This is a genomic window from Aliisedimentitalea sp. MJ-SS2, from assembly GCF_032586155.1.
Taxonomy (GTDB): domain Bacteria; phylum Pseudomonadota; class Alphaproteobacteria; order Rhodobacterales; family Rhodobacteraceae; genus JAWHTC01.
The window spans coordinates 283,801-396,810 of record NZ_JAWHTC010000001.1; the positions used below are offsets into that span (position 1 = coordinate 283,801).

Genomic DNA, 113,010 nt, shown 5'->3' on the forward strand with positions numbered 1-113,010 from the left:
TTCTCAATGCGCTTCGAAGCGCATTCTACCTCGCCTCACTCTTCCGCCGTGACCTCGACCTCCTGCAACAGCGTGCCGGTCGAAGGCGAATAGATCAGGATACGGTTGTCGTCGGTGACCACCGCATACCAGGTCTCGGCCTGGGTGAAGGCAACCGCCTTGACGCCATCCGGCAAAGCGATGCGCTCGGGCAGGGGCGGACGGGTTTCCGAGAACTTGATGACAAAAAGCGCGATGATCACTAGAAGGCCGATGATCATGGTCGCCGTCAGAGTCGTGACCAGGATGCGCAGGAACTTCAACGTTCTTGCATCAATCGGGTTAGGAGTGTCGTCCATTGTCATCTCACCTTGTCATCTGCGAGATCGCCGCCGATCCGCCCGGTCGCCTAGATAAGGCGCTTTCGCGCGATGTGCCAGAGGCGGCGTCACTGTCGCGCACCCGGCTGGCGCGGTTGATCGCGGGCGGAGCGGTAAAGGTCAACGGCACGGTGATCGACAACCCCAAGGCAAAGGTGGCCGAAGGTGACAGTATCGAGATCACTGTTGAGCAGGCTGAGGAAAGCCATATTGCAGCCGAAGACATCCCGATTGAAATCGTTTACGAGGATGAAGACCTGATTGTGGTCAATAAACCGGCGGGCATGGTGGTGCATCCGGCCCCGGGCACACCGGGCGGTACCTTGGTGAACGCGCTCTTGCATCATTGCGGGGACAGCCTGTCGGGGGTGGGCGGTGTCGCCCGGCCCGGGATCGTGCACAGGATCGACAAGGACACATCCGGCCTGTTGGTCGTGGCCAAAAGCGACCGGGCTCATCACGATTTGGCCGAAAAGTTTGCGGCTCACGATATCGAACGCCATTACCTTGCGCTGGTCCATGGTGTGCCCGATGCTTCTGATCCGCGTCTGCGTGGCGTGCGCGGCGTCAGCTTCGAACCGGGTAACATTCTGAAAATCACCACCCAGTTGGCACGTCACAAACATGACCGCCAGCGTCAGGCGGTGCTGTTTGACGGCGGGCGTCATGCGGTGACACGGGCACGGATTGCCGGGCAGTTCGGAACGCCGCCGGTACTGGCGCTGATGGAGTGTTGGCTGGAGACCGGGCGCACCCACCAGATCCGGGTGCATATGGCCCATGCCGGGCACGGGTTGATCGGTGATCCGGTCTATGGCGGGCGGCGCAAACTCTCTGAGAAGGCCCTGACCGCAAATGCCATGGCGGCGATCAAGGCTTTCCCGCGTCAGGCGCTCCATGCCGCGACGCTGGGCTTCGCGCATCCCGTGAGTGGTGAAGCAATGCGGTTCGAGGCGCCTTTACCCGAAGATATGGCCGATTTGCTGGCGCTCTTAGGCGGGACGTAGCCCACGCCAGAGCAGCCACGCCATGAGTGCCGTTTCGGCCAGCACCGGGACCAGATAAGCTGGTTGCATCGCCGCGTTCCATTCGGGGGCTAGAAACCGCGTCAGGCTGCCCGCCAAGTAGACCAGCCCCGCCGCAGCAATGCCCCAGGCAAACAGACGCGGTGCCCCCCAGTTGCACAGCAATCCCGCCATGAGCAGGGCGTTGACCCCGAAAAACGCCAGTCCGAGATCATAACCCGCCGCGTGCATGCGCAGACAGGGTAGGGGATCAGCCCCAATTTTGATCGCGTCCTGAGCGGCCACGAGAAACAACAGGTTTGCGGCGATCACTGCCGCCTGCATCAGCCGGAATGCCATTGCCATCAGCGCCCACATTTCGTCAACGCCGCGAAGCAGGTGGAATAACATCACCGCCAGCGTGACGTCGAACCCGGCCATCACCAGGTCAAAGCCCAGCGACAGACGAAACCGGCTTTCGCCCGTTGCAATCGCCCAAGTGGTGGCCGTGCTGTCCGTCCAGTCGATCAGGGGGCCACGTAGCAGAACCTCGCTGCTGATCCCCAGCCCTATGATGCCGAGATAAAGCAGCCCCGCTGCCAGAAGCTGGCCCTGTGGTGCGTCATTGATCGAAGGATGCATGACTCTGTCTCCGGTTCGAGATTTCCATGTCGCAGCGATAAATCATGCGCAGTTTGCGTTGAATTGCTGAATTTCGTACCTGAGCCATGCGAAAATGCATGTTATCAATAGATAAGGCCCGAATTTCTTGTCACATTGAGCACATGCGCGTGAGCCACGATGCAATTGCGACGGAAATTCCTTAGTGTTTCGTTAAAGATTGTTGAGTAAGGGCCTTGAAACCCCGTTACCGCGAACATAAGTGAATGTTAAGCTTATAAACATTGGAGGGACAAGCGAGCACATGGGTAACTATGCAAATCTCCCGGCACCGACACCTGAAGGCGGGTTGAACCGCTATATGCAGGAAATCCGGAAGTTTCCACTTCTGGAACCGGAAGAAGAATACATGCTCGCCAAACGTTGGGTCGAGCAGGAAGACACCGAAGCGGCGCACAAGATGGTGACCAGCCATCTGCGGCTCGCGGCGAAAATCGCCATGGGCTATCGCGGTTATGGCCTGCCCCAGGCCGAAGTCATTTCCGAAGCCAATGTCGGCCTGATGCAGGCCGTAAAACGCTTTGACCCGGAAAAGGGTTTCCGCCTGGCGACCTACGCAATGTGGTGGATCCGTGCCTCGATCCAGGAATATGTCCTGCGCTCGTGGTCAATGGTCAAGCTGGGCACGACCAGCGCCCAGAAGAAACTGTTCTTCAACCTGCGCAAGGCCAAGGCCCGCATCGGCGCCCTGGAAGAGGGTGATCTGCGCCCCGAGAACGTAGAGCGTATCGCCAATGACCTTGGTGTGACCGAGGCCGAGGTGATCTCGATGAACCGGCGCCTGAGCGGTGGGGATGCCTCGCTCAACGCTACGGTTGGGTCCGAGGGTGAAGGCACCATGCAATGGCAGGACTGGCTTGAGGATGAAAGTGCCGACCAGGCTGGTGATTACGAGGCCAAGGACGAGCTGGAAGCGCGTCGCGAGTTGCTGGTGCAGGCGATGGAAGTGCTGAATGATCGTGAAAAGGACATCCTGACCCAACGCCGTCTCAGCGAGGAAACCATCACGCTAGAAGATCTCAGCGGCCAATACGACGTCAGCCGTGAACGTATCCGCCAGATCGAGGTTCGCGCCTTCGAGAAGCTGCAAAAACGAATGCGTGAGCTGGCGGCCGAAAAGGGCATGTTGGCTAGCGCATAACGTTCTCGGTAAGGATGGATCTGACCGAGTAGAAACAAAACCCCGTCTGATCGCCGTCAGGCGGGGTTATTGCTTGGTTCGGATGAACAGTTGACGCAGGTCATGGACATGAACCCGGCCTGTTCGGCACCATGCCACTGCACAGGCTGTAGAAAGGACGTTCCGCATGAAACCCGTTAGAACAATGATCCTGATGGCAAGTGAATCACGCATGCGTCTTGCTGAAAACGCTGGCGTGGGTAAAGGCGTGTCCGAACTTCTGACCCGTGATGCCACTGATTTCGAGGGGCTTTCTCACGGCTATGCAGACGCTCCGGGCCGCGGTCAGGCCGCGCCGGGCATGGCCGGGCATGGAGTTGACCGAACAACCTCCGAGCGCGAACAGGCTCGTGACGCCTTCGCCGATAAGGTGTTGGAAACCACATTGGAGCACTGGCGGTCCGGCAGTTATGATCGTCTGATCGTTGCGGCCCCGCCGCGTATGCTGGGCACATTGCGTGCCGCTCTGCCTGCACCTCTGGTAAGCGCGCTCAGTGCCGATCTTGACAAGGATCTGACCAAGCTGCCGGTTATTGACTTGCCCCGACACTTGGAATCGGTGCTTGCGGTCTGACGCACATAGGGCAATGGCCCGGTTTCGACTTGATCCCAAGCTTGCGCTAGGATCGGCATGAACACAGGACCTAGGATTGCGTGACATGGACAACAACGACAAGCTATCGGGCCGCCTGCACGGCGAACAGAATGAACCAGACGAAGGTGACGGTCTTGTGATGCGTATCCTTTTCATCATTCTCATCGGGGTAATGATGAGCGTCAGCCAAACGGTTCTCTGGGTGGTCACGGTCATCCAGTTGATCATCCGGGTGACCAACAACGGCACACCCAACGAACGGCTTGCCGATTTCGGCACCGATCTGGGCGTGTGGATGGCCAAGGCCGTGCGCTACATGACCGGCGGCAGTGAGGTCAAACCTTGGCCTTGGACGGAAATCGACTGACGGTTTCGGACGGTCCGCGGGCTTGCCGGCCCTTAGCGCTGTCTCGCCATTTCCGGTGCAAAGGGCAAATGCGCCAGAAATCGCGTTGAAAGCGACACGATACCCCTGTATGCCCCGCGAAACGACGAATTGAGCCGAGGCTGATTGCCATGAAAATGCACGAGACGTTTCTCAAGCCGATGCATCCAGAGGGCCGTCGGTTCGTGGCAATCTTTGCTGCGGTTGCCGTTGTCCTGTTCTTGATTTGGGAGCCTCTGGGTTGGTTGGGATTGGGTGCAACCATCTGGTGTTATTACTTTTTTCGGGACCCCAAACGCTCGGTGCCACAACGTGAAGGCTTGATTGTCTCTCCTGCGGATGGGGTCGTTTCGCTTATCGAACCCGCCGTGCCTCCCGCCGAGCTGGGCTTGGGTGATGCCCCGCGCACCAGGGTCAGCGTGTTCATGTCGGTGTTCAACTGCCACGTGAACCGTGCCCCCATAGCAGGCAGGATCGTCAAACAGGCCTATCGTCCGGGCAAGTTCCTTAACGCCTCTTTGGACAAGGCGAGTGAGGACAATGAGCGCAATGGGCTGGTGATTGAAATGGCGGATGGCCGTAACCTTGGCGTTGTGCAGATTGCAGGTCTGGTGGCCCGTCGCATCGTGTCCTTCGTGGACGAGGGACAAGAGATGCAGACAGGGGAACGGTTTGGCCTGATCCGTTTTGGGTCGCGGTTGGACGTCTACCTGCCCGACGAGGTCGCGCCGCAGGTTGCACTGGGCCAGACAATGATTGCCGGGGAAACCGTGATTGCCGATTTGCAGACCGATGCCCCGGCGCGTGTCGCGCAGGCGATCTGAGGTGGAGCGTGAGCCCAACCGTCGTGCCTCGCTCCGGCTGGCACAGCTTGTGCCGAATCTTCTGACCCTTGGGGCGTTATGTGCCGGGTTGTCGGCCATCCGTTTTGCCGCCGATGGTGCACCGGTGCTGGCTGTTGCAATGATTGCGCTGGCGGCTGCGCTTGATGGGCTTGATGGCACCATGGCCCGGCTGTTGAAAAGTGAAAGCGCCATTGGCGCCGAACTGGACAGCCTGGCCGATTTCCTGAATTTCGGTGCTGCCCCGGCAATGGTGCTCTACCTCTGGGTGCTGCAGGACGGACCGAGTGGTGGCTGGATCGCCGCCCTGATCTATGCCATCTGCTGCGCAATGCGTCTTGCCCGATTCAATGTTGGCGATCGCTCGGGTGCTCCGAAAAGCCCTTGGTTTCAAGGGGTTCCGGCCCCCGGAGGCGCGCTTTTGGCACTGCTTCCCATGGTTTTGGTGCAAATCTCACCTGCACTTCCGGCCGCTTTTGTGCAGCCCTTCACTGGGATTTGGCTGGTGGTGATCGGACTTCTTATGATCTCGCGGATAACGACCCCGTCAGTCAAGCTGCTGCGGATCTCGCGTGACAAGGCCCCATTTGCGCTTGTCGCGGTTATGGCCCTGATCACGGCTGGATTCACCTGGCCCTGGTCGGTGCTGTTTTGCGGTCAACTGGCATACATCGCGCTTCTGTTGCGTTGTGTCCTGCGGCCATTTCCGGTCTCTCCCTGTCACGATGACATGACCAAGCGTGACAGCGACTCGTCAAATATTAACAAGTAGAGATTTTTCATGAAGGCTGAATCCGTTACCAGTTCTTATCGCCGTTGGGCCCCGATCTATGACCGAACGTTCGGCGCGGTCACCAATGCCGGGCGTCGCCGCGCCGGGATGCTGTTTTCGCAATTGGGCGGGCACGTGCTCGAAGTCGGGGTTGGGACAGGGTTAGCTTTGCCGCTATACAAGGGCGACGTTCAGGTCACCGGCATCGACTTCTCGCACGAAATGCTGGCCAAGGCCAAGGCAAGGGTCACGGCCGAACGCCTGACCCATGTTACCGCGTTGCGCCAGATGGACGCCCGTCACCTGGACTTTCCCGACGGCAGTTTCGATCACGTTGCCGCCATGCATGTCCTGTCGGTCGTACCCGAGCCGGAAAAGGTTTTGGCCGAGATCGCACGGGTGCTGCGCCCAGGGGGCAGGCTGGTCGTAACCAACCACTTTGCCCGGGATCGCGGCGCCTTGGCAGCGTTGGAACGGGTCAGCGCCCCGCTCGAGAATCTGTTGGGCTGGCAATCTGACTTTCCGATCTCGACTGTGCTTGATGCTCCGGGTTTTTCCATTGTCGAGCAAGACAGCCTGCCGCCGATGGGCATGATGACCTGGCTGGTGATGGAACGGCAGGGGTAAGACGCTATTCCAGCCGGTCGCGCAACACCCGCATCATGTTTTCACCCATCACCTTGGCGATCTGCGTTTCGCTGACTCCGGCACGGATCAAGGCATCGGTCAGGGCGGGCAGCTCGGACGTGTCAAAGGCTGTCGCGATCGAGCCGTCAAAGTCGGACCCAAGAGAAATGTGATCCTCCCCCACCGCCGCGATCCCTGCTTTGATCATCGCCGCAATGCCATCGGGATTGATCTGGTCACAAGCCACCTCGGCCCAGTAGCCGATACCGATCACTCCGCCACCCTTTGCAATCGCCTGCATCAATTCATTGGGGAAGTTCCGCTTCACGGGGCAATGCGAGTGAATGCCCGTGTGGGACAGGACGATCGGCACATCCACCATCTCCAGCACGTCACGTGCCACCTGAGGACTGGAATGGGCCACATCGATGATGACTGGACGCACGGCCAGCTCAGCCACAACCTTGCGACCAAACTCGGTCAGCCCGTGATTGCCCTCTCCGTGCAATGACCCTCCCAATGCATTGTCAAAGAAATGCTGCAAACCAAACACCCGGTGCCCGGCCTTAATCAACCCTTCGAGATTGTCGAACTCGCCCTCCAGCGGGTGCAACCCTTCGACGCCCAGAATGCCGCCAACCACCTGCTGCCCGTCGGCGCGCGCCTGCAAAACCGATTCAAGATCGGTCTTGCTGCGAATGATCTTCAACCGTCCCTCCGAAGCCGCCTCAAACCCGCGCAGCTTTTCCGCCTGGTAAACCGCCCGCTCGTAGATCGACGTCCAGGTCCGCACCGGCCAAAGCTGCCCAAAGGCCAACAGGGTGATGTTGTCGCGCGCGCTCGACGAATTGCTGTCATAGTTCTGCCCGGTCGGACTCTTGGTGACGGCGGTAAAGACCTGCACCGCCACGCCGCCTTCCAGCAGGCGGTGCACATCGACCTGCCCGCGTTCGCCACGGGTCAGCAAGTCCCGTTTCCACAACAGCGAATCCGCGTGCCAGTCTCCGACAACCAGCCGATCATGTAGTGCCCGGGCCGTCTCGGACACCGGATAGGGCGCGTGGCGTGCCACCGCGTTGCGGCCCTTTTCGACGATCGCCGGAGCAAATGTCCAGAACCCGATCAGCCCCAAAACCGCCAACACCAACACACCGGCCAACAGCCGCTTGATCCATCGCATCACGCATCCGCCCTTGCGTTTGCGCAAGAGAGCCATGCTCCCCGATTCGTCACAACAGTGCCGCTACGGAACCTGTTTTGGTCTTCCTCTCACCAAGCATGTCACGGGGGATCGTGGAGGGCGGTCACCCAGCCGTCCGATGCCTTCCTAAGCGTTGCTCGAAACTCAAAGCGCCCGCCAGCCGATGTCGCGCCGACAGAACCCCTCGGGCCAGTCGATCTGCTCAACTATCGCATAGACCCGGTCGCGCGCCTCCTGCAGCGAAGCGCCACGTGCAGTCACGTTCAGCACCCGCCCGCCAGTGGCAACGGTCTTGCCATCCTTCCGGGTAGTTCCAGCATGAAACACCATGTTCATCGAGTCTTCGGGGCAGTTGTCCAGTCCCTTGATCACGCTGCCTTTTTCGTACCCACCAGGATAGCCTTCGGCCGCCATAACAACGGTCATGGCATGGTCGTCCCCCCAGTTGACCGAGGCTTCAGCCAGCCGACCCTCGGCTGCCGCCTGCATTAGGTCCAGCGCCTGTGCGCCCAGACGCATCATCAACACCTGACATTCCGGATCGCCAAAGCGGACGTTGTATTCCACCAGCCGCGGTGCACCGTCCTTGATCATCAGTCCGACGTAAAGCACCCCTTGATACGGCGTGCCGCGTTTCGCCATTTCCTTTAGTGTCGGGTGAACGATCTCATCCATGGTGCGCCGGGCAATCTCATCGGTCAGAACCGGCGCCGGTGAGTAAGCCCCCATGCCGCCGGTATTTAGACCTGTATCACCTTCACCCACCCGCTTGTGGTCTTGCGCGGTGCCGATGGGAAGCGCCTCTTCTCCGTCGCACAACACGAAAAAGGACGCTTCTTCGCCCTCCATGAATTCCTCGATCACCACCTCGGCGCCGGCCCCACCAAAGGCCCCGCCGAACATGTCATCCAGCGCATCCAGGGCGGTCTGCAAATCCATCGCCACGATCACGCCCTTACCCGCAGCCAACCCGTCGGCCTTGATCACGATCGGCGCGCCTTGATCTTCAACGTAAGCCCGGGCACTCGCCAAATCGGTGAAATGGCCATATGCCGCCGTTGGGGCTTGAGCCGCGTCGCAAATCTCCTTGGTGAAGCTTTTCGAGGCCTCCAGCCGCGCCGCCGCTTCAGACGGACCGAACACCGAAATCCCGGCTTCACGCAGTCGATCCGCCACGCCCTCCGCCAGCGGAGCCTCGGGGCCGACGATGACGAAATCCACCGCATTCTCTTCGGCGAAGCTCACCACCACGCCGCCATCATTGATGTCGATCTCAGCGCATTCGGCAATCTCTTCCATGCCGGCATTGCCCGGCGCCACGATCAGCTTGTCACATTTGGGGTTCTGCATCACCGCCCAGGCCAGGGAATGTTCGCGGCCGCCGCTGCCTAAGATGAGAATGTTCATGGGGGATGCTCCTGATGCTTGGCCTTCGCTCGCCCGCGTTCTAAAGCGAATTTGAACTGAATAGAATAGAGGTTATCCGAATTCGCGTTCGCGGTCCGCAGATGCGGACCAAGAGGCAGCGAATTTGGATACAATCTGTTCGAATTCTGCTCTAAGCTGCGCGAACCAAAGAGACAAGCGAGCCAGATGTCCGACCTGATCGACGATCCCATCCCCGGCCAGAACGAGCCAGAGTTTTCCGTCACCGAGATCTCGAACGCGATCAAGCGCGTGATCGAGGGCGAGTTCGGCCATGTGCGTATCCGGGGCGAGGTGGGGCGCGTGTCCCGCCCCCGTTCCGGCCACGTTTACCTTGATCTCAAGGACGATAAATCGGTGATCAACGGGGTGATCTGGAAAGGCGTTGCTACCCGTCTGGCGGTCCAGCCCGAGGAAGGCATGGAGGTGGTCGCCACAGGCCGCATGACCACCTTTGGCGGTCAGTCGCGCTACCAGATCGTAATCGAAGATATTAAACCCGCCGGGGTCGGCGCGCTGATGGCGATGCTGGAGAAACGTAAGCAGCAGTTGTCAGCAGAGGGCCTCTTTGCCGCTGAGCGTAAGAAGATGCTTCCGTACCTGCCTGAAATCATTGGTGTTGTAACCTCGCCTTCTGGAGCAGTGATCCGCGATATACTGCATCGGTTGCGCGACCGTTTCCCGCGCAAGGTGCTGATCTGGCCGGTCGCTGTTCAAGGTGAGAAATGCGCTGGCGAAGTGGCACGCGCCATTGAGGGTTTCAACAACCTGACGCCGGGTGGGGCAATGCCCCGTCCTGACCTCCTTATCGTCGCCCGTGGAGGTGGCAGTATCGAGGACCTCTGGGGATTCAACGAGGAGATTGTCGCGCGCGCGGTGGCCGCCTCGGATATTCCGTTGATCTCGGCCGTCGGCCACGAAACCGACACCACGTTGATTGATTATGTTTCCGACAAGCGCGCACCCACGCCCACAGCAGCGGCAGAACTGGCGGTGCCGGTGCGGCTGGAACTGCTGACATGGGTCGAAGGGCAGGGCGCCCGCATGGCGCAGGCCCTGGGGCAGGGGATTTCCACGCGTGGCCAGCGTCTGCGCGATCTTGGGCGTGCTTTGCCGCGCATCGACATGTTGCTGGACGGCCCACGCCAGCGGCTGGACCGTGCCGGTGAACGCCTGCCTGCCGCGCTCACCGCAGGTGTGCAACAGCGCCGGGTCAAATTGTCGGAAACCTCCGGTTCGCTGCGCCCCTCGCTGCTGACCCGGCAACTGGGCGAGAACAAGCGGCGGCTTGAGCAATCAGGGCCGCGCCTCGCTGCATGCCTCACCCAGGCCGTGGATCGCAAACGCGACGCGCTAAAGCATCGCAACGACCGACTGACACCTGGGCCGATCCGACAGGACATCGGTCGTAAATCCGAGCGTTTGCAGGCGCTTGCGCGGCGTTTCTCGGATGCGGCCCGGCACCAGGCGCATGAACGTCGCCAGAAGCTCGAAGCCCTCGACCGGTTACGTGAAACCCTTGGCTATCTCGAGACCCTGAAACGTGGCTACGCGGTGGTGCATGGCGCAGATGGCGTTCTCACCAGTAAAAAGGCGGCCCAAAAATCGGCCCCGCAAGAGATCGAGTTCGCCGATGGCCGACTGAAACTGGGTGCCTCCGCAACGAAGGCAAGGCGCTCCGCCAGGCAAGACGAACCGCCCGAACAGGGGTCTCTCTTTTAGATCAACAGATTACGCGCCGATCTTCGGCCCCAGACAGTGCAGCGGCTCGTTGCTGGTTTCGACCTCGTAAAGCTGTCGTCCGGTAGGGTCATTCTCGAACTGTGCTTCCAGTCCACCGGGCCCGTGCCGAAACGACCAGCAATGCGGATCGTCGGGGTGATCCTCGTAGACGAAGCAGATCTGATCGCCATCCTCCCACCAGCGCCCGTCCATGCATTGCCCGTCCAGGAAGGACCAACGCACACGGCGGTTTTCAAGGTACTCCTCGGCGCCATAGGGCCGTCCGCCCGAGCTGTAGTAATAGGTTTTGCCTTGGGTCAGGCGGTCAAACGCATCCGCGCTCAATCGCTCCTGCGCTATTGCGCCAACCGGGATCAGCCCCAGGATCAGAAGGAATACCCGCAACATGAGCTCAGGTTAGCCACAGGATTGCCGCCCCCGCAAGCCCGACCGCAACCTGTGTCCGAACCGGCCGGTTTTCGCTTCAGACCCCTAGATTGGGCGCGAGGCATTTCAACGGCGCGTTGGTGATGGTGATCCGGTAATACATCTGCGGATTCCACTCACCCACTGGCCGCGCGATCATCCCGCCCGGTCCGTCGCTGATGAACCAGCAGTGAAACTGTATCCCGCCGCGTTCCGCCCAGCCATCGTACGTATAACAAATCTGGCCCTCGGCTTCGAACCACCGCCCCTCGCGACAGCTCTCACCTTCGACACGTATCCGCACGGTCCGGTCGTCGTGGTATTCTTCCAGCCCCATCCGCAGCCCGTCGAACCGTTCGAAAACCGTGACCTTGCCTTTGGTCCGGTTGTCAAAGCTTTCCCCAGTCATCGCCTCCTGGCTCTGTGCCGGAAGGCCGGTCAGGGTTAGGTAAAGGGCAAGAGCAAGACGTGTCATGTCAGAGATTTATCCCGTCATTCCCGCATCATTCAACCGTTTCAATTCGCGCGCCATCACGCGGCGCCACAATGGCGGGATCAGCGCGATTGCCGCCATCACCGGCAGGGAATGCGGCAGGATCGGCATCTCCGCACGAAGCCGAAGCCCGGGATAGGGACGGTTCGGATACAGGTGGTGATCGGAATGACGCGGCGCGTTGATCATCAGAGACGAAGAAAACCAATGTGGAGAATTCCAGCTATGGGCATCACTGACAGGTTCCGGTTTGCCATTCTCTCTTGCGGCGCGGCGCAACCCATAGTGTTGCACGTAGTCGGCGAGCAGGATTTGCGCTTGGGCATAAAGGCAGATGAACAGATAGGTCAGTAGCCCCGTGGGCCCCATGAACCACAGGCTGAGTGCCAACCCGGCCAGGGCCATTGCGATGTAGCCCAGATAGGGATGTGTCCAGGCTGGCACCGGCCTTTGCGCTCGTGCTCGCAACGCATTTTCGGCCCGCAGCCCGGCCTGGAACGATCCGCGCCATGCAGTGGTAAAAAACCGATAGAATCCAACGCCCTTCATGGCGGAGTTCGGGTCGCCTTTCGTGCCGACATGAACGTGATGCACCAACAGATGCGCCGAGGCGTGATGTCCGATCATCAAACTGCTGTAAATCGTGCGCCCGAGATACCGGGCATAGCGCTCCGGGCGGTGGATCAACTCGTGTGCATTCGGGTGCGACACCTGCCCGAACCACTGCCCCATCGCCACCAACGTTAGAAAGGTGCCCAGCATTCCCGGCCCGATCCATATCGGCGCGGACACAGCCACAAGCAACAGCCCCAGATGCACAAGCCCCAGCAGCACCGACAACCCCTTGCCCGATGGAAACTCCGCCCCCTTGGGCAGGTCCGGCAACAGCCGGGGCGCAAATCGGTCCAGCCCTGCGGTGAAAAGCGTCATGTAAAGCAGCGCCGCCAACGGCCAGAGCCCGCCCGACAAGACGGCCAGGCACAGCAGAGCGACCGGCAGGATCGTGGCAATGGCAAAAAGGGTCATCTGCATGAATTGGCTCCTTGTCCCGGCGGTAAAACGGGGCGGGGCGCTTTTGAGGGCATTTTGGGTTAAAATCCGTGGCAGCACCAACGCAAAACAGTCGCACCAAGTCGTTTTTGACGCTTCATGGACAGGTGCGACAGGATTAGGAAGGGTCAGGAAACGCGAAAGGGGCCGGATATGGCACTGGATCAGGACAAGGGCGTCTGGAAGTCCGCCCGGGGCAAGGGGCGTGGTACGCCCAAGGGACGGCAATTGGATGACACGGCTCATGCTGATATCTGTGCCCTTCTGGGCGAGCGCGAACGTCGGCGCGACCTTCTGATCGAGTTTCTACACCTGATTCAAGACGCTTACGGCCATCTCAGCGCCGCCCATATCCGTGCCTTGGCCGAGGAAATGCGCCTGGGGCAGGCCGAGATCTACGAGGTTGCCAGCTTCTATGCGCATTTCGATGTGGTCAAGGAAGGCGAGACCCCGCCACCTGCGCTGACCATTCGGGTTTGCGATTCGCTGTCCTGCGAATTGGCCGGAGCGGAGCAGTTGCGCGCGGCTCTGGAAGAGGGCTTGGACCCCGCCGAGGTTCGTGTGCTTCGCGCGCCTTGCATGGGGCGCTGCGATACCGCGCCGGTGCTCGAACTGGTACACAATCACATCGATCACGCCACAGTGGGCCGTGTAAAAGCCGCGATCGAGTCTGGGGATATCCATGCCCATGTCCCGGAATGCCAGGATCTTGCAGCCTATTCCTCTTGTGGAGGATACGAGACGCTCACTCGCCTGCGCAAAGCCGGAGATTGGGAGCAGGTGCAGGAACAGGTTCTAGAAAGCGGGCTGCGCGGTCTTGGGGGCGCGGGCTTTCCTTCGGGGCGCAAATGGGGCTTTGTCCGGGCCCATGCCGGTCCGCGTTATCTGGCGGTGAATGGGGATGAGGGCGAACCGGGCACCTTCAAAGACCGCTATTACCTCGAACGCGAACCACATGTTTTCCTTGAGGGAATGCTGATCGCGGCTTGGGCGGTCGAGGCTGTGCAGGCTTTTTTGTATATCCGTGATGAATACCCTGCGGTTCGTGCCATTCTCGCCCGCGAGATCAAGGCGTTGGAAGACGAAGGGATTGTGGAAAAAGGCTATGTCGAGCTGCGCCGCGGCGCCGGCGCCTATATCTGCGGTGAAGAAAGCGCAATGATCGAATCGATCGAAGGCAAACGCGGCGAACCGCGTCACCGTCCGCCGTTTGTGGCCGAGGTCGGCGTCTTTGGCCGCCCGACGCTCGTGCACAATATCGAAACCCTTTACTGGGTTGCGCGCGTGATGAAGGATGGACCACAAATCCTCAATTCGGTTGAGAAAAACGGCCGCAAGGGGCTTCGCAGCTATTCCGTTTCCGGCCGGGTGGCATCACCCGGTGTCTATCTCTTGCCCGCAGGGTCTACGATCACGGATATCATTGATGCTGCCGGTGGCATGGCCAATGGCCACGTCTTCAAGGCCTACCAGCCGGGTGGACCGTCGTCCGGCCTTTTGCCCGCGTCGATGGATAACATCCCTCTCGATTTCGACACGCTGCAACCGCATGGCAGCTTCATCGGGTCGGCTGCCGTCGTGGTCCTCTCAGATCAGGACAGCGCACGAGGTGCGGCGCTGAACATGTTGAAATTCTTCGAGGATGAAAGCTGCGGCCAATGCACGCCCTGCCGGGTGGGTTGCGAAAAGGCGGTTAAGCTGATGCAGCAAAAGACCTGGGATCAAGGACTTTTGGAAGAGATTTGCCAGACCATGTCGGACGCCTCAATCTGCGGCCTGGGTCAGGCCGCACCCAACCCGATCCGCCTGACCATGAGGCATTTCAAGGACGAGCTGTAACCGCCTACTGCACGCCGAAAACCCGCTGCCACAGCCGCCCGCCAAAACGCGGCATCAGCACCATATAGGCGATCACCGCGGCAAACAGGATCAGTGCGGGCAGCCCATTCAATTGAAACCCACCTTCGGTGGTGTCTCCGGTGATCAGTGCGATCAGATAGCCGAACACAAAGAAGCTTGTGAACAGGTCCAGGATGAAGGCCACGACAACCTTCCACGTGGCTTTTTTTTCGTCATTCGTCATAAATTTGCCCCCTTCTTCCAGCAAAGCTTCACCGAATGACCACGCCGTGGCAAGGTTTTGGTTTGTAGGGAGCTGATATCTTTCGCGGCACATATCAAGGCAGCGCAATGGTCCTACCGAATCTACCCGTCCCGTTCATCGGGCTCGAAATCTATGCCGCTGCGGTATTCGCCCTGATCTACTGGGGCGGTTTCTGCTACCGCGACGCCAGCGCGATGAAATCCGCAGTCAAAACCACCTCGGTCCTGCTGTTGACCATTTCCGCCTGGAAGTTGGGCGGGCCCGTCATGCTGATTGCCGCGCTATTTCTGTGTATGCTCGGCGATTTCCTGCTCTCGCTCGATGGGGATGTGCCCTTCATGGCCGGAGTCGGGGCGTTTGCCGGCGGGCATATCGCCTACGTTACCCTGTTTCTCACGCATCCCCGGGCGGATGCAGACCGAATCTTCACTGTCGACAACGGGCTCTATATCGCGGTTCTGGCCTTCCTGGGTGTCTACATGATCGGAACGCTGTGGCGGCGCGCTGGGTCCTTGCGTGGCGCTGTGATCATCTACGTGCCAATTATTCTGGCGATGGGCTTGTGTGTTCTGGCGGTGCAGAACCCGACCGGTCAACAGGCCGATCTCTACCTCTATGCGCGCCTTGCTTGGTGGGGGGCGCTGTTTTTCATTTTGTCGGACCTGACACTGGCCTACGAGAAATTCGTCTTTGCCAAGGCAAGCGACGCCAGAAAACTGGCCCCCTTTGTGGTCTGGCCTACTTATTGGGGGGCGCAACTTCTGCTTTTGATCGCCTTTGTCGGTCTGGGTCCTCGATACGAGGATGGATCGATTCAGGCAACTCAGCCGCCATTCCTGTATACCGCGCAGATGCAGCCCTGAGCCCGCCACTTGCGGCACAGAGATCACGCGCTGCCGCGGGTTGACCGGCCAATTCTGGCCATCCAGTAACCGCCTTCGGGGTTTGCCCGGCTCTCCTGTCAGATCAACCGGGCAAAGAACCCGGTATCAGGTCCATACCAGGTGCTGATATGCTCAATCGCCTGGCAGGTTTCGCGTACGAAATGAGTGGGTCGGATGCACTCCACGAGCCCCCGTTTACCGGACGAACAGGCGCGATCCGGCGGTTCGGCCCGTGCCGCCGCGGCTACCAGGAACAGAAAAACACCCAACCACCGTTTCATGGTGCCAATTCTGCCCGTGGCTCAACCCGGTATCAATCCGCCTTTTCATGGCGTCAAAGGAGGATTAAGTGGGGAGGGACCAAAGTAAGGGGCACCCATGGCGTTTTTCCGCAAGCTCAAGGAACGGCTGTTCAAATCCTCCTCCAAGCTCGAAGAGGGTTTGGATGCGATTGTCGAGGATGGTGGCGTCGAGGAAGAGATCGAGGTCGAGGTGCCCGAATCTGCGCCCGAACCCACATCGGAACCAGAGCCTGCCCCGTCGCCAGAACCGGCCCCCGAACCGAAGCCCACGCCCGAGCCTGAGCCTGCACCGGTGCCAACACCAGAACCCGAGCCTGAGCCAGAGCCTGAGCCAGAGCCAGAGCCAACCGAAGAACCGGCCGCGGTCGAAGACCCCGAGACCGAACCTGAACCAGACCCGGTTCCCGTCCCGGCGCCTGAAGAAGAACCGGCCCCTGCGCCGCACCCGGTTCCCGCACCAGATCCCGAGCCCGAGCCCGAGCCCGCTCCGGCACCGGAGGAGCTTCCCGAGCCCGAGGTCACGCCCGATGAGGTGCCCGCGACCCAGGACCCCGAGCCCGAGCCCGCGCCGGTCGAGGTGCCCATCGAGAGCCCGATCGAAGCGCCGCTTCCGGGCGATCCGGCCCCGGCGCCTGCACCTGTCGAGCTTCCGGATGAAACTCCGGTGGAAATCCCGCTCGATTCCGGCTCCGACGGCGGCACGGTCGACGTGGCCGAGACGGCCGGAAAACCCGGTTTCCTGGGTCGCCTGTTCCGCCGCGAAAAGAAAACCGTCACCCGCCGGGTGCTCGATGACGACATGCTTGAACAGCTCGAGGAACTGCTCATCGCCTCGGACATGGGCGTCGACACTGCGCTTCGCGTCACCGCCAACATGGCCGAGGGACGGTTTGGCACCAAACTCTCGACGCAAGAGATCAAGGAGCTGCTCGCCGCCGAGATCACCCGTGTCATGGAACAGGTCGCCCGCCCGATGCCGCTTTTCCCCAAGAAACCGCAGGTGGTTCTGGTGGTTGGCGTCAACGGGTCAGGCAAGACCACGACCATTGGCAAGCTCGCCAGCCAGTTCAAGGCCGCTGGCAAGCAGGTGGTCATTGCCGCCGGCGACACGTTCCGCGCCGCCGCTGTTGAACAGCTCCAGGTCTGGGGCGATCGCGCCGGTGTGCCGGTCCTGACCGCGCCCGAGGGCACCGACCCGGCCAGCCTAGCCTATGACGCGCTGAAACAGGCCGAGGCCGACGGTGCCGACCTTCTGATGATCGACACCGCAGGGCGCTTGCAGAACCGTAAGGACCTGATGGAGGAGCTGGCCAAGATCGTCCGCGTGATCCGCAAGCTGGACGACAGCGCGCCGCACAACACCCTTCTGGTGCTCGACGCCACCACCGGCCAGAACGCCCTGTCCCAGGTTGAGGTCTTCCGCGACATCTCGGACGTCTCGGGCCTTGTGATGACCAAGCTCGACGGCACCGCCAAGGGCGGCGTTCTGGTGGCGCTGGCGGACAAGTTCGGCCTGCCGATCCATGCCATCGGCGTGGGCGAACAGATCGACGACCTCGCCCCGTTCGACCCCGAAGACTTTGCCGCCGCTTTGACCGGGCTGGAGCGGTGATAAGGGCAGGTTTCTTTGTCTTGGCCCTGTTGCTGTTCCCTAGGGTCGGAACCGCAGAGAATGTGATGACACAAACCCAATGTCGCGAGGGATTCGTGGCATTCTCTGAGTTGATTGACGAGGCCCCTCCAGCAAATGGTTTGTTGGTCGAGGTTACTGATGATGGATGGTGCCGGCTTGAAGAGAATGACGGTGACGTCTTGTGGCGGGCCGAAGGCCTTGAACGTTTTCTGAACGGCAAGCTTGCGCCAATCGCCCTGGAAGCCGAATTTCACGACATTGACACCGCGCATGTTTATGGTCTCGGGGCATTGGGTCTGGATGACGTGTCTGAGAACCTTTTCAAATTCTCGATCCGACAAATCCCCGGCGAAAAAAAACTAGTCGGAGAACATGTCGTGGTTGATTTCGGCGATGTTGGGCGGTTGGTGATGTCATTCCGGGCCAATGGCGTTGACTTGTCGTCGCATCAGACGGCCATGGCGAGTATCGGAACATTCAGGGCGGTAGAGGTCGCGCTGGAACTGGATGTCAAACAACGCCTTGCCAAAGCATTTCTGACATCAGTGCAGCAGGAGCAGCGCACGGAGGCCGATTTCCTCGAGATTGTCGCGGGCATTCCTGGCGTCAGCCTATCCGGCAAAAGCCGGGCTGCGTTGGAACGTTTCTCCTCGGAATGGGTGCAATCCGGTGGTCGATTGATTCTTCGCGCGCGCTCGCAGGCGGGTGTTGGACTTCTTCAATTGCGCGCCGGAACCTTTTGGCTCAAGACTGGAAACCCGATCTCCAAATCGCTTGGTGTCTGGCTATCCGGCGTCACTGTCGAAGCGGACTGGATACCTGCGGCCGTAGAAACTCAGGAATGAGCGACCTCATCATCTTACTCGAAGGCACAGAGGCGGGCCACCGCGCGGCGATGATGCTGGCGCTGATGGCGGCCTTTCTTCACGCGCTGTTCGGGGCGATGCAGAAAGGCCGGTTCGATCCGTGGCTCAGTCGCGGGGCGATTGACGGAGCCTACGCTCTCATGGCCGCACCTTTCGCCTTCTTTGTCGTGCCTTTCCCAGAGCCGCATATGTGGGTGATCTTCCTCGCCGCCTGGGTGATCCACACCATCTACAAGCTGTTGATGGCAATGGCCTATACCCGCGGGGCCTATACCGTGGTTTACCCGGTGGTGCGCGGTACCGGTCCGCTTTTCACGGTCATTGGCGCGTGGCTCCTGTTCGGTGAGGTTTTCACCTGGATCCAGTGGCTGGGCGTTTTCACGCTTTTGGCCGGAATCTATGGGCTGGCTGCTTTCAACCTGCGCACACTCAGTGTCGGGCGCGACACCATGCCCATGGCTTTGGCCCTGGCCGTGATGACCGGGCTGTTCGTCGCCGGATACACCACTTGGGATGCTTACGGCATCCGCGCCACTGCCGATCCGTTTACCTTTCTCGCGTGGTTTTTCATGATCGACGGCCTGGTCTTTCCGGTGATCGCCGGGCTGCGCTATCGCTCAATGATTACGCCGCCGCCGCTGATCCCGCTGTTGCGCATGGGCGCGATTGGCGCTGTGATCGCCATCGCCTCGTTCGGGTCAATCATGCTTGCTACCCGCCTTGACAAGGTGGGCGAGGCGGCCGTGCTGCGCGAAACCTCTACCGTCTTTGCGGCACTGATCGGCTGGTTGATGTTGCGCGAACGGGTCGGGCGGGCGCAAATTGCGCTTATGGCCTTGATTGCGGCGGGCGCAGTGATAGTTGAGATGGGTGGATAGGAGAAACCCCTTGGATGAGCCGAAAACCATCAACCCGATGCTGAAAATGGCCCTGGAACTGGGCCCGGTGCTGGCCTTTTTCGCCGCCTACCTGATGATCAAGGATGAGGTCTATACCATCGCGGGTACCGAATACCCCGGTTTCATCATGGTAACGGCGGGGTTCATCCCGCTCATGCTGTTGTCCACCGCGATCCTGTGGAAGCTGACCGGCCATCTCAGCAAGATGCAGGTGTTGACCGTGATCCTTGTCGTCGTCTTCGGGGGGCTCAGCGTTTGGCTCAATGATCCGAAATTCATCAAGATGAAGCCGACGATCCTTTATGTGCTGTTCGGCGGTGCGCTTGGGCTGGGGCTCCTGCGCGGTCAAAGCTATTTACAGCACGTGATGGACGGGATGATGCCGCTGGAACAAGAAGGCTGGATGATCCTGACCCGCCGGTTGATGCTGTTTTTCTTTGGTCTGGCGGTGGCGAACGAGGCGGTCTGGCGGCTGATGTCCGAGGCGGCCTGGGTCAATTTCAAGACCTTCGGTCTGACCGCAGCGATCTTCGGTTTCTTCATGACGCAGGGTAAGCTTTTCGAGCAATACGGACAAGCTTCGGAAGATTGACGCCGAGGCGCATCAGATACCATCGGAGCACCGTGATTTTGCCCGTTTGATGCCACAGTTTTTAGTCACATTTTCGGCATGTTTGCTTACTATGTTCGACTCGCCTGGGTGCTGCTGACCTCGGTTCCGCCGGTACAACCCGCAAGGATCTGGCCTCTGCTGATCTTTCTTCTGGGCTTTGTATCCATGCGCAATCTGCAACTCGATGAATCCGCTTCCTTTGTCTGGGCGGCGGTGATTGCCCAGTTCGTGGTGGTCTGGCGCAATATCCCGGCCGCCGCAGAAGAGCTGCGCCGCGTCGGATCGCGCCTGCACGTGCTCTATCTTGGCGTGGCGGCAACGATTGTGGCGGCGGCTGTGCAAATCTGGATGATGGATCCGGTGATTACCCAGCGCATGCTGTCGATGTCTTGCCTTGTCTTCGGGTTGGCCATGCTATGGGGGGCGCTTGGCCATCCGCGCATTCGCGATCTGTTCGTACCTTCGTCGCGGCAATCGCCAATCCCCGAGGTGCCGCGTACCCACATGCTGCGGCTCAATGTCTTTGCCGCGGTCTCGGTTTTGGCGGTGAACGAGGCGCTGGTTCTGGCCCATTTCGACCTGACCACGCGGGTGTCGATCCTGGCGATGCTGCCCCTGATCATCCACGTGCTCTATGAGATCGGGTTGATCCTGACCCTGCCGCTGGAAGAACTGGACGAGTTGGAAGAAACCTGAGGTGAAGCGCGCACAAAAGGGCGTGAAGAATGACTGCCCGCTCAGGATTCGCTGAATTTCCGAACATAGGGCTGCCCGTTGAATGTGTGGGTGCAGCACCCGCAGGTGGGCTCCAGATCCTCGATGTTCAGTGTCGGATCTACCCGTTGCAACCGGTTGTCGCCATCCACAAAAAGCCCGCTGAAGTAGGTTGATTCCCCGACCCGGACAAGAGGCTTCCGGTCTTCTTTGCGACGCGCGACCAAGTGCCAGATCGGGTCTTGCCGGTCGAGCCGCGCCACTGCCTCGGCATGCACCCCGTCCCAGTCTTCGCCAACCCGTGATTGCAGGAACCTGTAGAGCGGCGTGTAATCCAGCCCGTGACGCTTTTGACCATGCATCTTGCCCCGCACACCCTGCTGTGCCTTTTGCGCCTTGGTGTTGCGCTCGTGGCGGTATTCACCACCTGTGCCGTGACTCACCCCGTGGGTGCGGGTATTGACCCTGCGATACAGCGGTTCGGGACGGTGCGGGCGTGTCAGATCGGCTCTCCTTTGGCCCAGAATCCTACTCCTAGACGCGACAGCAATCCACCCTGCACCTGGGCGGATGGCGCTGCCGGGTGCAGGGCGGACAATGGCAGTGTCCCGGATTGGCGCATCAATGCTCCATAGAATTCCAGGGCTCCGTCGCGCAGGTAGGGCGACCAGTGGCAAACCCGCCGCTGCTGCGGTGCAATCGGAAATCCCAGCCCTTCGAGATGGCGCAACACGTCCGCTCGATCCAGACGCAAAACCATCCTGCCGGCACCGCGCGGCACGGCCATACCCAACGCCCGGTCGCCGTCGCGCCGTGGTGAGACCAGTTTTTCAAGCATCAGGTTGTAGCCTGCATTCTCGCGCCCGGTGACCACGATCACCTCTGTTGTCCGCCCCGCGGGGCTGCGCAGCGCCGTCCGTGCCGCACCGTGAAACTCGGCCGGGTTCAGCGCGATGATCCGGCCCAAGTCGCCGGGATTGAGATGTTTGAGTGCCTGGAAAACCACTCTTGCACCCAACGAATGAGTGATGGCGTGGATCTTGCGATGCGGCGCAGCGGCACGGATCAGGCGCAGCGCCCGCGCAAGGTGCGCGCCTGCGAGCGCTGCATTGGCGTAGGCTTTCCAGATCATGCCGCGCGCGTCCCAGCCGTAGGCCAGGCCCAATTCCGGTTCATCCCTGCTCAATCCCAGCGCTCGTGGCCAGCTCAGACCTTTCCAGCAGGCGGCATCGTGGTCGGCAAAAATGTGGGTGTGCGGGCAGTTGCGCGGGTCTTCCGGACGAAACTGGAACCCGTGCACCATCACGATCACCGGAACTGCCCCTGTCCGGGCGATCCGACGCAGCGCGGGCATCACCGGGGCCGGGCTTTGATGCAGGGCCAAGCCCTCTGCGCGTTGGTTGATCCGAATGATGGCCATGGTTCTGCTCCGTGCTTTTTGGCCTGGGGTGTCGCCCCATCCTGTCCGGCGGAAATGAAGGTTTTGTTATCGGGGCGTGCCGGTCGGCGCCCGTTGCCCCGATGCCAGCTTGCAGTGCCAATCTGCCGGTTTCATGGAGTGTCCATGCCGGAGCCCTGCCGAAACCGGGGAAATCCTGTGTCGAACCCTTTCGAATTTCTTACCGTTGACCGGCACGGGCGGGGCTGGTATTTGCCGCCTCGTGGCGATTTGTTACCGGATTGCGGGCCACGTAAAACAATGCCGCTAAAGAGGTCATCGGATGGGTCCCCCGTCGCATGGCCGCGACCAGGGGTTTTTTATTGGGGCAAAGGCCCTGAAGGAGCTGACCGATGAGCGATCAATGGAACAAGCGCACCACGCTGGTGCATGGCGGCACCCGCCGTTCGCAATACAATGAGGTGAGCGAAGCGATCTTCCTCACCCAGGGCTTCGTCTATGACACGGCCGAGGACGCCGAGGCCCGGTTCATCGAGGCTGGCCCAGACGAGTTCATCTATGCCCGTTACGGCAACCCCACCGTGGCGATGTTCGAGGAACGTATCGCCGCACTGGAAGGGGCCGAGGACGCCTTTGCCACCGCCTCGGGCATGGCGGCAGTCAATGCCGCGCTGACCTCGATGCTCAAGGCGGGGGACCACGTCGTCGCCGCCCAAGCATTGTTCGGATCGTGCCTCTACATTCTCGAGGAAATCCTGCCGCGCTTCGGGGTCGAGGTTACCTTGGTTGACGGCACCGACCTGGCACAGTGGAAGGCGGCCCTTCGCCCTGACACGAAAGCAGTGTTCTTTGAAAGCACCTCGAACCCGACACTCGAGGTGATCGACATCAAATCTGTTACCGACCTCGCACATGCGGTAGGCGCCACTGTGATCATCGACAATGTCTTCGCCACGCCGGTTTTTTCCCGCGCCATCGAACTGGGCGCTGACGTGGTGGTCTATTCCGCCACCAAACATATCGATGGGCAGGGCCGGGCGCTGGGTGGCGTGGTGCTGGGCACGCGTGAGTTCATCCGCAAGACCGTCGAACCCTACATGAAACACACTGGTGGGGCGATGTCGCCGTTTTCCGCCTGGATCATGCTCAAGGGGCTCGAAACCATCGATCTGAGGGTCCGGGCGCAAGCCGCCAGCGCGCTGGCCCTTACCGATGCCGTGCAGGGCCATGAAAAGTTGGAGCAGGTGATCTTCCCCGGCCATTCCAGCCATCCGCAATTCGATCTTGTAAAGGCCCAGACCGGCAAGGGTGGCACGGTGATGTCGCTGGATGTGAAAGGCGGGCAAGAAGCGGCCTTCCGCTTTCTCAATGCGCTGCAGATCGCGGTGATATCCAACAACCTTGGCGATGCCAAATCGATCGCCACCCACCCGGCTACCACCACCCACCAACGCCTCCCCGATGATCAGAAGGTGGCGCTTGGTATCACACCGGGGCTGGTGCGGTTCTCGGTTGGGCTGGAAGATCCGGATGACCTGATCGCGGATGTGATGCAGGCTTTAGCCCAGGTCTGAATTGTCGATGGGTTAGGTCGGAAGCGGCTGTTGGTCCAATCCGACCCACCTTTTTCTTTTGCCGAAAGTACCCCGGAGGGGGCAGCAGCTGGCCCACGGAAGGTCGGATTGCGATTGCAATTCGAAAGACGGTTTCAAGAAGGTTTTGACCAGAGACCTAACTTGCCCGACCGTAAAACCCTTGGCGCTCCGCGTCGGAAAATGTCACTGCGGGCTGTTCATAGAATGAAAACACCGAACTCACCCGGGCGCGCGCGCCCTTTACATCCCCGACCCGGTGCGGTGTGTTCTTGCCGCGAAACACGTTCAGTGCCCCCGGCGACAGTGTAAGGGTCTGCACCTCCGGGTCATCCCCCGCCAGCATGCGGGCCACACCGTCGTAATTCGGATTTTCTTCACTGCGCAGATCGGTGCGATAGATGAATTCGCCTCCAATCTCGGGGGCCTGCATCAACAAGGTCGTGGTGAATTCCGACCGGTCGAAATGCCAATTCAACGTCTGCCCCTCGCTATAGGACATCGTATTCAGCCCCGCCAGCGGATCGGCCATCGGATAAAGCGCCTCTTTCTTCATCACCGCAGCAAGGAACCGGGCGAAGTCCGGCCAGCGATAAAGCCGATCCATGGCCGAACCGGCAAGCTGATCCCAGCACAGCGTGTTGTTTGATGTCCGAAACCGCGTCAGCGCCGGGTGATCGGCGGCCAAACCCGGCACATTGTCGAGGAAATAGATGTTGTGGTCGCGCGCATGCCGAAAACTCTCTGATGCAAACAATGGGATCAGAGCGTCTGCCTCGGCCTGCGCCACCGACCCGTGCATAAACCCTTCGAGATTGAACATACCATTTTCTGCCAAATCGGCCCGACAGCGCGCCACCAACGCCCACCACGCCGTGCTTTCGGGGCGATCCAGAGGGTAACGGTCAAGATCAAGAATTTCGCGCATGGTGTCGACGCCTTTCACTCCTGAACGCAACGATGCACGCAGCTTCACGCCTTTGTGAAGCCGTTTCTTGCCGGGAAACGACACCGGCGCGCGTTTTCATGTCTGGCAACAAAGCCTTTGGTTTTGCGCCTGATCCGATGTCGGAAATGTTTCAACCGGATCGCTTTTGCCGCGAAACTCAGGGCGAACTCTGTCAGGACGTTGGTATTCTCGCCACGCTTGACTAAATTGGGTGGGTCTGACAGGCCCGATACTCCGGGCTGCAATGAAAGGGATGGGGATGAACAAACACACCCCCGACATCACCGATACACCGAACCGCGACGAGGCTGAGGCCGCGCTTGCCCGGCTGCGTCAATGGGCCAAAGCCGCAACCCCTGAGGAAGTGGCCGATCTCGACCCGGCTGTCGCCCGCCTGTTGCCCGCAGCGGATCTGCCGAATTATCCTGCGCTGGCGCGTGCCTACCCGGAAGAGTTTTCCGTCGATGAGGCCTATCGCGACACGCTGCCAGACCTGCAGAACGGCCCCGAAAGCCTGATCAAGGGGTCGCGGCGGGTAATCCAGCATGTGGGCATCTCGAATTTCCGCCTGCCGATCTCGTTTCACACCCGTGAGAATGGCGATCTGACACTGGAGACTTCGGTCACCGGTACGGTCAGCCTCGAGGCCGAGAAAAAAGGCATCAACATGAGCCGTATCATGCGGTCATTCTACACCCATGCGGAAAAGACCTTCAGCTTCGAGGTGATCGAAGCCGCGCTTGATGATTACAAGGCCGATCTTGAAAGCTTCGATGCCCGCATCCAGATGCGGTTTTCCTTCCCGATGAAAATCCCGTCGCTGCGCTCCGGCCTGTCGGGCTTCCAGTATTACGACATCGCGCTGGAGCTGGTGGAACAGAATGGGGTGCGCTCGAAAATCGTTCATCTCGACTATGTCTATTCCTCCACCTGCCCCTGTTCGCTCGAACTCAGCGAACATGCCCGTCAATACCGCGGGCAGCTCGCCACGCCTCATTCGCAACGTTCGGTGGCTCGAATCTCTGTGGAACTGCGCTGCGATGCCGACTGCCTGTGGTTCGAGGACCTGATCGACCTCGCGCGCAAGGCTGTGCCGACGGAAACCCAGGTGATGGTCAAACGCGAGGATGAACAGGCTTTTGCCGAGTTGAACGCTGCCAACCCGATCTTTGTTGAAGATGCGGCGCGGCTGTTTGCGCAACAGCTGGAGCAGGATGACAGGGTTGGCGACTTCCGTGTTGTGGCCAGCCATCAGGAATCGCTGCATTCGCACGACGCGGTGTCGATCCTGACCGAGGGAGACCTGTTTGAAACCGACAGTGTCGACCCGAAACTCTTCACTACGTTGTTTCACGTTGGTTGAGGACTTCACGCCTGATTTCCCGGTCAAGCCCGTCACGCCAAGCGGAGATGGACAAGGCTTGTGTGATACAGGGTTTGGCGGATGTGATGGGACATGGAACATCTTCAAGCCTTGACCAGGGCCCTGCTATTGCTGGCATTAATGGCCGTTTTTCTGCCCGTCGGCGCAACCCAAACCCGCCGACTGCGACGCCACTTGGGTCATGCCTATTTCATTCCGCAACGTGGACCGGTGCATATGCTTTGACTGGAGAAAAGATTCGCCAATTGGCCGGGCGATGGTAAATTTGCGTCCAATCAGGCTTCAGGTTTCGTCGGTACCGCCTGCAAGGCCACGCGCAACACGCTTGCGTGCAGCCATCTGGATGGCCATGGCTTCCCGCTGTCCCACGAGGCGCAATCGGTCTTCTGTTCCGCTCGGACCTGCCAAGCGCACGTAAACGGATTGCCCCGGGGTGGGCAGGTCAGGTTAAGGGCGGGTGCCCTCGATGGCAGTAATGTTCAGGATGGTCCGCAGGCTTATATCGCCACGTGACAGGCTGAAAAACGCCGAGGTCGGACACCAACGCCCCATACAAGGGCGATCCCATTCGATGGCGTCACTGAGCGCGGGCTGCTCCAGGAGTTGCGGGCGCGACGCAGGCAGCAGTGCCATTTCCCAAGGCACCCAACGGGCCAGAAGTGTTGCAATGGCACGCTGACTGTCGGGGCTCATGTCCGCGGCAATACGCCAGTCAAGCGCACACTCCATTCCACCGGTCCTAGGTTCGAGCCAGATCGCGGGATGCCCGCCGTCTTCGTCTTTTTCGACGTCGCCCGTGGCAGACAAGACGAGTTTGTCGCCCCGCCGCGCGGCGTCAGGGCCAAAATAATAGGGGGCGCTGTGATGGGCGGAAAAACCCGGTGGCACGACCGCATCAAGCGCCGCGCCGCGTTCCAGCCCCAGGCAAACCGTGCGAAACATCCGCAGCACCAGCAAGAACCCAAGTTCGTTGGGCTGCGGATTGGCAAGGGTGCCGTGCCGCTCTGACGAAAACCCTTCATAGTCCGTGGCGTGGGCAAAAATCTCGAACGATCTGGGTTGGTCGCGCAGGCCACCCTCTTGTCCAAGCACAGTCCCGGGCAGGGTCAGACAGGCGGCGGCGAGGGCGGCTCCCACCCAATTCCCGGTCGTTTTTTTCCGGCGGAAAGGGCTTGGTACGTGTGTCTGGCCGGTCATCATTTCCTCCATTGAGGCGGGGGCACACAGGCGGCCGTGACACCATGATCCAATGACACTTACCACTCCGGGCATGTGTCCCACGATACAGGCCAACGTGTAATTCGGCGAGTCGGTGCGACACCCCGGGCGCGCAAGTGATCCTTAAGGTGCGGCAATAGCGGCCATTTCCCCGGCGCTGTTAAAATATTAGAATTCTCGCATATATGCGTGCGAGGGACTGCCGTGGACGTTTCAACCCTTCCGATGATCCTGGCCTGGGGCGTCTTTGTCGGGATCGTCTTTTCCGCCATCGGGGCGGCGGGTGGTATTCTGACCTCGTTCGGGATGATCACGCTGTTTGGCGTGATGGACCCCAATTCCGTCAAGCCGATGACCCAGATCGTGGTGCTGTCAACGGCGCTCATTTTCGTGCCTGGCTATCTGCGTCGTGCCTCGGCTGTTGTGCCACTGGGCCTCCTGCTGGGCGGCGGCGGGCTGGTCGGGGCCTATGTCGGGTCGACCATTTCCAGCCTCTACCTGTCGGACATGGCCAGTTTCCGCCCGATGTTCGGTTTGCTGACGCTGGCGATTGCGGGTCAGATTTTCTGGAAACTCATCGGCCCCAGCCCGCCGCAACGACCCACACGCGACCTTAGCGGTGTCCGGCTTCTTTGCACCGACTTCAGCGCAGTGTCTTTCCGCCATGGCGGGCGGCTTTACTCAGTGCCGACATGGTCGCCGGTGGTGGCAGGGTTTATCATCGCAATGACGGCGGCGATTTTTGGTGTCGGCGGTGGCTTCCTTCTGGTGCCCTACATGGCGTCGCTCCTGGGCATGCCGATGCATATCATCCCGGCCACGGCGGCGATTGCGATCATCATGTCTCTGCTGGTGTCGATCAGCAATTTTGTTGCCATGGGCGCGCCCTTGCAATGGCCGCTCCTTATCCCGCTGGCTATTGGTGCCGTGGCGGGCGCCATCCTCGGGCCGGTGATCAACAAGCGGATGAAGAACAGCTGGCTTCAGGCGGTGATGGGTGTGATCGTGCTCGGAATCGGCATCAAATATGTGGCGTTCTGAGACATAGCCGCGGCGCCAATTCTTCGCAAAAAACCATGGCTCAAAAACCTCTCACTCCGTCTCGCCGAACACCTCGCCCCGGAAGGTTTCGATCCGCAGCGTGTCGCTCCAGTGGTCCTCCGGCAGGCCCGCCTTGCGCTTCAACCCGTTGAGGAAGGCTTCGGGCGTGGGCAGGCTGTCCCAGACCTGGGGCAGGAATACCCCGCGATGGGCACCGTCGCGCAGGAGTGCGCCGGTCTCATGCGGGATCAGTAGCGACAGCGCATTCTCTTCGCTGTCAAAGGTGACAGGGGCTGGGCGGCTCAGGACCGAGATCTTGATCCGGATGTTTTCCAATTCCTCTTCCGTGATCGGCTTGAAGCGCGGGTCCTTGAACGCCGCCTTGACCACATTATCAGCCACGTCGCGCACAAGTGGCAGGTGCGGTGCCAGCGAACCGATGCAGCCACGCAACTGGCCCTCGACCTCCAGTGTCACGAAACTGGCCGCATAACTCTGCAAGCGCGGACTGAAACTCTCAAGCTTCAAATCCGGCGGCTTCCCGCGATGGATCCGATGCTCCAGCACCTCGCGGGCCACCCTGAGCAGCTCCTGCCGCCGCGCCGCATCCAGTATGTCGTCTTCCGGCCGATGCAGACTCCAGGCACCATAGCCTACCACGCGGGAGGACTCACCCGTGGCCGCATAGGAGCTGGTCATCCCCAGTCGCAGCGCCCGTGTGCCGCCACCGGCCCCGGACGCGAGAAACCCGGCAATCCCGCGTGCGCCGCAGGCATCCGAACCGTCCAGTGACGCGAAATCGCCGGTTTCGATTTTCCGCGCCGTTACGGCATCCTGTTTCACCGCCTCGGCTTGGTTCAGGAAATGGCTCAGATCGCTGGACAGTACGAACAGTGTCTTCGGCTCGGTCAGGGCGTCAATCACCTGCGCCACGATCTTGGTGCCTGCTTGCCCGACCACCAGCGGCAGCACCGGCACGTCACGGTAAAGCGCGGCAATGAAGGGCAGTTGCGTCTCAATGCCGTGTTCGGCCTCATGCGCCGCATCCAGAACCCGTGCCAGCCCGGCCTTGAGCAGCACGTCGCGTCCTGCCCCGTCGATGGGCAGGTTTAGCCCAGGCAATTCGTAGCCATCCTGAGAGGGCAGGGCGATGCCGTCGAAGGCATGGCGGTGTGCCGGTGACAGCACCACGATTCGTGTCACGTTCCAGCCCTTGCCCATTTGTAACGCTGCCGCCGTCAACACCCCGCTAAAGACATAGCCTGCATGGGGAGAGATCACTGCGCGCGGTTGGCTCGGCACCGGCGAAAACACCCGCCCGGCCTCGCGCAAACAGCGCATTACCTCAGCCTTCAGTGCCTCGGGATCAGCGGGAAAGAACCGCCCCGCCACGGTGGATTTGCGCAGATTGGCGGCAACTTCGGCTGTCATGTCATGCACGCTTTCGGTCTCAATGTGTCCGCGAATTCGCGGACCTGACCCATTCTGCCATGAATTTGCGGCAAATTCATCGGATTTGCCGTCAAAAGGTGTGCGTTGTTTCAGCATCCGATTACCCGCTCATGCCGCGTTGCAGAAAGCGGGACACGGGGTTGCAGAGAAATCAGTGGTTCTGAACCGCGCGTGCCCTATGTTTCGCACAGGGAGGAAACCGAACGTAACACCTACTCAAAGGTTTCCGAAATGTCTGATATCACTTCACAATTCTCGTTTTCCGATGCTCCCCGCTCGGGCTTTCGCAGGGTTCTGGCCTCGATTGCGCGCGGCATGAGCCGCTATGCCGATGCCAACGCGCGTCGCAAGCAAATCGAAGCGCTCGAATCCATGACCGACGAACAACTGGCCCAGCTGGGCCTGACGCGCGACCGTATAGTTCGCCATGTGTTTCGCGATCAGCTCTACCTCTGATCCAACCGACAGCAAAACACCCGCGGGCACGCGTTTCCCCGGGGTGGACAGAGTGTTTCCCTGATAGGTTTCCCAGCCCAACCGGTGCCGCAAAGTCGCCTGAATTTCACGTTAACCTTTGCGGCATGTCTGCTGGAGTGTGAGCCGTGCAAGGGTTTTCTGTTGTCTTTTTTGCCTTCTGGGCGATGGTTTCCAACCTGGGGGCCACGCTGCGTTTGACTGTGCTGCCCTGGCTGATTGTGGTCGCCATCGTCTTTTCCATGCTCGAGTTGACGCTCGGCGCGGGAAGCCGAGTCTTTGAAGTGCTGGAATTGGGCTCGGTTCTTTCCATGCCCAGTATGTTGCCGGTGCTGGTGCTGTCAAACTTCGTGGCGTTCATCATCGGTTGCTGGGTGGGCGTCAGCTGGCACCGCCATATCTTGCTCAGGGAACAGACTTTCGGGGTGCTGCCGCGGCGTAATTCCGAAGCATTCAAAGACTATTTCCCGGCTGCGCTGAAATTCGCAGCCCTCGCTTTTGCGATCCTGCTGATGATCAACTGGCTGATGATCCCGCTTGTTTCGCAGCTCGGGTTCGAAGGTGGCGGAGGAAAGATTGTCTCGATCCTGATCAACTCGCTGCTGGTTACACTGGTGCTAAGACTTGGCTTGGTACTTCCGGCCGCTGCCATCGGACAGCCGATTTCGATGGAGGACAGCTGGGACGCTACACGCGGCTATTCTGGGCCGGTCTTTGCCGTGGCGCTGTTTATTGTCCAATTGGTCGACCTGACCCGGATGCTGCATTGCCGGTCAATCGCCGAATGCCTTTTGCATTTTATCGGCAATTGGGCCGGCATGGTCCTGATGCTGGGGGCGTTGACCGTGCTTTATGGCGTTCGCATCCAGGGCCGCAGGATGATCGTCTGAGCGCCGCGATTTCGTCCAATCCCCACGCTAAAGATCCGTATGCTGACTGAGGAGTTACGCCGTGCAAGGCTTTTCAATCGTTTCCGCGGCCATCTTGTCGATGGTACGCGACCGCGGCATGACCCTGCGTCTGACGGTCTTGCCTTGGGCGGTGGCTATGGCCACGGTGTTTGCCATTCTCGAACTGATCGCCGGGCTCGGACTGTCGTCACTGGGCTATGACCAGTTGCTCGCGTCGATGCGCACACCTGGCTATTTGCCGGCCATCATGATCTCGCTCTTCGTGGTCTGCACCATTGGCGCCTGGGTCGGCCTCAGTTGGCATCGCCATGTTCTTCTGGGCGAAAAAGCGGTTGCCGTGCTGCCGCGCAACAATTCCGAGACCTTTGACCCCTATTTTGACGCGGTAATGAAATTCACAGCCCTGACACTGGGCGTTGTGATGATGATCAAGTATCTGATGGTTCCGCTGGTGCCGGTACTGGGCCTGGCCGGCCCGGGCGCCAAGGTGATCTCAGTTGCGATCAATGCGCTCCTTGTCACGATCCTGCTGCGGCACGCGTTGATCCTCCCGGCGGCTGCCTTGGGCAAACCGGTATCGATGAGCACAAGCTGGAAGGTGACAAGCGGTTTTACCGGCCCAATCTTTTCGATTGCCTTTGTTGTCGTCATCGTAGTCGAAACCGCCCGGATGCTGCCTGCTGGCAATCTTGCAGCCCTCGTGTTGCAATTCACCGCCGTCTGGGCCGGGTTGATCCTGTGTTTCGGCGTGATCACCGAGCTTTACAAGGTGCGGACGCGGAAATTGGCGGCTTGAATCGCACCCTCCGGTTGTGTGATGAGTGGGCTCACATTGTTTGGTGATTACTCCGGTTAGAGGGCTTTCATGAAATTCAAAATCCTGCGCCATGCGCTGTCGACCCTGCAACATGATCTTGGGGCGACGCTACGTATCCTCGTGGTCCCTTATGCCCTGTCACAGGTGGTTTTCTTCCTGCCGCTATTTCTGTTGGTTTCTTCGGCCTCTCGGCCGTCGCTGCTAACCCCGGACCGCCAAGGCGCATTAGCAGAGGCCGGGCCATGGATGACCTTCGTCCTGATCTTCGTTTCGGGGATGGTTCTTGCCTGGGCCGCCGTTGCCTGGCATCGCTATGTTCTGCGCAATGACCGCTCAACCCCCGGTGGGCAGGCGTTCGAAAAAGGCCGGATGATCGGATATTTCGGTCGCACGTTGTTGATCGGCTTTTTGATAGTGTTCGTAATGGCGATTTTCATGATGCTGGTGATGGCAGTCGGATTCGCTGAAATCCTGAAACCTTTCGGGTCAAACCCTGCCGAACCGAGTTTTTCGACCCTGATCTGGGCCATAGCGCTAGGCATTCTCGTTACTTATCTCAGCACCCGACACAGCCTGATCCTTCCGGCCCGTGCCCTGGACGAAACCATGTCCTTGTCGCAAAGCTGGCGTGAAACGGCCAGCGCACGCGCCGATATCCTTGGCTTTGCCGTCATCCTCATCCTGCTGCAAAATCTTACGCCCCTGTTGCCGCTGGCAGGTCTCGCCGCTTTCGTGATGCTGAACCTTGCCAGCCTCATTGGCATTGCCCTTGGCATCGCCATGCTGACCTCGCTCTACGGTCACTTGATCGAAGGCCGCAGCTTCGACTAACAGCCTCACGCTTGACAGTTCAGCACGGACCCGCCAACGCTTCGGCCCATGATTGACCTACGACCCGTCGGATATGTGATCGGCCTGATGGTGGCCGCGCTTGGCCTTGCCATGCTGTTGCCGCTGATCGTCGATCTGGCTGAGGGCCGGGGCCATTGGCCGGTCTTTGCCGAATCCTCGGTCCTGACCCTGTTGGTCGGTGGTCTGATCGCTTTGTCCTGCCAAAACGGCGTTGGCAAGGGCCTGACCCTGCAACAGACCTTCCTTCTGACCACCGGTGTCTGGCTGGCGCTGCCGATTTTTGCCGCGCTGCCCTTCATGATGGGCGAGACGCAGTCCAGCTTCACGGATGCGTTTTTCGAGGCGATGTCGGGTCTGACCACTACCGGTTCCACCGTGCTGTCAGGCCTGGATGACATGCCTAAGGGGCTTTTGCTGTGGCGCGGTATCCTGCAATGGCTGGGCGGGATCGGGATCATCGTTGTCGCCATGGTTTTCCTGCCTGAACTGCGTGTCGGTGGGATGCAGATCTTCCGATCCGAAGGGTTTGATACTTTTGGCAAGATCCTGCCCCGTGCGACCCAAATCTCGGGCCAGATCTCGGTGATCTACGTCGGACTGACCCTTGCATGCACATTCACCTACCTGATGCTGGGCATGAACGCGTTCGATGCCACCGTTCACGCGCTCACCACCATCGCCACCGGCGGGTTTGCCAATTACGACGCCTCCTTCGGCGCCTTCGAGGGGCCGATCGAATATGCGGCTTCGCTCTTCATGGTGCTCGCCGCGCTGCCTTTCGTGCGCTACGTTCAGATGCTCAATGGTCACGCCACCCCGCTGTTGCACGACTCGCAAGTGCGCGGCTTCGTCAAAACCGTGCTGGTGATCGTCGCCGTGGTCTGGGCGGTCCTGGCGCTCCAGGCGGGCTCCGAGTGGGAGCTCGCCCTGCGCAAATCGCTGTTCAATTCAATTTCGATCATCTCGGGCACCGGCTATGCCTCGACCGACTACATGCAATGGGGCGCGTTCCTGATCACCATGTTCTTCTTCATGGGGCTGATCGGCGGCGCTGCTGGCTCGACCGCCTGTTCGGTCAAGATCTTCCGCTATCAGATCCTGTTCTCTTCTATCCGTACCCAGCTCAGACGTACGGCTTATCCCAGCGGTGTGTTTCAACCGAAATACGATGGCCGGCCGATTTCCGAAGACGTGATGAATTCGGTCATGGCGTTCTTCGTCTTCTTCACCGTCACTATGGGCTTGATCGCCGTAGCTCTGTCGATGACAGGGCTCGATTTCGTAACCTCTCTGTCCGGCTCGGCCGCAGCACTTGCCAATATCGGGCCGGGACTCGGTGAGATCATCGGGCCATCCGGCAATTTCGCCTCGCTCAACGACACCGCCAAATGGATCCTCGCCATTGCCATGTGGCTTGGGCGGCTGGAACTGATGGCGGTCTATGCCCTCTTCACCCTGCAATTTTGGAGAGCCTGATGAAACGGCCCCTGGGTGCCCAAATCTCCCACATGCTGAAGGATCGTGGCGTCGACACGATCTTCGGCATCCCCGGCGTACATAATATCGAGATGTATCGCGGCATCGAGGAAGCGGGCATCACCCATATCCTTGCCCGCCATGAACAGGGCGCCGGTTTCATGGCCGACGGCTATGCCCGTGCCACAGGCAAACCCGGCGTCGCCTATGTCATCACCGGTCCGGGGCTGACCAACATCATGACCGCCATGGGCCAGGCCTATTCGGATTCGGTGCCCATGCTGGTGATCTCGTCTTGCCTGGACGAGACCGCCGCCACCCGGGGTCAGCTTCACCAGATGAAGGATCAACGGGGTGCTGCTGCCACCGTCTGCGATTGGTCGGAAGAGGCAAGAACTGCCGAGGCGGCGTATCAATTGATTGATCGGGCGTTTTTGGAGTTCCAAACGCGGCGGAAGCGTCCTAAGCACGTTCAAGTGCCAATTTCGTTGCTTTCGGAAACTGCCGCTCCTCCGGAAAAGCCGAGAGATTCTTGGCCGAACTTGGGGAATCATCCGCATCGCGAAGCGGAGGTCCGGGAACTGATCAAAGCGTCCCGTCGCCCATTGGTGATCTTGGGTGGAGGTGCGGTAGAAACCGATGTGTTCGAAGAAGCTCTTGATCTGATTTATCCTATTCAGGCCGCGGTATTCGAAACCTATGCCGGGCGCGGGATTGTTCCGACCGACTATCCCTTCAATTTCGGCGCGACACTTGGACGTCCGATGTCAAAGGAGATTGTCGCGTCAGCCGATCTTGTGATTGCTATTGGAACCTCGTTGGATGAGGGGGATTTGTGGCGATCACACCTTGGTCATAAATCGACACTGGTTCGCATTGATATTGAACCGGCCGTGTTAGCCGATCGGCACAGGGCAGATGTTCAAGTCTTGGGCGATTGCAGGTGGTTCTTGAGCGCCCTGACCAAGTCATTTGCCGATAAAGAGCAGTCGTCGGATTGGTCCGCGGATGAAGTGGCGCAATTTCGCTCCAAAGCCCGCTCTGAAACCGACGCCGAACGTCCCGGCATCGTGCCGATTTGCGATGCTCTGCGCGAATGTCTTCCAGAAGATACCTTGATGTACTCGGACATGACCCAATTTGCCTATGTCGCCAAGGAGGTCTGGGACATGGCTAAACCCGGCCTCTGGCACCATCCGACTGGGTTCGGTACCTTGGGCTATGCGTTACCTGCTGCAATTGGCGGTGCAGTTGCACTTAGGAAACTCGGAGCCCTTGAACCGAGAACCATCGCCATCGCCGGTGATTACGGCTTCCAATACACGCTTCAGGAACTTGGCACCGCCGTCGAACTGGGCCTGCCTCTGCCGATCCTGATCTGGGACAACGCCAAGCTCAAGGAGATCGAGGACAGCATGGTCGCCTCGCAGATTGCCCCCAACGCGGTCGTGGCGCGTAATCCCGACTTCCTCGCGCTGGCACGGGCCTATGGGGCCCATGCTGTCCAGCCCGGAACGCTGGCCGAATTGCAGAAGGCGACGCTCGCCGCGCTGCGCGCCGACCGGCCCACGCTCATTCGCATGACGCCGGACTTGACCGCGTAGGGTGGGTTTTCAACCCACCGCTTATCCGTTGACCATGAACGGCGCGCGCCTGTAGCCACCGTCGATTTTCTTCTGATGAAAGAACTCGAGGCAGGACGCCCCGCGTGGTGGCTTACCGGACAGGAACCAGACAATTTCGCCCGGGCGACCAGCACGCGAATAGCTGCAGCCGACCGGGTTGGTCCACCATTGGCCCTGGAAGTTTGCCGGCGGCATCACGGTCGGGGATTTCAACCCCGCCGTGGAACCTTGTGTCGGCAGGATGGTCGCGGCAACAAGCGCCAGCACAGTTGGGGATTTCAGCATGTCTCTCACTCCACACCAGTCCGGCCCTGCGGTGGTCTAAAGCCGGACTGCGCCCCCACGCCGGGTAAGTGTGGTGTCACCGAAATTGCCAAACGGTCAAAAACGGCCTTTCCGCAATGGAAAAACGGGGAGGATTTTAACGAATTTGCAAGGGTTCCCGTTGGCCGTGCGCCGGGTTAACTGTTTTGCGCAACGAGTCCGCCAGACAAATCTGCCCGACAGATGCCCGACAGGTAGCAGACGGATACCAGCCCCGCAGATTTTTCGCGAAAAATCCTGTTAACCCGCTGGCACGGTGGCACAGGGTTTCGTTTACCAGCAGCTCACCAGCACGGTCATGTCGCGGGCTTCACGGGTGAGGTCCTCGGGCGCAATCGGCCCTGTGGCCTCGGCCCCCTGTGCCGTTATCCCGGCGGCATCCAGAACGGCGCGCAAGGTCTCTGAATTCATCGCAAAGCTGACATCTTCGGGCAGTTTCCGGCCGCCATCCGCGGCAGGTAGCAACATGCCCATCACCGCGCCGCCATCGTCGAACACCGGTCCGCCGGCGTCACCGGGCAGGGCATTTAGTGCCAGCCGCTTCAACTCGGTCTCGCCAGACAAACCTTTGATATCGCTCAATCTTCCAAAGGTCAGCGTCGGTGACCCCAGAACGCCCTCGTAGGAGAAGCCCGACACCGCCACCTCGGATTGCAGACGCGGATCACCCTGGCGCAGGCTGGCAATCGCCGCCGGGGCCAGGGTATCGGTCGCACGCAGGACGGCGATGCCATGGGCGCTGTCGGCGTGGATGACCTGCGCTTCGTGGTCGCCGTCGATGGTGATCTTTTCACAGGCCTCGACCGCCTGTGCCGTGGTCACAACCGTACCCTGGTTGTCGACATAGAAACCCGAGCGCGACAGTTTCGGACGGCGGATTTCCAGCCCTGAAACCAGGTCGATGCTCTGCTCGTCGCCATCTCCGGTTGCCGGGTCCATTGCTCCATCCAACCGTTTGAAACTCTTGCGCATTTCCCCCAGAAGACGGGTCCGGCGTTCCTCGTCGCCCGCCGGCCAGACCAAGGTGAACCCCTTGACCTGGCCGTCTTGAAGACTGGCCTCGGTATGCGAGATGATGCGACCATCTTCGCCGGTCAGGGTGAAGCTGTTTTTGTTGCGCTCGCGCGGGCCGCTTTCCGGCACGATTTCAAGCGTCTGCATGATGTCATAGAGGCCATAAAGCGTGTTCTGATCGCCGTGCTGGCTGATCAGAAGAACCCGCGCCGGCACGTTGCCGGTGGCGTCAAATTGGGCAAAAGGCGGGCTGTATTTGGAGAACGCAACCACACCCAGCGGAATTTGGATCTCGATGCCGCTGGTAGTGTCGGTCATGGTCTTCAGGTCCAGCCCGTTGAGTACCGCATTGTATTGATTGCGCAATTCGGCGCGCTGCTTGGTGGTCAGAACGCCGGTGGGCTCATAGTTGCTGGCCTCCTGCCAGCGCGACATCGACCCGCGGGTGCCGCGGCCGTAGGCGCCGTCGATTGCGCCTTGGTAGTGCCCTGCCCATTGCAGCATTACCTGCAACTCTTTCTTCTCGTCCCGCGACAGCTTGGCCTCGCTCTGCCGCGCCTCGCGCGGGGTTTCGTCCGCTGGTTCCGGGTCCGGCTGGGCCACGGCGGTCTCAGGTGTTGCAGTATCGCCCGTGATTTCGTCCGGAAGCGGATCAGGCAGGCTGAGCAGGTTCGCACCTACCGGCCAGAATTGCTGTTGAAACGAGCTGGAATAGGCGATGAACGCGTCATTGGGAATTTCGCGCTCGGCCCGATATACCTGCAGTACGCGCTGTGCATCCTCTGGCGTATAGGGCCCCAACACCACGCTGTACCAGCCTCCGCCCAGGGAAAACCCGTTCACATCGGCCAGCCGTCCAGCATAAGCCCGCACCCGGTCCTGAGCCGTGGTCAGGCTGGGAAGGGCCTCGACCTGAACCCAGACAACGTCCTGCTGTGCGAATACCGTTTTAACGTTGAAAAGAACTGCCAGAATTGCCGCTAGAATGTATTTTGTCATGTTCCCCGTTGGGCCATTTTTGGCCTGCGCGTTATGTTTGAGTCTGATCGGTCTTTTACCAAATCCGCTGCGTCGTGCATCCAAATAAAGCATTTTGCGATCAAATTGGCGTCAAGAACCACAGAATTGCGCACTCTGGGGCGATTTCAAGTGCAGAAATCCCGCCCTGGTTGGGGCATTTCACTGGTGCCGAGGCGTTATTGCGCGCAGCTGCAATTGACCCTGCCGCGCCCCCCCAGTAAGCAGGGCGCGACTTTGGGCTGGGATCGCTTCCAGCAAGGGAAAAGGGCTTGTTTCATGGGTAATGACAGCGCAACCGGGCTGGCCAAACCACGCAGTTTCCAGGAGATCATCCTGCGGCTTCAGAATTACTGGGCTGAGAAAGGGTGCGCCGTGATGCAACCTTACGACATGGAAGTGGGTGCGGGCACTTTTCACCCGGCCACCACGCTACGCTCTCTGGGCAATCGTTCTTGGGCAGCCGCCTATGTGCAACCCTCGCGCCGCCCCACCGATGGGCGCTACGGCGAAAACCCCAATCGGTTGCAGCATTATTACCAGTATCAGGTGCTAATCAAACCCAGCCCGCCGGACCTGCAGGCGCTCTATCTAGGTAGCCTTGCAGCCATCGGCATCGACATGGAGCTGCACGACATCCGCTTTGTCGAGGATGACTGGGAATCACCCACCCTTGGCGCCTGGGGGCTGGGCTGGGAAGTGTGGTGTGATGGCATGGAGGTCTCTCAGTTTACCTATTTTCAACAGGTCGGCGGGCATGATTGCCATCCGGTCTCGGGTGAATTGACTTACGGGCTTGAACGTCTGGCAATGTATGTGCTGGGCATCGACCACGTGATGGACATGCCGTTCAACGATCCTGATGCCGCGATCCCGTTGAAATACGGGGATGTCTTCCGTCAGACCGAGCAGGAATACTCGCGCTGGAATTTCGACGTCGCCAACACCGATGTGCTGTTCAAGCAGTTTGAAGAGGCCGAAGCCGAATGCCAGGCGATACTTGAGCAGGACCATGTCGACCCAAAAACCGGCAATCGTATCGTCATGGCGCATCCGGCTTACGACCAATGTATCAAGGCGTCACACATTTTTAACCTATTGGATGCCCGCGGCGTGATCTCGGTCACTGAGCGCCAAGCCTATATCGGCCGGGTCCGTACGCTGGCAAAGCAATGTGCCGATGCCTTCGTGCAGACCGAAGCCGGAGGTTATGACGCGGCATGAGCGGCAAGCTGGTCGGGAGTTTCGTTGTGGCAGTAGCACTGATCTTTGGCGCGGTGGTCTACTACTATCAGGTCTATGGGTTTTATGATGAAGTCGCGGCGCATGGTAGCGAAGACGTTGCACTGACCTCCTATGCCAGTGGCATGCCTGAGCCAATCCTCTATAAGGATTTCAAAGCCATTGACGCCACTTCGTCGCCGATCCGCTACCGTGCCTGTTTCATCATCGAAAACTCGATCCCGATGTTGACAGAAACGTATCAACCCTATGAAGGCGCCGAACCCCTGGTCGCGCCAGGCTGGTTTGACTGTTTCGACGCGCGTGAGATCGGAGCTGCGCTGGAACGCGGCGACGCGCTGGCCTTTCTTGGCACCTCCAATATCGAGTATGGGATCGACCGGGTCGTGGCTGTAATGCCCGATGGCCGCGGTTTTGCCTGGCACCAGATCAACCATTGTGGCGAAGTCGTGTTCGATGGCGAACCCGTGCCCGAAGACTGCCCGCCCCGACCTGACCTCACTTTGTCCGAAAACCCCGGACCGGAAAGCGACTGATATGCCCGATTTGCTGATCGAACTCTTCTCCGAGGAAATCCCCGCCCGCATGCAGGTGCGTGCGGCCGAGGACCTGAAAAAGCGCATGACCGACGGCATGGTCGAGGCCGGCCTGACCTATGGCGGGGCGCAGGCGTTCTCGACGCCGCGCCGTTTGGTTCTGGCGGTTGAGGGGCTTTTGGCGGCCAGCCCTATGGTGCGCGAAGAACGGAAAGGGCCCAAAGTAGGGGCACCGGAAAAGGCGATCGAAGGCTTCCTCCGCGGTGCCGGTGTCGCGCGGGAAGACCTGGAGGAGCGCGATACTCCCAAGGGCAAGGTCTTCTTTGCCACGATCGAAAAACCGGGCCGCCCAGCGGCCGACATTGTAGCGGAGGTGCTGGATCATACCATCCGCAACTTCCCGTGGCCGAAATCCATGCGTTGGGGGGCAGGTAGCTTGCGTTGGGTACGCCCGCTGCATTCAGTTCTGTGTGTTCTCACCAGCGAAGAGGGCACCGAGACTGTGCCGCTGGACATTGACGGAGTTACCACTAGCAACACCACCCAGGGCCACCGCTTCATGGGCGGCGCATCCTTTGCCGTGGCTGGATTTGACGACTACGAGGCCAAGCTAAAGCGCGACAAGGTGATTCTGGATGCAGCCGAACGGGCCGATCACATCTGGCAGGACGCCACCAATATGGCCTTTGCGGCCGGGCTCGAAGTAGTCGAGGACAAAGGCCTTCTGGCCGAGGTCTCCGGTCTGGTGGAATGGCCCGTGGTGCTGATGGGCGAGATTGGCGAGGAGTTCCTTGGCCTGCCGCCCGAAGTGCTGCAAACCTCGATGAAGGAGCACCAGAAATTCTTTTCCGTGAAAAATCCCAATACGGGGCGGATCGAGCGATTCATCACGGTTTCCAATATTGAGACTGCCGACAATGGTGCGACCATCCTGGCGGGCAACCGGAAGGTTCTGTCGGCACGTCTGGCGGATGCCAAGTTCTTCTGGGAAAACGACCTGCGTGTTGCCAAAGCAGGCATGGGTGAATGGTTGGAAAAACTCGACAACGTCACCTTCGAGAGGCAGCTGGGAACCCAGGCAGCCCGCATTGAACGTATCGCCCGGTTGGCGCGTTCATTGGCGCCAATCACCGGCGCCGACCCGGAGATGGCTGAACAGGCAGCCCGCGTCGCCAAGGCCGATCTCAGTTCGGAAATGGTCTATGAGTTCCCTGAACTGCAAGGTCTCATGGGCCGTTACTATGCTGAAGAGGCTGGGCTTCCAACAGCGGTCGCTAAAGCCTGCGAAGAGCACTACTCTCCGCTGGGCCCGTCGGATGATGTGCCCGAAGGGGCCGTCAGCCGCGCCGTGGCGCTGGCGGACAAGCTGGACCTGCTGACCGGCTTCTGGGCCATCGACGAAAAACCCACCGGTTCGAAAGATCCGTTTGCCCTGCGCCGTGCCGCCTTGGGCGTAATCCGCATCATCCTGACCGGTGATCTGCGCCTGAAACTCGACAGTTTCATCGACGCGCATCTGGTCCTGCACAAGATCGGCCTCAACCAGGTCAAGGCCACCACGGGCGAGATCGACACGCTTGAAGAAGTGATCGAGGAAATCTCGGATCATGGTGTGTTCGGCGCGGCCTTCCAGGCAGTGCTGGAGCGGCTGACCAGCGATGCACCCGACACCAGTGATGGCTCACTTCTGGGGGCGGTCGGCAGCGCCGTGCCAGACATTTCCGCCGACCTTTTGGGTTTCTTCCATGACCGCCTCAAGGTGCATCTGCGCGACCAGGGTCTGCGCCACGACGTGATCGACGCCTGCCTCGAACTGGATGGCGGGGATGATCTTAACATGCTGGTCAAAAGGGCCGAGGCGCTTGGCGCCTTCCTCAAGACCGAGGATGGTGACAACCTGCTTCAGGGCTACAAGCGCGCTGCCAACATCCTGGCCCAAGCCGAGGAAAAGGACGGAGTCGAGTATTCCTTTGGCGCTGATGTGAAATTTGCCGAAACCGACGAGGAAAAAGCGCTGTTTTCCGCGCTGGATACTGGCGATACGGAAATCGAGGCCGCCATGCAGGCCGAGAACTATGCCGCCGCGATGGGAGGAATGGCTCGGTTGCGCGCCCCGATTGATGCGTTTTTTGAGGCTGTGCAGGTCAACGCCGAGAACGAGGTGCTACGTCGCAACCGTCTGAACCTGCTGTCGCGCATTCGTAGGATTTGCCTTCGGGTGGCGGACCTCAGCAAACTGGAAGGGTAAGTGGGCCGCGCGACCGCGTACAACACGGGCGCGCACCCGCGTTCACCGACTATTAGGCTTCAGTCAGGATGTGGATCTTTCGATCGGCCATCATATCGGCTGTCGCTTTGCCATAAGCTTTCATGTGGGGCGCAGCGGCATGGGCGGCCAGTGCCTCCATGCTCTCCCATTTCTCGATTACAACAAAACTGTCGGACCCCATCGGTGTTTGCATCGGCCCGGCCCCATCCAAATCGACCACTGCCTGGTATTCGATACAGCCATCTTCAACTAACACGTTGGGCACATTGGCCTGAAACGCCTCGAGCGCCCGCTCCCGCATCCCTGGTTTCGTGGTTAGAACGGCCAGAACGTGAACGATGCCCATGTGATTTCCCCTTTGTTTCAAAACCTGTGTAGCGTCGCCGCAGTTGCCCCGTTAGGGCAAGCTTTTTCTTGCCCCTGTGAAACGGGGGCGTATGCTGCGCGCTAACGAAAGGTGCCGCAGTGCAGCAAGAAGACCCAAATATCACCTTGATCACGCCAACCGCCCCGGTAGAAACCGCCCGCCATGGAGGCCGGGCCAAGTGTCTGCAGCGGCTGGTGCGGCTTGATTTGCCAGTGCCAGAGACCGTCGCTCTAAGTTTCGATGCAGTTCATCGCATCGCAGCGGGTAACATGCCCGATATGGAGAAACTGCTGGTGCCTTTCGGAGAAACGCCACTTTTGTGTGTGCGCCCCTCGTCCGAGGATCCCGATTGGGGTGGTCCGGGTGCCGTGCTTAATATCGGGATGAACGATGCATCCTACGTCGACCTCGCCGATCGGCTGGGGCAGGAAGCCGCAGCAACGCTTTATCTGCGCTTTGTGCAATCGTATGCTGTGCACGTTGCACGGCTTGATCCGGATGCGTTCGACGAAATAACCTTGACTGGGCAGGAGGGCCTCTCGGAGGCGCTGCGTCTTTACGAGGAAGAGGCCGAAGAGGCCTTCCCTCAGGAACCCGCAGTGCAATTGACTGCCGTGCTGCGATCTATGGCGCGGGCTTGGGAGGGGACAACGGCGCGCTTGTTGCGCCAGGCCAAAGGGGCGCCCGCCGATGCAGGGCTTGGCCTTGTGGTGCAGAGAATGGCGCTGGGTCTGGGGCAGGGGGAATGCGGCTCGGGCGTGATCCAACTTGTCGATGTGCATACCGGGCTTGAACAGATCACCGGGCGTTACTTGAGCCAGAGCCAGGGGCGTGACGCGCTGGAGGGCGAGGCCTCGCTTTACCTTGAAAGTGACCCGCGGGGGCCATCGTTGGAAAATACTGTGCCGCAGGCCTTTGCCGACCTGATCGCACATACACGGCTGATGCGTGAGAAGCTGCGTGAGGAAATGCAGGCCGAGTTCACCCTGGAAAACGGCAAGATTTGGCTTTTGGACGGGGTGCGGGTGCCGCGGACTGCTAGAGCCGCTGTGCGGATTGCCGTGAGACTGGCCGAGGATGGCATCATCCCGCGTGAAGAGGCTCTGATGCGGGTTGAGCCGCGTGCTTTGAACGAACTGTTGCACCGGCAGGTTGATCCCGAAGCCGAGCGTGAAGTGCTGGCAAGGGGGATCGCAGCCAGCCCCGGCGCGGCTTTTGGCGCCATCGTCTTTTCTGCCGCCGAGGCGCAAGCCAGCGCTGCCCGGGGTGAGCCTTGCGTGCTGGTCCGCCGGGAAACCAGCCCCGAGGATATTCGCGGCATGCATGCGGCTGCTGCCGTGCTGACTGAACGTGGCGGAATGACCAGCCACGCGGCGGTGATCGGGCGCGGACTTGGCTTGCCATGTGTGGTCGGGGCCTCTGACATGCGGTTCCAAATTCACAAGAAGGTACTGAGCGCGCCGGACGGCCGGGTGTTTCACAAGGGAGACATGATCACTATCGACGGCACCGACGGAGAGGTCCTGGCGGGAACGCCGGCGATGCTCGAAGCGGCGACGGATGATGCGTTCCAGACCTTGATGGGCTGGGCCGACGATGTGCGCGATATCAAGGTGCGTGCCAATGCTGACACGCCGGATGACGCCAAGACTGCGCGAAATTTCAACGTTGATGGGATCGGGCTGTGCCGGACGGAGCATATGTTCTTTGAAGCCGACCGCCTGGTGGTGATGCGCGAGATGATCTTTGCCGATGCGTCGGAAGATCGCCGCGCGGCCCTGGAGCGGCTGCTGCCGATGCAGCGGACCGACTTTACCCGGCTGTTTAGAATCATGCAGGGCAAACCGGTCTGTATCCGCCTGCTTGACCCACCCTTGCACGAATTCCTGCCGCACGACCGGGCCGGACACCGCGAACTGGCCGAAGCGCTGGACCTGCCGCTCAGCGACGTGACCCGCCGGGTCGAGGCCTTGGGCGAATACAACCCGATGCTGGGTATGCGCGGAGTGCGTCTTGGCGTGACTGTGCCCGAGATTTACGATATGCAGGCGCGCGCGATTTTCGAGGCCACGATTGAGGCCAGCAAAGACGGTGCGCCGGTGGTGCCCGAGATCATGATCCCGCTGGTCAGTGCCAAACGTGAGGTCGAGATCGTCAAGACCCGCATCGACGCGGTGGCCGCAGCTGTGCACACCGAGACCGGGCAGGAGATTGACTACCGCCTGGGCGTGATGGTTGAAACTCCGCGCGCGGCGCTGCGGGCGGGCGAGATCGCGCCGCATTGCTCTTTCCTCAGTTTCGGCACCAACGACCTGACCCAAATGACCTATGGGCTATCACGCGATGACGCGGGCCGTTTCATGTCGGACTACGTGCAGCAGGGCGTCTACGCTGAGGACCCTTTCCATACACTGGACAGTGACGGGGTCGGTGAACTTTTGGAAATCGGGGCACAACGGGGGCGCGACGCGCAACCCGACCTGGTTTTGTCAATCTGTGGCGAACATGGCGGCAGCCCCGAATCAATAGATTTCTGTCGAAACGCCGGATTCGACTATGTTTCTTGCTCGCCCTTCCGGGTTCCAGTGGCGCGTTTGGCCGCAGCGCAGCTCGCCGTAAGTGACAAGATCGGGTAGGTCCGTGCTGTAGCTGCGCCTAAATCCTGTGGTTTCCCATGGATTCGAATCCGCTCTGCCGCTAGCTTCGATTTATCCTGACTAGACGGACTCGAAAAAATTGAATAAAAACCGGCGGGTTAACCGGTATCGTTCATTTTTTGCGTGAAGTTTTGGGGGGCGTGACATGCGACGTTTCATTGCGATTTTTCTGACTCTGGGCCTTGGTTTGCCTGCATTGGCCGACACAACGGTGAAGCAGCTAGTCTCCAAGGAGAAGCGAGCGCTGAGTGGCATCTCGGCGGTTCGGCTGGACAATCTGCTACAGCATCCGGAGCCGCATATGGCGTCGGGTGGCAAACCTGTGAACTATACGAAAAGCTGGCTGGCCTCGCAGCCAAAGGCAAGCGGTGGCGCACAATGGGCTTGTCTGGCCGAGGCGTTGTATTTCGAGGCGCGCGGTGAGAGCATCAAAGGGCAGTTCGCCGTGGCTGAGGTGATCCTTAACCGAGTGGACAGCCGCCATTTTCCCAATTCCGTTTGTGGAGTGATCAAACAGGGCACGGGTAAGAAGTACGCCTGCCAATTCACCTACACCTGTGATGGCCACAAGGAAGTGATCCATGAGCCCGCGGCCTATACCCGTGTGGGCAAGGTGGCCAAGGTGATGCTGGATGGCGGCGCACGGGCGCTGACCAGGGGCGCGACATACTATCATACTAAGGCGGTACGTCCCAGCTGGTCGCGCAAATTCCATCGTACAGCAACTATCGGCGTACACCACTTCTACCGCCGCAACGTGCGCCTGTCGAAGAACTGACGCGGGTGGTGGGTCGAACCCCACCTGACTTTTACCGTAGCTTGATGATAGGTGCCGATCCAAGAGGGATCGGGCCGAGCGACATCTGTCCGTCCCTGAAATCAAGAGGCAGGTCGAGCGTCTGGCTGTTGCCCGAAAGTTGGGCGGCAATGCCGAGTCCACTTTCCAGCGTGCCGATCCAATTCTCCGGCAGCCACCCGAGCTGTCGTAGAATTTCCAGGATGTCGCGCCAGTTGCGCGCCTTGAGGGTCAGGTTCCCTGTGGGGCGACCGCGTTCATCAACGCTCAGCTTGCCAGCCAGCGCCAGTTCCAGCTCGCCCCATTTCGCTTCGGCCAGTTTCAGCCGGATCTCGCGTGGTTGCGGGCGGCTGTTTTCCAGAGCACTCAGGTCCCAGGGCCGGTCGAACTTGACGCGGACATCGGCGCGCAGAGCGTCAAGGTGGCGGGGCAACTGCCCACCGGTGCGCAAAACCACGCCACCAGGCAAGGGTGGGGTCAAACCATCAGCATTGATCGCGATCCGATAGTCTTGCAACGCACCTTCAAGGCGGTGGGCGCCCAACTGCACCGCTTGAAGCGTGGTGGTGCCCAGCGGGCCCTCGACGGCCATGGCGCTGGCCACGAGATTGCTGCGTTCCAACGGATGTTTTTTGCCTGTACCCATGACAATGCTGGCCTGCATCTCGGCGCTGTCCACCTGATAGCTGGTGCCGGGGATCGTGATTTTCTGCGTTTCCGGCCAAATCGTAATGATGTGATTGGGCCTGTAGCTCAGTGCCAAGATCTGAAACCAAGGCGCTTCCCAGGCCCAACCGGTGCCAGGGTCTGCCAGAACAGGCTTATCAAAAGTTGTGTCAACGCGGTTGGGAAACCCATTGACCGTCAGTGCCGCGTATTCTGCTTGCCAGCCCTCGGCGCGTCGCGCTGTAAACCAGCTTTCGTAATCGGATTGTGCGCCGGTCTTTGCCATAAACCAATAGCCCGACCACCCGGCCGCAAGCACCAAGATTACCACTAGCAGTCGTTTCAAGATTTCTTCCCCTTCCCTCGATGCGCGGCTTGGTGTTTACAGGCCGAAGCAAGGAAGGGCCAGCGTTATGACAATGTGGGTTTTCGGTTACGGTTCTCTGATATGGAACCCCGGTTTCGAGGTAGCCGAGAAGATGCTCGCGCGGCTGCCTGGCTATGTTCGCTCGTTCTGTATGCGCTCGATCCATCATCGCGGCACCGAAGAGCATCCCGGTCTTGTTTTGGCGTTGGACAAGATGGCCGATCACGTCTGTCATGGGGTCGGTTTCCGCGTGCAGGAAGGGCAGGAAGAAAAGGTGTTGGCTTACCTGCGGGAACGCGAGCTAGTGTCCTCGGCCTATCTCGAGGAAACTCATGTGATCATGCTCAAGGACGGTCGGCTGGTAGATGCGGTAACATACGTGGTCGACACCGATCATGTGCAGTATTGCGGCGGGCTAGATTTGGAAGAACAAGCGCGGATCATTGCCGGGGCAAAGGGTGGCATGGGGCCAAACCACGAATACCTGTTCAATACCGCCAGCCATTTGGCGGAACTAGGCATTCGTGACCCCGAATTGAGTTGGCTGTCAACGCGCGTGCGGATACTTTGCAGCTGAGGCGGAAAACGATCCGGAAGTGACGCACCTGGCTGCGGCGTTAATTCCTTGGCTTGGTTTTAACTTCGCCTTATCATCACGCGGAAAGAAACAACGTGTCAGGAGCTGTGCCAAGATGGACCAGCCGGACCGCGAGGCCGAGCCACATTTTTCCCATCCCATCCGGCAGATTGTGATGATGCTTGTCGTGATGGCGCTTTCAGCGGTCGGCATCTTCTTTGCCTTGCCGAGGGTGCTGCCGGTGTTTCTGGCCAACCCGTATCTCAACGGGTTCATCGGGTTTGTTTTTGTTATCGGCCTGATGGCCTGTTTCTATCAGGTTTATCAGATCATCCGCTCGGTCGGCTGGATCGCAGCTTTCGTCGGAGAAGGGGATCATGACGCCCGCGCGCCGCAAATCCTTGCGCCTTTGGCAACGCTGCTGGCGTCGCGCGGTAAGCGGATGCAGATTTCATCGGGGTCAGCACGGTCGATCCTCGATTCTGTGGCCACCCGCATCGACGAAGAGCGAGAGATCACGCGCTATATCGTCAATATGCTGATTTTCCTTGGGCTGCTGGGAACATTTTATGGTCTTGCGACCACCGTACCGGCCGTGGTCGACACTATTCGCAGTCTTGCCCCGCAAGAGGGTGAAGGTGGCGTTGAGGTGTTCAATCGGTTGATGACCGGGCTTGAGGCGCAGTTGGGCGGTATGGGCGTGGCTTTTGCCAGCTCGCTTCTGGGGCTTGCCGGGTCGCTGATTATCGGCTTGCTGGAACTCTTGGCAGGGCACGGCCAGAACCGATTCTACCGTGAGCTCGAGGAATGGCTAAGTTCGATCACCCGGCTGGGCTTTACCAGCGGCGAAGGTGAGGTCGGAACCGAACAAATGATGATTGCTGGCGTGGTCGACAGCATGGCTGAGCAGATGGAAGATCTGCATCAGCTCTTTACCCAATCCGACGTCAGCCGCGCAATGGTGGATGAAAAATTGGGCCATCTGACCGATGCGATTGAGCGCATGACCTATCGGATGAGTGATCAGAACCCGGTCAATACGGCGCTGATGCAGGTGGCCGAGGGGCAATCCGTGCTAATCGAGGAATTGCGACAGCGGGGGGCAAGCAACCCTGAGGGTGGTGGCATCGACGCGGAAAGCCGCATGCGGCTACGCTCGATCGATGTTCAGATGTTGCGTATCTTGGAAGAAATCAGTGCCGGTCGACAGGAAACCATGGCCGAACTGCGCACCGACATCAACGCGCTGGTCAAGGTTTTGAGCGATCAGGGCAAACCACGCACGTTGAAATTGCAGCCCAAGACCAAGCCCGTCGGCAAGGAGGGCTGATATATGGCCCTGTCACGGCGTACCGGTCAACGTTTCCAGGCCTCGATCTGGCCCGGGTTTGTAGATGCGATGACCGGGCTTCTTCTGGTTCTGATGTTCGTGCTGACCATTTTCATGGTGGTGCAATTCGTGCTGCGGGAAACCATTAGCGGTCAGGAAAGCGAACTTGACGCGTTGTCGGCAGAGGTGGCTGCACTGGCCCAGGCCTTGGGGTTGGAGCAACGCCGGTCGAGCGACCTGCAAACCCGTGTCGGCGAGTTGAACGCGACCATAGAAACCGCTCAGGACGAGGCCACACGCCAGGCGGCCTTGATTGCCTCACTGTCGGCCGAACGTTCGGCACAGGATGCTGCCCTGGCTCAGGCGCAAACCCGGATAGCCAGCTTCGAGGAAAAGGTGGCGGGGCTTTTGGCAGCGCAGCGGGCGGATCGCGGCACCATTGCCGATCTGGAAACCCGCCAATCCGAGCTTATGAGTGAGCAGGAGGCGCTGAATCTTGCCTTGGCTCAAGCCCGCGACGAAATCGATGCCGGGACCGAAGCCGCGCGATTGGCGGCCGCCAAGCGTGAGGCGCTCGAGGCGCTGGTGGCGGGGCTGGAGGCCGAGAAGACCGGTCTGGAGAGTCGGCTGAGTGACGAAGAAGCCGGGCGTCTGGCCGAAGCGGCAGCGGCGGAAGCTCTGCGCGAAAAGTTGAAGAATGCTGATGCTGAACTGACGGCAATGACCTTGGCGCTGGAACAGCAGCGGCGCGAGGCCGAGGAAACTCTGACCTTACTGGCCGCCGCTCAGGCAGCGGGAGAGGATCTGGAGTTGCGACTTGCGGCGGCGTTGTTGGCGGATCAGGAGACCCGAACGGCATTGGCGACAGCCAACACCGCCAGTCAGACGTTGGAGGCGCGGATTGCCACTCTGGAATCCGCGCTCGAGGACACCAAGGCGCAGGCGGCTGGGTTGGAAACTCAACTAGCGGCTCAGACCCGGTCGTGGGAGGAGCGACTTGCGGCGTCCGAGGCGGCGCTGGCCAAGGCCTTGGCGGATGCCGATGACAAATCGGGAGAGGTTGCGTCATTGAGCGCGCAGTTGGCGACGCTTGAAGCAGCATTGGCAGAAAACCGGTCCCATGCCGAAGGTTTGGCGGCGCAGCTGGAGGCGGAACGCGCAGGGCTGGAGGCGCGTTTGGCGGTCGCCGAGGCGGCGTTAAGCGCGGCGCATGATGAGGCCGCAAGCGAGCGCAAGTCGTTTGAGGAACGTTTGGCCGCGGCGCAGGCGGCGCTGGCGGCAGCAAAGGACGAGGGGCAGAACCTGGCCACTGTCAGGGATGACCTGAAAGACCGGCTGGCGGCTGCGGAAGCGGCGCTGGCTGAGATGCGGCGTCAGACGGAAAGCGCCACCAATGCGGCCGCCAGCGAGAAATCGGCGCTTGAAGCGCGACTGGCGCAGGCGCTGGCGGATGCGGAGGCCGGGAAGACAGCGGGTATCGACCGTGACGCGCTGCGCGAGCAATTACGCGCGGCACTGGCGGCAAAACTGGCGGCAGAGCAACAAGCCGAGACGGCCATGACCGAGGCGCAGGCACGTGAGGCGTTGTTGTCGACCGCGCGCGACGAACTGGCCAAAGAGGCCGAGATTTCGACTGAAGCACAGCGACAGCAGGAATTGCTGAACCAGCAGGTTGCGGCGTTGCGCTCGCAGCTTGGATCGCTACAGGCACTTCTGGACGACTACAAGGATCGTGATGCGGCGGCGCAGGTGCAGCTGCAGTCACTGGGCTCGGACCTGAACACCGCGCTTGCGCGTGCGGCAGCGGAAGAACGAAAGCGGCGTCTGCTGGAAGAGGCCGAGGCGGTCCGGCTAGCCGAGGAAAAGGCGCGGCTTGAGGCGGAGAAACAGGATCTGGAGAAATACAAGTCCGAGTTCTTTGGCCGGTTGCGTGATGTGCTGGGTAACCGCGAGGGGGTGCGGGTTGTGGGCGACCGGTTCGTGTTCTCGTCCGAGGTGCTGTTCCCGCCGGGCGGCGCGGAGATGTCGGCAGAAGGTGCAGCGCAGATTGCCCGGGTGGCAGCGCTGCTTACGGACGTGGCGGCAGAGATCCCCGAGGAGATAGACTGGGTCATTCAGGTGGATGGGCATACAGACAATGTTCCCCTGTCAGGCTTTGGTGAGTTTGCAGACAATTGGGAGCTGAGCCAGGCCCGGGCTCTATCAGTGGTCCGCTACATGTCCGAGGAATTGGACATAGCGCCCGAAAGGTTGTCGGCCAACGGATTTGGCGAGTTTCAACCCGTTGCCCAAGGCAACAGCGAAGAGGCTCGGACGCAGAACCGGCGGATCGAGCTGAAGCTGACCGAGAGATAATTTCTAGTTGATTGGAGGGCGGGGCCCCGCATCGCCGCGTACCCGCTATGCGGGCTCTTGTCGATTTTGGGCACAGCCTCGCTTTGCCCAGGGGGCTGGCGTCGGGTCGAGGTGCGTCGATTGCGCCGGTCCGTGTGGGCGGGGTAGCGTTATGAGTATTAGGGCCAAGAAAGGGCAACTGGGATCGAGGTCTGTTACGGGGTGGTCACGAGAATTGATTGGCGTTTTGCTGCGCTCGTGACGAGGGTGCCAGAAAGCTGTTGAGGAGTTTCTGGAATGCCCGCGTTGAAAGCCACTGATTTGCATTGCGAGATCACTTGGATCGGTTGGGTCGCCGACCGTGAAGCGGCGCTGGCCTCGGAGCGACTTGAGCGAGCCGAACTGGGATGGGGTGGAATCGTCGGCGAGAGTCACGGTGGGATGACACGGGCCTCCTGCTCTCGTGTGTTGGACCAGCATCCGCGCGGAATCGAGATCCGCAATGCGCGGCAGATGTCGATTGTTTCGGAGGAAGAGTTGGCGTTGATCGCGGCGGAGATGGGGGTGGACAGCTTGTCACCGGCGCTGGTTGGTGCTTCACTAGCTGTGCGCGGGCTGGCGGATTTTACTCATCTGCCGCCATCGTCGCGGTTGCAGGCGGAAAGTGGAGCGGTGCTGGTGGTGGATATGGAAAACCGGCCTTGTGTGTTGCCTGCACCGGGGATCGAGGCGCTTCATCCGGGTAAGGGCAAGCTGTTCAAACCGGCAGCGGTTCATCGCCGTGGCGTAGCCGCCTGGGTCGAGCGGCCCGGGATGATTGCCCTCGGTGAGATGTTGCGTTTGCATGTGCCGGATCAGCCGGCCTGGCCGCATCTGGAGGCGGCGCGGGCGGGCTGAATACGCTTCCGTTGGGTTCAAATGATTTCCGATCAGAAACAACGCTGCGGCATCCCGCCGCAAGCGACATCGAAAATGTCGGATTCGCGACGCTGAATCACACGGTCAGGGCGTATGAGCGGGACAAACGTCATGTACGGCTTTGAGAGAAGGTTTGCCCCATGAGCTACAAGTCCGATATCGAGATCGCCCGCGAAGCCAAGAAACGCCCAATTCAGGAGATCGGCGCCAAGCTTGGGATCGATAGCGATCACCTGCTGCCTTATGGCCACGACAAAGCCAAGGTGAGCCAGGAATTCATCCAGTCGGTGCAGGGCAATGACAATGGCAAGCTGATCCTTGTCACCGCGATCAACCCGACCCCCGCGGGCGAGGGCAAGACCACCACCACCGTGGGTCTGGGAGATGGCCTGAACAAGATCGGCAAGAAGGCGACGATCTGTATTCGCGAGGCCTCGCTTGGGCCGTGCTTTGGCATGAAGGGGGGGGCCGCCGGAGGTGGTTACGCCCAGGTTGTGCCGATGGAAGAGATGAACCTGCACTTCACTGGCGATTTCCATGCGATTACGTCGGCGCACAACCTGCTGACCGCGATGATCGACAACCACATTTACTGGGGCAACGAGCTGGAGATCGACGAGCGCCGGATCACCTGGCGCCGGGTGATGGACATGAACGACCGCGCCCTGCGTGACACCGTGATTTCGCTTGGCGGCGTGGCAAACGGCTTTGCCCGCCAGACCGGGTTCGACATTACCGTCGCGTCCGAAGTCATGGCGATCCTCTGCCTGGCACGCGACCTGGAAGATCTGCAGAAGAGGCTGGGCGATATCATCGTCGCCTATACACGCGACCGAAAAGCCATCTATGCCCGTGACATCGGAGCTGATGGGGCGATGACCGTTCTGCTGAAGGATGCAATGCAGCCCAACATTGTGCAGACGTTGGAAAACAACCCGGCCTTCGTGCACGGCGGTCCGTTTGCCAACATCGCCCATGGTTGCAACAGCGTCATCGCCACCACTACCGCATTGAAAATCTCTGACTATGTGGTGACCGAGGCCGGCTTTGGTGCCGATCTGGGCGCCGAGAAGTTCATGAACATCAAGTGCCGCAAGGCCGGTCTGTCGCCCGACGTGGTGGTTCTGGTGGCCACGGTGCGGGCGATGAAGATGAACGGCGGTGTCGCCAAGAAGGACCTGGACGAAGAAAACGTCGCTGCGGTCGCCGATGGCTGCCCCAATCTGGCACGCCATATCGGCAACCTCAAAGCCTTCGGAGTTCCGGTTGTCGTGGCAATCAACCATTTCGTGACCGACACTGATGCTGAAGTCACGGCGATCCGCGATGCAGCCGCTGCCGAGGGCGCCGAGGCGATCCTGTGCCGTCACTGGGAGCTGGGAAGCGAAGGCACGGTCGAGCTTGCCACCCGCGTGGCCGAGATCGCCGATGCCGGTGTCAGCCAATTCGCGCCGCTTTATCGCGATGACAAGAGCCTGTTTGAGAAGATCGACATCATTGCCAAGCGTATCTATCGCGCCGACGAGGTGCTGGCGGATCAGAAGATCCGTGATCAACTGCGTCTTTGGGAAGACGCAGGATATGGCCACCTGCCGGTCTGCATGGCCAAGACGCAATACTCGTTCTCGACTGATCCGACCCTGCGTGGCGCTCCCACCGGGCACAGCGTTCCGATCCGCGAAGTGCGTCTCGCGGCCGGGGCCGGTTTCATCGTAGTGATCTGCGGTGAGATCATGACCATGCCGGGCCTGCCGCGCAAACCGGCGGCTCTGGAAATCGGGCTGAATGAAACCGGTGAGGTTGAGGGCTTGTTCTAAGGTCGAAAAACGGTCAGACCCGGCATCGAGCCGGGCCGGACCGTGGCCTTTGGTGAGAGTATTTTTGGAAAGATGAAAGGGCGGGCCATGACGGCGCAGATCATTGATGGCAAGGCATTCGCAGCTTCGGTGCGCGATAAGGTGGCGGGCCATGTGGCGCGGCTGAAGTCCGAGCATGGCATTACGCCCGGGCTGGCGGTTGTGCTGGTGGGCGAAGACCCTGCCAGCCAGGTTTACGTGCGCTCAAAAGGCAAGATGACCGTCGAGGTCGGGATGAGCTCGTTCGAGCACAAGATGGACGCTGAGACATCGGAAAACGAGCTGTTGGAGCTGATCCGTAACCTCAACAACGATCCAGCGGTGCATGGCATTCTGGTGCAATTGCCGCTGCCTAATCATTTGGACGAAGATCTGGTGATCAATTCGATCGACCCGGCCAAGGATGTGGACGGGTTCCACATCTCTAATGTTGGTCTTCTGGGGACCGGTCAAAAGAGCATGGTGCCCTGCACACCGTTGGGCTGCCTGATGATGCTGCGTGACCATCACGGTTCGCTTTCGGGCATGAATGCAGTGGTGATCGGGCGCAGCAATATCGTGGGCAAGCCGATGGCGCAGCTTTTGCTGGGCGATAGCTGCACCGTGACTATCGCGCATTCACGTACCAAAGACCTGCCGGACGTGGTGCGCGGCGCAGATATCGTAGTGGCGGCCGTGGGTCGGCCGGAAATGGTGCCTGGCGACTGGATCCGCCCCGGTGCGACCGTGATCGACGTGGGCATCAATCGCATAGACGCGCCCGAGAAGGGTGAGGGCAAGACCCGGCTGGTGGGCGATTGCCACTTTGACAGCTGCGCCGAGGTGGCAGGGGCCATTACCCCGGTGCCCGGCGGAGTTGGTCCGATGACCATTGCTTGTCTTCTGGCAAACACCGTGACCGCATGCAGCCGGGCCAACGGGCTGGACGAACCCGAAGGACTGACTGCCTGATCCATCCGCAAAAAAACGGTGATGATGACAGGTGACCCGGTGCCTTGCGCCGGGTTTCTTGCGCCGGACCATCCGATTGCGTTAGAAATGTTTCGGACTGTGCTGGAGGAGCATCCGGAATCGCATTGGAAAACAGAACGATAGCCAAGGATCTGGAGATCTCCGAAGAGATCAACCTGCCACAGGCCGTGCTGGTCTGGATTGTTGCGACGCTCAGCGCTGCAGTGTCAGGACCTTTTGGCACCTATGGCGCGCTGGACTTTCACACGCGGCTGGAGTTCTGGGCAATCCTAATCGCCGTGACTTTTGTGCTGGCAGGAAGCCTGCGGGCAATCGTGTTTCGAACCTTTGCGGGCTGGGCTCTTTGGCTGCGCGAGGCCTGTGCCTGCATGATCATGGCCCCGGTTCTGGCCGCTGCCATCTGGCTGCTGGCGCCACTTTTGTTGGGCTCTGCGTATCAACCGGATATCCAGCCTCTGTCCCTGACTTTCTATGTCTTTGTTATTGCAGTGATCATCGCCGTTCTACGGGTCCTCCTGTCAGATGCGGGGCTTGGCATGGCTCGCGTGGTCTCGCAGGCGGTCGCGGAGACGCCACGCTTGATGGAGCGGTTGCCCGATGAGATGCAAGGCGACATTCTACGTCTGACAGGGCGCGACCACATGGTCGAAGTTGTCACTGTGCATGGCAGCGCCACAGTACGCATGCGCTTTTCCGACGCAATTGCCGAGATGGATCCGATCGAGGGCTATTGCGCGCACAGGTCACATTGGGTGACGCGATCAGCGATCCATGAGGTTGAGAGAGAGCCCGGCAAGGTTTTCCTGCGACTTGCCAATGGCGATCGCGTGCCGGTCAGTCGCAAATATCGTCCCGGACTGGAAGAGGCCGGGATCGTCTGAAACGCATCTATCGTGGCATGGGGATCGGGGCCGCAAAGGGGCCGGTCAGCACCGCCAAGGCCTCGTCCCGCATCAAGGCGCTAAGGACCGTGTCATGGGCGTGCAGCCCACCGGTGTAGGTGCCGAAGGCTGGCAGAATCACCCGCTCATCATCGACCAGGAAACAGGGGCGGGTGATTGATTTTCCCTTGGCTGACAGCGTGGCCTTGGGGTGATAGTGCCCTGATATTTCGCCCGATTGTGCCGGTTGGGCGATGTGGCGAAAAACCAGCGATTGCATCGGTAGTTCGGCCAAATGAGCGCCACCAAGGTCAACCGGGCCCGGATCATGATTACCTTCGATCCAGACCCAGCGTCGACCGGCCTGAAGCCTTGATATCCACAGTTTTGCCTGGTCGGGGAGGGCCTCGGCTGCGGCGTTGTCGTCAAAGCTGTCGCCCAGGCAGACCACGGTTTCGGCTTCGGTCGCAGCCAGTTCCGCATCAAGCCGCGAGAGGGTGTCCTGGGTCTCATAGGGCGGCAGCGAGGCGCCACCATGCCGCGCAATACGCTCGGATTTTCCAAGGTGCAGGTCCGAGACGCACAAGAGCCTGCGTTCGGGCCAAAAAAGCGCACCCGAAGCGCGGGCTTCAAGCGCGGCACCGGACAGAGAGAAGGAATACCCGTTCATGCCTTGTTCTTGCGGTGAACACTCTGGTTTTGCAAGCTTTTTCAGGTGCCATTCAGATTGTGCAACCCGGCGTCCTGCATCAGGCGTTGGGTTTCCTGACGCAGGATGCGTTCCTCAGCGTCGCCTTTGACCGGAACCTTGCCGACTTCGAGGAACAACGGCGCGGCAAAAGGCGTGACACCGGTCAGCCGCAGGGTGTCGATCCGGCCTTGGACCCGGGCGGCCATGTCCTCGATCCGGGCGAAATCGACAAGGCCGCGCATAGCCTCGTCACGGGTGATGGTCAGAAGCAGGTGATCAGGGTCGTACTTCAGCAGGGTGTCGTAGAGGATATCCGACGAAAACGTCGCCTGCCGCCCGGATTTACGCTGTCCGGCGATGTTGCGTTCGATCAGACCGGCGATGGTGGCGACGCTGCGGAAGGTGCGTTTCATTACCGCGTTCCCGGCAAGCCAGCCGTCAAGGCCATCGCGTAAAGCATTGAGATCAAAGAAAGGTGTGGCGTCCGTGACCGGATCCAACCCCCAGATCAATGTGGCATAATCGGTGGCGACAAAGCCCATGGGGGCGAGCCCCCTTTCCTCCATCCGCTTGGTCAACAAGAGACCGAGGGTCTGCTGGGCGTTCCTGCCGGCAAACCCATAGGCGCAGATATGTTCGCGGCCTTCGTGCGGGAAGCTTTCGGCCAGCAGGCGGCCCGGTTCGGGCAGTCGAGAGACCTGCCGTTGCAGGTGCAGCCAGGCGCGGGTGTGGGCTGGCAAGTCGGGCCAGTCTGAGGCCTGGAGATTGCGCAGGATGCGCTGGGAAAGCTGGGTCGAAGTAGAGAACTTCGTACCTGAAAACACCGCCAGGCGCGGTTTGCGGCCCTTGTCGCGAGAGACTTCGACGGTCATTTCGCGCAGGCCCTCGTAACGAACGATTTTCCCGCCGATCAGGAAGGTGTCTCCGGGCGAGAGGGAGGCGGCGAAGCTTTCTTCGACCTCGCCCAACGCCGGGCCGCGTCCGCGCATGCGGACCTTCATGAGATCGGCGTCCTGAATTGTGCCGATATTCATCCGTATTCGGGCCGCCGCGCGAGGATCGCGAAGATGCCACTGGCCGTCGCGTTCCAGCAGTCGCTGCCAGCGATCATAGGCGCGCAGGGCATAGCCGCCGGTGGCGGTAAAATCGAGACAGGCGTCAAATTCGTCTCGGCTGAGGTCCTTGTAGGCGCCTGCGGTGATGATCTCGGAAAAAAGTTGATCAGCGGTAAACGGACCGGAACAGGCGGCAATCAGGATGTGCTGGCACAGCACGTCACGGGGGCCGGGGCCGCGCGGTTCGCCGTCGAGGTCGTGATCGCGGGCGGCCTCGAGGGCGGCACCGCATTCGATCACCTCAAACCGGTTCGCCGGGACAAGCCGGGCCTTGGACGGAGCGTTATAGCGGTGATTGGCCCGCCCGATGCGCTGGATCAGGCGTTTGACGTTCTTGGGTGCACCGACCTGGATCACAAGGTCGACATCGCCCCAGTCGAGGCCCAGATCAAGGCTGCCGGTGCAGACGATGGCGCGGAGGTGGCCTGCGACCATGGCGGCCTCGACCTTTTCCCTTTGGGCGCGATCAAGCGAGCCGTGATGGATGCCGATGGGTAGACCTTCGTCATTGGCAAGCCACAGATTATGAAAGAAAATTTCCGCCTGAGCACGGGTGTTGTGAAAGATCAGCGTGGTCTTGTGCTGGCGGACCTGGTCGAGGACTGCCGGGATGGCGTAAGCCGCGCCCCCGCCCGACCACGGGGGTGCCTCGGCGGTTTCGAGCATGGCAATATCGGGGTCGGGGCCGGGATCGGCGGTGAGGATCTCGCAAGGATCTGGGTGACAGGCAAGAAGGGACGCGATGTCCTGCGGTTTGTCGACAGTGGCGGAAAGTCCGACACGGCGGAGGCCGGGGGCCAGAGTTTGCAGGCGGGACAGTGCGAGCATGAGTTGATCGCCGCGTTTGGAGTCTGCGAGGGCATGAATCTCATCGACGACAACCCTTTGTAACCCTTTGAAAATGTGCGGGGCATCCGGGTAGGAGATCAAAAGCGCCAGACTTTCCGGCGTGGTCAGAAGGATATGCGGAGGATCGGCGCGCTGGGCCTTCTTGCGGGTCTGCGAAGTGTCGCCGGTACGGTCTTCGATCCGGATTGGCAGAGACATCTCGTCCACCGGGTTTTGCAGATTGCGGCGGATGTCGGCGGCGAGAGCCTTCAGGGGGGAAATATATAATGTATGCAGGCCCTTATGGGTGCCATCGGCCAGTTCCGTGAGGGTGGGGAGGAAGCCTGCAAGGGTCTTGCCTCCGCCAGTAGGCGCAATCAGCAGAAGGGCGCGATCGGCGGCGCGGGTGAGCATGTCCTGCTGGTGCGGGTGGATGGTCCAGCCGCGGGCGGAAAACCACTGTTCGATAGGGGCGGGAAGGGCGCGCATGGGGCAAGTTTACGAAAGCTTGGGCCGCCGCGCGAGAGGGTTAATGGAACGGATTAACCCGAAATTAAGGGGCTGCTATCCGTCTGCTATCTGTCGGGTATCCGTCTGGCGTTCGGTGGCATAGGGATTTGTCAGGAAAGTGGTTAACCGGGCGTTCGGTTTCGTTCTTTTTCGTGAATGCACGTTGAGGATGTCCTCGGCGGGGCGGCTCTATTCCCGAAACACTGAACCTTATGGCATCTCCGGATTTCAGTTGCACACCCGCAAAACGGTATTATTGTTTAAGCAAGACTCTTTTTTGGACTTGGGAAACATGTCGTTTCGTCGTTTCTTGGTGATTGCAGTTTTTGGTGGTGCGTTGGTAACCGGCGATGTCCGGGCCGAGGAGCTGCGATTGGCTCCCGGTAAGCGACAACCTCTTGCGCTGGGGGAGACGGCCACGCCAAAAAGCAATCCCGCGCAAGCGGTCCCGAATGGGAAACCTTACTGGCGCGGAAATCACCTTTGCGTTGATACTCAGAGTGGAAAAATCTGCCAACAACCGAAGAAACCCTCGCCAGTGCGCGGAGCATCGGAGTACGGGTACGATTTGTTCCGTCGCGGGCGGCCTGACTGAGTGGGTTTTGCTGGTTGAGCCCGCCAGATAACTTATAAATAAACAAAATCATAAGGCGCACTTCCGCGCCCTATGGGCCCGGAAGTGCGCAGCTTGCGCAGATTTCGGGCGGTCACTTCACGATATGTTCTTCCTTGACGAACATGTTGGCCCAGGCGCGGTCGACGAGGCTCTTGCTCATCTTGTACGGGATGCCCTCGAAATCGCAGATCGAGCGCATCTGGTCGATCAGAAAGACCGGTTGGTAGTTGGCGTAGATGTTGTCGATCGTGGGGTACTTAACTTTCAGCAGATAGATTAGCGCTTCTTCATCCAGTTCAAGCTTCTTGGCTCGTGCCACCAGCGAGAAGATCTTGAGGAAGTTGGCCTGGTTGGGTCCGTCGATCTTGATCTTGAAGAAGATCCGGCGCAGGGCGGCCTGGTCGAAGATCTCGTTGGGGTGGAAGTTGGTCGAGAAGATCACCAGCGTGTCGAACGGGACTTCAAATTTCTCGCCCGATTGCAGCGCGAGAATGTCCTTGTTTTCCTCGAGCGGAACGATCCAGCGGTTGACGAGGCTTTGCGGCGGCTCGGACTGGCGGCCAAGGTCGTCGACGATGAAGATGCCGCCGGTGGATTTGAGCTGAAGCGGCGCCTGGTAAGTCCGGGCGGTGGGGTTGTAGACCAGGTCGAGCATGTCGAGGGTCAACTCGCCCCCGGTGATCACGGTGGGGCGATCGCATTTGACGTACCGAGTGTCGAAGGTGGTGCGGCGACGCAGCGAATTGGGATCATCCTCTTCAGATTCCGCGGCCGAGTGCACGATTGGGTCATAAACGGTGATGACCTGGCCGGAATATTCGATGGCGCGGGGGACATAGATCTTGTCACCCATCGCGTCGCGGATACCGTTCGAGATCGAGCTCTTGCCGTTGCCGGGCGGGCCGTACATCAAACAAGAACGGCCAGCGCTGACCGCCGGTCCAAGTTGATCGAGAAGGTCGTCGGGCAGCACAAGGTGACCCATGGCCGAGACAAGTTGTTCGCGGGTGATCTGAACGTTGCGGATCGACTGGCGCTTGATCTGTTCGCGGTAAACTTCGAGCGGAACCGGCATGGCACCGAAATATTCCGACTGGGCAAGCGCGTCGAGCGCGCGGGCCTTGCCAGCGTCGGTGAGCTGATAGCCCATTTCGCCGCCCGAGTTGGCATTGAGCGTGCCGGTCGCCTCCAAGAGGCGCTGTTCGCGGGCCATGTCGACAAGCTCTTGCGTGACCTGGCGCGGCAGGCAGACGGCCTTGGCCAGCTCGGTAACTTCGCTCACGTTCTTGCGGAAGATTGTCTTGAGCAGGATGTCCCGCATCATCACCGGCTGCAACTGCATCTCGGCAATGGTGCGCGGTGGGGGCGGGGCCATGACGGTGGTGGGTTGCATGTTCATGGGTCTCTGCGTCCTGTCTCGTTTGTTTCCCGGGGCGATCAAAACCCCGTGCAATGACAGTATTAGCCTTATAAAGTGCTGAAAAAATGGAGAGGCAGGCAGGAATGGCGGCAGAGCAGTGGAAAGTTCTGGGCGTGATTGTGGCAGTGCTGGTGGTTTTGGCCGCGCTGACGGGTCTTTCGGGCGGCCTGTACTTTGTCAAGCACGAGGTCGACATGCTGCACCTGGTGGACCTGGTGTTGCGGCGGGCCGGGGGCGGCATACCACATGTTGACTATCACACGCCGATTGGCGCGCTGGCGTTCGAACCTTTTGCGGCGTTGAAACGCGCCGGGCTGAGCCTGGGCGAGGCGCTGGCCTGGGGGCAGGTTCTGGTGGCGGCGCTGGTGGCGCCGGGGGCCTGGTGGGCGGCGACGCGGCGGCTTGATGGATGGTTGGCTATCGGCTTTGCGGCGGCGGTGCCGCTGATCGCCGGGGCGCTGGTTTACGGGGCGACGGGCACAGGTATTTCGCTGTCGATGCATTATAATCGCTGGGCCTGGGCGGTGGCATTTGCGCCGCTTCTGATCGCGGCGCTGCCGTCGAAACGCCCGGCTGCCGTGGGCGACGGAGTGGTTGTCGGCGTGTCAATGGCGGTGCTGGCGCTGATGAAAATCACCTATTTCGTGGGCTTTGCTCCCGCGGTGCTGGCGGGTCTGGCGCTGCGGCGCGAGTGGCGGGTGCTGTCAGTGTCTTTGATCGCAGGGCTGGCGGTTTGTGTCCTGATGACACTGGGTTACGGGGTCGGGTTCTGGATGGCGTACCTGGGTGATCTGCGCGAGATTTCCAGCTCGGGTGTACGCAGCGCGCCGGTGGAGGCGGCGTTGAGCCACGTGGTGATCTGGCCGAAATACGTCGGAGCCACGCTGGTCGGGATCGGCACATTGTGGTGGTTGCGCAAGCAGGGCAGCACGATGGCGGCGGTGTTGCTGACCATGACGCTGATCCTGCCGGGGGCGATTTACGCCTCGTACCAGAATTACGGACATGATCCGATCTGGTTGATCTGGTGGGCGTTCGTGGTGCTGGCACTGCGGCCCCGCGAGCCGTCTCTGAACGGAGCGGTCGTGGCCGGTGTGGCGGCGCTGGTGCTGATCTTTCCGGTGGCGGTGAACATGGTGCTGAGCCCGGTACGTCCACTGGTTCAGCCAAAGGCAAAGTTCGAACCGCTGCTCGCCACCGAGGACAAGATTTACGGCGTGTCGGCGCGGTTTAAAGAGGAGACCGGTAAGGTACGGTTGGGTTCGGGCAAGTGTCAGTTGATCGGCGGGGCCGTGGCGCGCATGCGGCGCGAGGTTGAGACGCTAAAGGCAGCCGGACTTGGGGAAAAGCCGGTACTGGAAGCCGACCTGTTGAATGTTCAGTGGCTGTTTGGCGGGGTGCCGCTTGACGGCGGCGCGCCGTGGTATTTTGGCGGGTTGCCGGGCGTAGAGGCCGCCCAGCTGGTGGCGGTGCCGAAATGTCCGGCAGTTCCGGAAACGCGGGACATGATCCTGTCAAAGCTTGAGGCCGCAGGTGTTGTGCTTATGCCGGTGCTTCAGGATGACATGATGGATGTGTTCGAGGTCCAACGCTGAAATCAGCGAAGTACCGGTTTCGCGCCTAGGCGCCGTAGAGCGCGCCGAGGATAAGGTAGATCGCTAACGTGGTGCCCAGAGACAGGCCCATAGGGAAGTCCCAGCCGCGGTTCCAGCTTTCCCAGTTGGGGGCCATGCGACGCAGCGGGCTTTTCTTGGCCAATCGGTGGGTGATCACGGCGGCCAGCAGGTTGGCCGCAAACAGCACCATCAGCAGGCGCAGATCGCCAAGCGCCACCAGCGGCGCGGCGGCGGCGGCGAACTTGGCATCGCCCGCGCCAATGGCGCCGGCGGCATTCAGGATGATGCCAAGAAACAGGATGATCACCAGGTGCAGGTAGCGCCACAGGTATTCGTCAAGCGGCAGCACGAAGATGCCAATGATCGCATAAACGAAGAACAGCGCCATCACCGCTTTGTTGGGAATGCGCATGGTGGCCATGTCCGACCAGGCGACCCATAGGCAGATGGGCAGCACGAATGGCAGGAACACCATCGCAGAGAGGGCGGTGATAGTCATCGCTCAGACAATCAGTTCGTGACGCTCGATTCCAGCGCCCGGAGCGAGCGCACGGCGGCCTCGAAATGCTGGGGGTGGGTGTCGATGGCTTCACGCAACAGGCCCTTGCCGGTTTCTACATCGCCCTGCTTGATCGCCGACAGGCCCAGCGTGTGCAGAAGCTGCGCGCGCTCGGACTGGTCCATCGGGATCACCGGCAGGTTGTAGTTGCGCTGTGCGCCACGGGCCAGAACCATGTTGTTCTTGGCAGTGAACAGCGTCTTGTCTTGCTTGATCGCGTCGCCAAACAGGCGCTCTGCCTCGGAAAAATCGCCGCGGGTCAGTTTGGAGTAACCCCAGTTGTTGAGAACGCCAGCGGGGCGGGTTGTCAGGCCAACGGCGATTTCATAGAAACTGTCTGCCTTTTTCCATTCCTTGTTGCTGTCCGCGACCATCGCCTCAAGCCGGTAGCGCTTGAAGGTCTCGTGAGTCGGCGGCACCTTGTCGAGCTTGGCCTCAGCACCTTTCCAGTCGCCGGCGCGGATCATCGCATCGGCCAGATCGACATCGTCATCCAGCGTCGCGCCGTCCATCTTGGTCAGCTTGTTAAACGCGACCACCGCCTCGGGCGCGCGCTTGGCCCGGACCAGCGACGTGGCAAGCCCGCGCTGAAGATCGGTGCGCTCGGGTTGGTCCTTGGTGGCGCGCTGAAAATAGGCGACCGCCTCGTTGGGGTCCGCCACGGTCAGCATGATGTCGTTGAGGTTGCTTTCGTCGACCACGTTGACGTTCTGCAACGCACGGTTGACTTCGCCTTTGCGCGGGGCATCACCACAAGCAGTGAGCATCACCGCCCCCGAAAGGCACAATGTAAGAATACCGATATGGCGCATTTGCCTGCGTCCTTTTACTGCCTCAGCCTCGTTTTTGTCATGGTATCTGGCGTATCAGGAAGTCGCTGCTGCCCCGCCGTACCAATTTATAATCTTGTTCTTGTACTTCACCATAATCGGGATTTTCCGTTTTTGCGAGTGCTAAGCGCAAATTATCCCGAATTGAGTCACTTTCGCCATTGTCGAGCGCGTAGGCGCGGCGCAGGATTTGCTCGGCCTCGGCATATTCGCCCTTTTCCATCAGCACGACACCGAGGTTGTTCCAGGTTTCGGGAATGGCGTCGTCCATCTTGATCGCCCGGCGCAGCAGTTTCTCGGCCTGGCCCAGGCGGCCCAATCCGATATTGGCGCTGCCCAGTGCCGAGACCACGTCGACATTCATGCCTTCGGTCGCCGCGGCGCGGGTGAAAGCATCAAAGGCGAGTTCGTATTCGCCGGCTTGCATCAGGCGGTGGCCAACCACCAGCCCGTCGACGGCTTGGGCGTTTTTCTTGATCCCGGGCGCAAAGGGGCTGTCGTGCGACGTGCTCAAAGGCGCGCTGCATCCGGCCAGAAGGGCCACGCAAGTCAGGAGGGTTCCTGCCCGTATCATCCCCGTATTACCAATGCCTGCTCAAGTGTTTTGTTCTTCCATCCGGGCATACGCGAAAATCGGTGATTTTTCGAGAGGTTTTGCGGCAACCGGGCGGAATTTCCGCCCGGACCGGCGTTTTGTTGCATCACTACCGGGCAGGCGTCAGTGCTGGCCCATATTGCCGAGCATCGAGATACCGTGCACCGACGGACCGACAAGGATGATCAGCAGCGGCGGCACGGTGAGCATCATCGTCGCCAGCGTCATCTTGGTTGGCAGCTTGTTGGCGGCTTCCTCGGCGCGCATCACCCGCTTGTCACGCATCTCGCCGGCATAAACCCGCAGGGCGTCGGAAATCGGCGTACCAAAACTTTGCGACTGGTTCAGCACGGTGACAAAGCTCGCGACGTCCTGAACACCGGCGCGCTCGGCCATGTCATTGAGGACAGCGGTCTTGTCCTTGCCGGCCTTCATCTCGTGGCTGACGATTTCGAATTCATCGGCCAGCGAGGGGTAGGAGGCACGGATTTCACCGGACACCCGCAGGATTGCCTGGTCCATCGACTGACCAGCCTCGACGCAGACGAGCATCATGTCGAGCGCGTCCGGGAAGCCGTTGGTGATCTCTTCCTGGCGGGCGCCCTGACGGCGGGTAACCCAGTATTTCGGCAGCATGTAGCCAGCCGCGCCCGGACCCAGGATATACATCAGGGTCTGCTGGGTGTTGGTTTCGCCACCGGACAAGAAGACAATGTAATAGATCACGCCAAGAATAAGGAAACCGATCCCGAGCGCGAACTGGGCAAAGTGGAAATAGCGCACCGCATCACGGTCGCGATAGCCTGCCTGCATCAGTTTGAGCTTCATGCCCTGAAGCTCTTCCTCGGTCTTGGGTTCGAGGAATTGCGAATACTTGGCCAGCTTGTCGTTACGCTGTTTGGCGCGCAGGGCTTCCTTGTTTTCTTCGCCTCGCTGCGCGGCCTTGGTGGATTTCTTCAGCTTGTCGAGGGGATCATCGTCCTTTTTGAGAAGAAACGGCAGGGTGATGAGGATCATCACCACACCCAGGAAGCCCGCCGCCATCAGCGACCCCATGGGGCCAAACTGTTCGGTCAGAAATTGGTTGATCGCGTCCATCTGGGTATCCTCCGATCACACTTTGATGTTGGTGAGCCAGCGCATCACCAGAAGGTTCAGGCCCAGCATAACGCCGACGAAAATGCAGGCCGGGATGAAGTAGGGGTGATCCATCACTTCGTCATAGTAATGCGGGTCCATCACGTTGATTGCGATGAGTGCCACGACCGGGAAGCCCGACAGGAATTTGCCCGACCATTTGGCCTCTGCGGTGATGGCTTTCACCCGGCGGAATAGGCGGAAACGGGCGCGGATCACCGCGGCGAGACCGGCCAGGATTTCAGCCAGGTTACCACCGGATTGCTGCTGGATGGTCACGGCCACCGCGAGGAAGCGCAAATCCTGCAAGCCAATCCGCTCGGCCATGTCTTTCAGGGCTTCGCCCATGTCACGGCCATAGGCGCTTTCATCGGCGATGATGCCGAATTCCGAGGCGAGCGGATCCTTGATCTCTTTCGATACGATCTGGATCGCCGACGAAAACGGGTGGCCGACGCGAAGCGAACGGACCATGAGCTCGACCGCGTCGGGCAGCTGTTCCTCGATCATCGACAGGCGTTTGTTGGCCTTGGAGCTAATCCAGAAATAGACACCGCCCACGCCCATGCCCACGGACATAAGCGCGCGGATTTCGACAGCGGCCTCGGTGCCGACGGTCAGTCCTACAAAGGCGACCACCGACAGGCCGATCATGATCAGGATCAACTGGCCGGGGGTAAAGGCAATCGCGGCGCGTTGGGCCTTTTCGGCCAGCAGGGAATAGAGCGGGATTTTCCGCGATTTCATGTGCTGGCTCATCTCCTTGCGGAGTTTTTCCATCACCTCTTCGCGGTTGGTGCCTTTCTCGAGCATCTCAAGCCGGCGATTGACGCGGCTGTTGAGTGAGATCGACTTGCCGAACACGGTCAGGTAGAGGCCCTCGACGAGGACTAGAACCCCAACGAAGATCAGGCCATAGATAAGCGGTTCTGCACTAATCGCCATTACATTTACTCCGCTGCTAGAGTGGGTTCAAAGATCGACGGCGGCAGGTCATAGCCCCAGAGACGGAAGCGTTCGGAGAAGTGCGAACGCACGCCGGTGGCGGTGAAGTGACCGATGATCTTGTTGTCCGGGGTCAGGCCGACGCGCTGGAAGCGGAACACTTCCTGCATCGAGATTACGTCGCCTTCCATCCCGGTAATTTCGGTTATCGAAGTCATGCGGCGCGAGCCATCCTGAAGACGGCTGGCCTGCACGATCAGGTTCACAGCCGAAGAAATCTGCGAGCGCACCGCTTTCAAGGGCATCTCGATCCCGGCCATGGCGATCATGTTTTCCAGACGGGAAATACCATCGCGGGCGTTGTTGGCGTGGATCGTGGTCATCGAACCGTCGTGGCCGGTGTTCATGGCCTGGAGCATGTCGATGACTTCCTCGCCCCGCGTTTCCCCGACGATGATGCGGTCGGGGCGCATCCGCAGGGCGTTTTTCAGACAGTCGCGGGGGCTGACTTCGCCTTTGCCTTCGACGTTGGGCGGACGGGATTCCATCCGGCCGACATGGGTCTGTTGCAATTGAAGTTCCGCCGTATCCTCGATCGTCAGGATGCGCTCGGCATCGTCGATGAACGAGGAAAGCGCGTTGAGCGTGGTCGTTTTACCGGAACCGGTACCGCCCGAGACGATAATATTCAAACGGGTGGCAACCGCAGCCTGAAGATAGGCGGCCATTTCCTCGGAAAACGCGCCGAAACGGACAAGATCGTCGATGCCGAGTTTGTCCTTCTTGAACTTACGAATGGAAACCAGCGACCCGTCCACGGCGATCGGCGGCACCATGGCGTTGAAACGCGATCCGTCCATTAGACGGGCGTCAACATAGGGGTTCGATTCATCGACACGCCGGCCAACGGCCGACACGATCTTGTCGATGATCCGCATCAAGTGCTTTTCGTCCTTGAAGGTGATGTCGGTCAGTTCCAGCTTGCCCGAACGTTCGACAAAGATCTGTTGCGGACCGTTCACCAAGATGTCGTTGACAGTTTCATCTTCCAGCAGGGTTTCTAATGGGCCGAGACCCGTCACCTCGTCAAACAGCTCCTTGTTGAGCTGCGCGCGGTCCTCGCGGTTCAAAACCACCGATTTCTGGTTCAGAACCTCGGTGGTGATCTCGTTGATCTCGGTGCGCAACTCGGCCTCGGTCGCGGTTTCAAGCGCGGCGAGGTTGAGGTTTTCCAGAAGTTCGCGGTGGAGTTGGATTTTCAACTCGGCCATGCGCTTCTTGCGCTTGAGCTCCTTGTCGGGGGCTGCGGCACGCGCGGGTGTTGACGGATTGGGCTTGCGCATAGACGCGGGCGCCGCGGCCTGGGGCTGCGGCTTGGATTGCGCGGCGGCTGGTTTGGCCGCGGCCAAATCGGTCACATTGCCTTTGCCCGGGGCGGCGGGCTTCGGGGTGCCGGAAGGCTTTTTGTAGCGCGAAAACATAAGTGTCTATCCTTTGTCTCAGGCGGCTTCGGCCGGTTCCTGGCCAAGTTCGTGCAAACTGGCGGCCAGCTTGGCGATTTCTTTGCGCAGCGGGTTTTTCGCCGCGGCAGTGGCCAGCGGCAGGCCATGGTCGGCGGCCTGCACCACCGGTTTGCCGCCGTCGGGCAGTTGCAACTCGATTCCGATGTCGAGGCTTTCGCTCAGGCGCTTGACCCGGCTCTTGCCGTTGAGATCGGTGAATTTCGGGGCCCGGTTCAGCACGTAGCGTAGTTTCTCGACCGGCAGGTCTTCGGCCTGGAGCGCGCGTTTCAGGCGCAGCGTGTTTTGGGCTGACCGCATGTCGAGTTCGAGCATGGCGAAATAGATATGCGCGGTGCTGAGAATGGACTCGGTCCATTGCACCAGGGTGGACGGCATGTCGATGATGACATAGTCGAAATGGCTTTTCGCCATGTCGATCACCGCGGTCACGTCCTCGGACGAGATCAGGTCCAGCGGCAGCATCTCGGTCGGGGCTGTCAGAACCGACAGTTTGTCCTCGTATCCGACAAGCGCCTGTTTGAAAACCTCGTCATCCATGCTTTCGGTGTCCGTCAGCATCTCGTAGACCGCCTCGCGGCGGGGAAGGTCGAGATAGGTAGATACGGCGCCAAACTGCAAATCGAGATCGATCAGGCAAACTTGTGGCGCTTCTTCCTTGGATATGGTGGCCAGTTCCCAAGCGAGGTTGACGGCAAGCGTAGTGCTGCCGGTGCCGCCGGCAAGACCGTGGCTGGCGATGACCACACCGTTGCGATTTCCCCCCGACTTTGCAATCGGCGCCATCGGCACCGCGACCGGGTCGTAAACCGGTTCGGGTGTACGGATCCGTTCGATTGCGGCCTGCAATTCGCCTTCGGGAAGCGGGTAGGGCACGAATTCATCAGCCCCCTGGCGCAGAAGCTGGTGCAGCGAGGCGGGGCTGACATCTTCGGCGATCAGGATGATCTTGATACCCTTGTCCTTGGCAGCGTCGATGATGTCGCCCAGCATGACGAGCTTTTCCTCGTCGCTTTCGTCGATTGCGATAGCAACGAATTCAAGGGATTCGGCCTCGGGCTGATGGAAGAAGGCTTTGGCTTCAGCAAAACCGAGATCCCCCCAGTTTTCTCCCAGAGCGGTCTCCATATCCTCGATCAGCAGGTCGAAATTCTGCACATCGCGCGAGATGGTGCAGGCCTGAAGCGGGCTCAGTTCCGTCGTGAGATGCTCGTTGCTCGTCATTGCCTCGTTTCCTTTCGGTTCGAACCTTGGCGTTCCAGGGGCCGCGCGCATCGAATACGGCGTTTGAAATGCGGGTCCGGCGCCCAGTTTCGGGAAGGCGCAGTATTTCCATTGCGGTCAATTTCATCGGGAACTGGGGCAACATTAGGGCTGAAAAAATGAAATTGTGCGGAATTCTGCGACGATGCGAAGGCAAGACAGGACGGCAAAAGGCGGACAGATGGGGCGGGGAGCACAAAAAAAATCCCGCGCCAGGAGAGGCCTGGCGCGGGTTTCAGAGGGAATGTGGTTTGGTTACTCGCTGGTTTTCAGGTCGTCGCCGGTGATTCCTTCAAGCGTTGTTCGTGACTGAGCGCTTTCGACGTAGTCACGATAGATGATCGCGGCGTATTTGCCGTCCAGAACCGATGGATGGCTGCGGACAAAGCCCGAAACCTCGGTCACGGCGCGGCGATTGCGACGGTCGCGGCCCTGCGTGTTAACGATCAGCTGTGTTTCACCCAGCGACGAGACAGCCTCGAGCCGCGAACGGCTGATGCCCTGGCTGGCGAGGTAGCGCACGACCGCTTTGGCACGGCGCAATCCAAGGCGTTTGTTATAGGCATTCGAACCCGGGGCGTCGGCATGACCGAAGACCTTGAAGCGGACCTCGGGGAATTGCCGGATCCAGCGGGCCTGTTGCCGCAGCGTGTCGCGGGCTCCGGCATCCAGAACTGCGCTGTCAAAGGCAAAGTTCACGTTGGTGGGAACTTCCTGCGCAAAGCGACTGGCCAGCGAAAAGACGAAGGACCGTTCACCCGACATGATCTGGGTGTTGTTCATCGTCGCGTTGCCGAAATGGCCGGTATCGATATTGGCACCCGCCTCGCGGAAGAAGGATTGCCCACCGGGAGTGTTCACGGCACAGCCAGTAAGCGCCAGAAGGCCGGTGGAGAGGAGAAGTATCTTCTTCATTGTGTCATGCCCCCGTGCTGCATCAATCCATTACATAGCCGTAAGAACCGGTAAAGTCCTGTTTGGCTACCTCGCCTGCCGCACCTTTTGTTGGGGTGCGGGCGTCACGCGCCACTTTGCCATTGAGGAACAGGTCCTTTTCGGTTGGCGGGCGGACCCGATCGGTGGGAAGAACAAAAGCCTCGCCGCGGGTCGGAGTGACCAGGTGGGCGGTGATGATGATCACCAGTTCCGACTGCTGGCGCTGGTAGCTGGCCGAGCGGAACAGAGCCCCGAGGATCGGCACGTCACCGAGCCACGGCACCTGGCCGTTGGTATCCAAGAAGTCATCCTGCAACAGGCCGGCGATGGCAAAGCTTTCGCCGTCGCGCATTTCGACCGTGGTCGAGGTTTCGCGGCGCCGGAAGGCATCGACCGAGAAGTTGTTGAAGGTAGCAGCATTGGTCGGGTCGATCGAGCTGACTGCTGCTTCGAGTTCGAGGTTGATCAGGTCTCCGTCGACAACGCGCGGAATGAAGTTGAGCTCGACCCCGAACGGTTTGAATTCAATGGAAATGGTGCCACCATCCTGGGCCACCGGGATCGGGTATTCGCCACCGGCAAGGAACTTGGCCTCTTGCCCCGAAAGGGCGGTCAGGTTCGGTTCGGCCAGGGTGCGAACAACCCCTTTTGTTTCAAGGGCTTCCAGTAGGACGCCAACCTCGACTGCGCCGGCGTTGAAGCCAAACAGCATGGCGCCGTTCGCCTCGGAAACACCCGGAACGTTGCCGCCCAGAGAGTTGGCAATGGAGCCGGAGTTATTGTTGGTGTTGGTGCCGCCATTCACGCCCAGGCCACCGCCGAACATGTTGCCGTTCAGCGCCAGAGAGGTCGAAAGCGATTTCGACACGGTGCGCTGCATCTCGGCAAAGCGGACCTTGAGCATGACCTGCTGGACGCCACCGACGCCCATCAGGTTCGATACACGCTCGGGTGCGTAACGTTCGGCCAGGTCCAGTGCGCGTTGCAGGCGCGCCGAGGAAGATACGGTGCCACTGAGCACGATACCGTCATTGGCCGTGCGCACTTCGATCTTTTCGCCGGGCAGGATCTGCCGCAGGCGTTCCTTGAATTCGGAAATGTCGGGCGCGACGCGCACATCGACATTGGTGATCAGCTGGCCGTTGGGATCCAGCAGCGTCAGCGTGGTCATCCCCGGCGATTTGCCAAGAACATAGATTGTCCGGTCGCTGAGCGACGAGATGTCCGCGATCTGCGGGTTGGCGATGGAAAGCTCCGCAAAGGGTGTGTCGCTTTCGACCACAACGGCGCGGTTCATCGGCACGCTCAGGTTGGAAGATGTGCCGCGTTTGACCACGCGAAGGTTTTCGGCCTGACCAACGGTCGGCACGTGGGCAACGCCCAAGGTAAGGCCCAAAAGGGCCGCTGTTAGAAGTCTGCTCATTTTCATTGTGACCTGCCTCTCCGATCACGCCTCGTTTGCGGGTCTTGTTGCCCGTATTTCGCCGAACCATGCGCCAGTTTTAGTTTTTTTGCAAGAATCAATGGGTTCTCGCGATGCATTTATGTGGATAACTGGCAACAGACGAGGCCGATGGCCGACCTGTTGCCCCGCACCAAACGTAAAACGGGGAGCATTTTGCCCCCCGTTTTTGATCTTTTTCGCAGCCCATCCGCGCAACCTTCAGTTGGTGCAGGGGATTGGAATTTCAACCACTTCCGCGCCACGGCGGGTGCGGATGGTGCAGACTTTTTTCTCGGCCGCTTTCGGGGCAGGGGCCTCGGCCCGGGCGATTCCCAGCAGGCTGTTCTGGTCGATTTCGATGTCGGCGGCGACGGTATCGTCTTCGGAGCCGACCAGCGACAGAGACAGGCGTCCGGTCGATTGAGCCTGGGCGAGACCGGCAACCTGTTGCGGTTTGACCGACACGGTCACCGTGCGCGCAATCGATGCCTTGGGGCTGTCGACATTGGCGGACTGGTCGATTGCGACGATCTGGACCGCAGCCTCGATCAGCTTAGTTATTTCGCGACGCTTGCCATCCGAGGTCAAGACATCACCGGTCCAGTAGACATCGACCTTGTGGCCGGGTCGCAGGAAGCCTGAAACGCCGGAGGTCACGTCAACCTTGATGGCAAAGGCGCGCATGCCACGCTCAAGGAGCGATGTGATCCCGGCCTTTTCACCAGGCTTGGTCACTTTGATCGCGGTCACCGGTTCGTTACGTTCGATGGCGCGCAGCATCACTCGCGGTGTGTCCGGGATAGGGAAGAGCTGTTCTTCCTTGAAGTAGGCACCTTCAACTTTCAGGTGACGCGGCCACTTGACCTTGGCCACGTCGGCTTTGGTGATCTCGTCACCGTATTTCATTGCCTTGGTCGCGACGTAAATCTCGACCATATCGACCGACCCGCCGCTGGCGCGGCGTTCGAGTTCGGCCTCATAGGCGGAAAACTTGGTTTGCGCCATATAGACGGCAAACCCGGCCAAACCGATCCCTACGATCAGAACAAGTCCAAAAACGGCTCGCATGGTTCTACCTCTCGTTATTTGTCCGGCGGGGTGCCGGGTGCGCAATGGGCACAGTGTTTCCTGACCGGTGTGACACGTAAATGTGTCCAAATATGGGAATGCGCGTGACCCTATCCCGGCGATTCAATCCGCGTTCCCCAGGCCGCCAGTGGGAGCGGTCGAGGCGCTATACTCGTAAGGAAGGCTTGTTAACTCAAATATGAGAACGGGCCGCCCATGCTGGGCGGCCCGTTCCGAATTCTGTCAAACACGGTTCAGATTAGAACGTGTCGGGGCCGTGGCTGCCCATGTAGTCCGCGGTCGACGAGGTCAGACCGGTTGCGCCGGTTTTGATCGACGAGTAAGCGGCAACGGCCAGGCCAACAACAGCTGCGGTCAGCACAACCCAGTCAACCGTAACGGCGCCGTCTTCGTCTTTGCGGAAATTTTTGATGAATTTGATCATGGTTCGTCCCTCCAAAGGATCAGTTAGATTACATTACCCTGGCAGCGACTGTGTTGAACCGTTCTCTCTCATTGGTCCGTCGCCGTCTTGGCATGGGCTTAATAAGCCATTGGATTCGGGCAGGATTGGGGCACGAATTTAGCAATTCAGGTCAATTTCGGTGACAACGGGCTGTTTTTTGTTAACCCATTGAAAAGAAGTGTAAAAAAACTGAAAGAAATCTGTTGGCCCGGTGTTTGAGCGCGTTCGGCGTGGCAAATGTGGCATATTTCTTGGTTAATTTCCGGGGAAAACTGGCCTGAACCGCCCAGTTCTGCGACTATTTGGTTAATAAAGGGGTGCTTCAGGCGCGTATCAAGCGGCGGACCCCCATAAATATGACGAGGCAGGAAAGATCGCAGCCATGCGACGCATTTTATTGAAAGCGGCTGTCGCCTTTTGCGCGGCGGCCCCTATGGTTCTGGCACCGGCCCTGGCCGATAGCCCAAAGCCGTTTCCGCAATTCACGTTCAAATCGGTCAAGCCGCCAAAGAAGGGCGGGGGCAAGCGGATCACCATCGGCGTGACCCCCGAGGACATGGCGCGGCAGAACCCCAAGCTGGGGAAGAAAGCCGAACCCGAGGCCGAATCCGAAAGCGGTGCGGCAACGGAGGCGAACGCTGCACCCAAGGTGCCAAGCGAGAGCTATACCTGGTTCTGGGACAAGATTTCCCCTGCGATTGATCAAAGCGGGCCCGGACGGCTGGAATTGGCGCTGAACCGGATTGCCAATCCACCTGCGGGGAAAGCTACGGTCAAAGCGCCCCGGTTGCAGGGGTTGCAGGATATAGCGCGCGCACGCGGGGCGGATATACTGCTGGCCACGGTGGGCACCGAGGTGTCGCCGGCGTTGGTGCTGGCGGTGATCTCGGTGGAATCGGCGGGCAAGGCGGATGCGACAAGCAGTGCCGGCGCGCAGGGGCTGATGCAGCTGATGCCCGACACGGCGGCGCGGTTCGGGGTCAGCGATGCGACGGTCGCGGCCGAGAATATCAAGGGCGGGGTCAAGTTCCTGAACTACCTGATGAAGGAGTTCGACAACGACCCGATTCTGGTGTTGGCCGGGTATAATGCGGGCGAGGGCGCGGTGAAGAAAAATGCCGGCGTGCCGCCCTATGCCGAGACCCGCGACTACGTACCCAAGGTATTGGCGGCGTTCAAGACGGCGCGGGGGCTGTGCCTGACGCCGCCGCAACTGGTGTCGGATGGCTGTGTTTTCAACGTCGATGTCAGCGGGGGCTAGGGGATGAGCAACATGGAACCGCTGGTTCTGCGGTTGGCCGGGGGGTTCCTGCGGACGGACCCGAGCCTGGAGCGACGGCTGGATGCCATTACCGGCGACGGGGTGCTTCGGGCCGATCTGTTGCCGGTCTCGGACGCGGCACTGGCGAAGATTGAGGCAGCGCGGACCGAGGGGCGGCAGGTTCTGCTGTGTTCGAAAGGGGATGCGAGGCTTGCCGAGGAGCTGGCGACGCTGCATGGGCTCGATGGGGTCTCCGACGCGCCGGGGCAAGCGGTGGCGCAGGGCTGGCATCCGCGCGACATGGCCCGCGCGCTGCGGCCGCATCAATGGGTGAAGAATATCCTGCTGCTATTGCCTTTGCTGGCGGCGCACAGGTTCGAATGGGCGGCGATTGCACAGGTTCTGCTGGGCATGGTGGCGTTTTCCGCCGCGGCCTCGTCGATCTATGTGGTTAATGATCTGCTTGATCTCGAGGCCGACCGGCTGCACGAAAAAAAATGCAAACGCCCCTTTGCCAGCGGTGCGGTGCCGATCCGTGCGGGGGTGGGCGCGTTTTTCGTTCTGGTGGCCCTCGCATTGGGGCTTGGCGCGATGCTGGGGCCGCTGTTCGTGGTAGTCACGGTATTCTATGTCGCCCTGTCGATCGTCTATTCCTTCCGCCTGAAGCGCGCCCGTTGGGTCGATATCGGTACTTTGGCCTCGCTTTATACTATCCGCGTGGTGGCGGGGGCCGCTGCGGTTCAGGTCGAAAGTTCAATCTACATGGTCATTTTCGTCTTCCCGGTCTTCCTGACCTTAGGGGCGGTCAAGCGGTTGACCGAGCTGACCTTGGCCAAGAATGATGACCCGTTGCCGGGACGGGGCTATGGCCGACCCGATCGTGGCAAGCTGTTGAACCTGTCGATGCTGGGTATGCTTGCGTCGCTGGTGGTGTTCTTTCTTTATACCATGTCGGATCAGGCGCGGGCGCTCTACCCGGATCGCTGGATCCTGTGGTTGGCGATGATCCCATTGGCGGGGTGGCTGTTCCGGATGGTGCGGCTTGGGTTCTATGGCAAGCAGGACTACGACCCAATTGTCTTCGCCATGCGCGACAAGCGGGGGCTGGGGTTGATCATGATTACCCTGGCGCTGATGTGGTACGCCGCCGGGCTCTGGGCGAAATGGCTGGGATTGTGAGCCGGGGCGCCGCCGCGCGGCGGCTTGGGACGCGCGCGCCCGCGTGGCCCCCGAATGACCTGTGTCAGATCGAGAGCTTCTTGAAAATCGGCTCCGGAATGGAGCGGATGATGAGCATGATGTAGCGCCAGAAGAACGGCGTGTAGATCACATTCTTGCGCTTCTCCACGGCGCGGAGGATGTCCGAGGCCACCTTTTCCGGCGGGGCGACAAGGAACATGCCTTCGATCCCCCAGGTCATTGCTGTGTCGACAAAGCCCGGTTTCACGGTGACGACGTGGCCACCCGAGCGGGTCAGGCGGTTCCTGAGCCCCGACAGATAGGTGTGGAATCCGGCCTTGGCAGCGCCATAGACATAGTTGCCGAGGCGGCCGCGATCCCCGGCCACCGAGCCCACCCCAACGATTGTCCCGCCGCCGCGCTCCTCCATCAGGGGCGCCATCATTTGCAGGAACCGCGCCGGGCCAGTGAAGCTGTCGGTCACAGTGCCGTCGATCAGCGACGGGTCGGAGTCGATCGTCTCTTGCTCGGGCATGGAGCCGACGAAGACCGCGGCGTTCAGCATGCCGGGCTGATCTGAGAGCGTTTCAATTAGAGGTGTGAATGTTGCCGGCTTACGGGCATCAAACGCCACGGCCTCGGCCGAGGCGGCGCCGCGGGCGGTGCAATCAGCGGCGAGACGTTTCATGTCTTCCATGTCACGACCAGCGAGCAAAAGCGCGTGGCCCTGTTCGGACAGCGCGCGCGACAGGGCGCGGGCCATGGACGAGGTGGCACCGAGGATGATCCAGGTCTCTTGCATGTCTTACGCGCTCCTCAGGTTCAGGCGGCGGATAAGGTCGGTTTCAAGTTGACGGTCCGGGTCGGCTTTGGCGGCCTCAGCCTGCCATTTGCCGAGCTCGGGATACATTGCCCGGATGGTGGCGCCGTCGGCGAGAGAATCCTTGGCGAGGTAGATGCGCCCGTCGGCGGCCGCCGTCTGTTCACCGAGGTCGCGGATCAGGCCCTGAGCCTTGTCGCGGTTGGGAAAGTCGACGGCCAGCGTGTAGCCCTCGGTCGGGAAGGAGAGGAAGCCGGCACCCTCGGGGCCTAGCCGTTTGAGCACGGCCAATGGGGAGGCAAGGCCCGATCCGGCAATGGCCTCGATCATACTGTGCAGGGTGTCGGTTTGGTCCATCGGCAGCACACATTGGAACTGGTGGAAGCCGCGCTTGCCATAGAGGCGGTTCCAATCGAGCACCCGGTCGAGCGGGAAGAAGAAATCCTGGAGCGTGCGGGTGCGCGTGCGGCCCTCTTCTGGGATGCGCTTGAAGTAGCGGGTGTTGAACGCCTTAACGACGGGTTTGGACAGGGCAAAGCGCGGGGCATCAACCGGAACGGATTTGGCCCGGCCCAGTTTGGGCGGCGTGTCGAGGCTGTGTTCGGCCTCTTCAACAATTCCGCGTCCCAGCTCCGAGCCGCGCGCCGTGGCGTCGATCCAGCCGACGGTATAGTGGGCATCGGAAGCATCGAGCAAGGCGAGGTGTTCCTCGAGATCGCCGGCGCGGCTTTCACGAACCTTCATCGCCTGGCCCGAGATCGGTGCCATCTGGATGGTGGCCGAAACGATCAGGCCGGTTTGGCCCAATCCGCCACGGGTTGCGTTGAAAAGTGATTTGTTCCTGTCGGGGGTGATGGTCTTGGCTTTGCCCTGATGGATGAGGCGAATGGCGGTGATGTGATCACCGAAGGCGCCGTCGCGGTGGTGGTTCTTGCCATGCACATCCATGGCGATGGCGCCGCCAACGGTGGCAAAGCCGGTGCCGGGCATGACGGTGGGGATCCAGCCAGCCGGTGCGAACAGGCGCACCAGTTCACCAATAGAGATGCCGGCCTCGGCCTCGACAAGGCCGGTTTCCGGATCGAAAGAGAGGATGCGGTCGAGCCTTGTCATGTCGATGGCGCGGCCATCGGAGTTCAGGCAGGCATCGCCATAGGAGCGGCGTGCCCCAAACGCGGGGGTCGGGGGCAGGCCCTTCAGTGCCGAGATACGTTCAGGTCGGGCAAGATCGCCATCCGCCTTCAGGGCACGGCCCCAGCCGGAATAGGTGTCGGATTTCCAGCGCATCACAGCGCCCCCTTTTGATGGATTTGGGTCGATTTGGCTTCGGCGTGGGGAAAGATGGCCAGGCCGATGAGAATGGCGAACCACAAGGTGGTGAGGCGGATCACGGCCGTGGCCGGTACTGCGACCTCGGGCGGGATGCCTTCCATGTAGAGCAGGGCGACCATGGCTGCTTCGGCCCCGCCGACACCGCCGGGAGCCCCGGTCAGGCCACCTGCGAGGGTGGAGAAGACAAAGATCATCACCGCCTTCCAGAAGCCGATATCGGCACCGAACCAGCACAAGAGAAGGTGGAAGGCATAGCCTTCGGCCAGCCAGCCGATCAGGCCCAAGAGAGCGGCAAAGCCGAGCGTCTGGGGGTGGGAAAAGGCGCGCAGGGATGTGGCGGCGCGGCGGATGCGGGTCATCAGGCGCGGCAACAGGCCGGTGCGGCGGTAGAATTGGGTGGCAAGACCCGCCAGAAGGGCGGGGCGGGTAACAATGATGCTGGCGGCGATGGCCAGTGCGGCGACAGGGGCGGCTAGCGCAACGCCCCCGGCCGCCAGCGAGAGCGCGATGCCGAGGATCAGGCCCATGGCGGCAAGGTCCGAGGCACGGTCGATCAAGACAAGCGGCGCGGTCCGCTCGAACGCCCAACCGGTTTCGCGCGCAATCCAGCGCATGCGGATCAACTCGCCCACCCGGCCCGGGGTGACGGACATGGCAAAGCCGCCAAGGAAGTGGCGGATGTTCTGCGCGAGGGTCAGGGACAGGCCGAGGCGAGAGGCGAAGATATGCCAACGCAGGGCGCGGAAGAGATAGTTGACGAGGGAGAGCACCAGCAGGATGGCGATTTGCAGCGCGCCGAGCTTGGCCAGCTGTGCCATGGTTTCTTCCCAACCTGTGGCGGCGGCAAGGCTGATGAGCCCGCCGATGACCAACACGAAAAGCCCGCCCAGAAGGGCGAGATCGCGGAGCTTGCGCGGGGCAAGGGGGCGCTGGTTTGTACTGCTCATGCTCATTGCCGTCTATCTAGAGACAGATTGGGGCAAGAATATGGATTTGTTGCGGGAGCGGAAACAAAAAATCCCGGGTGGATGAGGTGCGTTGTTATTGGGTTTCGAATTGGCTGCGCCAATCCGACCGGCCGGGGGGCGCTGCCCCCCAGACCCCCCGGGATATTTGAGGCAAAAGGAAGAAGGGCCCGGTACACCCTCCAACAGAAAAGGGCCGCCTGACAGCGGCCCTTGTGAAATCTGTCGCGGGTAGGCTCAGACGATAGTCGCCTCGGTCTTGGCGATGACCTCTTCGCGGGTCACGCCGGGGGCGAGTTCGACGATGTGCAGGCCTTTGTGTTCGACCTCGAAGACGCACATGTCGGTGATGATCATGTCGACCACACCCTTGCCGGTGAGCGGCAGGGTGCATTCCTTCAAGACCTTGGTCTCGCCGTGCTTGTTGCAGTGGTCCATCACGACGATCACACGGCCGACACCGGCGACGAGGTCCATCGCGCCGCCCATGCCCTTGACCAGCTTGCCGGGGATCATCCAGTTGGCGAGATCGCCCTTCTCGTCGACTTCCATCGCGCCGAGGATCGCCATGGCGATCTTGCCGCCACGGATCATGCCAAAGCTTGTGGCGCTGTCAAAATAGGCGGTCTGGGGCAGTTCGGTGATGGTCTGCTTGCCGGCGTTGATCAGGTCGGCATCCTCTTCACCCGCGTAAGGGAAAGGGCCCATGCCCAGCATGCCGTTTTCCGATTGCAGCGTCACATGCACGCCTTCTGGGATGTAGTTCGAGACCAGCGTCGGGATGCCGATGCCGAGGTTCACATACATGCCGTCTTCGAGTTCCTGTGCGGCGCGGGCCGCCATCTGGTTACGATCCCAAGCCATTATGCGGTCTCCTTCTGGCGAACGGTGCGCTGCTCGATGCGTTTTTCGTGTGTACCCTGTACGATGCGGTGCACGTAGATGCCCGGCAGGTGGATGGCATCGGGGTCGAGCGAGCCGGTCGGCACGATCTCTTCGACTTCCATCACGCAGATGCGGCCGCACATCGCGGCAGGCGGGTTGAAGTTGCGGGCGGTCTTGCGGAAGATCGCGTTGCCGGTTTCATCCGCTTTCCACGCCTTGACGATCGAGAGATCTGCAAAGAGGCCCTCTTCGAGGATGTAGTCTTCGCCGTTGAACTCTTTCACTTCCTTGCCATCGGCGATCACGGTGCCAACGCCGGTCCTGGTGTAGAAGCCGGGGATGCCGTGACCGGCGGCGCGCATGCGCTCGGCAAGCGTGCCCTGGGGGTTGAATTCCAGTTCCAGCTCGCCCGAGAGGTACTGGCGCATAAACTCGGCATTTTCACCGACATAGGAGCTGATCATCTTCTTGACCTGGCGGGTCTGCAGCAGGATGCCGATGCCGAAATCGTCGACGCCCGCATTGTTGGACGCAAAGGTCAGGTCCTTGACGCCACTGTCCTTAATCGCATTCAGCAGAAGCTCTGGGATGCCGCAGAGGCCGAAACCGCCGGCGGCGATCAGCATGTTGTCATGCAGCAGGCCATCAAGCGCCTCGGCTGCGGAAGAATAGACTTTTTTCATGGAAAACTCCCTTTCGGTGTCGGGACCGTATGTGACGCCCTGACGCAGCGGAGTCAACAAGCGGTGCCTACGCAGTTCTACGTAGTCAGGATGGCTGTGATCGGGTTAGTCTGGTCCTGCGAACGGGACAATTGCGAACAGGAGAAACAAGGGGCGCATTGTCATGATCATTTTTGTTGGTGGCCTGATCGGGGCCGGCAAATCGACCATTGCCCGCAGGATCGCGGGTGAGTTCGGGTGTCATTATTACGACGCGGATGACACCAAACGGCGGTTTTTCGAGGCCGACCCGGATTTCGAGCGCAACATGGCAGAAGGTATCCCGTTTTCCGACGCGACGCGGGTGAAGGTGTTCGAACAGGTAATCGCCGACCTGGAGATGATGCGGGAGCGGCACGACCATGTCGTTGTGGACGAAACCCTGCACCGGCGCGACCTGCGCCAGCGGCTTTATCAGGCGGCAGAGCGGCTCTACGGCTCGTTCCTGATCGTCTGGGTGCGGGCCGATGACGAGGTGATCCTGGAACGCTTGTCGTCGACCGTACGCAAGGGCCATGTGCTGGACGATCCGGTGGCAATGTACCAAGGGTTTCGCAAGACGTTCCAAGAGTTCAACCGGCCGGTGATCGTGGTCAACAACAATGGCGACGCGGACGAAGAGATCGCGCAGTTGCGGGTGTTGCTGGAAAGCGTGGCGGGGTTGGTGGGGCGGCAAGCATAGACGGGTTATCACCAGCCCGACGGGACGGGCAGGTGATCGCGCGGCGGGCAGACGCCCATGACTCCGCGCGGGGATTGGCAATCCTGCTTTACGTCTTCTTGGCCGGAGCCTTCTTTTTCGGTGTCGCCTTCTTACGCGTGCCGCCTTTCTTGGCCGCCTTCTCGGCAATCAGGGCCACGGCCATGTCCATGGTCATGTCTTCGGGTTTGACATCCTTGGGAAGGGTGGCGTTGACCTTTTCATGCTTTACATACGGCCCGTAGCGCCCGTCCATCACGTTGACCGGTCCGCCGCTTTCTGGATGTTCACCCAACTCCTTGAGCGGTTTGGCGGCGGCACGGCTGCCACGGCGGCCCGGGTTGGCGCGTTTCTCGGCCAGCAGTTCGACCGCGCGGTTCATACCGATCTCGAACACGTCCGCCGGGTCCTTGAGGTTGGCATAGACCGGTTTCGCCTCGTCCGGCAGCTGGTGCATGACGTATGGCCCGAAACGGCCAAAGTTCGAGGAGATCAAGCCGCCCTCGGGGTGGTCGCCGATCTGGCGCGGCAGGGACAGGAGCACAAGAGCCTTTTCGAGGTCCATATCGTCCTTGTTCCAGCCCTTGGGCAGCGAGGCCCGCGGTGGTTTCTTGTTCTCGGGCGTGGGTTCACCACGCTGGACGTAAGGCCCGAACCGACCGGATTTGAGCCAGATCTCGTCGCCAGCGTCCTCGCCCAGCACACGTTCGTCGCCCTCGGCGCCTTCGCCGGCAATGGGGCGGGTATAGGTGCATTCGGGGTAGTTGCCGCAGCCGACAAAGCCGCCTGTGCGCGAGGTTTTCAAGTGCAGACGCCCCTCGCCGCATTTCGGGCAGATGCGCGGATCGGACCCGTCTTCGCGCGGCGGGTAGAGCTGATCGCTGAGCGCCTCGTCGAGAACGTTGAGAACTTCAGTGATTCGTAGCTCAGAGGTTTCGGCAATCGCCGCCGAGAAATCCTGCCAGAAGCGGTTCAGCACGTTCTTGTAGTTGCGGTTGCCGGCGCTGACGTCATCAAGTTCTTCTTCGAGGTTGGCGGTGAATTCGTAGCCAACATATTTGCGGAAGAAGTTCAGCAGGAAGATCGTGACGATGCGGCCCTTGTCTTCTGGGAAGAGGCGGTTCTTGTCCTTGCGGACATATTCGCGGTCCTGGATCGTGGTGATCACGCTGGCATAGGTCGAGGGGCGGCCGATGCCGAGCTCTTCCATGCGTTTGACCAGAGTTGCCTCGGTATAGCGCGGCGGCGGCTGAGTGAAATGCTGCTCCGGCGTGACGCCGTGTTTCGAGGCGCTCTCGCCTTCCATCACTTGTGGCAGGCGCTTGTCGTCATCATCGACAACCTGATCATCGCGGCCTTCCTCATAGACCTTGAGGAAGCCGTCAAACAGCACCACCTGGCCGGTGGCGCGCAGGGCGACCTGGCCGTCTGAGCTGCCCACATCGACCGTGGTGCGCTCCATCCGGGCGCTTTCCATCTGGCAGGCGAGGGTGCGTTTCCAGATCAGGTCATAGAGTTTGCGCTGATCGGGTTCGCTGAGTTTAAGCGAGGCTGCATCGGCTTCCATGTTGGTGGGGCGGATACACTCGTGCGCTTCCTGAGCGTTCTTGGCCTTGTTCTTGTAGATGCGCGGGGAGGAGGGCACGTATTCGGTGCCATAGCGTGCGCCGATAGCGTCACGGGCGGCGCTGACTGCCTCTGGGGCCATGTCGATGCCGTCGGTCCGCATATAGGTGATGTGCCCGGCCTCATAGAGACGCTGGGCGGTGGACATGCATTGACGCGCGCCCATGCCGAACTTGCGGCTGGCCTCTTGCTGCAGTGTCGAGGTCATGAAGGGCGGGGAGGGGTTGCGGGCGGCCGGTTTGGCCTCGACCGATTGCACGGTGAGGTCGCGGCTTTCGATCGCCTGCACCGCCAGCTCGGCCTGGGTTTCGTTCTCGATGCTGTATTTGTCGAGTTTTTTACCGGCCAGCGTGGTCAGCCGGGCCTCGTATTGTTTACCGCGCGGCGTTCCGAGCAGAGCCTTGACCGACCAGTATTCACGCGGGTTGAAAGCTTCGATTTCCATTTCGCGCTCGACGATCAGGCGCAGGCAGACGGATTGCACCCGACCTGCGGAACGCGCGCCGGGCAATTTGCGCCAGAGCACCGGTGAAAGGTTGAAGCCGACAAGATAATCAAGTGCCCGACGGGCGAGATAGGCGTCGACCAGCGGCTGGTCGATCTCGCGCGGGTTCTGCATCGCCTCGGTCACCGCCGATTTGGTGATGGCGTTGAACACGACGCGGGAAACCGGCGTGTCTTTTTTCAGGGCGCGGCGTTTGCGCAGGGCCTCTTCCAAATGCCAGCTGATCGCCTCGCCCTCGCGGTCGGGGTCGGTTGCGAGAATGAGGTTCTGATCGTCCTTCAATGCGTCGGCGATGGCTTTCACGTGTTTGCGCGAATCGTTGCCGACCTCCCATTTCATGTCAAATTCATGCTCGGTATCTACCGAACCATCCTTGGGGGGCAGGTCTCGCACGTGGCCATAGGAGGCCAGCACGGTGTAATCCTTGCCAAGGTATTTGTTGATGGTTTTTGCCTTGGCTGGGGATTCGACAACAACTACGGGCATGAAATTCCTTCCGACTCGAACGGCCTCTTATGGCGGCGGAACATGGTTCGGGACAGGGGGGATTGTCAATGCGCCGTGATTTTGCAGGATGTGTTTAGGGAAATTGGCACGCATTTGAGCAAAGGAACAAGGGCATGAGACGAATAATCATTCTGGGGCTGGTCTTGTTCGCCAGCGTCGTGCGTGCCGATTACTTCGAACCAAAGCGTGGCTCAGAGATGCGACAGGCGCTGATGGATGCGTTGCGACCGCACGCGGAATGGCTGTTGGGCGCGCCAGCACTGTTCGTGATTTCCGAATTGCGGGTCGCCACGAAGAAAGATTTGGGATTGCCCTTTGACGTGGCCTTTGCGGTTGTGGAAGCGCGACGGCCCGACGGGTCCGAGATCAACCTGTGGGAAACACCGGGCGTGGAGCGCGGCGATCTTGATCCGCACAGCATGGACGGGGCGACCTTCCAGGTGCTCTATCGTCGCGAAGGCAAAATGTGGGTGGCGGTGCATTGGGAGATCGGAGCACTGGATGCTTGGTTTACCGATACGATTTATTGCCCGGACTATTTCGCGGTCATTCCCGAGGTTTGCGCAGGCTAACGCCAAGGCATTTTCATGAGGTTTTCGCGACTTCACAGAGGCGGTGGTCGGTCGTTCCGTGCCGGGTTCAGCCGCGTTTCGCCTCCGGCGCAAGGCTCAACATGCCACCAGATTGACGTGTGATCTGTCCGTCGAGTTCCAAATCCAGAAGGACTGGTGCGACGGCATGCGCTGGGCTGTGCAGGTCGCGAATCAACTGGTCCTCGGCGATGGGCGAGGGGCCGAGACGATCGAGGATTTGTTTGTGCAGCGCGGCCGTTTCGCGCAAAGTCCGTTTTTTTGGTGACGGTGAATGGGTGTCGGCTGACGGGACCGGAGGGGGTGTTGGCTCCAGAGCCAGGCACTGTTGGCTCTGAGTGGGGTTGGATATGGGACCCAAGGCCTCAATCACGTCATCGGCGTTGCGCACCAGCCGTGCACCGTCGCGGATCAGCATGTTGCAACCCGAGGCCCGCGCATCGAAGGGATGGCCGGGCACGGCCAGCACCTCGCGGCCCTGGTCCAGAGCGTTTTTCGCGGTGATCAGCGAGCCGGACTTTGCCGCCGCCTCGATCACCACGACCGCGCGGGCCAGACCGGAGATCAGCCGGTTGCGGTGGGGGAAATGCCTTGCCTGGGGCGTCACGCCGATGGGTTGTTCCGAAATCCGCAGACCGTTTTTTTCGATCTCGGCCGCCAATGCGGTATTCTCGGACGGGTAGATCACGTCGACCCCGCCAGCCATAACCGCAATGGTGCCGCTCGTGACCGTGGACTTGTGGGCGGCGGTATCTACCCCGCGCGCCAGCCCCGAGACGATGACAAAGCCGCGCTCGGCCAGGTCCTGCGCCAGCCCACGCGCCATGCGGGTGCCGAGAGACGAGGCATTGCGGGCGCCGACCATGGCAATCACCGGGCGTGACAGGATTTGGGTCTGCCCTTTGACCCACAGGAGTGGCGGCGCATCGTCCAGATCGGCCAGCGCCATGGGATAGTCCGGCGTGCCGATCGCGACCAACCGGGCTCCGGCTTTGCGGCCTGCGCGCAGTTCACCCAAGGCGGCCTCTTCGCTCCAAACGGCGTAGGATTGGACCCCGGCGGCCGTGGCGATGTCAGGCAGGGCCGCAAGCGCCGCATTCGCGCTGCCATGATCGGCCATAAGCCGATAGAATGTGGAAATCCCCACCCGTCGAGAACGCAATAAGCGGAGCCACGACAGCTGTTCATCTTCCGTGGTGGGTGGGAGTGGGGGGTGAGTGGAAGAGTGAAACTCTTGCGCCATCGTGACTCCGCCTGCTTACGAAATCATGTTTAGCGCGCAAATGATTAACGGCCCGTAAACCATAGCGAGAAACCCTAAAAAAGATTCTCCTAGGCCCTATTCCTGGCGCAGAACAGCGCCCGGATTCATTATCCCTTGGGGGTCGAGCGCCATCTTGATCGCCCGCATTGCCGCCAGCCGGGCCGGGTCGCCATAGCGTTCCAGATCGCTTGACTTGAGCCGCCCAACGCCGTGTTCGGCAGAGAACGAGCCGCCCATTTCGACCACGATGTCATGCACCAACTCCTGCACGCGTGGCCCGAGGCCGGGGAAATCGGCACGGGTTTTGCCGGGCAGGGGGAAGACGTTATAATGCAGATTGCCGTCTCCCAGGTGACCGAAGCAGTTGATCCGGAAATCGCCCAGTCTGGCCAGCTCCTGTCCGGCGCGGATGATGAAATGGCTGATCTCGCTCAGAGGCAGCGACACGTCGTGGCTGGAGATCGAGCCGACGAGCCGGTTGGCCTCGGGAATCTGCTCGCGGATTTCCCACAGGTTGTCGCGCTGAGCTTCGGACTGGGCGACGATGCCGTCACTGACCAGCCCGGCTTCGAGCCCGGTTTCAAACAGCCGTTCAAGCGCATCCTGTGCTCTGAGACCGCCCGAGAGCCCCAATTCGATCAAGGCCATCCATTGCGGTGCGGGGTCAAACGGGCGGCGGATGTCAGGCAGTTTCTCGGCCAGGAAATTAAAACCGGTCCCGTCGATCAGCTCAAACGCGCTGACGGCTTCGCCAACCTGGTCGCGCGCCATGGCCAGCAGGTCCAGCGCGGCGCGGGGGCTGTCGACGATCAGAAGCGCGGTGCCGCTGTCGCCGGGGGTGGGTGAAAGCTTCAGCGCGGCGGCGGTGATCACCCCCAGCGTGCCTTCGGCCCCAATGAGCAAGTTGCGCAGGTCGTAACCCGTGTTGTCTTTCCTGAGCCGTGTCAGCCCGTGATATGTGCTGCCATCGGGCAGGACTGCCTCGATCCCGAGACAGAGATCGCGGGCATTGCCATAGCGCAGCACGTTGACGCCGCCCGCATTGGTCGAGAGGTTGCCGCCGATCCGGGCCGAACCCTTGGCGGCGATGGTCAGCGGGAATAGGCGATTATGCGCTTCGGCGGCTTCGTGAATGTCCTGCAGAATGGCGCCTGCTTCGGCCACGAGTACGTTTTCTTCGGGATAGACTGCGCGAATGGCATTCATCCGTTCCAGCGAAAGGATCATCGGGGTCGGGCCGTTGGGCATGACCTGGGCGCCGACGAGGCCTGTGCCGCCGCCATAAGGCAGAACCGGCACACGGGCGGCATTAGCCGCGCGGATCGCGGTTGCAACATCTTGCACGTTGGTGGGCGCCACGACGATCCCGGCCTGGCCGTGCCATTTGCCACGGGGCTCTTCCAGGTAACGGGGCTCAACCGGCCGCAGGGCCGCGTCGGGCAGGGCGGCGCGCAGAATCTCGATGAAGGTGGTATCGACGGGGTTCAGGGTCATGTCCAAGACATAGCATCCTCAAGCCCGCTGTCGACGGGGCAATTCGCGCCTGTTTCTGTCTTGACCCAAACGCTCAAAACCCGACGCCGTCTGCGGGCGCCCGGATTTATGGTCATTCCGGGTCGCGCAGAAAACGAGGGCGCAGCACATGCACGGTTGGGTGTCGGGGCAAGGTGCGAAGCGAGACGGTCAGGCTGGTGGCGCCATTGTCGATGATGGCGAACTCGTCCGCCATGCCGGTGAGGAATGCATCCAGCGTCCAGCCTTCGAACCAATGCATCGGGATCACCGTCGAAGATTTCAGCCGTTTCAACACTTTGATCATCGTGGGCAGGTCTAGGGTCATGCCACCATCCACGGCCGCCATGACCACGTCGAGCCTGCCGAGGGCGGCGTATTGGGCCTCGGTGGGTTCATGGTGCAGGTGACCCAGATGGCCAATGCAAAGCCCGGCGACTTCGAACACGAAGATCGAGTTGCCAGCGGGTTCGATCCCGTCAAAGCTGCGGATGTCGGTGGGGATATTGCGCAGAAGCAGGTCATTCAGTTGTAACCGGTGTCGCGCGGCGGTGCCCGGTGTTTCACCCCAGCCCTGCAGGACGAAGCGAATGGCGGGGTCGGGAACCGGCGTCCAATGGGTATCATGGGCGTGGTTCATGGTGACGATGTCGGGGACCAATCCGGTTGTGCCGATGAAGCCGGTGTAGTCGGTTACTGCGCTGACCCCATCCGGGGTCTGGATCAGGAACGAGGCATGGGCGATGTAACTGATCCGGACGGTGTGATCGGGCAGGGGATCGCGGAAGCTGGCCTTGTGCAGGTATTGCAGTCCGGGGGCTGCGTCGGCGATGGCGATGCACTGGCTGGGGCCGGTTTGAGCGTGTGCTGGCGGTGCCAGGAGCAGTAGCAGGGGCAGAAGGAATCGCAACATGGCGTGATCATAACACGCGTTTGTCTACAGAGAGTGCGAAGCGGTCCTCGGGGAGGTGCGCATGAATGCGAACCCTACGGGAGCGGGGCAATCGTACGGCCGCCCGTCAGAATGGAAGAGCGGGTTCAGCCGACGTCCGTTCGCCCGCGCCGGTCGCTGCGCAAGGCGGCATAGAGCACATGTGTACGCCAACGCCCGTCGATCTGCAGATAGCTTTGCGCCACGCCTTCGTATTTGAAACCGGATTTCTCCAAGAGCCCGCGAGAGGCCGTGTTTTCGGGTAGGCAGGCGGCTTCGATCCGGCTCAGGTCCAATTGGTGGAAGGCGTGGTGTACCATCGCTTCGATCGCCTCACGCATGTAGCCCTGCCGGGCAAAACTTTCACCAACCCAATAGCCCAGCGTACCAGCCTGGGCCGGGCCGCGGCGGATGTTGTCGAGGGTGATCGCGCCAACGAGGGTTTCGTCAGAGCGGCGGATCATGAACAGCGGCAGGGCGCTGCCCGAGCCAATCGAGCGCTGGGCCCAGTAGACGCGGTTGGTAAATGCCCGGCGGCTGAGGTGATCGTCGGCCCAGGCGGGTTCCCACGGGGTCAGGAACTCTTCGCTGGCGCGCCTAAGCGCAGTCCAGGGGTGGAAATCGGCGTGGATGGGCGCGCGCAGGGTCAGGCGTTCGGTTTCGATCCGGATTTTCCTGCGTGCGCGGTAGAGCATCAGGCGGCACGCCTTTGATTGAGCGCCTCCAGCGTCGGAGCATTGCCCACCGGTCCGTAAAGTGCCAGCGCCGCACCGGCCTCGGCCACCAGCGATCCGGCAAAGTCACGTACGGCGGTACGGTCTACGGCGTCGATGCGGGCGACAACCTCATCAAGCGACGGGATGCGGCCCCAGATCTGCATCATCCGCGCCAGACGTTCAGCCCGGTTCGACGGGCTTTCCAGTCCCATCAGCAGTCCGGCTTTCATCTGAGCGCGGGCGCGGTCCACCTCGGCCTCGGACATGTCGTCAGCAGCGCGGCGCATCTCGTCAACTGTGATACCGGCAAGTTCGGGAAGTTGTTCGCCCGAGGTGCCAGCATAAATGGTGATCATGCCGGTATCGGAATAGGCGCCGGTTTGGGCAAAGATCGTGTAGCAGAGGCCGCGTTTCTCGCGCACTTCCTGAAACAGACGCGAGGACATGCCACCGCCAAGCGCGTTGGAATAGACCTGTGCGGTATAGATGTCTGGGTTGCGGTAATTGGGCGCTTCGAAGGCCAGGGCAAAATGCGCCTGTTCCAGCGTTTTTTCCTGCCGCGTTTCACCCCCAGCAAAGCGGGCGGGTTCAGGTGTTGCGGGGCTGAGCGGGGTCATGCCTCCGAACAGGGCTTCGGCCTGTTTGACGATTGTGTCGTGATCCACGGCCCCAGCGGCGGCCAGAATCATCTGGCCCGGGCCGTAATGTTCTCCAACGAAGGCCTTGAAATCGTGTTGGCCAAAGCCGCGCACCTGTTCGGGCGGGCCAAGAATGGTGCGGCCCAGTGCCTGTTCGGGATAGGCGCGTTCCTGCAACCAGTCGAAGATCACGTCATCGGGCGTATCCAGCGCCTGACCGATCTCTTGCAGGATCACACCGCGTTCGACCTCGATCTCGTCCTCGGCGAAAACCGGGTTCAAAAGGATGTCGCCGATCACGTCGATGGCAAGACCCACATCGGCTCCCAACACGCGAGCGTAATAGGCGGTGGTTTCGCGGCTGGTATAGGCGTTGATATAGCCGCCGACGTCTTCGATCGCTTCGGCAATTTCGAGCGTTGTGCGCTTTTCGGTGCCCTTGAAGGCCATGTGTTCAAGGAAATGGGCGATGCCGTTCTGTTCGGGGCGCTCGTTGCGTCCACCGGCGGTTACCCAGATGCCGACACTGGCCGATTGCAGGCCGGGCATATGCTCGGTTACAACGCGAAACCCGTTGGGCAGGGTCGTGATTTGTTGACTCAACGACGGCGCTCCTGGATCAGGGCCTCGATCTGGGCCAGGTCGTTTTCGACGCGGGTCACACGCTCGTCCCGGTCAAACAGGTCCGCCATGCGTGGGGGCAAGGGCGGATGGACGCCGGTGGCCGCTTCCACTGCTGCCGGGAATTTGGCCGGGTGGGCAGTGGCCAGCGTGATCATCGGAGTGGCCGTGTCGCGTTGTTCTTCGGCCACCTTGACGCCCACGGCTGAGTGGGGGCAGAGCAGCTCGCCGGTTGACGCGGACATCTGGGTGATGGTGGCAGAGGTTTCCTCCTCGGAACAGCGGCCGCTGTCATATTCTTCCCGCAGGGCCTGTAGCGCGCCTTGGGAGACGCTGAACCCACCAGCCTTGAGTTCGTCCATCAGCTGGGCCACGGCGGTGCCGTCGCGCCCGTAGGCCTCAAACAGGGCGCGTTCGAAATTCGAGCTGACCTGGATGTCCATCGATGGGCTGATCGAGGGGGTAACGCCGTCGGGTTTGTAATCTGAGGTCGAAAGGCAACGGTGCAGGATGTCGTTCTGGTTCGTCGCCACCACCAGCCGGTCGATGGGCAGTCCCATGCGCTTGGCCAGATAACCGGCAAAGATGTCGCCGAAATTTCCGGTCGGGACGGTGAACGAAACCTTGCGGTCGGGCGCGCCGAGGCTCACGGCAGAGGTGAAGTAATAGACGACCTGCGCCAGCACCCGGGCAAAGTTGATCGAGTTGACCCCGGCAAGGCCGACAGCGTCGCGGAATTCGAAATGGTTGAACATGTCTTTGACCCGCGCCTGGCAATCGTCAAAATCACCGGTGAGCGACAGGGCGTGGACATTGGCCTCGGATGGCGTGGTCATCTGGCGGCGCTGTACGTCACTGACCCGGCCATGCGGGAAGAGGATGAACACGTCGACATTGTCGAGGCCCTTGAAGGCCTCGATGGCGGCGCTTCCGGTATCGCCCGAAGTGGCACCAACGATGGTGACGCGCTTGCCGTTGCGTTCCAAAGCGGCCTGGAACAGCTGGCCGATCAGCTGCATGGCGAAATCCTTGAAAGCCAGCGTCGGCCCGTGGAACAGCTCGAGCAGGAAATGGTTGGGTGCCAGCTGCACCAGCGGCGCGCGGGCCTCGTGACCGAAACCGACATAGGCCTTGTCGATCAACCCGCGGAACTCGGCATCAGTGAACGTGTCGCCGACGAAGGGACGCATGATGCGAAAAGCACATTCCTCGTAAGACTGGCCATTTAGCGCGGCGATCTCTTCGCGGCTGAATGTCGGTATGGTCTCGGGCAGGTAGAGGCCACCGTCGCGGGCCAGCCCGGTCAGCATCGTGTCTTCGAAATTGAGCGCGGGGGCTGTGCCGCGGGTCGAGATGTATCGCATGGTTCAGTCTTTCACGAACGTGTCGTCGCGCGTCTGCGACGAAGGAAGTAGAGGCTCATTACCACCCAGGTCAGGGCGAGACCATACCAGGTGAGTACGTATTCCAGATGTCGGTTGGGAATGCTGGCGCTGTCGGTCGGCAGAGGGGTGATCCGGGGATCATCGGGCGTGGTGGTGCGGGCGATAATCATCGTCTCTTCGGTACCCAGATGCGCGGCCAGCGGGGGCACGTCGCGGGCGTACCAGATATTGGCACCCAGATCGTTGTCCGGCGTGTAGCTGTCGGTTTCATCCGGCCAGTAGAGATTGCCGGTCAGCTGGACCTCGGATGCGGGGCGGGGGTAGTCCTTGTCGGTCAGGCGGATAAAGCCGCGGTCTACCAGGAGTTTGCGACCGTCAGTCTCGAAGGCCTGAATGATGCGATATCCGGCGCCAAAGTCACGGGTCGAGACCAGGACGTGGATTTCCGGCCCTGTAAACTGCCCCGTTGCGGTGATCGCAAGAAAACGGTGTTTGTCGGGATCGGGCGCGGCAGGCAGTGTGACCGGGGCGGCTCCGATGGTGGCCTCGATCTGGGTAAGATAGGTCTGCTTTTCGCCCATGCGTCGCACCTGCCAGTTGCCCAGCGAAATAAGCACGACCAGCACGAGGACGGAAAAGATCAGGAAGGGCAGGTTTCGGTGCAAGGGTCGGGTCCGGATGGAGGCAGATTGGCAGAGCCCGGTTTAGGCGTGAACCGATCCCCTGTGCAAGAGGCAAACCCGCCCCCGGCCCAGCTCCCACCCATGCCGGTGTTGCGTGTGTGGTGGCGTTGCACCAGCCCACCCCGCTGCGCCGGGGGCTCGCGCTTCATTTGATGCCAATATGTTGCGCCTGGCTGAAGGACGCTACGCGAAGAGTATTTGGTCCAAGAAAGAGAACCATGTTTCATGGTCTCCCTTTTTGAAAAGCACTCAAATCGTGACAGCTCGCCTGGCGAAGCGCGGTCCCTCGCAGGGCGGCGCAACACCTCGAAAAAAAGAAGCGCCCCGCTGGTCTGCAGGGCGCTTCCTGTGTTCGCGCGTTTCTTGGAAGTGTTGGCCTCAGCCGCCCCAGATGTAGACGGCGGCAAACAGGAACAGCCAGACCACATCTACGAAGTGCCAGTACCATGCAGCGGCCTCGAAGCCGACATGGCTTTCCGGGGTGAAGTGGCCGGCATTCAGGCGCAAGAGGCAGACCAAAAGGAAGATGGTGCCGACGATCACGTGGAAGCCGTGGAAGCCAGTGGCCATGAAGAAGGACGCACCGTAGATATTTCCGGCAAAGCCAAACGAGGCGTGGCTGTACTCATAGGCCTGGAACACGGTGAACAGAACACCCAGTGCCACGGCGATGATCAGCCCCCATTTCATGTCCGAGCGGTTGTTTTCATGCGCAATGGCGTGGTGCGCCCAAGTGGCCGCCATGCCCGAGCACAGCAGGATCAGGGTGTTGATCAGCGGCAGGTGCCAGGGGTCAAACGTCTCGATCCCCGCGGGCGGCCATTGGCCGTCGACCAGCGGGCTTTCCGGGCCCATCGGGTACATGGCATGTTTGAAGAAGGTCCAGAACCAGGCCGAGAAGAACATCACCTCGGAGATGATGAACAGCACCACGCCATAGCGCAGGCCGATCTTCACCACAGGCGTATGATCGCCGATTTTGCTTTCATGGACGACCTCGGCCCACCAGCCATACATGACGTAGAACACCATGAGAAAGCCGACGATCATCACCCAGGCGGTGATGTCGTGGAAGTAGAGCACCGAGCCAAAAAGCAGGGTGAACCCGGCCATCGCGCCCAGAAGCGGCCAGATAGAGGGGTTCAGAATGTGGTAGTCGTGATTTTTTTCGTGCGCCATATTTATCCCTCGTTGGAGGCTTGGTTGATCTTGTTGGTTTTCTGGTCCGCCCGGGCGGTTTCCGCCTCGGGCATATCGATCTCGTAGAACGTGTAGCTCAGCGTGATCGTGTGAACGTATTTCGCATCGCGATCCTCGACCATTTCGGGATCGATGTAGAAGCTGACCGGCATGTCGATGCGCTCGCCCGGCTCGAGCACCTGTTCGGTGAAGCAGAAGCAGTCGACCTTGGTGAAGAAGCCGCCGGCCTCATAAGGCGTGACGTTGTAGCTGGCCTGTCCGGCGATGGGTTTGTCGGTGGGGTTATAGGCCTCGTAGAAGGCCAGACCGGTCTCACCGATGCGGATTTCCATCTGTTTCTGCGAGGGGCGGAACTCCCAGCCAAAACCCTTGGCCTGGCTGGCATCGAAACGGACCTTAATGGTGCGGTCGAGAATCTTGTCGCTGCCCTGATCGGCCACCTGGGTCACGCCGCCAAAGCCGGTGACACGACAAAACCAATCGTAGAATGGCACTGAAGCCCAGGCCAGCGCACCCATCACCAGCACGACGCTGACGGTTTGTACGACGGTCTTTTTCTTCGGGTCCATCGCCATCAGTTGCTGCCCTCCGCCTGCGAGGGGGGGACAGTGTTGAAATCGCCACGCTTGGTTTTCACCAGGGTCAGGCCGAAGACCAGGGCGACAAAGGCGATTAGCACCAACCCCAGGCCGACATTACGGCCAAGGCGGCGTCGATGCATTTCATGTTCTACCTTCAGCGCCATCTTACCAGCCTCCCACGCCGTAGGCCCGCAATCCCGATTCCAGCAGGATCGCGCAGAAATGGCCGAAGAGGTAGAGCAGCGACAGACCGAAGACCTTTTTCTCGGTGCGGTAACTGTCGGATTCGGCCGTTGTTTCGTCGCGACGCCAGATGTCGACGGCGCCCTTGAGGAACAAGGCGTTCAGGATGAGCGAGACGGCGAGATAGATCGGTCCGCCGATCGAGGTGGCGGCAATGCCAAGCGCGATCGGGGCCAGTAGAATGGTGTAGACGAGTATATGGCTGCGGGTTGCCTTGCGGCCGTGGGTCACGGTCAGCATCGGCACCTTGGCCTCGTGATAGTCGGCCTTCATGAACAGCGCCAAGGCCCAGAAATGCGGCGGGGTCCACATGAAGATCAGGGTGAACATCAGCACGGATTCGACGGATACCCCGCCGGTGGCCACGGCCCAACCGATCATCGGGGGGAAGGCCCCGGCCGCACCGCCGATGACGATGTTCTGCGGTGTCGAGCGTTTCAGCCACATGGTGTAGACGACGACATAGAAGAAGATGGTGAAACCCAGGATCGCGGCGGCAACCCAGTTGGTCGCCAGCCACAGCATGGTTACCGACAACACCGACAGGAAAGCGCCAAAGCCCATGGCCTCGCCCTCAGTCACACGGCCCGCAGGGATCGGGCGCGACTGGGTGCGCTTCATGATCCGGTCGATATCGGCATCCCACCACATATTGAGCGCGCCTGAGGCGCCGCCGCCCAGTGCAATGAACAGGATCGCGGTGAAGCCGATGAACGGGTGTACCGGCACCGGTGCAGCGAGCAGGCCAACCAACGCGGTGAAGACGACAAGCGACATGACACGCGGCTTCAGCAACGCGAAAAAATCGCTAAAGCCAGCGTCGCCCTGCTGTACCTGTGTCTGGATCGAAGTGTCGGTCATTTGGTCGCCCTAAGTCTTGTTCGGGGCCCCGCGTGGCAGGGCCCCTGAGGTCCGGATCAGTTCAGAGCCAGAACGTCGACATACTCTTCGGTCTCGGTGACCTGGGCGAGCCATTTGTCGTAGGCTTCCTGGCTGACCGCTTTGACGGTGATCGGCATATAGGCGTGGTCCTTACCGCAGAGCTCGGAACATTGGCCGAAATACACGCCTTCCTTTTCGACGTTGAACCACAGCTGGGCCAGGCGGCCGGGAACCGCGTCTTGTTTTACACCGAAGGCGGGGATGGTCCAGGAGTGGATCACGTCATCGGCGGTCACGGTCATGACCACGGTTTTACCAACAGGCACCACGACCGAGGTGTCGGTGGCGAGCAGGAATTCGTCATCGTTGAAGCCCGCGTCGACCAGCTTGGCGCGCATGGCGTCATCCAGGACGAAAGGAGTGACGTCGGCATCGGCCGGGCGCACGCTTTCATCAAGGCTCGACGGGTTGCCGATCATGTAGCTGTCGAACTCGAAGTTGTTTTCGGTGTCGGTATATTCGTAGGTCCAGTACCACTGGTGGCCGGTGACCTTGATGTTGACTTCGCCCTCGGGGATGATCTGTTGCTTGAACAGAACCGGCAGCGAGAACGCACCGATGAACACCAGGATCACGATTGGACCGATGGTCCACAAAATCTCGATCGGGGTGTTGTGGGTAAAGCTTTTGGGGGTCGGGTTGGCGCGGCGGTTGTAACGCACGATCACGATCCCGATCAGAGCGAATACGAAGATACAGATCGCAGTGATGATCCAGAGCAGCAGGTTGTCGAGAAAAATGATGTCGCGCATCAATTCCGTCGCCGGCGGTTGAAAGTTGAGTTTCCCATCAACCGGCTTGCCGAGGGTTTCCAGAGCATTCTGGGCGAAGGCCGGAGCAGCGGCCAGCGAGGCCAGAAGGGTCAGGAAGGAAGTGAAAAGTCGCATATGTCACCCTGATCGGTTTTCGTGTTCATCATTCTTGTGTCGCGGGCCTTGCGCGCGAGGCGCGAAATACCCGTTGTTTTCCCGCGCATAGAAACCATATCCTCACTTGAGAAACAAGAATCCCGCCCGCGGCAAACAGACGCTTTTTTGACATAGATCAAATTTACGACGCATGGAAGACAGGAAGAAACCCTAATGTCAGACACATCTTTCCGGCCCTTCGAACAGGCGCTTGATCTTGAGAAGTCCCTTGCCCTGTTGCGTCGCGCCACCGACGGCGCCGAGGATGGCGAGATTTTTCTGGAGCGTCGCCGCGGTGAGGCGCTGGTTTTCGACGATGGAAAAGTGAAAACGGCAAGCTATGACGCGTCCGAGGGATTCGGGTTGCGAGCGGTGATGGGCGAGGTCGCCGGATACGCCCATTCGACCGAGATTTCCGAGGCTGCCCTGGCCCGCGCGGTGGATACGGCGCGGCTTGCGGTGGGCGAGGGCGGCGGCATGCTGGCCGATGGGCCAGTGCCAACCAATCGCCGGTTATACGCGGATGCCGATCCGATCAGCGACGCCGCGTTCCCGGTCAAGATCGAGACGTTGCGCGAGATCGACGCATATATGCGCGGTTTGGACAGCCGGGTGGTGCAGGTCGCGGCCACGATTGCGGCGTCCTGCCAGGAGGTGGAAATCCTGCGCCCTGATGGGCAGCATCTGCGGGATGTACGCCCGATGACACGGGTCAATGTCAGCGTGATCGTCGAAGAGAACGGCCGCCGCGAGAGCGGCAGCGCCGGGGGCGGCGGACGCGTAGCACTTACCGGGCTGTTGGACCCGAGCGATTGGCAGGCCAAGGCGAAAGAGGCATTGCGGATCGCGCTGGTGAACCTTGAGGCCGAACCCGCCCCAGCGGGTGTGATGGACGTTGTTCTTGGGCCGGGCTGGCCGGGTATCCTGTTGCACGAGGCCATTGGTCACGGGCTGGAAGGGGATTTCAATCGAAAGGGCAGTTCCGCCTTTGCCGGGTTGATGGGGGAGCGGATCGCTTCGCCCGGCGTGACGGTTCTGGATGATGGAACAATCCCGGATCGGCGCGGGTCGATCAGCTTTGATGACGAGGGCACGCCGAGTTCGAAGACCACGCTTATCGAGGATGGTATCCTGGTGGGGTTCATGCAGGACCGGCAGAATGCGCGGCTGATGGGGGTCGAGCCCACCGGCAACGGGCGGCGTGAGAGCTTCGCCCATCCGCCGATGCCGCGGATGACCAACACTTACATGATGGGTGGTGACAGCGATCCGGGCGATCTGGTGTCGTCGATGAAGGATGGCATCTGGGCCGTGGGTTTTGGTGGCGGGCAGGTGGATATCACCAATGGCAAGTTCGTGTTTTCCTGCACCGAGGCCTACCGCGTCAAGGATGGCAAAGTCGGCGCGCCAGTGAAGGGCGCGACGCTGATCGGCGACGGGGCTACGGCACTGAACAATATCCGGGGTCTTGGCAATGACATGGCGCTGGACCCCGGTATGGGCAATTGCGGCAAGGCGGGCCAATGGGTGCCGGTGGGCGTGGGCCAGCCGACGACGTTGATCGGCGGGTTAACCGTCGGCGGCGCGGCCGTGTGACAGCCTCCTTCGCAAGCGGATCGGCATGCCGCGATTTTTCGGTTCCGCAGCGTCACAGTTTTGGATGCGGGTTCAGTGTAGTTTAACGGAGATGAAGATCCCGGTCCGCGCTTGTGATGATTAGGAAAACAAAAGTTTAACGAAAAAATTGTTGCCGCCCGAACGGGCAGGCAGGGTGACAGGAGGAGCTTTTGAAAGTCGGTCCGCTTGACCACATCCACAGGATCCTGGACTCGGTGTCGGTTGAAGGTTTGTGGAATGCTTTGCTGGATGTAGTGGGCGGGTATGGGTTTGATCGGCTGTTTTACGTGTCGACGCAGTTGGGGACCCAAGACAGCTGGGGCAGCAAAGTTGACTGGCTGTTGCTGACCAACCATCACCGCGAGATTGTCGACCGATTTGTTGGCGAGGACCTCTACAAGAGTACAGCAAAAGTGCACCGGCCGCCGGGTGGGAAGGCGGGCGCATACAGTTGGCGTGAAACCCGCAGGCGCGACAGCGACGCCGAATTGACCGAGGCCGAGCAGCGCCATCTTGAGTTGACCAGGGCGCATGATGTGACCAGCGGCTACACGATCTGGTTTCCGGCGCACAATTCACGCAGCAAAAGCGTTCTTGGCATGTGCGCGCGGAGCGGATTGTCCCAAGAAGATGTCGATGCCGTCTGGGCGCATGCGGGCGACGAGATCCACGCGCTGGTTCAGATCGCGCATCTGAAGCTGCTCAGCCTGCCGCCGCCGGACGATCGCAAGCGCCTGACCGCACGGCAGGTCGAAATCCTGGAGTGGACCGCGGACGGCAAGACCGTGCGTGATATTGCCGAGATTCTGGACCTGAGCCTGGGGACGGTGGAGAAACACCTGCGCCAGACCCGGCAGGCATTGAATGTGGGAACCACCGCCGAGGCGGTGCTGAAGGCGGCGGCGTTGAACCAGCTCTTTTTAATCAAGGCCAAGGGCGCGCCCGAGGACCGGTAGGCTATGGCGCTGACACCGCGTCCCAGTCGAGGTCGAACTTGCCAAGGTATTTGCGCAGCCGGTCGGCATCGTTGCGGGTCGTCTTACGGGCGCGCGATTGAGCGAAGAGGCTGCGGCCTGCGGCGCTAAGGCTGGAAGAGCGGCGGCAGGTGCGGATGACTTCGGCCAACTGGACAAGATCGAATGGGTCGATGTCGTCGACTGCGCTGCCGAGAACCGACGCCACCAGCCGGGCGTCGTGATCGGTGCTCGAGCTGTGCCAATCGCGGCGCAGGGTTTCGATTTCTTCGTCGATCATGGCGCGGGTGATGCGGCCGCGCGGGGCGAGAGTGCACAGACGCCGGACCGAGCCGCCGAAATCGCGGAAGTTGCCCGGCCATTGGGTGGCGGGATCGCGAGCAAAGCGCAGATAGGTGTCGAGCGCATCCGAGTTGAAGCCGACCTGGGTGCCCAGATCGCGCTCGGCACGGGCGAGTTCGAAGGCCAGGTTGGTCTCGATGTCTTCGCGTCTTTCACGCAGCGGGGGCAAGGCGAAACTCCACATGTTGAGACGCGCCAGAAGGTCAGGGCGGAAGCGGCCCTCGGCGGTCAGTGCGCGCAGGTCGCGATTGGCCCCGGCGATGATCTGAAACCGGGACGAGACCTCGTGATCCGAGCCGAGAGGGTAGAAACGGCCGGTTTCGATGGCGTGCAGCAGGATGGACTGGACGTTGGGGGAGAGTTCATCAACCTCATCAAGGAAGAGCACCCCACCATCGGCCTCGCGCAAGAGGCCGCCGCGTTCCGAACCCGCCTGCCCGGCATAGCTGCGCCGTTGGCCAAAGAGGGTGGCCACGGCATCGGGCGTGTTCAGCGTGGCGCAGTTGACATGAACGAGGCGACCTTTGACCCGGCGCCGGTCGAGTTTGAGGTTGTAGATCCGCTCGGCCAGTTCGGTTTTGCCTGTGCCGGTTTCGCCAAGCAGCAAAATCGGCTCGTTCGAGTTGCCCGCGACAAGCTCGATCCGGTTGATCAGCGCGTTGTAGATGGGGTTGCGGGTTTCGATGCCACCTTTCAACTGGTCGCTATATTCGCGCGCCAATTGATCAAAGCGCTGTTGCAGCAGGTTGTAGCGGCTGAGGTCAAGGTCGATGACGTCAAAGGTTGGCGGTTGGTTTTCGCCGCGTGGCGGGCCGGTCTGGATCAGGCGGGCGGGGACATGGCGGCTTTCGGTCAGCAGATACCAGCAGATCTGCGCAACATGGGTGCCGGTGGTCAGGTGCACGTGATAGCGTTCGCGATCCTCGTCAAAACCGTAGGTGCGGGCAAAATCGAATAGCTTGCCGTACACCTCTTGGAAATCCCAAGGGTCCTCAAGGTCGAGGGTGTGCAGAAGGACCTCGGTCTCGGGGGAGATCTCTTCAATCTCACGTTTGACGTTGTGGGCGAGGCGATTGAACCGGTTGTCATGCAACAGTTCCAGGCGTTCGACCGGGAATTCATCATGCATGGTCAAGCTGGGCGTCGGCTTCCAACGCCGTCTGCGCCCCATATCGAGCTGGGTTCCAAGGAATCCGATGACGACGTTTCTCATGTAGATATCCAAAAATATAAAAGGAGATATTTCTTTATACTATCTCGATGCGATGGAAAACTCAAATTTCTATTTAAGTGCCTTATTACAATGGGTTGCGTGTATTTCTGAATTCGTTTTCCACCCAGACATTGCCGTGTCAAAACAACCCCACAACAAACGAGGAACAGAACAATGGCGAACAAATCCGTGTTTGCATCGATCAAAGGCCGGTTGCTGCGGAAAGCAGACACTCTGAATGCCCACGCGGCACCGGCCTATGCGTATTCCGATGCCCATGCCCTGGCGCAGGTGGCCATGACCGGCACTTTCGGGGGCATGTTTTATCATAACCCGCAGGACGAGCTGGAATATGTTCTGGCCCTGGCCGAGGCGGTCGAGCCGCGCGTTCTGGCGCAGACGGCGATCTATGCCCGCGAGAAAGGGTTCATGAAGGACATGCCGGCGGTTTTGCTGGCGATCTTGGCCCGGCGTGAGCCGGTTCTGTTCCGTGCAGCCTTTGGCCGCGTGGTGACGAACGGCAAGATGCTGCGCACCTTCGTGCAGGTCATGCGATCGGGTCAGACCGGGCGCAAGTCGCTGGGGTCCGCCCCGAAGGCGATGGTGCAGAATTGGTTGAACGAGGCCTCGGACTGGGCGCTTCTGAACGCCAATATCGGCAACGACCCGTCGCTGGCCGACGTGATCAAAATGGTGCACCCGAAACCGGCTTCGGTCGAGCGGGAGGCGCTGTTTGCCTGGATTGTAGGGCGGCCGTGCGAGGTGGCTTTGCTGCCGCAGGCGGTACAGGATTGGATGGCATTCAAGGAAACCGGCAAAGGTCCGGTGCCGGATGTGCCGTTCCAGATGCTGACGCAGCTGGAGCTCAGCTCGGCCCATTGGGCGCGGATTGCGCGCAAAGGGTCCTGGCAGATGGTGCGTCAGAACCTGAACACCTTCCTGCGTCACGGCGTGTTCGGCGTGCAGAAGAACGTCGATCATGTGTCCGCATTGCTGCGCGACGCCAGGCAGATCGAAAAGGCCCGTGCCTTTCCGTATCAGCTGATGGTGGCGGCGCAGAACGTGGATCCGGCGATGCCGCGCGAGATCGTGGACGCCCTGCATGACGCGATGGAAATCGCGGCGGGCAACGTGCCGAAGATTGCGGGGCAGGTGGTCGTGTGTCCGGACGTGTCCGGGTCGATGACCTGGGCCGTGACCGGGTATCGTGCCGGGGCGACGTCGAAGGTTCGACACGTGGACGTGGCGGCGCTGGTGGCCGCAAGCTTCCTGCGGTCGACACGCGGAGCACAGGTTCTGCCGTTCGATTTCGATGTGCGTGATGTACGTCTGGAGCCGCGCGACACGATCCTGACCAACGCGGGGCGTCTGGCCGATCTGGCCGGGGGCGGGACGAATTGTTCCGCGCCGCTGAAATGGCTGAACGATCGTGGGCGGAGCCCTGATCTGGTGGTGTTCGTGTCGGACAACCAATCCTGGGTCGATGCCGGGAACGGGCGTCAGGCCACCGCGATGATGCAGGAATGGGAGAAGGTGAAACGCCGGAACCCGAAGGCTAGGCTGGTCTGCATCGATATCGCGCCGTACGGGAGCACCCAGGCGCAGACCCGCGAGGACGTGCTGAATATCGGCGGGTTCTCGGATGCGGTGTTTGACCAGATCGCGGCATTTGCCAGCGGTTCCACCGGCCCGGACCACTGGGTCGGCGAGATCGCCAAGATCGACATCTGAAACCGGGGGCGGGCAGGGTGCCTTGCCCGTCCCCAACTGAAACAAAACCGGGCGGAATGCCTGCGGGACTACATATCCAAACTGTAGCCGTCTCGCTGAATCCTTGTCCGCTCGGCTCGAAACGAAGAACGAAAGGAATGAAACGCGTTCAATGCAGGCCCGGCGGGGGCTCGATCAGAAGAACCTGGAGGTTCGACTCCTCCACCTTGGCGGGTGCCCTTGGCACGGGCAGGACTTCATACCGCCGGTCCTGCATTGAACGCAAAACTCTGGCGAATGCCGGTGGAACTACAGCTTCCGGTGCCCGTATTTGTGGGTTCGAGTCCCACCATCGCTTGCGATGTGGCGGAATTGGTAGACGCGCGGTTTTGTTTCACGCCCCACTTGTCGTCAGACCCTAACGAAGCCCGGCGAATGCTGGTGGAACTACAGATTGTTAATCTCCTGGTCGCGGGTTCGAATCCCGCCATTGCCGTAAGGCGATGTAGCTCAGTCTGGTAGAGCAGGCGCGTTTCACCACCTCTTGTCGTCGGGCCACATCTGACCGTAGCTCAGTTGGTAGAGCGCTTGCCTGAAGAGCAGGGCGTCGTGGGTTCGATCCCTACCGGTCAGGCCAAATCAAATGCAGGAGGAATGCCTGCGGGACTACATGGTTTTGCCTGTTCGATTCAGGCCCGCCTGAAAGGGCGCGAATGTCTCGCAAAAGATTGTCCTCCTGACCCGAGAACGAAAGGAACACCAACTGGCGAATGCCGATGGAACTACAGGGAGAGCGCCGTTTCGAAAGAGGCGGAGGTTGCGGGTTCAAATCCTGCTGTCAAGTACGTGACATAGCTCTACACACGCGTTTCATTCCTACTTGTCGCCAGTTCAAACCCATACCCCGGCGAATGCCGAAGGAACTACATTGCACCACCCTTCCAGGGGTAAACCGAGCGGGTTCAATTCCCCTCCTTGCAGGCGCCCAGACGGCAAACGCATCTGCCTATTTGGATGCGGGGCGGGTCCCCGGGTTGTTTCTTCTCTTTTGTCGCCGGGGCTCAAACAAGCATTTCCAGGGAAACAAACAAGCATTTCCAGGGAAAGTGGACACCGGTTTCCCGTCCGGAAATGCGACAATGAAAACTGTTCGGCTGTAGCTCAGCGGTAGAGCGCCTGACTGTTAATCAGGATGTCGCAGGTTCGATCCCTGCCAGCCGAGCCAAACAAACAGGTATGAAGACGTGCAACTGCAGTTCAAAGCACTGGAAGCCGCTCTCGAAGCTAAGCGTTTCGTGACATCGAAAGCTGAAAATGAGCAGGATTACGGTACCCTGCAGTGGGTTTCCGAAGTTTGTTTCGCTCGTCGCGTATACGACGGTCTTATGGCCCAGCTTCGCTTCCAGGGAATGGGAGATGACGCGCTTACGACCCTCCCTATGGACGAAGCACAATACGTGGAGCTCTTTGTCGAAAACGAAGGTCCGGTTTCAGAACTCTACCTAAGGAATCCGGGGGCCAAATCAGACTGGAACAAGCGCGTTAGGTCGTTTCTCAGCGTGCTGGACGAAAAGAAATGAAAGGAACATATTCGGGGGAATGCCCGTGGGAGTACATCGCTTTGGTACGATCCGCCCCAAAAGGGCCTCTCACGATCCCTTGTCCCCCGGACCCGACATGATCACGGCGAATGCCGGCGGAACTACATCACGCTCCTTGTCGCGGGTTCGAATCCCGCTATCGCCACGGCGATATAGCTCAGTCTGGTAGAGCAGTTGCCCCAAGTGTTTCGTCAAACCCTTGTCGCCGTGACCGTTAACAAGTGGAATGAGACAATGACAAATGAAACACAACGCGACCCCGTAACTGGGGATCACCTGAAAGACTGGGGACATCGGCCCGGCAAGCAGTTCCCGAAGCTGCTGAAGAAAGCCAATGAAATGCGGGCCGAGGGCTTTGGCCTGATCCGTATCCGGCAGGAGCTCGAGGCCGATCTGGTGCCGCTGCCGAAGGTAATGGAGCTGCGCGCTCCGGGCGAGGTGGCGTTCCATGAGAACATTGACGCCGAGCATCCGGACGAAGAAGACAATGTGACAAAGGTGCGCGAGACCATGACCGCGCTGATGCGGACCCCGACGATTGATGCCGGGGCGATCATGCCCGATGCCTGCCCGGCAGGGCCGGTGGGCACGATCCCGGTGGGTGGGGTTGCTGCGGCCAGGAATGCGATTCATCCAGGCATGCACTCGGCCGATATCTGCTGCTCGGTGATGATCACCGATCTTGGCAATGCGGACCCAAAGGCAGTGCTGGATGCGGCCCCGTCGGTGACGCATTTCGGGCCCGGCGGGCGGCCGCAGGGCAAGCGCTTCACTGTGTCGATGAACCTGATGGATGCGTTTCGTGAGAACAGGTTCCTTGATAACCCCAAGTCCCTTCGCATGGCGCAGGAACATATGGGGACGCAAGGGGACGGCAACCATTTCCTGTTTGTTGGCCGGTCGCGGTCCACTGGCCGAACGGCGATCGTGACCCATCACGGCTCGCGTGGGCCGGGGGCGGTTCTCTATAAACACGGCATGGCGATGGCCGAGAAGTTCCGCCGCGAGCTGTCGCCTGATACGCCGCAGCAGAATGCTTGGATTCCCGCCGATACCGAGGAGGGCCGTGAATACTGGGCGGCGCTGCAGTTGATCCGGAAATGGATCAAGGCTAACCATAACGCGATCCATCAGGCGACGGTCGAGGCCGCCCGGATTGATGTGGGCGACAGGTTCTGGAACGAGCACAACTTCGTCTTCAAGCGGGGCGACCTCTACTACCACGGCAAGGGGGCGACCCCGGCCTGGGACGATTATGCCAGCGACGCGACGGGTCTGACCCTGATCCCGCTGAACATGTCCGAACCGGTTCTGGTGGTGAAGGGCCGCGATGCCAAGAGCGGGCTTGGGTTCAGCCCGCATGGCGCCGGGCGGAACTTCTCGCGCTCCGAGCACAAGCGCCGGATGGGGTCGGTCACGCCTGATCAGATGCTGAAGGCCGAGACCGAAGGTCTGGATATCCGGTTCCATGCCGGGGGCGTCGACGCCTCGGAGCTGCCGTCGAGCTACAAGAAGGCCGATGGGGTTGTCAGGCAGATCCGGTCTTATGACCTGGCCGAGATTGAGGACTATATCGATCCTTACGGCTGTATCATGGCCGGGGACGTGCCGCCGTTCTGGAAAACCCGGAAGAAGACCCGCCGGTAAAGCCCAAACAAAAAAGCCCCGCCCCGGGATGCCGCGGCGGGGCCGTTATTCTTGCCTGTTGGCTGCGCGATTACTCGTTGCTGAAGACCGAATCCAGCATCAAGAGATTCATCAGCGGCGCATAGCTGCTGCCGTCGGCGATCCAGTCGGCGCGCTTGGAATACCACTCGGCTTTGGTCATGTCGGTGACCGGCTTGTAGAAGGTCGGATTCAGCAGGGCGACCGACCACTTGGCGTACCGCTCGGGATTGCCGTGGCTGAGAACCTCTTTCCACACGTTGGCATTCATCGGCGCCATCATCCAGGACATCATGCCCTCGGGGTTCATCAGCTCGGACATGGCGGCGATCCAGTTCTCAGGGTCGGTGCCGTTCTTCATCCAAGTGTCCCACATCACCGGCTCCGTTGAGCAGCTGGCCATCACGTGGATGGTGTGAGGATCGTTGATCACGCTGAGAAGTTTGAAGAATTTTTCGGGGTCGTTGACGGTTTCGGCCATAATCTTCATATCGGTGAAGGCCTTGACCTGTTCGCGGATCTTCTCGAAATCCTCGACCTCGGCACCTTCGCATTCGCCGTAAATCTCGGCGGCTTTCTCCATTTTATTCTCACCGCCATCGTCGGTGCTTTGCGCCCAGGCTGCGCCGGTCAGGGTCAGGGCGGCAATGACCGTTGCGGCCAGGGTATTGAAGGTGGAAATCATGACAATCCTCCATTTCGTTATCTGAAAGCTGCATTGGCATTAACATATTCAAATATTAATTTCGACAATTTCATTGTCGCAGTTGTTCGGCGCAATAAAATACCCCGCCCTCGTGTGCGAAGTGCGCGGTATCCGTGACCTGTCCCGATCACAGCAAGCAGGGCTGCGGCCCATCCGGCAAGGCGGTTTGTTCGCGGATGTGTTGCGATCCGATTAATCCGACGCTGACAACTCTGCAATTCAGCGAATGGCCGTCCAGCTTTTTCCGTTCCAACGCAGAATGTCGGTTGAAATTGCATGATCGAGCCCGCCGATCAGGTCGTTGACAATTCTCTTCAGGGTCGCAGGCATTTGAGGGTCAGTGCCAGCGTAGTAGATAAGCAGATCACGGGCGGGTATGGCAGCAATAACGCCGCCATGTTTACGCAGTTTTCGGTTCCAGAACTTGGTGTCGAGCAACAGGGAAGATTCGTAGTTCCCGTCGAGCACACGTATCGCTAGACCATTGGCGATGCGTTCGTCTCGGGCGTCGCGCGTCAACCGAGCAAAGTTCTTCTTGGCACGGGACACAAGTGCCGGCGTCGAGGTTTTCAGGGACTTAACGTCATCCTCAATAACGAATGGCGTGGAAGCCGGCAGATCCTCAACCAGAAAGATGCGCATGTTACCGGCAAATGGCACGGAGACCGGGCCGGTTTGGCCCTTTTTAATCTTGATGTAGTCGCGGTGCCGGATGACCGGGTAAATTCGACGGATGTCGGGCGGCCTATTTGCCTGTTCCAGCGCCTCGGCCATCGCATTAACGAATTCATCCAGTAACGCTTTACGTTCGTCATCGCTCTCGGCTGCCTGCAGATGAAGATGGAGATTGTCTGGGTATGAACTCCATTCCATGTCTCCGCGACGCATTTTCAGCGACATGTCGGACCGGTCGATCGTCGCATGTTCGGCGAGACCCGCCGCAAGAAACGCGGCCTTCATCAAGCGCAGCGTATCCATTGGGGTGCTGGGGCGCGGTGTATCCGCCTGGGCCAAGGTGATGGACGCAACGAAAAAGAATACGCTTAGAAACCGATACATGCCTGGAACCCGCTACAACCCCTCAAACTCACACAGGACCTGCACGCCCATGCCCATATCCTCGAGTTTTTTGCGGCCACCCAGTTCGGGCAGATCGACAATGAAGGAGCAGCCGATGATCTCGCCGCCCAGACGTTCGATCAGCTTGATCCCGGCTTCTGCGGTGCCGCCGGTGGCGAGAAGATCGTCGACCACCAGGATTTTCTCGCCGGCAGTGATGGCGTCGTCGTGGATTTCGACCACCGCCTCGCCATATTCCAGCGTGTAGGCCTCGGAGATTGTGGCGCCGGGCAGCTTGCCCTTCTTGCGGACGGGGACGAAGCCGAGGGTCAGCTGGTGGGCGATGGCGCCGCCCAGGATGAAGCCGCGGGCCTCGAGCCCGACAACCTTGTCGATCTGCATGCCGGCGTAGGGGTGCAGCATCTGATCGATCGCCATGCGAAAGCCGCGCGGGTCGGCAAAGAGCGTGGTGACATCACGGAACATGATCCCTTCGTGCGGAAAATCGACGATGGTGCGTATGTAGTCTTTGACGGTTTTCATAAGTGTCCTCAGGTGGTTGCGCGCCTAAGCGTCGCGGTAAGCAGGCCCATGCCGATCAATGCTCCGCCGCCGATCCGGGTGAGCCAGGGCACTACGCCCGGGCGGGTGATGGTGCTGCGCAGGGTGTCCGCCAGAAGGGCATAGGCCAGCGCATTGAGCGAGGCGAGGCCGACGAAGGTGGCGATCAGAATTGCGAATTGCGGTAGGAGGGGCGTTTCGGGGCGCAGGAATTGCGGTACGAAGGCGATAAAGAAAGCGATGGATTTGGGGTTGAGCGCGGTGACGGCGGCGGCGTGCCAGAAGATTGGTGCGGCCTGAATGCCTTCGGGGGTATCAGGCATGGCGATGCCGCCTCGCGGTGCCGAGCGGATCAGTTTGATGCCAAGCCAGACAAGGTAGACTGCGCCTAGCCATTTCAGCACCGTGAAGGCCGTTGCTGAGGCCAGCACCAGTGCGCCAAGCCCTGCAAGCGAGGCAGACATTGCGACGAAATCGCCCAAGGCCACGCCGGTGGCAGAGGCAACTGCAACCCGGCGGCCCTGGCTGAGGGCGTAGCTGAGGACCAACAGGATAGTTGGCCCCGGGATGATGAGGAGAACGAAAGAGGCGGCGACGAAGGTCAGCCAAAGGTCGAGTGTCATGATGGAAATCCCGGAATTGCGGGGTTCATTTAGGGGACGTGATGTCCTTTTGGCAACCGGGTTAGAGCTGAAGGCGCGGAACCGCCGCAGGGTCAAGCATCAGCTCGATCAATACCGGGCCGTTGTGGTCAGGCAGGGCGGCGAGGGCGGCGTGCAATTCCTCCATCGAGGCGACGGTTTCACCATGCCCGCCCATGGACCGGGCCATTGCCGCAAACGACGGCCAGTTGAACAGGGATAGGGAGGGATCCATTTGCCGGTCTTCGAACTGGACATATTCCGCGCCATAGGCCTGATCGTTGCAAACGACCACGACGAGGTTGAGTTTGTCGCGTACGGCTGAGCTGAACTCGGTCAGGCCCCCCAGCATCAAGCCGCCGTCGCCGGCGACCAGAAGCGTTGTCTGGTCGGGTCGGGCTTGGGCTGCGCCGATGGCATAACCGAGCCCCATACCGATTGCACCGGTGGCAATGGTCAGCAGGAAATTGCGAGGGTGGCTGACTGACAGGCGTTTCCAGGCGGTTCCCATGAAGCGCCCACCGTCGCTGACGAAAAGTCGGTCTGCAGGCAGCGCGGCCTCGATGGCGTCCATGGCCGCGGTCAGTTCGACCGTGCCGTTGGCGACGTTGCCGGGTGGGGCGGGTTCCGGCGTGGTCAAGGTGGTGGGGGAAAGTGTGTCCGTGGCCCGGGAGGAGGGGATGTCTGCCTGGTCCAGCCAGTGCAGCACCCGATCGGCCACGGCGCCGGGTGTGCCGACAAGGGCAGCGTCGGGCTGGGCGAAACGACCGATTATACCCGCGTCGTCATCCACCTGGATCAGGCGGCTGCCCGTCAGATACGAACCATGCATGGTGGTGAAGCGGCCAAGGGTGGCACCGAAGGAGATGATGCAATCGGCGCTGGCGATAACGTCGCCCGCCGCCGGTGTGCTGAGCGTGCCGAATACGCCGAGGTTGAAATCATGGCCCTGAAACAGGCCCTTGGCCTTGAGGGTGGTGGCCAGCGGTGCACCGATCCGGTCGGCCAGCCGGATCAGCACTTCGCGCGCCGGGATCGCCCCGCGCCCGGCCAATATGACGGGTCTGCGGGCGCTGGCGATGATGCCGATGGCGTTGTCCATGTCTGGGCCATCGGGGGCGGGGCCGTCCTGGTTCGGGGCTGGATAGGCCACCGGTGCGTCGCTGGTTGGCTCCCACATCATCGCGGTGGGCATGTTGAAGGCGACGGGGCGGCGTTCGACCGAAGCGCGGCGGAATGCGGTGGCAAGATCGGCGCAGGCGGTTTCCGGGGATTTCAGCCGTTCGAACCCGGCGCCAGTGGCGACAATCAGCGCTTCCTGCGCCACGGCTTGCGGGTGCCAAGGGTCGGTGGGTGAGGTGTCGCCGCAGAGGAAAACGATAGGCAGCTGCGCTTTAACCCCTTCAATCAGCCCGGTGAGCGCGTTGGAGACCGCCGGACCCTGGGTCACAGTGACGGCGGCCGTTTTACCGGTCATCGCGGCAAAGCCCAATGCCATGAGTACGGCGTTGTCCTCGTTGGTGGCGGGGATGAAGCGGCCGGCCTCGTTATGAGTAAAGGCATCGGCCATGAAAAGGTTGCTGTCGCCCAAAAGGCCGAACAGGGTGTCGATGCCCTGCGCCGTTAGTCCTTTGGCAAGGGCGACGTGGACGGTCTGAGGGGCGCCGGTCATGGTGATTTCCTCTCTGGCTGGGTTGCAGCCTCGGGGTGTGGTGTTTCCCTGTCAAGCCAAGGCGACAAACCCGGTTAAGCCCGTTGGAACATGGCGAAAATGCCAAAAAATGAGGCAAAAGTTGAGAAATGCAACCATAAGTGTTATCCTGCACGCATTATTAAATTCATTTTTTGAAAAGATTGGAAACGTCATGAAGACATTTGTGACCCTAGCTTTTGCCGTATTCGCGAGCGGTGTTTTTGCGCAAACCTCCTGCCCGGACACGCATTACGAATGCGGGACCGGCATGTGCTGTCCCAAGTAGAGGGAGGGTGACATGTTTCGTAAACTGATTGTTTCGGTGGCTGTGGTCACCGCCATGCTGATCGCGTTCGCATACCTGAACGGGATAAGCAAAATGGATGTCTCGATCAAACACCAGATGCAACGCCATGTTGTGGCCGAGCCTTTCGAGGCTGGTGACATCGTCAAGATTTCCGGTGATGGGCTTCGTATCGAGTCGCTGTTGTGCCGGTCGAACCTGTCGGAGGACAAACGTGCCAGCTCGAGCATTGATGCTGTCTATTACAACATTGTCGATCACTCGCAGGCCAAGTTCTTTGAGTATGTGGACGTGGTCAAAAGCACGGTCGGCCTTGGTGCGTCGGATACACCGCAAGTGTCCGAGCCGTGGCGGCTGCATTTCGTCGGCGAGGTCAACCGGGTGGTTGGCGAGATGGATACGATTCTGGATAACGAGTGTACCTGTGCCGTGGCCAAGGCCGTGATCGAACAACGCGCCAAGGCATGTGTTGTGACCAAGTCGCTGGTGGAAACCAAGCTGGATCAGGATGCCGAAGGTCGGACGGTGATACGGGCCACGATGGGGGTGTCGTTCAGAGACGATGCCATTTTCTTCTACGACCCCAAAGCGCTGAAGGGAATCTGCCCGAACCTGAACACCGAAGCGATTGCCCCGCCGCCGCAAAGCTGTAGCGGAACCAGCGGGTTTGCCTTTGATGTGATGGCCAAGGCCAAGATCGGCCTGATCCGTCAGATGCAGTGACCGCAAGTGCCGGGTGGAGTCAGAGCACCCGCCCGGCAACATCCTTCAGTTTATCTTTCATCGCCGGATCGCGCGCGTCGGGGGCGGTCAGGATGGCATATTCAAGCGCCCGGTCGCAGCCATGTTCGCAAGGCGCACGTTCGGTGCCCAGAAGGGCGGGCAGGCGGGCCACCATGGCGCGGGCCTTGTCGGCATTGCCCATCAGGGTTGCGATGATCTCGGTCACGTCGACCTCGCCATGTTCGGGGTGCCAGCTGTCGTAGTCGGTCACCATGGCGATGGAGGCGTAGCAGAGCTCGGCTTCGCGGGCGAGCTTGGCCTCGGGCATGTTGGTCATGCCGATCACGTCAGCGCCCCATTGTTCGCGGTACATCCTCGATTCCGCGAGCGTCGAAAACTGCGGGCCTTCCATGGCGAGGTAAGTACCGCCATCATGCATGGTCACGCCGGCCGATTGTCCGGCCTCGAAACAGGCTGAGCCGAGGCGCGGACAGGTGGGGTGGGCAACGCTGACATGGGCGACAAGTCCGGGGCCGAAAAAGCTCTTTTCGCGGGCAAAGGTACGGTCGATGAACTGATCCACCACAACGAAATCGCCCGGTTTCATCTCTTCACGGAAGGAACCGCAGGCGGAGACGCTGATGACATCGGTCACTCCAAGCTGTTTTAGCGCTGCAATGTTGGCACGATAGGGAACCGAGGAGGGCGTGTGCACATGGCCGCGCCCGTGACGGGGCAGGAAGGCCATTTTCACGCCGTCCAGACTGCCGGTGAGGATCTGGTCGGAAGGTGCGCCCCAGGGCGTCTCGACACTGACCCATTCGGCGCCTGCCAGGCCCTCGATGTCGTAAATGCCCGAGCCGCCGATTACGGCAATCATGGTATTGGTCATCTGGGCCACCTTCCTCATTTCGATGTCTTGCTGCCGCCTTTGTGGCCGTCCGAATTTGCGAAAGCAAGGTACGGGCGCTACTCTTGTGGTGCGACAGGATCACATTCGGGGGAGCGCGCCATGCGGTTGATCACGGAAATCTGGGGATCGTTTAGGGCGATGCCATTTTGGGTGCAGGTGTGGGTGGCGTTAATCCTGGTGCCGGTCAACATGGCCAGCCTATTGTTCCTGACCCAGCCCGGTGGGCTGTGGGTCGCTTTTCTGGCCAATATTGCCATGATCCTGAACCTGCCGATCCTGATCGCCGAACGCGGGTTCTCGAAACGCATGGCGCTGCCGCATTTGCCGTTCTGGACAGTTCTGGTGCTGTGGCTGTTGCTGGCCCGGCCCGAGGCCCAGGGTGGCTATGCCACCTATCTCTGGCTGGTGTTGATCGTTGACGTGATTTCGCTTGGGTTCGACTATCCGGACGCGTGGAAATGGTGGCAGGGGGATCGTGCGGTGGCGCGCAATGAGGCCTGATCCCGTCCTGCCATGCCTGCGGCGCAAGGCAGCATCGCGCAAATAGCTGCTGGTCACGGGGGTCGATCCGGTCTATTCGGCGCGTTCTGCGCGCGAAATATGACAACAGGACCCCCGATGAAACAGAGCTTTCTAAAAGCCTTTGCCAAACTGGAAATGCCGGATTTGCGTCTGGTTCCGGATGACAAATGGAGCTTTGGCCTATTGCGGACCGAGCTTCTCTCGGGGCTGACCGTGGCGCTAGCCTTGGTGCCCGAGGCAGTGGCATTTGCATTTGTCGCCGGGGTTCACCCGCTGGTCGGGTTGTATGCGGCGTTCCTTGTTGGCTTGATCACAGCGCTGTTCGGGGGGCGTCCGGGGATGATTTCAGGCGCAACCGGTGCGCTGGCCGTGGTGATGGTGGCCCTAGTGGCCGAGCACGG

General features: G+C 60.4%; 107 protein-coding genes, 2 tRNA genes and 1 riboswitch (1 of these 110 only partly in view). Of the genes, 52 read left to right on the forward strand and 57 right to left on the reverse strand.

Features of this window, described 5'->3' with window-relative positions:
• Positions 1-35: 35 nt before the first annotated feature.
• The gene (locus RXV86_RS01365; protein ID WP_316297002.1) at positions 36-338 is read right to left on the reverse strand and encodes a DUF6476 family protein; all 303 of its coding nucleotides are present in this window, start codon (positions 336-338) and stop codon (positions 36-38) included.
• Here RXV86_RS01365 and RXV86_RS01370 point away from each other — a divergent pair.
• A complete protein-coding gene (locus RXV86_RS01370; RefSeq protein WP_316297003.1) occupies positions 338-1,366 on the forward strand; it encodes an RluA family pseudouridine synthase in 1,029 nt (342 codons plus the stop codon). The genes RXV86_RS01365 and RXV86_RS01370 overlap by 1 nt on opposite strands.
• Here the strand turns inward: RXV86_RS01370 and RXV86_RS01375 are convergent.
• On the reverse strand, positions 1,352-2,005 hold the full coding sequence (locus tag RXV86_RS01375; protein WP_316297004.1) for a DUF4386 domain-containing protein: 654 nt from the start codon (positions 2,003-2,005) through the stop codon (positions 1,352-1,354). The genes RXV86_RS01370 and RXV86_RS01375 overlap by 15 nt on opposite strands.
• A gap of 283 nt (positions 2,006-2,288) precedes the next feature.
• Here RXV86_RS01375 and rpoH point away from each other — a divergent pair, with 283 nt between their 5' ends.
• The 6 genes from rpoH (at position 2,289) to RXV86_RS01405 (ending at position 6,445) form a co-directional block, all read left to right on the forward strand.
• Positions 2,289-3,185: an RNA polymerase sigma factor RpoH gene (gene rpoH / locus RXV86_RS01380; RefSeq protein ID WP_316297005.1), complete on the forward strand. Its 897-nt coding sequence runs from the start codon at positions 2,289-2,291 to the stop codon at positions 3,183-3,185.
• 166 nt (positions 3,186-3,351) lie between these two features.
• The gene (locus RXV86_RS01385) at positions 3,352-3,798 is read left to right on the forward strand and encodes a host attachment protein (protein ID WP_316297006.1); all 447 of its coding nucleotides are present in this window, start codon (positions 3,352-3,354) and stop codon (positions 3,796-3,798) included.
• A gap of 85 nt (positions 3,799-3,883) precedes the next feature.
• Entirely contained in the window at positions 3,884-4,186 is a 303-nt protein-coding gene (locus RXV86_RS01390; RefSeq protein WP_316297007.1) for a DUF4389 domain-containing protein, read from the forward strand.
• Positions 4,187-4,335: 149 nt separating this feature from the next.
• Positions 4,336-5,028: a phosphatidylserine decarboxylase gene (locus RXV86_RS01395; RefSeq protein ID WP_316297008.1), complete on the forward strand. Its 693-nt coding sequence runs from the start codon at positions 4,336-4,338 to the stop codon at positions 5,026-5,028.
• The gene (locus RXV86_RS01400) at positions 4,997-5,818 is read left to right on the forward strand and encodes a phosphatidylcholine/phosphatidylserine synthase (RefSeq protein ID WP_316297009.1); all 822 of its coding nucleotides are present in this window, start codon (positions 4,997-4,999) and stop codon (positions 5,816-5,818) included. Before RXV86_RS01395 ends, RXV86_RS01400 begins: the two co-directional genes overlap by 32 nt.
• Positions 5,819-5,827: 9 nt before the next feature.
• Positions 5,828-6,445 carry a class I SAM-dependent methyltransferase gene (locus tag RXV86_RS01405; RefSeq protein ID WP_316297010.1) on the forward strand — a complete coding sequence of 206 codons (618 nt, stop codon included), beginning with the start codon at positions 5,828-5,830 and terminating at the stop codon, positions 6,443-6,445.
• A gap of 4 nt (positions 6,446-6,449) precedes the next feature.
• On the opposite strand, the gene RXV86_RS01410 is transcribed toward RXV86_RS01405, so the two are convergent.
• Positions 6,450-7,661: a membrane dipeptidase gene (locus RXV86_RS01410; RefSeq protein WP_316297011.1), complete on the reverse strand. Its 1,212-nt coding sequence runs from the start codon at positions 7,659-7,661 to the stop codon at positions 6,450-6,452.
• Positions 7,662-7,790: 129 nt separating this feature from the next.
• On the reverse strand, positions 7,791-9,053 hold the full coding sequence (gene purD / locus RXV86_RS01415) for a phosphoribosylamine--glycine ligase (RefSeq protein WP_316297012.1): 1,263 nt from the start codon (positions 9,051-9,053) through the stop codon (positions 7,791-7,793).
• A 186-nt stretch (positions 9,054-9,239) separates the two neighbouring features.
• Between purD and xseA the strand changes: the two genes are divergently transcribed.
• A complete protein-coding gene (gene xseA, locus RXV86_RS01420) occupies positions 9,240-10,793 on the forward strand; it encodes an exodeoxyribonuclease VII large subunit (RefSeq protein WP_316297013.1) in 1,554 nt (517 codons plus the stop codon).
• Between the two features lie 9 nt (positions 10,794-10,802).
• On the opposite strand, the gene RXV86_RS01425 is transcribed toward xseA, so the two are convergent.
• From RXV86_RS01425 to RXV86_RS01435, 3 genes are all read right to left on the reverse strand, one after another.
• Positions 10,803-11,201, reverse strand: a complete 399-nt coding sequence (locus RXV86_RS01425; RefSeq protein WP_316297014.1) for a hypothetical protein — start codon at positions 11,199-11,201, stop codon at positions 10,803-10,805.
• A gap of 76 nt (positions 11,202-11,277) precedes the next feature.
• On the reverse strand, positions 11,278-11,694 hold the full coding sequence (locus RXV86_RS01430) for a hypothetical protein (protein WP_316297015.1): 417 nt from the start codon (positions 11,692-11,694) through the stop codon (positions 11,278-11,280).
• A gap of 9 nt (positions 11,695-11,703) precedes the next feature.
• Positions 11,704-12,744: an alkane 1-monooxygenase gene (locus RXV86_RS01435; protein WP_316297016.1), complete on the reverse strand. Its 1,041-nt coding sequence runs from the start codon at positions 12,742-12,744 to the stop codon at positions 11,704-11,706.
• 171 nt (positions 12,745-12,915) lie between these two features.
• Here RXV86_RS01435 and RXV86_RS01440 point away from each other — a divergent pair, with 171 nt between their 5' ends.
• Positions 12,916-14,601: an NAD(P)H-dependent oxidoreductase subunit E gene (locus RXV86_RS01440; RefSeq protein WP_316297017.1), complete on the forward strand. Its 1,686-nt coding sequence runs from the start codon at positions 12,916-12,918 to the stop codon at positions 14,599-14,601.
• 4 nt (positions 14,602-14,605) lie between these two features.
• Here RXV86_RS01440 and RXV86_RS01445 read toward each other — a convergent pair whose 3' ends face one another.
• Positions 14,606-14,845, reverse strand: coding sequence for a hypothetical protein (locus tag RXV86_RS01445; RefSeq protein ID WP_316297018.1), 240 nt, complete (start codon positions 14,843-14,845; stop codon positions 14,606-14,608).
• 107 nt (positions 14,846-14,952) lie between these two features.
• On the opposite strand from RXV86_RS01445, the gene RXV86_RS01450 reads away from it, so the two are divergent.
• A complete protein-coding gene (locus tag RXV86_RS01450) occupies positions 14,953-15,729 on the forward strand; it encodes a lysoplasmalogenase (RefSeq protein WP_316297019.1) in 777 nt (258 codons plus the stop codon).
• 98 nt (positions 15,730-15,827) lie between these two features.
• Here the strand turns inward: RXV86_RS01450 and RXV86_RS01455 are convergent, their stop codons facing one another.
• Positions 15,828-16,031, reverse strand: a complete 204-nt coding sequence (locus tag RXV86_RS01455; protein WP_316297020.1) for a hypothetical protein — start codon at positions 16,029-16,031, stop codon at positions 15,828-15,830.
• A 97-nt stretch (positions 16,032-16,128) separates the two neighbouring features.
• Between RXV86_RS01455 and ftsY the strand changes: the two genes are divergently transcribed.
• The 5 genes from ftsY (at position 16,129) to RXV86_RS01480 (ending at position 20,759) form a co-directional block, all read left to right on the forward strand.
• A complete protein-coding gene (ftsY, locus tag RXV86_RS01460) occupies positions 16,129-17,664 on the forward strand; it encodes a signal recognition particle-docking protein FtsY (protein WP_316297021.1) in 1,536 nt (511 codons plus the stop codon).
• A gap of 20 nt (positions 17,665-17,684) precedes the next feature.
• Positions 17,685-18,530, forward strand: a complete 846-nt coding sequence (locus RXV86_RS01465; RefSeq protein WP_316297022.1) for a hypothetical protein — start codon at positions 17,685-17,687, stop codon at positions 18,528-18,530.
• Positions 18,527-19,429: a DMT family transporter gene (locus RXV86_RS01470; protein ID WP_316297023.1), complete on the forward strand. Its 903-nt coding sequence runs from the start codon at positions 18,527-18,529 to the stop codon at positions 19,427-19,429. The genes RXV86_RS01465 and RXV86_RS01470 overlap by 4 nt, the downstream gene beginning before the upstream one ends.
• 37 nt (positions 19,430-19,466) lie before the next feature.
• The gene (locus RXV86_RS01475) at positions 19,467-20,042 is read left to right on the forward strand and encodes an inner membrane-spanning protein YciB (protein WP_316298407.1); all 576 of its coding nucleotides are present in this window, start codon (positions 19,467-19,469) and stop codon (positions 20,040-20,042) included.
• Positions 20,043-20,120: 78 nt separating this feature from the next.
• On the forward strand, positions 20,121-20,759 hold the full coding sequence (locus RXV86_RS01480) for a hypothetical protein (RefSeq protein ID WP_316297024.1): 639 nt from the start codon (positions 20,121-20,123) through the stop codon (positions 20,757-20,759).
• A 41-nt stretch (positions 20,760-20,800) separates the two neighbouring features.
• Here RXV86_RS01480 and RXV86_RS01485 read toward each other — a convergent pair whose 3' ends face one another.
• Positions 20,801-21,220, reverse strand: a complete 420-nt coding sequence (locus RXV86_RS01485; protein WP_316297025.1) for a hypothetical protein — start codon at positions 21,218-21,220, stop codon at positions 20,801-20,803.
• A 56-nt stretch (positions 21,221-21,276) separates the two neighbouring features.
• Complete coding sequence (locus RXV86_RS01490) at positions 21,277-22,197, reverse strand: alpha/beta hydrolase (RefSeq protein WP_316297026.1); 921 nt, start codon at positions 22,195-22,197, stop codon at positions 21,277-21,279.
• Between the two features lie 231 nt (positions 22,198-22,428).
• Positions 22,429-22,507: riboswitch (SAM riboswitch) on the forward strand.
• 61 nt (positions 22,508-22,568) lie between these two features.
• Between RXV86_RS01490 and metZ the strand changes: the two genes are divergently transcribed.
• Positions 22,569-23,750 carry an O-succinylhomoserine sulfhydrylase gene (metZ, locus tag RXV86_RS01495; protein WP_316297027.1) on the forward strand — a complete coding sequence of 394 codons (1,182 nt, stop codon included), beginning with the start codon at positions 22,569-22,571 and terminating at the stop codon, positions 23,748-23,750.
• Positions 23,751-23,907: 157 nt separating this feature from the next.
• Here the strand turns inward: metZ and RXV86_RS01500 are convergent, their stop codons facing one another.
• Positions 23,908-24,696, reverse strand: a complete 789-nt coding sequence (locus tag RXV86_RS01500) for a 2OG-Fe(II) oxygenase (protein WP_316297028.1) — start codon at positions 24,694-24,696, stop codon at positions 23,908-23,910.
• A gap of 98 nt (positions 24,697-24,794) precedes the next feature.
• Here RXV86_RS01500 and RXV86_RS01505 point away from each other — a divergent pair, with 98 nt between their 5' ends.
• Together RXV86_RS01505 and folE2 are read left to right on the forward strand one after the other, a co-directional pair.
• The gene (locus tag RXV86_RS01505; protein ID WP_316297029.1) at positions 24,795-24,923 is read left to right on the forward strand and encodes a hypothetical protein; all 129 of its coding nucleotides are present in this window, start codon (positions 24,795-24,797) and stop codon (positions 24,921-24,923) included.
• 53 nt (positions 24,924-24,976) lie between these two features.
• Positions 24,977-26,080: a GTP cyclohydrolase FolE2 gene (folE2, locus tag RXV86_RS01510; protein ID WP_316297030.1), complete on the forward strand. Its 1,104-nt coding sequence runs from the start codon at positions 24,977-24,979 to the stop codon at positions 26,078-26,080.
• Between the two features lie 468 nt (positions 26,081-26,548).
• On the opposite strand, the gene RXV86_RS01515 is transcribed toward folE2, so the two are convergent.
• Positions 26,549-27,238, reverse strand: a complete 690-nt coding sequence (locus RXV86_RS01515; RefSeq protein ID WP_316297031.1) for a hypothetical protein — start codon at positions 27,236-27,238, stop codon at positions 26,549-26,551.
• A 285-nt stretch (positions 27,239-27,523) separates the two neighbouring features.
• Here RXV86_RS01515 and RXV86_RS01520 point away from each other — a divergent pair, with 285 nt between their 5' ends.
• Positions 27,524-28,360, forward strand: coding sequence for a sulfite exporter TauE/SafE family protein (locus tag RXV86_RS01520; protein ID WP_316297032.1), 837 nt, complete (start codon positions 27,524-27,526; stop codon positions 28,358-28,360).
• A 51-nt stretch (positions 28,361-28,411) separates the two neighbouring features.
• On the opposite strand, the gene amrA is transcribed toward RXV86_RS01520, so the two are convergent.
• On the reverse strand, positions 28,412-29,791 hold the full coding sequence (gene amrA, locus RXV86_RS01525; RefSeq protein ID WP_316297033.1) for an AmmeMemoRadiSam system protein A: 1,380 nt from the start codon (positions 29,789-29,791) through the stop codon (positions 28,412-28,414).
• 252 nt (positions 29,792-30,043) lie between these two features.
• On the opposite strand from amrA, the gene RXV86_RS01530 reads away from it, so the two are divergent.
• The 6 genes from RXV86_RS01530 to RXV86_RS01555 all read left to right on the forward strand — a co-directional run bounded on the left by RXV86_RS01530 (position 30,044) and on the right by RXV86_RS01555 (position 35,946).
• On the forward strand, positions 30,044-30,268 hold the full coding sequence (locus RXV86_RS01530) for a DUF1127 domain-containing protein (protein ID WP_316297034.1): 225 nt from the start codon (positions 30,044-30,046) through the stop codon (positions 30,266-30,268).
• A gap of 146 nt (positions 30,269-30,414) precedes the next feature.
• Positions 30,415-31,176, forward strand: a complete 762-nt coding sequence (locus RXV86_RS01535) for a hypothetical protein (RefSeq protein WP_316297035.1) — start codon at positions 30,415-30,417, stop codon at positions 31,174-31,176.
• Positions 31,177-31,276: 100 nt separating this feature from the next.
• On the forward strand, positions 31,277-31,993 hold the full coding sequence (locus RXV86_RS01540; RefSeq protein ID WP_316297036.1) for a hypothetical protein: 717 nt from the start codon (positions 31,277-31,279) through the stop codon (positions 31,991-31,993).
• Between the two features lie 69 nt (positions 31,994-32,062).
• A complete protein-coding gene (locus RXV86_RS01545) occupies positions 32,063-32,845 on the forward strand; it encodes a hypothetical protein (RefSeq protein ID WP_316297037.1) in 783 nt (260 codons plus the stop codon).
• Positions 32,846-32,893: 48 nt separating this feature from the next.
• Positions 32,894-34,342 (forward strand): TrkH family potassium uptake protein, encoded by a 1,449-nt coding sequence (locus RXV86_RS01550; RefSeq protein WP_316297038.1) that lies wholly within the window; start codon positions 32,894-32,896, stop codon positions 34,340-34,342.
• The gene (locus RXV86_RS01555; RefSeq protein WP_316297039.1) at positions 34,342-35,946 is read left to right on the forward strand and encodes a 5-guanidino-2-oxopentanoate decarboxylase; all 1,605 of its coding nucleotides are present in this window, start codon (positions 34,342-34,344) and stop codon (positions 35,944-35,946) included. Before RXV86_RS01550 ends, RXV86_RS01555 begins: the two co-directional genes overlap by 1 nt.
• Before the next feature lie 21 nt (positions 35,947-35,967).
• Here RXV86_RS01555 and RXV86_RS01560 read toward each other — a convergent pair whose 3' ends face one another.
• Together RXV86_RS01560 and RXV86_RS01565 are read right to left on the reverse strand one after the other, a co-directional pair.
• Positions 35,968-36,252, reverse strand: coding sequence for a hypothetical protein (locus RXV86_RS01560; protein ID WP_316297040.1), 285 nt, complete (start codon positions 36,250-36,252; stop codon positions 35,968-35,970).
• 312 nt (positions 36,253-36,564) lie between these two features.
• Positions 36,565-38,304 carry a trypsin-like peptidase domain-containing protein gene (locus RXV86_RS01565; RefSeq protein WP_316297041.1) on the reverse strand — a complete coding sequence of 580 codons (1,740 nt, stop codon included), beginning with the start codon at positions 38,302-38,304 and terminating at the stop codon, positions 36,565-36,567.
• A gap of 297 nt (positions 38,305-38,601) precedes the next feature.
• Between RXV86_RS01565 and RXV86_RS01570 the strand changes: the two genes are divergently transcribed.
• The 3 genes from RXV86_RS01570 to glyS are packed head-to-tail and all read left to right on the forward strand — an operon-like array spanning position 38,602 to position 42,348.
• The gene (locus tag RXV86_RS01570) at positions 38,602-39,546 is read left to right on the forward strand and encodes a glycine--tRNA ligase subunit alpha (RefSeq protein WP_316297042.1); all 945 of its coding nucleotides are present in this window, start codon (positions 38,602-38,604) and stop codon (positions 39,544-39,546) included.
• On the forward strand, positions 39,543-40,100 hold the full coding sequence (locus tag RXV86_RS01575) for a DUF6446 family protein (RefSeq protein WP_316297043.1): 558 nt from the start codon (positions 39,543-39,545) through the stop codon (positions 40,098-40,100). Before RXV86_RS01570 ends, RXV86_RS01575 begins: the two co-directional genes overlap by 4 nt.
• 1 nt (position 40,101) lies before the next feature.
• Positions 40,102-42,348 (forward strand): glycine--tRNA ligase subunit beta, encoded by a 2,247-nt coding sequence (gene glyS, locus RXV86_RS01580; protein ID WP_316297044.1) that lies wholly within the window; start codon positions 40,102-40,104, stop codon positions 42,346-42,348.
• Positions 42,349-42,400: 52 nt separating this feature from the next.
• On the opposite strand, the gene RXV86_RS01585 is transcribed toward glyS, so the two are convergent.
• Positions 42,401-42,715 carry a putative quinol monooxygenase gene (locus tag RXV86_RS01585; protein ID WP_316297045.1) on the reverse strand — a complete coding sequence of 105 codons (315 nt, stop codon included), beginning with the start codon at positions 42,713-42,715 and terminating at the stop codon, positions 42,401-42,403.
• A gap of 119 nt (positions 42,716-42,834) precedes the next feature.
• On the opposite strand from RXV86_RS01585, the gene ppdK reads away from it, so the two are divergent.
• Together ppdK and RXV86_RS01595 are read left to right on the forward strand one after the other, a co-directional pair.
• Positions 42,835-45,372 (forward strand): pyruvate, phosphate dikinase, encoded by a 2,538-nt coding sequence (gene ppdK, locus RXV86_RS01590; protein WP_316297046.1) that lies wholly within the window; start codon positions 42,835-42,837, stop codon positions 45,370-45,372.
• Between the two features lie 166 nt (positions 45,373-45,538).
• Positions 45,539-46,171 carry a cell wall hydrolase gene (locus tag RXV86_RS01595; protein WP_316297047.1) on the forward strand — a complete coding sequence of 211 codons (633 nt, stop codon included), beginning with the start codon at positions 45,539-45,541 and terminating at the stop codon, positions 46,169-46,171.
• Between the two features lie 31 nt (positions 46,172-46,202).
• On the opposite strand, the gene RXV86_RS01600 is transcribed toward RXV86_RS01595, so the two are convergent.
• A complete protein-coding gene (locus tag RXV86_RS01600) occupies positions 46,203-47,201 on the reverse strand; it encodes a DUF2125 domain-containing protein (RefSeq protein ID WP_316297048.1) in 999 nt (332 codons plus the stop codon).
• Between the two features lie 67 nt (positions 47,202-47,268).
• Here RXV86_RS01600 and RXV86_RS01605 point away from each other — a divergent pair, with 67 nt between their 5' ends.
• The 7 genes from RXV86_RS01605 (at position 47,269) to RXV86_RS01635 (ending at position 56,090) form a co-directional block, all read left to right on the forward strand.
• Positions 47,269-47,799 carry a gamma-glutamylcyclotransferase gene (locus tag RXV86_RS01605; RefSeq protein WP_316297049.1) on the forward strand — a complete coding sequence of 177 codons (531 nt, stop codon included), beginning with the start codon at positions 47,269-47,271 and terminating at the stop codon, positions 47,797-47,799.
• 115 nt (positions 47,800-47,914) lie between these two features.
• Positions 47,915-49,129 (forward strand): biopolymer transporter ExbB, encoded by a 1,215-nt coding sequence (locus tag RXV86_RS01610; RefSeq protein WP_316297050.1) that lies wholly within the window; start codon positions 47,915-47,917, stop codon positions 49,127-49,129.
• A 3-nt stretch (positions 49,130-49,132) separates the two neighbouring features.
• Positions 49,133-51,484: a peptidoglycan -binding protein gene (locus RXV86_RS01615; RefSeq protein WP_316297051.1), complete on the forward strand. Its 2,352-nt coding sequence runs from the start codon at positions 49,133-49,135 to the stop codon at positions 51,482-51,484.
• 276 nt (positions 51,485-51,760) lie between these two features.
• Positions 51,761-52,360, forward strand: a complete 600-nt coding sequence (locus RXV86_RS01620) for a sulfurase (RefSeq protein WP_316297052.1) — start codon at positions 51,761-51,763, stop codon at positions 52,358-52,360.
• 161 nt (positions 52,361-52,521) lie between these two features.
• Positions 52,522-54,198, forward strand: a complete 1,677-nt coding sequence (locus tag RXV86_RS01625) for a formate--tetrahydrofolate ligase (protein ID WP_316297053.1) — start codon at positions 52,522-52,524, stop codon at positions 54,196-54,198.
• A gap of 87 nt (positions 54,199-54,285) precedes the next feature.
• Entirely contained in the window at positions 54,286-55,188 is a 903-nt protein-coding gene (gene folD / locus RXV86_RS01630; protein ID WP_316297054.1) for a bifunctional methylenetetrahydrofolate dehydrogenase/methenyltetrahydrofolate cyclohydrolase FolD, read from the forward strand.
• 125 nt (positions 55,189-55,313) lie between these two features.
• Positions 55,314-56,090 (forward strand): LytTR family DNA-binding domain-containing protein, encoded by a 777-nt coding sequence (locus tag RXV86_RS01635; RefSeq protein ID WP_316297055.1) that lies wholly within the window; start codon positions 55,314-55,316, stop codon positions 56,088-56,090.
• A gap of 7 nt (positions 56,091-56,097) precedes the next feature.
• On the opposite strand, the gene pdeM is transcribed toward RXV86_RS01635, so the two are convergent.
• The 3 genes from pdeM to RXV86_RS01650 all read right to left on the reverse strand — a co-directional run bounded on the left by pdeM (position 56,098) and on the right by RXV86_RS01650 (position 61,249).
• Positions 56,098-56,760, reverse strand: coding sequence for a ligase-associated DNA damage response endonuclease PdeM (gene pdeM, locus RXV86_RS01640; RefSeq protein ID WP_316297056.1), 663 nt, complete (start codon positions 56,758-56,760; stop codon positions 56,098-56,100).
• Positions 56,761-56,801: 41 nt separating this feature from the next.
• Entirely contained in the window at positions 56,802-59,213 is a 2,412-nt protein-coding gene (locus RXV86_RS01645) for a ligase-associated DNA damage response DEXH box helicase (RefSeq protein ID WP_316297057.1), read from the reverse strand.
• 728 nt (positions 59,214-59,941) lie between these two features.
• Positions 59,942-61,249 (reverse strand): ATPase, encoded by a 1,308-nt coding sequence (locus RXV86_RS01650; RefSeq protein ID WP_316297058.1) that lies wholly within the window; start codon positions 61,247-61,249, stop codon positions 59,942-59,944.
• Between the two features lie 86 nt (positions 61,250-61,335).
• Between RXV86_RS01650 and RXV86_RS01655 the strand changes: the two genes are divergently transcribed.
• Positions 61,336-62,865 (forward strand): hypothetical protein, encoded by a 1,530-nt coding sequence (locus tag RXV86_RS01655; protein ID WP_316297059.1) that lies wholly within the window; start codon positions 61,336-61,338, stop codon positions 62,863-62,865.
• Between the two features lie 25 nt (positions 62,866-62,890).
• Here the strand turns inward: RXV86_RS01655 and RXV86_RS01660 are convergent, their stop codons facing one another.
• The 11 genes from RXV86_RS01660 to RXV86_RS01710 form a co-directional block, all read right to left on the reverse strand.
• The gene (locus RXV86_RS01660) at positions 62,891-63,385 is read right to left on the reverse strand and encodes a prepilin peptidase (protein WP_316297060.1); all 495 of its coding nucleotides are present in this window, start codon (positions 63,383-63,385) and stop codon (positions 62,891-62,893) included.
• A gap of 11 nt (positions 63,386-63,396) precedes the next feature.
• On the reverse strand, positions 63,397-64,257 hold the full coding sequence (locus RXV86_RS01665) for a tetratricopeptide repeat protein (RefSeq protein WP_316297061.1): 861 nt from the start codon (positions 64,255-64,257) through the stop codon (positions 63,397-63,399).
• Between the two features lie 37 nt (positions 64,258-64,294).
• Complete coding sequence (locus tag RXV86_RS01670) at positions 64,295-64,849, reverse strand: tetratricopeptide repeat protein (protein ID WP_316297062.1); 555 nt, start codon at positions 64,847-64,849, stop codon at positions 64,295-64,297.
• Positions 64,850-64,993: 144 nt separating this feature from the next.
• The gene (locus tag RXV86_RS01675) at positions 64,994-65,968 is read right to left on the reverse strand and encodes a type II secretion system F family protein (RefSeq protein ID WP_316297063.1); all 975 of its coding nucleotides are present in this window, start codon (positions 65,966-65,968) and stop codon (positions 64,994-64,996) included.
• A gap of 15 nt (positions 65,969-65,983) precedes the next feature.
• On the reverse strand, positions 65,984-66,952 hold the full coding sequence (locus tag RXV86_RS01680) for a type II secretion system F family protein (protein WP_316297064.1): 969 nt from the start codon (positions 66,950-66,952) through the stop codon (positions 65,984-65,986).
• A 5-nt stretch (positions 66,953-66,957) separates the two neighbouring features.
• Positions 66,958-68,433: a CpaF family protein gene (locus RXV86_RS01685; protein ID WP_316297065.1), complete on the reverse strand. Its 1,476-nt coding sequence runs from the start codon at positions 68,431-68,433 to the stop codon at positions 66,958-66,960.
• Positions 68,434-68,451: 18 nt separating this feature from the next.
• Entirely contained in the window at positions 68,452-69,696 is a 1,245-nt protein-coding gene (locus tag RXV86_RS01690) for an AAA family ATPase (protein ID WP_316297066.1), read from the reverse strand.
• Between the two features lie 294 nt (positions 69,697-69,990).
• Entirely contained in the window at positions 69,991-70,650 is a 660-nt protein-coding gene (locus tag RXV86_RS01695) for an OmpA family protein (RefSeq protein ID WP_316297067.1), read from the reverse strand.
• Between the two features lie 22 nt (positions 70,651-70,672).
• Entirely contained in the window at positions 70,673-72,100 is a 1,428-nt protein-coding gene (locus tag RXV86_RS01700) for a type II and III secretion system protein family protein (RefSeq protein ID WP_316297068.1), read from the reverse strand.
• A gap of 234 nt (positions 72,101-72,334) precedes the next feature.
• Entirely contained in the window at positions 72,335-73,183 is an 849-nt protein-coding gene (gene cpaB, locus RXV86_RS01705) for a Flp pilus assembly protein CpaB (RefSeq protein ID WP_316297069.1), read from the reverse strand.
• Between the two features lie 259 nt (positions 73,184-73,442).
• Positions 73,443-73,628 (reverse strand): hypothetical protein, encoded by a 186-nt coding sequence (locus RXV86_RS01710; protein WP_316297070.1) that lies wholly within the window; start codon positions 73,626-73,628, stop codon positions 73,443-73,445.
• Between the two features lie 454 nt (positions 73,629-74,082).
• Here RXV86_RS01710 and RXV86_RS01715 point away from each other — a divergent pair, with 454 nt between their 5' ends.
• Together RXV86_RS01715 and RXV86_RS01720 are read left to right on the forward strand one after the other, a co-directional pair.
• The gene (locus tag RXV86_RS01715; RefSeq protein WP_316298408.1) at positions 74,083-74,910 is read left to right on the forward strand and encodes a lytic transglycosylase domain-containing protein; all 828 of its coding nucleotides are present in this window, start codon (positions 74,083-74,085) and stop codon (positions 74,908-74,910) included.
• Between the two features lie 3 nt (positions 74,911-74,913).
• Positions 74,914-76,089, forward strand: a complete 1,176-nt coding sequence (locus RXV86_RS01720) for a UbiA family prenyltransferase (protein WP_316297071.1) — start codon at positions 74,914-74,916, stop codon at positions 76,087-76,089.
• A gap of 64 nt (positions 76,090-76,153) precedes the next feature.
• Here the strand turns inward: RXV86_RS01720 and RXV86_RS01725 are convergent, their stop codons facing one another.
• From RXV86_RS01725 to RXV86_RS01745, 5 genes are all read right to left on the reverse strand, one after another.
• The gene (locus tag RXV86_RS01725) at positions 76,154-76,891 is read right to left on the reverse strand and encodes an SDR family oxidoreductase (RefSeq protein ID WP_316297072.1); all 738 of its coding nucleotides are present in this window, start codon (positions 76,889-76,891) and stop codon (positions 76,154-76,156) included.
• A 3-nt stretch (positions 76,892-76,894) separates the two neighbouring features.
• Positions 76,895-78,196 (reverse strand): FAD-binding oxidoreductase, encoded by a 1,302-nt coding sequence (locus tag RXV86_RS01730; RefSeq protein WP_316297073.1) that lies wholly within the window; start codon positions 78,194-78,196, stop codon positions 76,895-76,897.
• A complete protein-coding gene (locus RXV86_RS01735; RefSeq protein ID WP_316297074.1) occupies positions 78,196-79,188 on the reverse strand; it encodes a lysylphosphatidylglycerol synthase transmembrane domain-containing protein in 993 nt (330 codons plus the stop codon). Before RXV86_RS01735 ends, RXV86_RS01730 begins: the two co-directional genes overlap by 1 nt.
• A gap of 255 nt (positions 79,189-79,443) precedes the next feature.
• Positions 79,444-80,070, reverse strand: coding sequence for a CoA transferase subunit B (locus RXV86_RS01740; RefSeq protein ID WP_316297075.1), 627 nt, complete (start codon positions 80,068-80,070; stop codon positions 79,444-79,446).
• Complete coding sequence (locus RXV86_RS01745; protein ID WP_316297076.1) at positions 80,070-80,774, reverse strand: CoA transferase subunit A; 705 nt, start codon at positions 80,772-80,774, stop codon at positions 80,070-80,072. The genes RXV86_RS01740 and RXV86_RS01745 overlap by 1 nt, the downstream gene beginning before the upstream one ends.
• 163 nt (positions 80,775-80,937) lie before the next feature.
• On the opposite strand from RXV86_RS01745, the gene RXV86_RS01750 reads away from it, so the two are divergent.
• Positions 80,938-81,495 carry an AAA family ATPase gene (locus tag RXV86_RS01750; RefSeq protein WP_316297077.1) on the forward strand — a complete coding sequence of 186 codons (558 nt, stop codon included), beginning with the start codon at positions 80,938-80,940 and terminating at the stop codon, positions 81,493-81,495.
• 88 nt (positions 81,496-81,583) lie between these two features.
• On the opposite strand, the gene topA is transcribed toward RXV86_RS01750, so the two are convergent.
• The gene (gene topA, locus RXV86_RS01755) at positions 81,584-84,130 is read right to left on the reverse strand and encodes a type I DNA topoisomerase (RefSeq protein WP_316297078.1); all 2,547 of its coding nucleotides are present in this window, start codon (positions 84,128-84,130) and stop codon (positions 81,584-81,586) included.
• Between the two features lie 134 nt (positions 84,131-84,264).
• On the opposite strand from topA, the gene RXV86_RS01760 reads away from it, so the two are divergent.
• A complete protein-coding gene (locus tag RXV86_RS01760; RefSeq protein WP_316297079.1) occupies positions 84,265-84,723 on the forward strand; it encodes a hypothetical protein in 459 nt (152 codons plus the stop codon).
• A gap of 67 nt (positions 84,724-84,790) precedes the next feature.
• On the opposite strand, the gene dprA is transcribed toward RXV86_RS01760, so the two are convergent.
• The 12 genes from dprA to coxB form a co-directional block, all read right to left on the reverse strand.
• Positions 84,791-85,984 (reverse strand): DNA-processing protein DprA, encoded by a 1,194-nt coding sequence (gene dprA, locus RXV86_RS01765; protein ID WP_316297080.1) that lies wholly within the window; start codon positions 85,982-85,984, stop codon positions 84,791-84,793.
• Between the two features lie 96 nt (positions 85,985-86,080).
• Complete coding sequence (locus tag RXV86_RS01770) at positions 86,081-87,499, reverse strand: FAD-binding oxidoreductase (protein WP_316297081.1); 1,419 nt, start codon at positions 87,497-87,499, stop codon at positions 86,081-86,083.
• A 112-nt stretch (positions 87,500-87,611) separates the two neighbouring features.
• Positions 87,612-88,430 (reverse strand): MBL fold metallo-hydrolase, encoded by an 819-nt coding sequence (locus tag RXV86_RS01775; RefSeq protein WP_316297082.1) that lies wholly within the window; start codon positions 88,428-88,430, stop codon positions 87,612-87,614.
• Positions 88,431-88,555: 125 nt separating this feature from the next.
• Positions 88,556-89,143 (reverse strand): GNAT family protein, encoded by a 588-nt coding sequence (locus tag RXV86_RS01780; RefSeq protein WP_316297083.1) that lies wholly within the window; start codon positions 89,141-89,143, stop codon positions 88,556-88,558.
• On the reverse strand, positions 89,143-90,405 hold the full coding sequence (locus tag RXV86_RS01785; protein ID WP_316297084.1) for a pitrilysin family protein: 1,263 nt from the start codon (positions 90,403-90,405) through the stop codon (positions 89,143-89,145). Before RXV86_RS01785 ends, RXV86_RS01780 begins: the two co-directional genes overlap by 1 nt.
• The gene (thrC, locus tag RXV86_RS01790; protein ID WP_316297085.1) at positions 90,402-91,787 is read right to left on the reverse strand and encodes a threonine synthase; all 1,386 of its coding nucleotides are present in this window, start codon (positions 91,785-91,787) and stop codon (positions 90,402-90,404) included. The genes RXV86_RS01785 and thrC overlap by 4 nt, the downstream gene beginning before the upstream one ends.
• Positions 91,788-91,798: 11 nt before the next feature.
• Positions 91,799-92,473, reverse strand: coding sequence for an SURF1 family protein (locus RXV86_RS01795; protein ID WP_316297086.1), 675 nt, complete (start codon positions 92,471-92,473; stop codon positions 91,799-91,801).
• Positions 92,474-92,869: 396 nt separating this feature from the next.
• Positions 92,870-93,670, reverse strand: coding sequence for a cytochrome c oxidase subunit 3 (locus RXV86_RS01800; protein WP_316297087.1), 801 nt, complete (start codon positions 93,668-93,670; stop codon positions 92,870-92,872).
• Between the two features lie 2 nt (positions 93,671-93,672).
• Positions 93,673-94,266 (reverse strand): cytochrome c oxidase assembly protein, encoded by a 594-nt coding sequence (locus RXV86_RS01805; protein ID WP_316297088.1) that lies wholly within the window; start codon positions 94,264-94,266, stop codon positions 93,673-93,675.
• Positions 94,266-94,436 (reverse strand): hypothetical protein, encoded by a 171-nt coding sequence (locus tag RXV86_RS01810; RefSeq protein ID WP_316297089.1) that lies wholly within the window; start codon positions 94,434-94,436, stop codon positions 94,266-94,268. The genes RXV86_RS01805 and RXV86_RS01810 overlap by 1 nt, the downstream gene beginning before the upstream one ends.
• Before the next feature lies 1 nt (position 94,437).
• Entirely contained in the window at positions 94,438-95,376 is a 939-nt protein-coding gene (gene cyoE / locus RXV86_RS01815; RefSeq protein WP_316297090.1) for a heme o synthase, read from the reverse strand.
• Between the two features lie 56 nt (positions 95,377-95,432).
• Positions 95,433-96,344 (reverse strand): cytochrome c oxidase subunit II, encoded by a 912-nt coding sequence (gene coxB / locus RXV86_RS01820; protein ID WP_316297091.1) that lies wholly within the window; start codon positions 96,342-96,344, stop codon positions 95,433-95,435.
• Positions 96,345-96,539: 195 nt separating this feature from the next.
• On the opposite strand from coxB, the gene RXV86_RS01825 reads away from it, so the two are divergent.
• On the forward strand, positions 96,540-97,961 hold the full coding sequence (locus RXV86_RS01825) for a metallopeptidase TldD-related protein (protein WP_316297092.1): 1,422 nt from the start codon (positions 96,540-96,542) through the stop codon (positions 97,959-97,961).
• A gap of 191 nt (positions 97,962-98,152) precedes the next feature.
• Positions 98,153-98,938, forward strand: a complete 786-nt coding sequence (locus RXV86_RS01830; RefSeq protein ID WP_316297093.1) for a LuxR C-terminal-related transcriptional regulator — start codon at positions 98,153-98,155, stop codon at positions 98,936-98,938.
• 1 nt (position 98,939) lies between these two features.
• Here the strand turns inward: RXV86_RS01830 and rtcR are convergent, their stop codons facing one another.
• Complete coding sequence (gene rtcR / locus RXV86_RS01835; RefSeq protein WP_316297094.1) at positions 98,940-100,511, reverse strand: RNA repair transcriptional activator RtcR; 1,572 nt, start codon at positions 100,509-100,511, stop codon at positions 98,940-98,942.
• Positions 100,512-100,685: 174 nt separating this feature from the next.
• On the opposite strand from rtcR, the gene RXV86_RS01840 reads away from it, so the two are divergent.
• The 5 genes from RXV86_RS01840 to RXV86_RS01860 all read left to right on the forward strand — a co-directional run bounded on the left by RXV86_RS01840 (position 100,686) and on the right by RXV86_RS01860 (position 105,469).
• Positions 100,686-102,242 (forward strand): RNA-binding protein, encoded by a 1,557-nt coding sequence (locus RXV86_RS01840; RefSeq protein WP_316297095.1) that lies wholly within the window; start codon positions 100,686-100,688, stop codon positions 102,240-102,242.
• Between the two features lie 540 nt (positions 102,243-102,782).
• Positions 102,783-102,858: transfer RNA gene (locus tag RXV86_RS01845), tRNA-Phe, on the forward strand.
• 513 nt (positions 102,859-103,371) lie between these two features.
• Positions 103,372-103,446 (forward strand) — tRNA-Asn (locus RXV86_RS01850).
• Positions 103,447-103,465: 19 nt separating this feature from the next.
• Positions 103,466-103,801, forward strand: a complete 336-nt coding sequence (locus tag RXV86_RS01855; RefSeq protein WP_316297096.1) for a hypothetical protein — start codon at positions 103,466-103,468, stop codon at positions 103,799-103,801.
• Positions 103,802-104,056: 255 nt separating this feature from the next.
• The gene (locus tag RXV86_RS01860; protein WP_316297097.1) at positions 104,057-105,469 is read left to right on the forward strand and encodes an RtcB family protein; all 1,413 of its coding nucleotides are present in this window, start codon (positions 104,057-104,059) and stop codon (positions 105,467-105,469) included.
• Positions 105,470-105,539: 70 nt separating this feature from the next.
• Here the strand turns inward: RXV86_RS01860 and RXV86_RS01865 are convergent, their stop codons facing one another.
• The 5 genes from RXV86_RS01865 to RXV86_RS01885 form a co-directional block, all read right to left on the reverse strand.
• The gene (locus RXV86_RS01865) at positions 105,540-106,172 is read right to left on the reverse strand and encodes a hypothetical protein (protein WP_316297098.1); all 633 of its coding nucleotides are present in this window, start codon (positions 106,170-106,172) and stop codon (positions 105,540-105,542) included.
• A 240-nt stretch (positions 106,173-106,412) separates the two neighbouring features.
• Positions 106,413-107,171 (reverse strand): DUF1444 family protein, encoded by a 759-nt coding sequence (locus RXV86_RS01870; RefSeq protein WP_316297099.1) that lies wholly within the window; start codon positions 107,169-107,171, stop codon positions 106,413-106,415.
• A gap of 93 nt (positions 107,172-107,264) precedes the next feature.
• Positions 107,265-107,795, reverse strand: coding sequence for an adenine phosphoribosyltransferase (locus tag RXV86_RS01875; protein ID WP_316297100.1), 531 nt, complete (start codon positions 107,793-107,795; stop codon positions 107,265-107,267).
• An 8-nt stretch (positions 107,796-107,803) separates the two neighbouring features.
• On the reverse strand, positions 107,804-108,436 hold the full coding sequence (locus RXV86_RS01880; RefSeq protein ID WP_316297102.1) for a LysE family translocator: 633 nt from the start codon (positions 108,434-108,436) through the stop codon (positions 107,804-107,806).
• A gap of 61 nt (positions 108,437-108,497) precedes the next feature.
• Positions 108,498-110,126, reverse strand: a complete 1,629-nt coding sequence (locus RXV86_RS01885) for a thiamine pyrophosphate-dependent enzyme (RefSeq protein ID WP_316297103.1) — start codon at positions 110,124-110,126, stop codon at positions 108,498-108,500.
• Positions 110,127-110,445: 319 nt separating this feature from the next.
• Here RXV86_RS01885 and RXV86_RS01890 point away from each other — a divergent pair, with 319 nt between their 5' ends.
• Positions 110,446-111,174, forward strand: a complete 729-nt coding sequence (locus RXV86_RS01890) for a hypothetical protein (RefSeq protein WP_316297104.1) — start codon at positions 110,446-110,448, stop codon at positions 111,172-111,174.
• A 19-nt stretch (positions 111,175-111,193) separates the two neighbouring features.
• On the opposite strand, the gene RXV86_RS01895 is transcribed toward RXV86_RS01890, so the two are convergent.
• Complete coding sequence (locus RXV86_RS01895) at positions 111,194-112,066, reverse strand: S-methyl-5'-thioadenosine phosphorylase (RefSeq protein ID WP_316297105.1); 873 nt, start codon at positions 112,064-112,066, stop codon at positions 111,194-111,196.
• A gap of 120 nt (positions 112,067-112,186) precedes the next feature.
• Here RXV86_RS01895 and RXV86_RS01900 point away from each other — a divergent pair, with 120 nt between their 5' ends.
• Together RXV86_RS01900 and RXV86_RS01905 are read left to right on the forward strand one after the other, a co-directional pair.
• A complete protein-coding gene (locus RXV86_RS01900) occupies positions 112,187-112,588 on the forward strand; it encodes a hypothetical protein (RefSeq protein WP_316297106.1) in 402 nt (133 codons plus the stop codon).
• Positions 112,589-112,705: 117 nt separating this feature from the next.
• Positions 112,706-113,010: the beginning of a SulP family inorganic anion transporter gene (locus RXV86_RS01905; protein WP_316297107.1), read on the forward strand. Its footprint extends 1,321 nt past the window's final position; only the first 305 of its 1,626 coding nucleotides appear in the window; it begins with the start codon at positions 112,706-112,708; its stop codon lies beyond the right edge, outside the window.

Excerpts from the sequence above, each read along its gene's own strand:
- RXV86_RS01365 (WP_316297002.1), bottom strand. The coding sequence starts at position 338 with ATGGACGACACTCCTAACCCGATTGATGCAAGAACGTTGAAGTTCCTG.
- RXV86_RS01375 (WP_316297004.1), bottom strand. The coding sequence starts at position 2,005 with ATGCATCCTTCGATCAATGACGCACCACAGGGCCAGCTTCTGGCAGCG.
- rpoH (WP_316297005.1), top strand. The coding sequence starts at position 2,289 with ATGGGTAACTATGCAAATCTCCCGGCACCGACACCTGAAGGCGGGTTG.
- RXV86_RS01385 (WP_316297006.1), top strand. The coding sequence starts at position 3,352 with ATGAAACCCGTTAGAACAATGATCCTGATGGCAAGTGAATCACGCATG.
- RXV86_RS01390 (WP_316297007.1), top strand. The coding sequence starts at position 3,884 with ATGGACAACAACGACAAGCTATCGGGCCGCCTGCACGGCGAACAGAAT.
- RXV86_RS01395 (WP_316297008.1), top strand. The coding sequence starts at position 4,336 with ATGAAAATGCACGAGACGTTTCTCAAGCCGATGCATCCAGAGGGCCGT.
- RXV86_RS01400 (WP_316297009.1), top strand. The coding sequence starts at position 4,997 with ATGCCCCGGCGCGTGTCGCGCAGGCGATCTGAGGTGGAGCGTGAGCCC.
- RXV86_RS01405 (WP_316297010.1), top strand. The coding sequence starts at position 5,828 with ATGAAGGCTGAATCCGTTACCAGTTCTTATCGCCGTTGGGCCCCGATC.
- RXV86_RS01410 (WP_316297011.1), bottom strand. The coding sequence starts at position 7,661 with ATGGCTCTCTTGCGCAAACGCAAGGGCGGATGCGTGATGCGATGGATC.
- purD (WP_316297012.1), bottom strand. The coding sequence starts at position 9,053 with ATGAACATTCTCATCTTAGGCAGCGGCGGCCGCGAACATTCCCTGGCC.
- xseA (WP_316297013.1), top strand. The coding sequence starts at position 9,240 with ATGTCCGACCTGATCGACGATCCCATCCCCGGCCAGAACGAGCCAGAG.
- RXV86_RS01425 (WP_316297014.1), bottom strand. The coding sequence starts at position 11,201 with ATGTTGCGGGTATTCCTTCTGATCCTGGGGCTGATCCCGGTTGGCGCA.
- RXV86_RS01430 (WP_316297015.1), bottom strand. The coding sequence starts at position 11,694 with ATGACACGTCTTGCTCTTGCCCTTTACCTAACCCTGACCGGCCTTCCG.
- RXV86_RS01435 (WP_316297016.1), bottom strand. The coding sequence starts at position 12,744 with ATGCAGATGACCCTTTTTGCCATTGCCACGATCCTGCCGGTCGCTCTG.
- RXV86_RS01440 (WP_316297017.1), top strand. The coding sequence starts at position 12,916 with ATGGCACTGGATCAGGACAAGGGCGTCTGGAAGTCCGCCCGGGGCAAG.
- RXV86_RS01445 (WP_316297018.1), bottom strand. The coding sequence starts at position 14,845 with ATGACGAATGACGAAAAAAAAGCCACGTGGAAGGTTGTCGTGGCCTTC.
- RXV86_RS01450 (WP_316297019.1), top strand. The coding sequence starts at position 14,953 with ATGGTCCTACCGAATCTACCCGTCCCGTTCATCGGGCTCGAAATCTAT.
- RXV86_RS01455 (WP_316297020.1), bottom strand. The coding sequence starts at position 16,031 with ATGAAACGGTGGTTGGGTGTTTTTCTGTTCCTGGTAGCCGCGGCGGCA.
- ftsY (WP_316297021.1), top strand. The coding sequence starts at position 16,129 with ATGGCGTTTTTCCGCAAGCTCAAGGAACGGCTGTTCAAATCCTCCTCC.
- RXV86_RS01470 (WP_316297023.1), top strand. The coding sequence starts at position 18,527 with ATGAGCGACCTCATCATCTTACTCGAAGGCACAGAGGCGGGCCACCGC.
- RXV86_RS01475 (WP_316298407.1), top strand. The coding sequence starts at position 19,467 with ATGCTGAAAATGGCCCTGGAACTGGGCCCGGTGCTGGCCTTTTTCGCC.
- RXV86_RS01480 (WP_316297024.1), top strand. The coding sequence starts at position 20,121 with ATGTTTGCTTACTATGTTCGACTCGCCTGGGTGCTGCTGACCTCGGTT.
- RXV86_RS01490 (WP_316297026.1), bottom strand. The coding sequence starts at position 22,197 with ATGGCCATCATTCGGATCAACCAACGCGCAGAGGGCTTGGCCCTGCAT.
- metZ (WP_316297027.1), top strand. The coding sequence starts at position 22,569 with ATGAGCGATCAATGGAACAAGCGCACCACGCTGGTGCATGGCGGCACC.
- RXV86_RS01500 (WP_316297028.1), bottom strand. The coding sequence starts at position 24,696 with ATGCGCGAAATTCTTGATCTTGACCGTTACCCTCTGGATCGCCCCGAA.
- RXV86_RS01505 (WP_316297029.1), top strand. The coding sequence starts at position 24,795 with ATGTCTGGCAACAAAGCCTTTGGTTTTGCGCCTGATCCGATGTCGGAA.
- folE2 (WP_316297030.1), top strand. The coding sequence starts at position 24,977 with ATGAACAAACACACCCCCGACATCACCGATACACCGAACCGCGACGAG.
- amrA (WP_316297033.1), bottom strand. The coding sequence starts at position 29,791 with ATGACAGCCGAAGTTGCCGCCAATCTGCGCAAATCCACCGTGGCGGGG.
- RXV86_RS01530 (WP_316297034.1), top strand. The coding sequence starts at position 30,044 with ATGTCTGATATCACTTCACAATTCTCGTTTTCCGATGCTCCCCGCTCG.
- RXV86_RS01540 (WP_316297036.1), top strand. The coding sequence starts at position 31,277 with ATGGTACGCGACCGCGGCATGACCCTGCGTCTGACGGTCTTGCCTTGG.
- RXV86_RS01545 (WP_316297037.1), top strand. The coding sequence starts at position 32,063 with ATGAAATTCAAAATCCTGCGCCATGCGCTGTCGACCCTGCAACATGAT.
- RXV86_RS01550 (WP_316297038.1), top strand. The coding sequence starts at position 32,894 with ATGATTGACCTACGACCCGTCGGATATGTGATCGGCCTGATGGTGGCC.
- RXV86_RS01555 (WP_316297039.1), top strand. The coding sequence starts at position 34,342 with ATGAAACGGCCCCTGGGTGCCCAAATCTCCCACATGCTGAAGGATCGT.
- RXV86_RS01560 (WP_316297040.1), bottom strand. The coding sequence starts at position 36,252 with ATGCTGAAATCCCCAACTGTGCTGGCGCTTGTTGCCGCGACCATCCTG.
- RXV86_RS01565 (WP_316297041.1), bottom strand. The coding sequence starts at position 38,304 with ATGACAAAATACATTCTAGCGGCAATTCTGGCAGTTCTTTTCAACGTT.
- RXV86_RS01570 (WP_316297042.1), top strand. The coding sequence starts at position 38,602 with ATGGGTAATGACAGCGCAACCGGGCTGGCCAAACCACGCAGTTTCCAG.
- RXV86_RS01575 (WP_316297043.1), top strand. The coding sequence starts at position 39,543 with ATGAGCGGCAAGCTGGTCGGGAGTTTCGTTGTGGCAGTAGCACTGATC.
- glyS (WP_316297044.1), top strand. The coding sequence starts at position 40,102 with ATGCCCGATTTGCTGATCGAACTCTTCTCCGAGGAAATCCCCGCCCGC.
- RXV86_RS01585 (WP_316297045.1), bottom strand. The coding sequence starts at position 42,715 with ATGGGCATCGTTCACGTTCTGGCCGTTCTAACCACGAAACCAGGGATG.
- RXV86_RS01595 (WP_316297047.1), top strand. The coding sequence starts at position 45,539 with ATGCGACGTTTCATTGCGATTTTTCTGACTCTGGGCCTTGGTTTGCCT.
- RXV86_RS01605 (WP_316297049.1), top strand. The coding sequence starts at position 47,269 with ATGACAATGTGGGTTTTCGGTTACGGTTCTCTGATATGGAACCCCGGT.
- RXV86_RS01610 (WP_316297050.1), top strand. The coding sequence starts at position 47,915 with ATGGACCAGCCGGACCGCGAGGCCGAGCCACATTTTTCCCATCCCATC.
- RXV86_RS01615 (WP_316297051.1), top strand. The coding sequence starts at position 49,133 with ATGGCCCTGTCACGGCGTACCGGTCAACGTTTCCAGGCCTCGATCTGG.
- RXV86_RS01620 (WP_316297052.1), top strand. The coding sequence starts at position 51,761 with ATGCCCGCGTTGAAAGCCACTGATTTGCATTGCGAGATCACTTGGATC.
- RXV86_RS01625 (WP_316297053.1), top strand. The coding sequence starts at position 52,522 with ATGAGCTACAAGTCCGATATCGAGATCGCCCGCGAAGCCAAGAAACGC.
- folD (WP_316297054.1), top strand. The coding sequence starts at position 54,286 with ATGACGGCGCAGATCATTGATGGCAAGGCATTCGCAGCTTCGGTGCGC.
- pdeM (WP_316297056.1), bottom strand. The coding sequence starts at position 56,760 with ATGAACGGGTATTCCTTCTCTCTGTCCGGTGCCGCGCTTGAAGCCCGC.
- RXV86_RS01645 (WP_316297057.1), bottom strand. The coding sequence starts at position 59,213 with ATGCGCGCCCTTCCCGCCCCTATCGAACAGTGGTTTTCCGCCCGCGGC.
- RXV86_RS01650 (WP_316297058.1), bottom strand. The coding sequence starts at position 61,249 with ATGAACATGCAACCCACCACCGTCATGGCCCCGCCCCCACCGCGCACC.
- RXV86_RS01655 (WP_316297059.1), top strand. The coding sequence starts at position 61,336 with ATGGAGAGGCAGGCAGGAATGGCGGCAGAGCAGTGGAAAGTTCTGGGC.
- RXV86_RS01660 (WP_316297060.1), bottom strand. The coding sequence starts at position 63,385 with ATGACTATCACCGCCCTCTCTGCGATGGTGTTCCTGCCATTCGTGCTG.
- RXV86_RS01665 (WP_316297061.1), bottom strand. The coding sequence starts at position 64,257 with ATGCGCCATATCGGTATTCTTACATTGTGCCTTTCGGGGGCGGTGATG.
- RXV86_RS01670 (WP_316297062.1), bottom strand. The coding sequence starts at position 64,849 with ATGATACGGGCAGGAACCCTCCTGACTTGCGTGGCCCTTCTGGCCGGA.
- RXV86_RS01675 (WP_316297063.1), bottom strand. The coding sequence starts at position 65,968 with ATGGACGCGATCAACCAATTTCTGACCGAACAGTTTGGCCCCATGGGG.
- RXV86_RS01680 (WP_316297064.1), bottom strand. The coding sequence starts at position 66,952 with ATGGCGATTAGTGCAGAACCGCTTATCTATGGCCTGATCTTCGTTGGG.
- RXV86_RS01685 (WP_316297065.1), bottom strand. The coding sequence starts at position 68,433 with ATGTTTTCGCGCTACAAAAAGCCTTCCGGCACCCCGAAGCCCGCCGCC.
- RXV86_RS01690 (WP_316297066.1), bottom strand. The coding sequence starts at position 69,696 with ATGACGAGCAACGAGCATCTCACGACGGAACTGAGCCCGCTTCAGGCC.
- RXV86_RS01695 (WP_316297067.1), bottom strand. The coding sequence starts at position 70,650 with ATGAAGAAGATACTTCTCCTCTCCACCGGCCTTCTGGCGCTTACTGGC.
- RXV86_RS01700 (WP_316297068.1), bottom strand. The coding sequence starts at position 72,100 with ATGAAAATGAGCAGACTTCTAACAGCGGCCCTTTTGGGCCTTACCTTG.
- cpaB (WP_316297069.1), bottom strand. The coding sequence starts at position 73,183 with ATGCGAGCCGTTTTTGGACTTGTTCTGATCGTAGGGATCGGTTTGGCC.
- RXV86_RS01710 (WP_316297070.1), bottom strand. The coding sequence starts at position 73,628 with ATGATCAAATTCATCAAAAATTTCCGCAAAGACGAAGACGGCGCCGTT.
- RXV86_RS01715 (WP_316298408.1), top strand. The coding sequence starts at position 74,083 with ATGGTTCTGGCACCGGCCCTGGCCGATAGCCCAAAGCCGTTTCCGCAA.
- RXV86_RS01720 (WP_316297071.1), top strand. The coding sequence starts at position 74,914 with ATGAGCAACATGGAACCGCTGGTTCTGCGGTTGGCCGGGGGGTTCCTG.
- RXV86_RS01725 (WP_316297072.1), bottom strand. The coding sequence starts at position 76,891 with ATGCAAGAGACCTGGATCATCCTCGGTGCCACCTCGTCCATGGCCCGC.
- RXV86_RS01730 (WP_316297073.1), bottom strand. The coding sequence starts at position 78,196 with ATGCGCTGGAAATCCGACACCTATTCCGGCTGGGGCCGTGCCCTGAAG.
- RXV86_RS01735 (WP_316297074.1), bottom strand. The coding sequence starts at position 79,188 with ATGAGCAGTACAAACCAGCGCCCCCTTGCCCCGCGCAAGCTCCGCGAT.
- RXV86_RS01740 (WP_316297075.1), bottom strand. The coding sequence starts at position 80,070 with ATGGCTTGGGATCGTAACCAGATGGCGGCCCGCGCCGCACAGGAACTC.
- RXV86_RS01745 (WP_316297076.1), bottom strand. The coding sequence starts at position 80,774 with ATGAAAAAAGTCTATTCTTCCGCAGCCGAGGCGCTTGATGGCCTGCTG.
- RXV86_RS01750 (WP_316297077.1), top strand. The coding sequence starts at position 80,938 with ATGATCATTTTTGTTGGTGGCCTGATCGGGGCCGGCAAATCGACCATT.
- topA (WP_316297078.1), bottom strand. The coding sequence starts at position 84,130 with ATGCCCGTAGTTGTTGTCGAATCCCCAGCCAAGGCAAAAACCATCAAC.
- RXV86_RS01760 (WP_316297079.1), top strand. The coding sequence starts at position 84,265 with ATGAGACGAATAATCATTCTGGGGCTGGTCTTGTTCGCCAGCGTCGTG.
- dprA (WP_316297080.1), bottom strand. The coding sequence starts at position 85,984 with ATGGCGCAAGAGTTTCACTCTTCCACTCACCCCCCACTCCCACCCACC.
- RXV86_RS01770 (WP_316297081.1), bottom strand. The coding sequence starts at position 87,499 with ATGACCCTGAACCCCGTCGATACCACCTTCATCGAGATTCTGCGCGCC.
- RXV86_RS01775 (WP_316297082.1), bottom strand. The coding sequence starts at position 88,430 with ATGTTGCGATTCCTTCTGCCCCTGCTACTGCTCCTGGCACCGCCAGCA.
- RXV86_RS01780 (WP_316297083.1), bottom strand. The coding sequence starts at position 89,143 with ATGCTCTACCGCGCACGCAGGAAAATCCGGATCGAAACCGAACGCCTG.
- thrC (WP_316297085.1), bottom strand. The coding sequence starts at position 91,787 with ATGCGATACATCTCGACCCGCGGCACAGCCCCCGCGCTCAATTTCGAA.
- RXV86_RS01800 (WP_316297087.1), bottom strand. The coding sequence starts at position 93,670 with ATGGCGCACGAAAAAAATCACGACTACCACATTCTGAACCCCTCTATC.
- RXV86_RS01805 (WP_316297088.1), bottom strand. The coding sequence starts at position 94,266 with ATGGCGATGGACCCGAAGAAAAAGACCGTCGTACAAACCGTCAGCGTC.
- RXV86_RS01810 (WP_316297089.1), bottom strand. The coding sequence starts at position 94,436 with ATGGCGCTGAAGGTAGAACATGAAATGCATCGACGCCGCCTTGGCCGT.
- cyoE (WP_316297090.1), bottom strand. The coding sequence starts at position 95,376 with ATGACCGACACTTCGATCCAGACACAGGTACAGCAGGGCGACGCTGGC.
- coxB (WP_316297091.1), bottom strand. The coding sequence starts at position 96,344 with ATGCGACTTTTCACTTCCTTCCTGACCCTTCTGGCCTCGCTGGCCGCT.
- RXV86_RS01825 (WP_316297092.1), top strand. The coding sequence starts at position 96,540 with ATGTCAGACACATCTTTCCGGCCCTTCGAACAGGCGCTTGATCTTGAG.
- rtcR (WP_316297094.1), bottom strand. The coding sequence starts at position 100,511 with ATGAGAAACGTCGTCATCGGATTCCTTGGAACCCAGCTCGATATGGGG.
- RXV86_RS01840 (WP_316297095.1), top strand. The coding sequence starts at position 100,686 with ATGGCGAACAAATCCGTGTTTGCATCGATCAAAGGCCGGTTGCTGCGG.
- RXV86_RS01860 (WP_316297097.1), top strand. The coding sequence starts at position 104,057 with ATGACAAATGAAACACAACGCGACCCCGTAACTGGGGATCACCTGAAA.
- RXV86_RS01865 (WP_316297098.1), bottom strand. The coding sequence starts at position 106,172 with ATGATTTCCACCTTCAATACCCTGGCCGCAACGGTCATTGCCGCCCTG.
- RXV86_RS01870 (WP_316297099.1), bottom strand. The coding sequence starts at position 107,171 with ATGGATACGCTGCGCTTGATGAAGGCCGCGTTTCTTGCGGCGGGTCTC.
- RXV86_RS01875 (WP_316297100.1), bottom strand. The coding sequence starts at position 107,795 with ATGAAAACCGTCAAAGACTACATACGCACCATCGTCGATTTTCCGCAC.
- RXV86_RS01880 (WP_316297102.1), bottom strand. The coding sequence starts at position 108,436 with ATGACACTCGACCTTTGGCTGACCTTCGTCGCCGCCTCTTTCGTTCTC.
- RXV86_RS01885 (WP_316297103.1), bottom strand. The coding sequence starts at position 110,126 with ATGACCGGCGCCCCTCAGACCGTCCACGTCGCCCTTGCCAAAGGACTA.
- RXV86_RS01890 (WP_316297104.1), top strand. The coding sequence starts at position 110,446 with ATGTTTCGTAAACTGATTGTTTCGGTGGCTGTGGTCACCGCCATGCTG.
- RXV86_RS01895 (WP_316297105.1), bottom strand. The coding sequence starts at position 112,066 with ATGACCAATACCATGATTGCCGTAATCGGCGGCTCGGGCATTTACGAC.
- RXV86_RS01900 (WP_316297106.1), top strand. The coding sequence starts at position 112,187 with ATGCGGTTGATCACGGAAATCTGGGGATCGTTTAGGGCGATGCCATTT.